Origin of the sequence: Paenibacillus sp. Soil750, assembly GCF_001428045.1 — a bacterium.
Lineage (GTDB): Bacteria > Bacillota > Bacilli > Paenibacillales > NBRC-103111 > Paenibacillus_E > Paenibacillus_E allorhizoplanae.
The window spans coordinates 1-115,343 of the sequence record NZ_LMSD01000010.1; the positions used below are offsets into that span (position 1 = coordinate 1).

A 115,343-nucleotide genomic window follows, 5' to 3' on the forward strand; every position below is an offset into this window, starting at 1 on the left:
AACCGCTCGAAGATACCTCGCTGTTTATCCATAAACAGGCGGTAAGACGTATAGGCTATGCCGCTTGCGATCGCCATAAGCAGGATGCCTGGCAACAGRTAATTCACATAGTTATCCGTTCCRGTTTGAATGGCACCGCCTAACACATAGACGAACAGCAGCATCATCGCAATTGGTGTGATGCAGACCGTGATGATGGTGTCYATACTGCGSAAAATATGGCGCATGGAACGTCCAAGCATAACGCTAATATCGGTGAAGAAATGATTTTTTGCCGTTTCCATTTACTTCGCCTCCTTTTTGCYGACGATAGAGAGGAAGATGTCCTCTAATGATGGCTGTTTTTCAATATATTCCACTTTTGCAGATGGGAACAGTTTTTTTAGATCCGMGAGGGTGCCGCTGGCGATAATCTTACCTTCATGCAGAATAGCAATTCGGTCTGCAAGCTGCTCAGCCTCCTCCAAATACTGCGTGGTTAGGAGTACYGTSGTGCCGCCRCCRGCAAGCTCCTTGACAATCTTCCAAACCTCGAGGCGTGCCTCSGGGTCAAGCCCGGTTGTCGGCTCGTCGAGGAAAATAATCTGCGGATTACCCACAAGRCTCAAGGCGATGTCGAGCCTGCGGCGCATACCACCCGAATACGTAGACGCCCTGCGGTCGGCGGCATCTATCAAGTCGAAGCGTTTAAGCAAGTCGTCCGCAACCTGACGCGGATCCTTGAGATATCGCAGCTTCGCGATCATGATCAGATTTTCCCGTCCGGTCAAAATTTCGTCCACCGCGGCAAATTGCCCAGTCAGAGAGATGGCCTGCCGAACATGATCGGGTTTTGACGCAACATCGTATCCGTTTACAGTGGCAGTTCCGCTGTCTTGTTTGAGCAGCGTGGTGAGGATTTTGACAACCGTTGTTTTCCCAGCCCCGTTGGAGCCGAGAAGGGCGAAAATACTGCCCTTTTCCACCTCGAAATCAACGCCCTTAAGGACTTGATGCTGCTTRTAGGACTTGTGCAATCCAACGACTTGAATCGAATTAGTTGGCATAAGTTTTCCCTCCTTATCGAACCGTTACTTTAGACAAATCGGCTCCCATACCTTTAAGAGATGCATAAGTCAGTTTATCCATGACTGCGCCGTCAAAGCAGATGGTTTTGAAGGCACGGTAATACTTATTGGTCAATGAAAAGAACGCTTGGAAAGACACATTCTTGAATATAGCGCCTTTAAATGAAACTTCGTTTACTGCTGATTTATCAAACTTAACGCCGATAAAGGTTTGCCCGTCAAAATTCAGMCCGCTCAAGTCGGATAATTCAAAGTTCACGCCGTCAAAMATACAATTTTCAAAGACTGTTTTCCTAAGGTCGATCTTGCTTAGTGTGACATCGGTTAGTTTTACACCTGTGAATTTGGCACCATCCATCCCCGAAACGCTGAAGTTGGTACGTACAAGAGTCGATTCATTGAAGCTTACATTWGTAAGGTCAGTTGCAGTTAGGACACAGTCCGTCAGATTGGCGCGGTCAAAATTAGCATCACGTAGATCACTGGTCTTAAATGAACTTCCGGTTAAGTCAGCGCYTGCAAAGTCGGCACCGCGTAACGCGCTAGCATTAAATTGACCTTTATGAGCTTTAACGCCTGCAAAGTCGCTCATTGCCAGGTTGCTTGCGCTAAAGTTAGTCACTARTTGCCGTTCCAGCGAGCGGGAGAGGTTGGCGACTTCTAAGATCGTTTGTTCGATGTCGCCGATGCTCTCAATGGTCATCGTAAACGCGGTTTCATCGTCTTTGCCCTCAGCTTTGAGTTCACGGTAGCGCTCCTGCAAATCGGAGTGCAGGTCTGTCTTTAATTCAGTGACGCTTTTTACCCCATCATAGGGTGTGAAAACACCGTTCAAATAGTTCGTTAATTTCTGATTCATCATAGCAATCTCTCCCTTATAATAAATTTTCTANTGACGCTTTTTACCCCATCATAGGGTGTGAAAACACCGTTCAAATAGTTCGTTAATTTCTGATTCATCATAGCAATCTCTCCCTTATAATAAATTTTCTARTACGCGCTTCGAATACTCCCARTTGTTTTTGTTGCGGACGTAAGCACTCTTGCCCTTTTCGGTAATCCTGAAATACTTGCGTCTTCCTCCYTGAGACTCATCGCCCCAATACCACTCGATATCGCCGTCTGTCTCAAGCCGCTTGACGCTGGAGTACATGGTGGCTTCCTTTAATTCATATTCGCCGCCAGCCGTAACGGTCAGCTTCGGATAAGAGCCGTAGTATCATCGTATCGGTATGTCCGCGGAGCAGGTCGGATGTAATTTTGTTCTCGCTCATATCATCACCTCACATTTATTATAATAMGGCATAGTACTATGAYTGTCAAGGTACTATTTTAAATAAAATACTTTGTTCAGTCAGAAATGAAAAAAGCGGCAGCCACGGACCAGAAAATAAAGTCCATGACTGCCGCTATTTTGTTGCAAATTCGAAAAGTTAATGTGTTAAATATCCAGTTTACGGTTACTGATCCATTTCACCATTTCAGGATCGCGATGTGAAAAGAACAGGCTTTGTTTCGTATCTAACGTAGTTATCAACGCCATATCCTCTTGGCTTAATTCAAAATCAAAGATACTGAAGTTTTCGATTATTCTTTCTTTACGTACAGACTTTGGAATCACAACGACGTCTCTTTGTGTCAACCAACGTAAAACTACCTGAGCAACGGATTTATTAACCTTTTCAGCAATGGATACCAAAAGTTCATTCTGGAATAAATCATTTTTCCCTTCAGCAAAAGGCGCCCATGATTCGATCTGAACATTGTTCTCATTCATGAATTTTGCATTTTCGATTTGTTGGTTGAAAGGGTGAGTTTCGACTTGATTTAGCGCGGGAACGACTTCATTTTGGATAATCAAATCGATGAGACGATCCTCATGGAAGTTACTAACGCCAATGGCGCGAACCTTTCCTTCACGATACAATTCTTCCATAGCACGCCAAGAACCATGCACATCGCCGAATGGCTGATGAATGAGATACAAATCCAAATAATCCAACTGCAATCTTTTCAGTGAGTTTTCAAATGCTTTTTTGGTGCGCTCATATCCAGTATCCTGCACCCAAAGTTTCGTAGTAATAAATAACTCCTTTCTTGCAATACCACTCCGTTTGATTGCATTGCCAACTGCTGCTTCATTAAGATAAGAGGCAGCTGTATCAATCAGCCGATAGCCTGCCATAATAGCGTCATAAACACTTTGTTCACATTCACTTTGATCTGTCATCTGAAATACACCAAAACCGAGTATAGGCATCTCAACGCCATTGTTCAAAATTACTTTATGCATATATATTCCTCCATTAAAGTGATGTCGTATCTCCCATTTTCTCTCACTTATTATGCACCAGATGACAAAGAGACAGTTATCCCATTCGTACCAAATGTTTGCCTAATCCTCTCACTACCACTTATGTAACAGAAAAATATGGCTTATAATCGAACTATGTAAAAATAGAAACAAGGAGAATCCAATGTCTGAATTAATCGTTAAACAGCAGAAGGAGCTCTGCGAAATCATAGAGCGCTATGCACAAAAGGACGGTGTTCACCCAACTGCTATTCCATCCTTATTTTTCATACGTGTCTCGAAATCAGCCGGACAAAGCCATGGCGTGTACAAGCCTTCTTTTTGTATGGTAGTTCAAGGGGCGAAGGAAGTTTGGCTGGCACAGGAACACTTTAGGTACAGTCCTGCCGATTACCTTGTTGCATCTGTTCATTTACCCGTTACCTCCCAAGTCACTGAAGCCACTCCCGAAGTTCCCTATTTGGGTTTCAAACTTGAATTTACATCGAGTCAAATCTTAGAGCTTCTACATGATACAGAATTTCGTATGGACCCCAAACAAAATCCGAAGCGAGCTATGTTTGTCAGCCAGATCGAATTATCTTTGTTAGATTCGGTTATTAGATTAGCTCGTTTACTTGATAGTCCGAAAGATATTCCTGTGCTTGCTCCACTATTTACAAAGGAAATTCTTTATCGGGTGCTGCAAGGTCAGAATGGGATTATTTTGGAGCAACTTGTTATGGAAGGAAGCTCAACCCATCAAATCACCCTTGCTATTGAACAAGTCATGAACAACTATGCCAGCCCCTTACGAATTGAAGAACTTGCCGAAATAGCGAATATGAGTATTTCTTCGTTACATAGACATTTTAAAGAAATCACTGCGATGAGCCCTCTTCAATTTCAAAAACAAATCCGGTTGCAGGAAGCTCGGCGCCTATTGCTAACAGAATCGGTGGATGCTTCTGAAGTTGCCTACCGGGTAGGCTACGAGAGTGCGTCTCAGTTTAGCCGTGAATATTCTCGGATGTATGGTTATCCGCCCAAAGCTGACATGAAACGATTGAAGGAGCAGGGACCTGAGCAAGTATCCAATGTGTGAGGTTCAAGCAATTCGTTCCATCTACATCTAAAAGACCAAATAGAATCTCTCTCCGCGAGAGAAATAGGCAAACATTTAAGATGATCAGGATATCGCTTTCTTTTTGATTCATTGCATAATTAAATTAAGCATGTATCGGAGGATATTTGCGGAACTCATTATATGTTGAAATATATCCAGAAACATACAAAGGCTAAGGCTTGATAAGTAGATCAAACGTGGAAGCAGGGATATGAATGTCCGATTCTTCAAAAGAATTAACTATTGCACAGAAAAACTTCGGAGATTTTGCTCCAAAGATTGTTGAATTAACCGATGATGTTTTATTCGGAGATATCTGGAAGCGTGAAGAGCTTTCGCCGCGAGACCGCAGTTTAATTACGATATCTAGTTTAATTACTGGCGGAAATACGCAACAACTGAAAAATCATTTAAACTTAGCGAAACAAAACGGACTTACGGAAGAAGAACTAATCGAAGTCATGACTCATCTTGCTTTCTATGCAGGTTGGCCGAAGGCAATGTCAGCCCTGACGGTTGCAAAAGAGGTATTCTCGACCGAAAAATAACAATAACGTGGGGAAAGAGGTGCTTATTGTGGAAATTCGATCTTTAGGACAATCGGGATTAAAAGTAACGAATCTGTGTCTGGGTACGATGACATTTGGTAATCAGGCAGACCAAAAAACCTCATTCGAAATACTTAACAAGGCATTCGATGCTGGAGTGAATTTTATTGATACGGCAGATGTGTATCCCATTGGGAGGGCTTCACAAGCCGTCGCGGGTGCAACCGAGTCGATTATCGGGGAATGGCTAGGAAGTAAACGAGACAAAGTGGTGTTAGCAACGAAGTGCTTCGGTGCGATGGGGCCAGGAGCAAATGATCGTGGGTTGAGTAGGAAGCATATCATAACATCCGTCGAGGATAGCCTCCGCCGCCTAAAAACGGACTATCTTGACCTCTATCAAGCTCATCAATTTGACCCAAGCGTACCTATGGATGAAACTTTACGTGCGCTCGATGATCTCGCCACACAAGGCAAAGTTCGCTACATAGGTGTATCCAATTGGCGTGCGTGGCAAGTGGCGAAAGCAAACGGAATTGCTGACAGAAAAAATTACATCCGTCTTGTGAGCGTTCAGCCTCGCTACAATCTCTTGTTTCGCATGATTGAGGACGACTTGGTTCCAATGGCCCTTGATGAGGGGCTTGGCATTATCAGTTACAACCCACTTGCGGGAGGGATGTTGACAGGCCGATACAGGAATAATGCAAGTGTGGAAGAGGGGACTCGTTTTGGACTCGGAAACAATGCGGGATCTTTGTATCAGGAACGTTATTGGCAAGAGGCACAGTTTGTCGCGGTTGAGAAGTACCAGGACTGGTGCCAAGAACGTAACTTTGATCCAACTACAACGGCCGTGAGATGGGTTACACAGCAACCGGGAATCACCTCAGCCATCATTGGTGCGAGTCGTCCGGAACAGTTGGACGCTAGTCTGCGTGGTGCTCACATGGATAAGTTAACGGAACAGGAGCTAGCTTGGCTCGATGGACTTTGGTTTAGTTTGCCTCGCCGACGCGAGTTTAGTTGAAATCCAGGTGAACAATGCGATAAGTGAACGATTAAACCAGGAACACCTGTTATCTTAACAGGTGTTCCTTTTTTGCGGCCGGTTATCGAAGTACATAACCAGCACTTGCTAGATACATGCTTCCTACACTTTCGGTTGCTCCAGCAACGAATGCTCAATAATCATTCCGGATAGATGCCGCAGTACCATCGAGACGCCACCGTGAGCAATGCCAAGCTCGCCAAGATCCGAACAGTAGATCTCCAGATTCAGAAGGAAGCGCTCCGGAATCATTTCGCGTTCGTTTCCTGTATGCGAATAGGGGCAAAGCTGCGAAAGTACACTTTTTTCGGGGGAAACGGCTGCATATCGATAAATACGTGCAAAAGAGCATCCTTTTTGCACCGAAAGGGCCAAATAGAGGCGTGTCGGCCGAAATTGTTGCACTTTCGCACGTATTTCTAATCGAGAGGTTCAATCGAGAAAAAGGTTGCACTTTTGCAATTTTGAACTTTTCACGACACGCAGAAAGTGATTTGGAGACAAAAGAAGGCCCACGCTACCTGGATGGCTCATGGGACCTTCTTTTTGCATTTCATGCGGAGCTGTAACGCATAGTCCAGTCTCAATAATGGTTTCTATTAAAAATGCTGGCACCTAATCAAAGGGTATACCAGCTCTTCTGACATTTCGCTTATAATGAAGTCGAATAAGGACTTGAATGGGGGCTGATTTTGTGCAACTAATCAGAAAAATTACAGATAACGATATCCTAGGCAGTGGACCAACTGAATTCCTAAATACCATCTCTCGATTCGGATCAAGAGGAGTTGTAGTCGATAAGCCGTTAAACGTTGCCATGATGTATATGTCCAAAACGAACATGTACAAACTACCTGGCGGTGGGGTAGATGAAGGAGAAGATGCAAGGGATGCCTTTCTACGTGAAATCCAGGAAGAGACGGGTTATGAAGCTGAAATCATTCATGAATTGGGGTATATCGAAGAGCATAAAAACAGAAATAAGTATTTGCAATTCTCCTACTGTTATATAGCAAATGCGAAAGCTAGATTCGGCGATACCAAGCTTACTGAAAACGAGATCCAGCTAGGGATGGCCGTTCAATGGATGTCATTAGATCAAGCACTGGACGTGATGAATGATTCTCTGTTAACTTGTACCGATTATTCATCCAAATTTATGCTTTTGAGAGATATGACGATACTTAAAGAGGCCGTACGCATATTAACTGGGAAGGCTGTGTAAAAGTAGAAAGACGCTCAGGAGTCGTTCAATACCTTTTTCAAAAGTTGTAAGAACAATTGCTTATGAGAGAAGGGAGTTACGTGCTGTCCGCGAAGCAGTAAGATCCCGATGGGGATCACTGGTTCATCCCATGCAATATCAATTCTCACCACTTCTGGGATCAAAGGAGTCGAATCCAGAACGAGACCCACTGCCAGCGTTCCTTTTGCAAAATGGGGAATGGCTGAAATTTGGTTTAGGGTATGAAGATTGGGAAGCGTTACTTCGTAATGAGATAGTAATTTGGTTATTTGTGAGTAATAGAGACATGTGGGTCCCCCTGAGATGAGGGGGTAATGAAGAAGCTCACGGAAAGTAACGCGATTTCGTTCCAGCAGTGGATGACTTCGGTCAACAACAATAGCTATTTTCTCATGATAAAGAGGTTCGAAAAAGAATGGCGACGAATCGGACGGTTCACCGCAAATTGCGAAATCTAGCTCTTTTTTGATAATCGATTGTGATAATGTATCTGTATTCCCCATCGTGAATTGACAGGAGATTCGTGGCTTCTGTTCGAGAAATAGCCGCATGGTGCTTGGGAGTAGCTTCTGCATGGCAGATTCGATTCCGCCTACGTGCAAGTTGCCGATCTCATCATGCTGTAAGGCTTTGGTCAGATTGCTAACATCGTTCCAATGTTGAATGAGTTTATCAATCTCCAACGCGAATCGCTTCCCAGCACTCGTCAGTTCGACGTCCCATCCCCTGTTGAAAAGTTGTACGCCAATTTCCTTCTCTAATCGTTGCATTTGGTTCGATATCGTAGATTGTGCATAATTCAATTTCTCCGCTGCACGAGAGAACGTCCCCTCTTTAAGAATGGTTTGAAAAGTGATTAATTCTTTTAAATCCAAATCCCTCAAGCCTCCATCGATAAAATTGATTGAGATTATCATTTTATTCCATTATATAGATTAAGATGTGCGGAGTACAATGTAGCTATCTCATCAAGGGAGTGATGCATGGTATGCCATTCATAAGAGTCAGCTACTACGAGAACCAATATGATCATAAGAAGTTAGGACAGATCAGCCGAATTATCGGAAGCGAGTTGGTGGAGTACTTCAACGTTCCGGAAGACGATGTTTTTCAAGTATTTCATTCTCATAAGGAAGGTGAGTTCTATTATAGTCCTAGCTATCTAGGTGTCGAACGAAGCGATGGACTGCTATACATTCAAATAACACTGAAATCAGGGAGAACGACTTCGCAGAAGAAAGGTTTTTATAGCGCGCTAGCTGAACAATTATCCAATGAACTTCCTATGCGGAATGAAGATGTATTTGTTGTACTGGTGGATAATGAATTCGAGGATTGGTCATTCGGTAACGGAGAAGCACAGATGTTAAAAATGTCTAGGATAGGTGGTGTCCTATGACTCATCGGAAAATAGTGTCTACCGCAAGGGAAGCCTACGGGGAAATCGCACCAGCATTCGTTGCATACTCGGAGGACGTGCTTTTCGGAGATTTGTGGCGAAGGGAGCTGCTTTCTCTTCGGGATCGAAGCTTAGTCACGATTGCGGTGCTGGTCGCAGGAGGTATGACAGAACAACTACCGTATCATTTGCGGTTGGCTATAGAGAATGGCCTAAGCACAGAAGAATTAGTAGAAGCAATTACGCATATGGCCTTCTATGCAGGATGGCCTCGAGCGGCTTCGGCTCTTGGTATTGTACAGGGGTCGATAGAGCGGTGATTTGGCGAATGTCGCAATCTTACACTTCCGATGGCATCAATATGAACTAAAAAATCGTTCTTCTATATGCTATTGTCAATCTATATTGAAATGAAGGGAAGTTCGGACTTCATACACTTTCATAGAGAGAAGGATTGACAAGGATGAGCAAAAAGCTGCGTATTGGGATAATCGGAACTGGGGGCATTGCCAAAGCCCATATATCCGCGTATAAAAAACTTGACTATGTAGAGATTGTAGGTGTGGCCGATGTAATCCCAAGCAAGGCGTTAGCATTCGCACAGAAGGAAGGATTAACGGAAGCTGCTTCATTTGATAGCCATACGGATTTATTGCGCTTAGATTTGGATGGGGTCAGTATTTGTACGCCGAACGTTTCCCATCACGTAACGACTGTGGATTCTCTGCGCGCAGGAAAGAATGTGTTACTTGAGAAACCGATGTCGGTGACACTTCAAGAAGGTATCGAAATGACACAAGCGGCAAGTGAGAGCGGGAAGATGCTAACACTCGGTTTCCAGCCTCGCTATGATCCGAATATGAAACTGCTGCAAACGATTGTTCAATCAGGACGACTTGGCAATGTCTATTATGTAGAGACGGGAGGCGGGCGTCGTCGGGGTATGCCAGGCGGGACATTCATCAGCAAACAGCTCGCCGGAGCAGGTGCGATGGCGGATATTGGTTGTTACTCGCTAGACATGGCGCTGAATACGCTCGGATATCCTCGTCCGCTAACGGTGTCCGCATTTACGTCTAACCATTTCGGTACTAACTCTCTGTACCATCCGGAAGCGAGCAAGTTCGAAGTCGAAGATTTCGGGGTTGCGATGGTGCGCTTCGAGAATGATCTTGTGCTGCAATTCAAAATATCGTGGGCGATGCACATGGATACCCTTGGAGCAACGATGTTTCTCGGTACGGATGCGGGTCTTAAAGTGACTCCGGCTGGTGCTGGGCCGTGGTCAGGGGTGTGGGATGGCTCCGTAGGTTCCATCACGCTATTCCATGATGAATTCGGCGGACATACAGCGACGCCAGTTCCGCTTGTCGAGCATAAATTGAATCTGTTCGATCAGAAAGTACACGATTTTGCCGAAGCAGTTCGGGATGGTCGACCAGCACCAATCCCTGGTGAGCAGATTCTAATCCAGCAAGCGATTATTGACGGCGTGCTGCGCTCCGCTGCGGCCCGTCGTGAGGTATCGGTGGAGTTGCCTCGCTGAAATAGTGAAAAATGCGAAATAAAGAAAAGCAGCCAATGATGGCTGTTTTTTTTATTTTAAGTTTTATGTCACAGATGGACAACGCCAGTTGTCTTATCAAAGAACGCATGTTTCTGTCAGAATGGCTGAGGTTTCTCTTAGGAAAGAAGGAGTGTTATTATGCAAAGTTTCACGATGGATCACCCCGCAACGAACATGGAGGATTTGTATACATCCTACAAACTTCATTTGTTTTCCATTGCGTACCGGATGCTTGGTTCTAGATCAGATGCAGAGGATATGGTGCAGGATTTATTCATAAGCATTCATGGCCATATCCATGAGAATATTCATAATATCAAGTCATACTTAAGCAAAATGATGATTAACCGATGTTTGAATGAATTAAAGTCAGCACGGCGAAAAAGAATTAGCTATGTGGGACATTGGCTGCCAGAACCAACGGTGCAGATCAACGAGGATAGTCCGTTGGAAAGCGTAGAGCGCCATGATACGATTTCTTATGCTTTTCTTATTCTGATGGATAAACTGACCCCATTGGAGAGAGCGGTGTTTATTCTTCGCGAAGTTTTTGCGTATGAACATAGTGAAATCGGCGAAATGTTTAATAAAACGGAAGTGAATTGCCGGAAAATATTCAGTCGTGTCAAGAAGAAAGTAGATGTGTCCTCAGCAAAGCAGGCAAGCACATCCATCCGTCTGGTTGAAGAAAAGGAACTGGTGACACGATTCATTTCGGGAATTTCGAATGGTAACATTCAATCCTTGGTGGATATGTTAACAGAGGATGTCATCCTGATTGCGGATGGTGGAGGGAAAGTGTCAGCAGCTATCCAGCCTATATATAGGAAAGAACGCGTGCTCAAATTGTTGAGTGCTCTCTCTCAAAGTCGCTTTCCAGCATCGAAAGCGCAGCTTGTCGAGGTCAATGAGCAACCAGGAGTATTATTATCACAAGATGGTGTTCCAACTGGTGTCATTTGTTTTGAATGGGATGAACCAACCATGACCATTCAACGTATTTACATTATTGTCAATCCAGATAAACTACAACATTTAGCTACTTGAGGCTTTGCGGCGAAGTCGTATACCGCCAATTGCCCATAAAATCAAAGGAATGATAATATAGACGGCAGGGTAAAAGAAGCTAATCAGAAACATGTTCTTAAGTGTAAACGAAAGCAGGAGACTGTGCGTGCTAAAGATTACGTATAACAACAAGATGAAAGCCATGATGTATGAAATAAACTTCCAATTTTTAATTCCTGTCCACTCCGATATACCATAACTAAGGATAAACAAGCATACGGCTAATTTGATGAAAGCACCAAGCAGCCAAAGTGGTATGAAAAAAGCATCGATATTCTGAATGAAATTGAGAATAGATACGAATTTGGTTAATGAGTAGACAGGAGCTATTAATTTAGCAGCCACGTTAGGTCCAGTCACAAAGAGAAGAATCAGCGTGGTCAGAACACCCCATATCATCGCTACGGCTGTCCCCCATAGGATTGCTCTTGCAGCGGTTCGCTTGTTCTCAGCGAAAAAGAATAACATAAGAATGATCGATGGATCCATCATATAATTGTAAGAACGAAACGTGCCCTCCAGAATAAGCGTCCAACCTGAATCTGCATAGATGGGCAGAATCCGATTTACCTCCATATCCTGAGGATTCAAGAATAGCTGCACGAATAACATGAGGACGAAGAAAGGTCCAATCACTTCAGCGCAGCGGCTAATCGTCGTAATGCCACCTTTATAAATCGCATAAATAAGTAGAAATATCATAAACAGAACAATGACGATCATCGGTGTGTTATGAACGAGAACTAAATTTACGAATTCGGCCATACCTCTGAGGATCGTAGACATTTGCATAAACCATAGTAGGAAATACCCAGTGATGATTAGTTTACCAAGCCAAGTGCCAAATAGGTCTTTCATGAAATTAACCAGTGTTTTATCCTTGTTCTGTAAGCAAATTCGGAGCATCATCCATGTGATAGCCATCATAATTAGGCCACCGAGTAGAATGGAAATCCAGCAGTCCTGACGAGACTGTTCCGCGGCTAATTGGATGGGGAGGTAGGAAACCACGATGATGGAAGAAATACTAACCAGCCAAAACATTTGATAACCGCTTATTTTCATTTCCCTCGTTGTCACTCCTTCCCTTTCTTATTTTAGTTGACCGCCAATCACACCGACGGATCTAATGTGGATATCCGCTTGGACGGAGGCTTCGACTTTCTTGAAATTTTCTCCCCAATCGTCCTTTTGAGACTTCCACCAGTAAGGATACTTGCGATGAAGATAGGCGCCTATACCGAAAACATCAGGTCCCCATTGTTGAACTTTCCCCAGTGCAAGTTGTAATTTGGATTGGATTTGCTGATTGAGGTACTTCTCGACTTCGATCATGTTAGTGACTTCGGACATGTCTAGGGAGGTCGTGTTTTCAAGAAGATAAGCTTGGGCCTTGACCTTGATAACAACCTGACGCGGATCTTGGCCGCGAACAGATTGAATATGACGGCTAAGATGCGTTAATCGAAACGATAGGAAGCCATTGCCTTCTTTCCATGGAAACGTTACGCCTTGTGAGCTTCCTTTCCCCGACAACCAAGAGACATCTAACCCTTCGAAATCGTCCAGTATGCCACCAACTTTCAGTTTTTTGTTTAAAACAGCGTATCCGGATAATACAGCTAACGGTTCCGCTTTTTTGGTGTTCACCTTTAGATTTTTGACTTGGAGAATCGGTACAAGAGAGCTGCTTTCCTGTGTTGCACTATCAATAATAAATTGTCTGGTAGAGAAGCTCTTCATTCCGTTAATATGCAATTCTTTTCCGGCAGCGATGCTCGAGATATTTTCCAAAGGATGTTTAATCATAAGAAACTCCTTGGCACTGCTTCCTTTAATCATGAGTGTAACATCTCTTTGATTGTTGGCAGGGTCCCTGCCCAGCTTATCAAATAATTTGGTAACGTCATTCTTATTGAAAAACTCTTCACTGATCGCGATCAAAATGCGATGGCTCGTCATCAATCTACGGGACATTTCTCTTTGAATTTTCTGTGTTGCTTCAAAAACGTCCTTACCTTTGGCCGACATGACGAGGAAGCTATCGGAATCGCCAGATCCACTTTTAAAAGAATTCATCTTAGAGGGGATTGCGATTTGGTGGCTAACTTCAATATTCCCGTTCTCAGCATGATCAATGGCTGTCCCCATAACGAAAGCTAATTGATTCGGTTCCACAAAATCCGTGCAGCTGGTTAAAAGCAATACGAGATACATGGACACGCATGTGTGGAGGACAACTCGGATCATGTTGAACGTCCTTTCTTGTTGCGACCGTTCTTGATCCAGAAGGGGTAACGAATAAGCAGATCTCTAATCCGTTTGCCATCGAAGGGGGCTACTGGGCTTAAGTACGGTGTTCCAAAGGATTCCAGTGATACCAAATGGATCAACAAGAAAATAATGCCAAAGGCAAAGCCGACAAACCCTAAGAACCCTGAGATAAACAACATCAGATAACGGATTAAGCGAAAGGGGAGCGTGGCGCTGTATCTGGGAATTGTATAAGCGGCGACACCTGTTAACGAAATGACGATGATGATCGGCGTGGAAATGATGCCGGCTTCTACAGCGGCTTGTCCGATGACCAGGGCACCAATGATGCTGACGACAGGCCCGAGTTGATTGGGGAGATGAACGCCAGCCTCCTGTAAGCCATCGAAAATAAACATCATGAGGAATACCTCAATGACGGTGGGGAATGGCGTATTTTCCCGTGCTGTTGCGATACCAATCATGAGGTAACTCGGGACCATTTCGGGATGGAAGGTTGACAGTGCGACGTAGATAGCAGGTAAGGCGAATGAAATGAACGTCATAATGTATCGGATCAGCCGAGTGATGATGACAAATATAAATCGCTCGAAATAGTCGTCTGCGGATTGAAGACCTGACCAGAGGGTAACAGGTAGAATAAGAGCAAAGGGGGTTCCATTCGTGAGCAGAGCGACCTTTCCCTCTATTAAACTTGCAGCTACGATATCAGGCCTCTCGGTATTCTGGATTTGCGAGAAGATGGAGAAGGAACTATTCTCCAGCCATTCTTCGAGATACGCGGAATCAATGATGCCGTCCATTTCGATTTTATCGAGTTTTTCTCTTACTTCTGTTAAAACTTTCTCATCAGCAAGTCCCTTCATATAGGCAAGAATCACATCAGTTTGTGTATATTTGCCAATTGTGTAAGACTCCATTTTCAGAAGCGGGTGAATGATCCTGCGTCTAATTAACGTCGTATTCGTGCGGATATGTTCCACGAAGCCTTCCTTGGAGCCTCGCAAGGTTGCTTCCTTCATTGGCTCTTGAATACCTCTTGTCTCGTATCCTTGGACTTGAGCAATGAGTGCAGAAGCTTCACCGTCCACCAAAATAGCTAAGCAGCCGTGCAGGATATGGTTAACCAAATCCGCTATGGATTTGTCGGTCTTGATATCTGTTAATGGCAACCATTCACGTCTGAACATCTCAGCAAGCGATTGTATACGATCAATGCCTTGCGGCAAGCCGCTGAAAATTAACGGCTTCAGAATGTTATCTTCAATGCTTTGTAGGCGAGTCATGCCATCCAAATACACGAGTAGAAGTTGGGTTTCATCCATTAACTTAAAGGATCGAATGACAATATCGGAGCAATCCTTGAACTGTTCGGTGAGATAGTCTTCATTCGTTTCTATACGCGTGCTGATTGCCTCCAAAGATGATCCCCTCCAGTGCCTTCAATCTCTGAGATAGTATGAACAGAGCGGAAAGTGCTTATGCAGAAATTGGCATGTATGAGAAGGGGGAGGGAGTGAAGATTTTTGTCACACATTGAAGTCGCCAGTTGTCTTCATAGTGTCAGAAAAAATAGGAGGTAATCACTTATGACACAACGTTTAAATTATATGCAGCAATCACCGGAGCTTTTCAAAAAAATGCTGGAATTCAGCAACGCAGAACAGGGGAGTGCTGTTGAAGAGAAGATTCTTGATCTTGTTCACATCAGAGCTTCACAAATGAATGGTTGCGGATTCTGTCTAGACATGCACGTCAAACAAGCCAAGATCCATGGGGAAGGCGAGCTTCGTCTCTACCACATTGCAATATGGAGAGAATCGACACTGTTTACGCCCCGCGAGCGGGCTGCACTGGCTTGGACAGAAATTCTGACTAAGCTTCCTGAGCATGGTGTACCGGACGAATTGTATGATCGGGTACGAGGGCAGTTCTCTGAGAAAGAAATCTCAGATCTGACTTTCTCCGTAATGGCTATCAATGCTTGGAATCGCATCAACGTCGCTTTCAAGAATGTACCAGGCTCGGCTGATACAGCATTCGGATTGACCAAAGCTGGCCTTAGCTAATAACTGCCCCATTAGACTGTAGCTGGGGCATGACAATACAAAAAGATCTGGTGCTTCGCGCATCCAGATCTTTTTTGTATTGGTATTATTATTGCAATGATGACTTCATTCTCTTCAATAAATTGTAGATCGACTTGGCACTCTCCGCACGGGATGTCGGGCCTTGTGGATCCAGACGATGGTTATCTTTACCTTCGATTAAGCCAATGCGAACTGCTTTCGCTATAGCTTCTCTTGCCCAATCACTGATCGTGTCTTCATCCGTAAATGTCGGTTTCATGCTTACGGTTTCAGCGTGAGTCCCGCCGACCTCCGCAGCCCGTAGCAGCATGACCGCCATCTGTTCGCGGGATATCGTACGATCCGGGGCAAAGTTGTTACTTTCGGTTCCGTTCACGATACCGGCTTCAGCTAGTGCTGTGACGGCTTCGGCGTACCATGCATGTTCGGGGACGTCAGTAAATGAAGATCGATGTGCTGCTTTCAGATGCATAGTTCTTGTGAGTAACGCCGCAAATTCTGCTCGCGTTACGGCTCTGGCAGGTTCGAATGTCATATCGGTTACACCTTGAACGATATGCTTAGCACTTAATACGGCGATGGCTGGCTTCGCCCAGTGTCCTTCAGGAACATCAGCGTAAAGCTTGTTGTACTCCAACATGATGTAAGTACTGAAGTGGTGCAGCTGAGCCTCCAAGACATCCCCTATTAATTCCCCACCGACGTACTCCACAACTCCGTTATTGTCGATATAATAAATGCCCAACAGATTTTTATCCATCTGGGGGTTGATCTTAAAGGTAACAGTAATGGGAGTATCAAATGTTCTGATTTCTTTTTCCTCGCCATCACTGTTCACAATGCTCAGATGGAAGTCCACGGCATCGCTGGCGCTTCGTACAATTGCATTTTCCAAACCGTGGGCATGATTCAGCTGAGCGGTTATGTTGTCATCTGGCACTTTGTTTATTTTAAAAGAAACTAATCCGTCTTTACGTTCTCCCTCAGTCGCTTGTGCGGCAATTGCTTGTAGTGAATCCTTTGAAAGTGTTACCTTAAGATCCTCTCTGACGATTTCTAAAGAGCCGGTTTTGAGCAATTCTATCGTATTGGCCGGTAGTATAACTTGGTTTTTTTCACTCGATAACTTGAGTATAACTTTCCCGTTCGTCGAAGTTAAATCTTCTGGTTTTACAATGAGCGAGGTTGTTTCTAACTGTGGTGCTGCAGGTTGTGAAATAGGTTCTTGTGAATAGACAGGCTCCTGATTGTGCTCATCAGTCGAATTCGTTACCGTTAAGGAAAATGTTGCTGTCCGGATGCCGTTGGATGCACGGATAACGGTTTCTCCATACGTTTTTGCATGAAGATATCCAGTTGCTGAGATTTCCGCAACACTCGGGTTGCTGCTCGCAAAGTGATATCCATGTGTAGCGTCCACTTGTGGCTTATTTCCCATTTCCTCTAGCACACTCGCCTGACCTTGAGTTCCTGCTATCATTGATGCGGCTAAGCCGTGAATGGAAGGGTTTCCGTAATTCGTCCACTGTGACAAATCAACCATCTGGAGTCGATCAAGCGTATAGTTAGCTGTATCTCGGTATTCGTTAGCACCGGACTCGAACAATAGATATAACTTTTCATCCCGTTCGATCATATTCTCCAACATAGGTGGAACGAGCATATCGTTATTACCAGCCGATTTCGCATGACTATCCATATACCATACGGGTATATCGACAGCATTTACCTTCACGGTCGTATCGGCGGTTCCGTTAAAATCAGGTTTATTGTATTTCAAAAGATTGCTGTCCCTGCTCCGCGAATAGGACTGACTAAGCATGATGCTGTCATGCAGCATCGCCATTCCTTGTATTTTATCCGGTATGGACAAAATCAAATCGGGAACAACCGTATTCGTTCCGTCATTTCTACCGGTTGGCAACACGTCGGTCTGGCTGTCTAAACGGTAACCAGCTACCCACGCGTATTGGTACGTATTGTCGCGGGTTAACAACTTATGGCTGGCAGCCGTCGTGTAGGTAGGTGGGTAGTAGTATTCTCCTACCCATAGAACACCGTCTGCATAATTGGTAAAGGATGCGTTGGTGACCGTTGCAAACTTGCTTTCGAAGGACACACCGCCTTTATCCGGGGCATTGATTAGGTCTGCCTTGCTCAATTGATAAATAGTTGACCCAGAGGCAATCCAGACATGATCTTTACTGACGGCTACGTCGCCGGCATGGCCGTTATAAGGTACACTGCCATCATATAGGTTTACATATTTGATCAATTGATCGGTTTGTGCATCGATGATCGACAGGGTGCTCGGACGTTTGTCTTCCATATAACTTGTGATGATAATCCAATCTTCATCTTTGTCGTATGCCATTCCTTGCGGAACGAAATCTTCAGCAAGTCCAGGAATAATGGCTCTTTCGCTGCTTACGTTCCATAGCATTTGGTAAGTCGAATTAAATGGATTTATGGCTCTTTCCGTTTGTGTGATACGTTGGTGCGTTGGCGTTGCCACGACTACCGCAGATCTCAGCGATTCGTTGTCAGAGGAATCGAGTGCGGATATCTCGAAGGAATACGAGATTCCTCCTTGAAGCAGTGGCACATTTAACGTTGTTTGCCCTATAGGTAAGATGATGTCTAAGAGTCCATCTTTGTAAACTTTGTAAGCGTTGAGATCCGATTCTATATTGGCATTCCAACTAAGTGAAACTTTACCTTCACCAGCAACAACAGTGACGCCAGTCGGAGCGGCGGGGGCAAGATCGTCTGTTTTCGTTTTTGGAGGCACCTGTCCATCCTGTAATACACCAGGTGATGTGGATTGCATTGTGCCGACCTTCCTCATGGTTGTCGATCCGTCAAACGGATAAGCATAGGTGATTGTCTTTTTCTCTGCAAAATCGGTCGCACCGTTATCGTTATATGTTGCACGGATAATCTCCGTTCCATTCGGGTCGGAAATCGCAAGCGTTTGCTGACCAGCATTGATAAGACCGTTGACGTCATTTATTTTGAAAATGTTCCCTTGTGGCATGTACTTTTCTGAATATGTATCGAAATAGTAGTGATTAAAATGCTCATCTGAATAGAAATCGAGTCCGACATTTCGAGTCCAAATGAGCTTAATTTCGCGCGGAGCGATCACGAACGATTGGTCGATCGTTTTCTCCCAGCTTTTCGTCACATCAGCACTCGTAAATTGCAGCTTGTAACCCTCGAGATCTATCGAAGTATTGCTTGAATTGAAAATCTCCACGAATTCATAGGCATCATAACTGGTAGGTGCCCCAGAGGGTAAGTAGTTGCCTGTGTCCGGGGTAAGCTCTGTGATTAGAAGCTTAGGCGTCATAGCTCCTGAAGGTGTTACTGTTACGGTCTCGGAGTTCAACGATTCGTTGCCAGCTGTATCTATTGCTGTAATCGCGAACGTATAAGGGCGATTATTTTGCAAATTAATGATAGTAGCGGTTGTATGATTTCCTAGCAGCGTTTGACTTAGAGTTCCATCCAAATACACATTGTAATAGGCGACATCTGCCTCAAGATTCGCGTTCCAGCTCAATTCGCTGCTGTTTGTTCTCGCTGTAGCCGTTAGTCCAGTAGGCGCGGCGGGTGCACTATGATCTGATGGCGATGGTGGCTGCTGAGCGGCAAACACGGAGCCCGGTGTTGCGGCTTCGGTATATCTTAGCTTTTGCAATATGATCGTTCCATCCGTCGGATAGGTGAAATTAGCCCCCCGATTTTCCCCGACATCAACCGCGTCATAGGAAACCGTACTGATCGGTACATCGTTTGGAGCTGCAATGGATAACGTTCGAGGAGAGGCGTTGGCCATTCCTCCTAAAGCATCGACTTCACTAAGCTGATCCGTGGTTAGGTTCGTGCCGTAGCTCGTATTAAAGCCTGCTAATGTAGCAGTATTCGTTGTGGAGTTACTTGTATTTTTGGCCCATAACACGACAGTTCCTTTGGGCTGAATTACGATATCGGACGTAATCGGCCATTTATAAACGGTCGGCGTCGAATAAATAACTTTATAGTCTTTTAAATGAATCGGATCGCTGCTCGTATTATAGATTTCAACAAACTCATAGGCATCAGGTGTGCCGCTGGTCATATCAATCTTCAGGCTATCGGGTACTACTTCCGTAATCATTAGGGTAGGATAGAGTCGTGGTATAGTGGCGACTGCACCCGAAAGAGCTGATTCCTGGCCGACGTTATCCACAGCCGTAATCGTAAAATGATACGTGATATCGTTTGTCAATCCGGTTACCTGGTACGTTGTACCAGTCACTGTACCGGAAATGTCATTACCGTTCATATAAATCTTATAACCAGATACATCGGATTCCGTGTTGGTATTCCAGGTAATAGTTGCCGACGCTGGGCCGGCAACCGCCATCAATCCTGTAGGCGTTGAGGGAGGAAGATCACCATTCGTTAGCGTGGTTGTCCTGACTAACGCACGCGGTGACTCGATTCCGCTCGTATTCTTTGCCGTGACTTGGAAATTATAGGCGGTTCCGCTTGTTAGGCCCACAATCGAATATGTCGTACCCGTAACGGTGTAAGATTGCTGCGTCTCTGGCACATAAACGTTGTAACTTGCCAAATTCTCTTCCGTATTCGCGCTCCAACGTAACGCTACGCTGTCTATAGATGGCGTTGCCGTCAGGTCCGCTGGGATTGCTGGTTTTATTCCGGGAGAAGCTATTTGTCCGTTTGCAACTTTGGTTGTATCCAGATTTCCTGTGTATGTGTAAGTGACACTTTTATTGATGTTACCAGCGGTACCATCAGCGACGCCATCGTTAATAAAAGCTCCGCTAATCACATTTCCGCTGCCATCGGCAAGGGCGACACGACGCTTCGACGAGTCATGTAGCCCTTGAGCGCTCGTCGTTAAAGCAATCTCGAATACATTAGTTGTGGTCAGATTAACACCATAATTGAGGTTGAAGTCGGTTAACGGTACATTAGGATAATCGAATTTTTTTAACCAGAGGACCAAATAGCTTTTCGGTCCGATAGTTTTGTTGGATATTTTCCAAGTATTACCTGCTGTTGTGTAAGGTGACGCAGTATAGTACTGTAATTTGAAGTTATCGAGATCGATCGTCTCTGATGTACGGTTGAAGATCTCTATATATTCATAGGGTTGTCCTGAACCACTTGAAGCTGGAACGATCTCGGAGATCACCAAGTCAGAGGGACTTACTGTAGCAGCATGGGCTGCCGGGACGGTTCCCCATCCCGCGACTTGCAATGCCAACAACGCGGCTACTAAGCACTTCGCGAACATTTTCGAAAAACTTTTTTTGTACAATGTTATTCCTCCATTTCGTTTGTGACAGTGAGAACGATAAATCCGGAAATCTCAGGAAAAAACGATGCATTTTATGCTACATGTCTACTCCTTTCTGCGAATGAACAACAAAAAGCCCTAACAACCACGATGGTATACATCGTTTGGTGTTAGGGCCTCTCATTATCTCCTGGCCATGAAAACGCTTTTATTAAACTGTACGTTTAATATACTAGGTTTCTTCACAAAAGGGAAGATAGACTTGGAGGATTCTTTTATTATTTAAAAAAAGCTCGGGAAACAGTTACCAATAGGCAGGAGGTTCATTGTGAAGTATCATTTAAGTCAGGGTGATAATAACATGTTCATTTCTCCTATGATGTTGTACAATGCCAAAAATAACCAGCCATTTGACAGTAAGAATCATATTGCGGAATTAAAATTAGATGGTTTACGATGTATTCTTTCCCATATGGATAAACTGTATGTGTATACGAGACACAATGACTTAATAACGCATAAATTCCCTGAGCTATTAAGATGTCCTGTACCGGAAGGCACCATACTGGATGGTGAATTAGTCGTGCTGGATGATCAAGGGAAACCTGATTTTGAAGCGATGTCCGCAAGGTTTTTATCTAGAAAAAATAAGAAACCTGTGGTTTTTTGTGCTTTTGACATTTTGCGATACAAAGGTATTGACGTCACGGGTTTAAGTTTGCTTAAGCGTAAAGAACTATTGAATCAGGCTTTTAAAGAAAATGAAAATTATAAAAAAGTTGAAATGTTTGAAGGAAATGCCATCGAGTATTATGAACAAGTTCGCGGCCGCGGGCTTGAGGGTATTATTATAAAATCCAAAAAAGAAAATTCCATTTATGAAATAAACAAACGCTCTATCCGCTGGCAAAAAGTAATCAATTGGACGTATGCAGATGTGTACATTTCTGGTTATAGAAAAAATAATTTTGCCTTACTGGTCTCAATTGATGCAGCAGATGGATCTAAGTTTCCTGTAGGCATAGTTGAATCAGGCGTATCACCTATCCACCAAAAAGTGATAGAAAGTGTGCAGAAACGCTTAGTTTTCAAGGAAGACAAGAATTTCGCCTATATGGAGCCACGGATTATGGCGAGGGTTAAAACTAGAAGCTGGACCCTAAGCGGGAGACTGCGTTCACCGGAATTTATGGAATTTGTTATCTAAATCGTAAAAAGGCTGAATTCACTAGGGAAGATAAGGTGAGTTCAGTCTTTTTCTGTATACATATACCCATTCATTTACATAATCAGCATCAATTCCGCGCATGATATTCCTACTATCGACACGTCAGGATTTTGGTGATTGCGACCATGTTTTCCATAAAAAATTTCTTATTTAAACCCAAACCTAAGATTAACGAGCCCTATGTGACGGCGACTACATCCTTTAATTTCGTAGCAGAATTGCCTCAAATGAACACACAATTTCAAGAAACGTTTCGTATGTTTCCTGATTTTGTTAGTAGAGAATTAACCCATAACATGACATATGGTGTTTACTATCTAAGTAATTTGGTGGATTCGGAGCTTCTTTTCCAAGAAATCCTCGATCGATTAATTGAAATAGAAGAGCTGACTTCCCCTGAGAAGTTAGTGAATTTGCTGCCAATAGGTCAGCTGTTATTGGACGATAATTGGTACCACATGCAGCAACATATCTTGCAAGGTTGGACGTATATCCACATTAGCGGGTATAAGTATGGCCTTCTGGCCAACACGATAAAACGAAGAGAACGAGCGTTGACTAAGCCTGAAAATGAGAGTCAAATTCTAGGGCCACAAATTGCTTTTACGGAAAATTTGGAAACCAATTTGGCGCTGATCCATCAATATTTGCCTAACCCGGATTTATGCGAAATCGCAATAAATATGGGTGAAAATACGAAAACGAGCGTTCACCTCGTCTACTTAAGCAACCGCGCTGATTTAGAAATGGTGACTCATATCTATAACCGCATTCAGGCGTTAGATCTGGAAGCGCTATTAGATGCAACGATTTTAGCTCAGTGGCTGGAAGATAATCCTAGCTCTGCTTTTCCGCAAATGATCACGACTGAGAGGGTAGATAGAGCGATATTTCCACTTCTAGAGGGAAAGGCTGTTATCGCCGTTAGCGGCAGTCCGCAGATCATCATTTGCCCCAACACTTTTTTTGATTTTTTTAAATCAATTGAAGATTATTACTATAGATGGCTTACGGGCCTGTTGTGGGTATTGCGATATCCCTCTTCGCTACAGCCACGTATGTAGCTGCACTTACCTACCATTACGAAGTAATTCCGGAGGCACTTCTGGTCCCTCTTGCTCAGTCTCGCGCTAGAGTACCTTTTCCTCCACTTGTAGAAGCGCTAATGCTGGAAATGATTATTCAGCTATTAAGCGAAGCTGGTGCAAGACTACCATCCAAAGTAGGTCAGACGATGGGCATTGTTGGTGGTATTGTCATTGGACAGGCGGCGGTACAAGCTGGATTCACTAGCAATATTTTAATCATCATTGTTGCGTTGAGTGCCTTATCCTCGTTCACTACGCCAGTGTTTGCCATGGCAAATACGATCCGTATTATTCGGTTTCCAGTTATCCTATCCGCAGGCATAATGGGTGGTCTAGGTATTGCTGTTAGCATTGCTTTTTTAGTTCTACATTTACTGCGGCAATCTAGTCTGGGACAACCTTATTTCTACCCTCCTTATTCAATTGAAAATAAAAACAAACGAGATGGTCTCATAAGGATTCCATACAAATTGGCCCCGAAACGCTCCGTATTCGCCAATAATGGGGAGAACAACAACCTGAAGGGAAACACGGATATCGATGAGTAAAACACAACAAACCTACATGTATAGCAGTTTTTTACTCATGTTTATTATCCATGATGCTCTGGTGGGGGTTGGTCTCCCTGGTTATCAAAGAATAGTGTTTGGAATAGTAGGCCATGATGCGTGGATTGCTGTCTTGATTGCAGGTATCGTAACTCAGCTCGTTGTCTGGCTGATGATTAGAACATTGGCGAAATTCCCAAATAAGGACCTCTATGAAATTCATTTACTAGTCTACGGAAAATCGCTCGGCAATGTCTTGAATCTCATCTATATCGTTTATTTCTTATTCGCTACGATTATTGTGATGCGCAATTATATTGAAATGATTCAGGTCTGGTTATTTCCTAACGCTCCGCAGTGGGTACTTTCGTTATTGATTACAAGTATCGTTTTTTATGGTGTAAATGGAGGCATACGAACGATTGTAGGGGCATGCTTCGCTTTTGTGACGCTCACGGTTTGGCTCATCTTTCTACTTTACTTCCCTTTGAGATATGCGGATTGGACAGGGGTATTACCCCTACTTGAAACAGATCTAAAGCATCTGAGTAAAGGAGTTCTTTCGATGTCGTTCACTATGACGGGATTTGAAATTCTCTATTTTATTTATCCGTATGCCAGAGATAAGTCCAAAGTCCAACGGTATTCCCAAATTGGTTTAATGAGTGTCACTTTGGTGTACACAACTGTCATGTTTGTTTCTATTGTATTCTTCAGTGGGGGTGAACTTTTGAAGACAGATTGGGCTACGTTTACCATGTTGAAAATTATCAAATTTCCTTTCTTAGAACGGTTTGAGTATATAGGCGTTAGTTTGTGGCTCTTAGTGATAGTTCCTAATCTGCTCATGTACAGCTGGGCGGCGACCAAAGGGCTCAAACGTACGTTTTTATGGAAACAAAAATACTGGCTGTATCTATTTATGGGAGTTGCTTGTATCGCTTGTTCGTTCATTGACTCCCGGATACAGATTAATCAAATTAATGATTTTTTTGCTAAGTGGGCTGTTTATATTGTATATGTGTATCCGGTGTTTCTCTTTGGAATTGTCCATATATATTTCTGGAGGCAGAAGAAAAAGAGTCAGACAGAGGTGAACGAATGAAAAGATTCAATATCATTTTCTTTATGTTGCTGGTATGCATTTTAGTTAGCAGCTTACATTTAGAGACAAATGTGTTGGAGAAATTAGGAATGACGATAGCAGCAGGGTATGACCGAGGTGAAGGGGAAAAAATTAATGCTACCTATGTGATTCATCAGATCGATCCTAGTTCCAAATCATCTGTCATGACGATCACCTCTGAGGGGCTGACAAGTAAAGGAGCTCGCGTTGCTGCGAACCGTAAGTCGAATAAGAAGGTCGTTTCAGGTCAGCTTCGGGTCGCCATTTATGATTATAAACTTGCCCAGGCTGGACTCTTGCCATTGGTAGACACCTTATTTCGAGACGCCTCCATTGCTAGTACGGTTTATATGGCTATCAGTAAAGACAGAGCAGAAGATCTATTAATGCATAAATATACTCAGTTCCCGGATGTCGGAACCTTTATTGTAGACGACATTCACCAGAATATTATGGATGAACAGATGGTTTCAGGCACACTTCATGAATTCCTCTCTACCTTATATTCTACAGCAGATCCCATGGTACCGCTGCTACAACGAAAAGGCGATTCCATAGAGTTGAAAGATGTGGCTGTTTTCAGTGGTGACAAACTGGTAGGTACAGTAGCCCCAAGGGAAGCTTTCTTCCTCAAGACAATACGGGATCGTTTTAAAGCGGGGAGTATCGAACTGTCCTTAGACTCGGATCAATTAGGTGATATCGCGAAGAAAGTACAAGATAAGACCGTACGTGTTGTGGTGGAGAATATATCTAGCGATAGCAGTAAAAAGTTGATCAGCCAGAACCCACTTAAGTTTCAGGTCAATATCAAATTGAAGGGAATGCTTACGGAAAGCTCTGCGCAGCTCGATCTCGGTAAAGCCAGTGTCATTCAAGCCCTGCAAAAAGGAATGAATGAAGAATCAGAAAAGCAAATAAATGGTTTACTAAAGAAATTAACTTCCTTAAATTCGGATCCGATCGGATTTGGCGAAATTTTTCGGAGCCGAGTTTACCACTCGAATCTGACGAGTGAAACATGGCATGAGATGTATAAATCTGCATCCTATGATGTTCATGTAGACATGAAAATCGTGCGGCTGGGACAGATACAATAAGAGATAAAAAGAGTTGCCAATTAAACTGTAACCTGATAGTATACACTTAATCGAATATGAACCTTCGGGGTTGGGTGCAATTCCCTACCGGCGGTGAGGATACATGTATGCATGTATCTCCAGCCCGCGACTCCTGGCCAGTAATGGCTGGGACTGACTTGGTGTAATTCCAAGGCCGACGGTATAGTCCGGATGAGAGAAGGTGAAGAACAAACTTGTTAAATTTCATTATTTAACAGGTCTGTTTGTCAATGCCCCCGCTATCAACATGAGCGGGGGTATTGTTCTTCGAGAAGGTTCAATTCAAAACGTTCTTTAGGAGGTTTTTGAATTGGAAAATGTAGTTAAGTTTGGTAGTAAAGGTGCGCTTTCTCCATCCACGCGTACGAGTGGGATGAGCGGGATCTGGTATGTCGCACTTGGCGCAACCCTGTGGGGACTAGATCCACTATTTCGCATCTTATTATTGAAAAGTTTTACCTCGGCGCAAATCGTGTTCATCGAACATGTTCTATTGGCTATTTACGCTGTGCCCGTATTAATGAAATATCGCCGTACGTTAACAGGTAAGCTCTCTCTTACTGTTATTGGCGCACTGCTGTTCATTTCTTGGGGGGGATCGGCGATTGCCACCATTCTATTCACCGCGGCTTTCTCTCATGGCAGCGCCAATGCGATCTTGCTTCTGCAGAAATTACAGCCCTTATTCGCAATTATCTTAGCTCGTGTGCTGCTCAAAGAGACGTTGCCGTCGAAGTTTTTTGCCTATATCGGGGTGGCCTTGTTAGGGACCTATCTGCTTACGTTCGGCCTCGACTTGCCTGGCATGGGTTTGAAGGATTTAGGTACAATAAGCTGCTTATTCTCCATATTGGCAGCTGTTTTGTGGGGGGGTTCAACGGTAATGGGGAAATATCTGCTTCAGAAAAAGTTGGATTTCCCTGTCGTGACTTCACTTCGCTTCTTGCTGGCACTTCCACTTCTATCGATTGTTCTGTTAGCAAGTGGTGACCATTGGGCGCTGAACAGTTCGAGCGGTGAACTGACGATTATTGCGGTAAATTTGCTGTTCCAAGCCTTTTTCCCAGGCCTGCTTAGCATGCTGCTATATTATAAAGGTTTGTCCTCCACCAAAGCGTTCTTTGCGACGCTAGCTGAACTTGCCTTCCCTGCAGTGGGGGTCTGTATGAACTGGCTCGTATTTGGTCAAAAGCTGACGATAGGTCAGTTGCTTGGGTTTATACTTATCTGGTTGACGCTATGGTTTATGAGTCGGAAGAGCAACCAGAGGGGGCAATAGACGCTAGGGAAGGAATTTCTAGTAACCCCCCTCCCAACTCCCATCTTTTCAAAAAATGTATAACATGATATATTAATATCAACATATGATATAACATTTGGTTGGGAGTAGGGAGTGGGGAGCAATGTCGATAGATTCAAGACCCATTTATGAGCGAATTTATGAAACGCTGCGGGAAGAGATTCTACAACGCAAATATAACATTGGAGACCGCGTTCCTTCCGAGAAGGAATTGGCCGATGACTATAACGTGAGCCGGATCACAAGTAAGAAAGCGCTGGAGATGCTGGCGGAAGTTGGACTGATCGTCCGTAAGCCGGGGAAGGGCTCTTTTGTCGCGGATGAAAGCGAGCCATCAGCGGAAGCGTTGTCTTCCGAGGATCGGGCCAAACATAACTTGATCGGCCTTGTCATCACGGATTTCGGCAATACGTTTGGGACGGAAATGATTTACGGCATGGAGCGTGCCTCGGCCGACAACGACAGTTTCCTTGTGCTGCGCCGTTCTTTCGGCTTGCCTGAGAATGAAGAGAAAGCGATTCGTTCGTTTCTCGAATTAGGCGTGGATGGCATCATTGTATTTCCTGCGCAAGGGGAGTTCTACAATGCGGAAATCCTGAAGTTAGTCATTCAGCAATTCCCTTTAGTGTTGGTGGACCGTCACCTTAAGGGGGTAGCGGCAGCTTCGATCAGTACAGATAACATCAGTGCTGCACGCACAGGTACGGATTACTTGCTTGATTTGGGCCATAAGCAAATCTGCTTACTCACGCCGCCGCCTATGGATACAACGGCGATCGAAGATCGGATTGAGGGCTTCGTACGCGCTCACGCGGAACGCGGGGTTCTCGTGGACCGATCCCTGTGGTTGGACGAAATTACGTCTACGCTTCCGAATTCGTTCCATCAACCCAACATTAATCAAGATATCGAGATGATCAAGACGCTTTTGCGGAGCAATCCGCACATTACAGCTTTATTCGCGATGGAATATAATATAGCCTTACTAGCCAAGGCAGCGGTGGAGCAGATGGAACTTCAGATACCAGGGGACATTTCTATCCTATGTTTCGATAGTCCACCAACTACGCTGGGCAGCGGCTATCGGTTTACACACATGATTCAGAATGAGGATGAAATCGGCAAGCTGGCTGTTGAGAACGTGCTGAAGCTCAAGCGCGGTGAGAAAGTGTCGAATAGAACGACTTTGGACGCCAAGCTAATCATCGGAGAGTCTACAGGTCCAGCTAGATGACTGAAATATCGGAACCACCTACAGCCAAATAGTAAGGCCTACACCAGAGATTGCTAAACTAGCAATCTCTTTCTTTTCGAGGTTAGTATATTAACTTAATTAAATGATATGCAAATAGTATAATAAATACATATTGACATAACCTTAATTGGTCGCCTATAATCATAAATGTAAGCGTTTTATTTCCAAGTTAAGGGAGATGATTCACCCGATGAGGAAATCTGCTATGCTGCCGACATCTATGTACAATCTCATTGATCATGTAAGTAAAGAGCTGCATCATCTAGAGCGGCCGAAGCTGGCTGCCATGTTTGGCGAATGCTTCGCGAATACATTTCAAACCACGATTGGGCAGCTGGAAGACGGTTCAACGTTCGTTATAACAGGTGATATACCAGCCATGTGGCTGCGCGATTCTTCTGCCCAAGTTCGGACGTATCTGCTGCTAGCACAAGAAGATCCCCTCATCGCCGATATGATTGAAGGTGTCGTGAGAAGGCAAGTTCAGTATATTGGGCTTGATCCGTACGCGAATGCTTTCAATAAAGAACCACATGGCGCAGGCCACCAGCAGGACATCACAGCCATGAGCCCATGGATTTGGGAACGTAAATATGAAATTGATTCTCTCTGCTACCCCATTCAGCTCAGTTACTTCTTATGGAAGGTAACGGGCCGCATCTCACATTTTACGGACGAATTTCGAGCAGCCGTTCTTTCCATCCTTCAGCTTTGGCGAGTAGAGCAATCCCATGAAACCCATTCCCCTTATCGCTTCCAACGGTTGAACTGTCCACCTACAGATACCTTAACAAGAGAAGGACTCGGCAGCGCAGTTGGCTATACCGGCATGACTTGGTCTGGTTTTCGCCCTAGTGACGACGCTTGTACATATGGCTATTTGGTGCCAGCTAACATGTTCGCCGTCGTGGTGCTTGGCTACCTTGGAGAGATCGCGGATAAAGTTTGGATGGACCGTACTATAAGTGACGAAGCCCTTCAATTAGCTGCTGAAATTAGAGATGGGATCGAGGCATACGGAACCATCCCGCATCCTACGCTAGGTGTCATGTATGCTTACGAGACTGACGGCCTTGGAGGCTATCATCTGATGGATGATGCCAATGTTCCCAGCTTGCTCTCCATCCCGTACTTAGGCTACACAGAAATGTCGGATCCGACGTATCAGCGCACGCGGAGCTTCATTCTAAGTGAAGAGAATCCTTACTTTTATCAAGGGGAAGTTGCGCAAGGCATTGGTAGTCCGCACACACCCGAGCGTTACATTTGGCCCATTTCACTTGCTATTCAGGGACTCACGGCTTCCAGCCAAGAAGAAAAGCTTCGACTATTAGATCTACTGGCTGCTACAGATGCTGGAACAGGGTTCATGCATGAAGGCTTTCATGTGGACGATCCTGCGAAGTTTACGCGACCTTGGTTTTCCTGGGCAAACGCGATGTTTAGTGAGCTGGTATTGGATGTATGCGGTCTTTCGATTATGAAAATAGTTCGGTCATCATGCTAGGTTATGTGGGGGTAACCCTTTTTAACATAGGCAGTGAAAAGTAGCTTGTTTCATATAAAAGGGAGGAAGAATAATGAAAAAATGGATGACTGTGATTACCGCTATGACACTAACGCTTAGCTTAGCAGCTTGTACGTCCAAAACCGACACGAATCAAACGACAGCAAGTACGAAGCCTGAGGGGACAACGGCTCCTGCAGCTACGGCATCAACCGCACCAGCGGCCAAAGCGCCAGTAGAAATTACCTTCTGGGGTGACTGGGGTGGAGAAGGTGAAAAGCAGTTCGTCATGATGGCGGATGCCTTCAATAAATCGCAGGACAAAATTAAAGTGAAATACGTGCTGCAGGAAGACATGATTACGAAGTTTCTGACTGCTGCGACCTCAGGCGGCTCTCCGGATGTGATGTTCTGGGATAGATGGCGGACATCTCTATATGCTTCCAAGAATGTCCTTCACCCCATCGACGAATATATGAAGAGAGACAACATTAAGCGTACTGATTACTACGATGAAGCGCTCAAAGAACTATCTGCCGGTGATAAACTGTACGGTCTTCCTTTAACAGTGGATGCTAGAGCACTCTTTTATAATAAGAAATTATTCGCTGAGAAAGGACTTCAACCGCCCAAAACGTGGGAAGAGCTGGAGAATGCGGCTAAGCAGTTGACCGTATGGGAAGGCGATAAACTGGTTCGCTCCGGGATGTCAATGAATGATAATGGCCTGTTCAATATGTGGTTGCAGCAAGCAGGCGGCTCCATGATAACTAGTGATATGAAGAAAACAAACTTCAATAACGACCAAGGTAAGCAGGTGCTGGATTTCTGGGATAAACTGATCAACAAAGATAAGGTATATAAAGTTGGTTTTGAAAAAGGGTTAGGTGAAGGCACCGATGCCTTCGTCACAGGTAAAGTAGCGATGACCTACACAGGTCCTTGGATGTTGTCTACGTATAAAAAATATGGCAAAGAGCTTGATTTCGGCGTTGTGCCTCCACCAGCAGGACCTGGCGGCGGTAAAGGAAGCGTCATGGGCGGCTTCGGTCTCGTAATTCCTGCGGGCTCTAAACACAAAGAAGAGGCATGGGAATTCGAGAAATGGTGGTTAGCGAATAAAGACAATGCGCTCTTATGGGCTAAAACCAGTATGAACCTGCCTGGCTTCAAGCCAGCGATGCAGGATCCATTCTTCAAGGATGACCCGAACTGGAAGCCATTCATGGATACGCTGGAATTCGCGAAGATTCGTCCGCAGCACCCCGGTTACTCCGTCATGGAAGTGGATGGATTGATGCCGAACCTGGATCTATTCGTTCAAGGCAAGCAAGACGCGGCAACGACCCTGAAGAAGGGGCAAGAGCAAGGAGATAAGCTGCTGGATCAGAACGCGGCAGGCAAGTAAATAGAGGCACACGGGGAAGGTGAACCTGATCTTCCCCTTTCTTGTAAGGAGGAAACCTATGGCATCCGTCAGCAAGCTTAGCCGACATCAAGCTAGAATGGGATACTTTTTCATTACGCCGACAATATTCCTGTTTGTCATATTTACGGTAATTCCCGTGATTATGGCGCTGTACTTAAGCTTCACGAATTATGACATCGTAAGCAAAAATGATTTTGTAGGCTTGGTCAACTATAAACGACTCGTGGATGATCCGACATTTTGGACGACATTGAAAAATGTCTTATTCTATTCGGTGCTGTATATTCCCTTGAATATCGCAATTTCGTTGTCCATGGCTGTGCTCTTTATGCGTAAACGAATCGGAGTGAAATTATTCCGCACAGCAGGTTATTTACCGACGTTAACATCAGGCGTTGCAGCTGCAACGGTCTGGATTTGGCTGCTGAATCCTGAATTTGGACTCGTGAATGAGCTGCTGAGCAAAATTGGCATTACAGGACCCTCGTGGCTGGGGGAAATGCCCTATGCGATGATCTCCATCGTATTCGTGACCTTATGGCAATCCGTTGGTGCGAACATGATCATTTATTTGGCCGGATTGAACGGTGTTCCCGAGCATCTGTACGAATCGGCAAAGCTGGACGGCGCGAATGCTTGGCAATCGTTCCGCTACATTACTTGGCCCGTTCTAAGGCCGACGACTTTTTTTGTCAGTACTATGGCGATTATTGGCGCACTTCAACTCTTCGATCAAGCCTATGTCTTGACCAAGGGCGGTCCTGCGAACTCGACCAAGACGACCGTGTACTATATTTATCAGCAAGGCTTTGGGCAGTTACAAATGGGATACGCAGACGCTATGGCCTTCGCCTTATCGCTTCTGATCTTAATATTCTCACTCATGAATATGAAGCTTAACAAAGAAGAAGACGCCATGATCTAGGAGGGTGGATTATGAAACCAAAGTATTTGTATACGACGATTCTGTACCTCATTTCCATCGCAGTCTGTCTAGTCATGGTGATCCCTTTTGTTTGGAGTTTAATCACTTCAGTTAGGCAGGATGAAGAGATTTTCATGCTTCCGATCAGGTGGATTCCTTCCAGCTTGACGATGTCACATTACACGAAAGCTTTCGACCTAGTCCCGTTTGGACTGTATTTCAAAAATTCGTTTTACTTAGCCTTTATGGGTGTCCTGTTCAATCTATTGTTAGGTTCATTGAGCGGGTACGCGTTCGCTAAGCTTCGGTTTAGAGGCCGTGACACGATGTTCAAAATATTGCTCGCCGCCATGATGATTCCTGGAGTCGTAACCTTGATCCCGCAATTTTTTGTGCTCAAGCATATTCCCTTCGTGGGCGGGAATGACTGGCTTGGCGGAGGCGGGAATGGCCTGTTGAATACGTTCTGGGCTGTTATTTTGCCAGGAGCTTCGGGATCATTCGCTGTCTTCTTTATGCGGCAGTTCTTCGTATCCTTACCGAGTGATCTGCAAGAGGTGTCACGCATCGAGGGGAGCGGGGAGCTGCGCATTTATTGGAACATTTATATGCCGCTGGCGAAGCCGGCTTTAGCCACATTAGGCATTTTCACTTTCCAGGCAGGCTGGAATAGCTTCCTAGGTCCTCTTATTATGCTGAACGATCCCGCTAAGAAAACAATTCAGTTAGGCTTAGCTGCATTTACGTATAACAAGCAGGTTGATTTCGGACCTTTGATGGCAGGTGCTTTAATTGCAGTGGTTCCCATTCTAATCCTCTTCCTGTTATTACAGAAGTATTTCGTGCAGGGGATTGCTTTTACAGGGACCAAGGGATAAAACACAAGTCAGACTCGAAGGTGAATGGAATTGAACAAGCGATGGAACAAGCGATGGAACATGCGAATAGCCATAGCGGCTTTCGGAATTGGGTTAATCATAGTGGCAATCTGGGGAGTGATGAACATGGGGAATGAGCATATCGTGACGGATGGACAGGTGAATGAAGAAGCTAAGACTGAAACCTGGGAGAAGCGAGCAGCATTAGCGCAAGCAGGATTGATGAAGCAATATTGGAACAGTAAGCGGAACTTATTCGATAATTTATCGCCGTGCAACGATTTGTGCAATGAGAAGTTTCACTATTGGTGGCAAGCCCATGGCGTAGATGCGTTGGTGGATGCTTATCTAAGAACGGGAGGTAGCGAGGTTAAAGGCTATTTGGCCAATATGTACCAAGGTATGTTAGATCGCAATGGCGGTGCTTGGCCGAATGATTTCTATGATGATATGGAGTGGTTAGCAATAGCATGGCTTCGAGCTTATGAGGCGACAAGGGAAGACAAGTATAAACAAGCGGCACTGCTGCTATGGGAAGATATTAAGACAGGATGGAATGAGGAGCAAGGCGGAGGTATTGCTTGGCGTAAGCCGCAGATGGATTATAAGAATACACCGGCGAATGCCCCAGCAGTCATTCTAGCAGCGAGATTGTATCAGCAGTTTGGCGATGCGGAGGACTTGGCATGGGCCAAGAAGATCTACGACTGGCAGAAGGCGAACCTCGTGGATCCCGAATCAGGCTTTGTCTGGGACGGGAAAAACCGTGAGGGTGACGGCAAGATCGATAAGAGCTGGGAGTTCTCTTACTGCCAAGGTGTTTACATAGGAGCGGGCGTTGAGCTATTTCGAGCAACGGGAGACAGGAGCTATGTGGCGGACGCATCGCGAACCGCTCAAGCATCCAAAGCTAGATTGACCTCTCCGATCACGGGCATGCTGCCTAGTGAAAGCAATGGCGATGGAGGCCTGTTCAAGGGTATATTTGTCCGCTATTTGGCTGAACTTGTGCTAGTGGACCCGAGCCAGAAAGAGTCGCTGGACCTATTAGTAACCAATGCGAATAGCCTCTGGTCTTACGGGAGAGATGAGCAGCGCCAGATGTTCAGTAAGTCGTGGGCCACTTCGCCGGAACCAGCGGAGGATTTAAGCGTTAATTTAAGCGGCGTCATGTTGTTGGAAAGAATGGCTGTTTTGGAGGAGAAGGGTTTGCTGAAAGAGCGTTGAACGCTGAACGCTGAGTGCTGAGTGCTGAGTGCTGAGTGCTGAGAGCTGAGAGCTGAGAACTGAGAGCTGAGAGCTGAGAGCTGAGAGCTGAGAGCTGAGAGCTGAGTGCTGAGAGCTGAGAGCTGAGAGCTGAGAGCTGAGAGCTGAATGCTGAATGCTGAGAGCTGAGAGCTGAGAACTGAGAGCTGAGAGCTGAGAGCTGACTGCTGACCGCAAACCGCAAACCGCAGACCGCAGAACCCACGCTCCCTTGCTCAATACTAGCTAACGGACATGAGAGCCGCTATTTGCCTATAATATGAGGTTTTGACAATCTAACGGACACAGATGACGTTATTTCATGGAATCCATCAACAAGTGGGGGATTATTACCATAATAACGTCCATCATGTCCGTTAAATTCTGAAACAAGCTAATTTGCTAGAAATAACGGTCGTGATGTCCGTTAGAATATCAGTGGACCTAGGCAATTTGCAAGAAAGGAGCTACAGATACGCAGGATGGAGGAAATTCATTCGAGAGGAGGTGAATTTGATATATTTGTAAGCGCATTCATTCGCGAGTTCAGTCGATCTTTGCACTCATCTTTTAATAGAAACGGAGTTGTTGGACATGAGTCTAGTACAAAGAACAGCAGCCAAATGGGTAAGCATGTGTTTGGTCATGGTCTTATTTCTTACGGTTTTGGGAGGCGCCAATCGCGCTTCTGCTTTCACGACAGCCAATGCGGATACAGCGATGACGTCTTTCGTAAACACGTTTTATGATGCATCGGCTAAATACTTCTACACGAACAGCGATCATCAGATTCAAGCTGCCCATGCTTATGGTCCGAACGGAGGACTCTACACGGATTTCTGGTGGGAGGCTCAGCTGTGGGAAACGGTGATGGATGCTTATCAACGTACAGGAAACAGCACATATCGTACTATGATCGATGATATTTACACGGGCTTCAATGCGAAATACACGAACATGGTAGCGAACCAGTTTAATGATGACCTCGGCTGGTGGGCGCTTGCCTGTCTGCGTGCCTATGAGATTACGGGAACACAAGAATATTTGAACCGCGGCTCCTTTCTCTTCGATCACGTCTATGCCAGCTGGGATACCTCTTATTATGGCGGCGGAATTTGGTGGAGATCGGATGCGCAGAATCCGGCAACCAGCACCAACGCTCAGAAAAATATGGCTACCAACGCGCCTATGGTCATGACCGCCATTAAGCTGAAAAATGCTTACAATAACGCCAGTTATTTAACGAAAGCGCAGCAAATCTACAGTTGGATTCAAACGAAACTAGTCAATGGCAGCAAGGTAAATGATCACATGGAAGGTACAGGAGCCGGGATCGTGAAGGATTGGGACTTTACGTACAATTACGGTACTTATCTAGGTGCAGCTACAGCGTTATACATGGCTACGGGTACAGCTAGTTATTTGACGGATGCGAATAATGCTGCTAATTACGTCATCAACAAAATGACCTCGGCTACCACACTATTATATGAAGGGGAAAATGACGCCCCTGGTTTCAAAATGGTTTTTGCACGCAACCTGAACCAGCTTCGCGTACAGGCGAGTCAGTCTCAATATCTCAACTTTCTGCAGCAAAATGCCACACAAGCGTGGAACCATAGACGTACATCCGATGGGATCATCGGCAGTGATTGGACAGCGCCAACGGGCTCTTCCTACATTCAAAGCTTAGCAGCCGCAGCAGGAGCTTCCATTCTACAACTTGCGCCCGCAGATAATTACACAGGAAACATTGCTGGCAACGGGGTGTATGAAGCCGAGAATGCAAGACGTACCTTAGCAAGCGGCAGCGGCATGATCAATGAAAGCACACAGACTGGCTTTAATGGCCGGGGCTATGTGTCAGGTTGGAATACGAACGGCACGACCATCGATTTCTATGTGAATCAGAATACGGCCGGTACCAAAACCATTACATTCCGTTACGCGGCAGCGACTGGAAATGCGAGCCGTTACGTGAATGTGAATGGTGTTGATGTGGCTGCGAATCTCACCTTCAATGGAACCTCGAACTGGAGTACCTGGAACACCGTCTCCTTAACGGTTTCGTTAGCAGCGGGGTCTAATACGATCAGACTTGGATTTGCTAGTTCGAAAGGTAATACGAACTATTTGAATATAGACCAATTGTCTGGCTTATAAAAAATCTTGAAAATGGAGGAAGTTATGATTAAAGAAGCGGGAAATCAAATATGAAATAGACCATAGGAAGCCCAGGGATGAAGGATGTCCTTGGGTTTCTTTTTTCGAGTTTCTAGCATAGGATTAGGTTAAAAATTTGCACTAGTAAAATAATGTAAGATGATTTAAGCTTGACTCATTGATTGTGATGAGGAGGGTTATGAAGGATGGAAATCAAATTATTTAAAGCACTGTGGGGCATGGAAGGCTCGCTAGAATCCCAATTTGAACGAATTGCAGAAGCGGGTTATATGGGAATTGAGGCACCAATGCCGACACTTGCGGAAGAAGAACAATTCCGAAAGCTTCTGGAGAAGCATCAATTGGACTATATTGCGATGGTATTTACCCAGGGTCCTGATCATGTAACTTCTTTTGCCGAGCAAGTGGCACGTGCTGTATCATTTCAACCTATTAGCATTACTTCACATAGTGCCAAAGATTCGATGCCCTTGGAAGAGCAAGTCGAATTCTTTCGTAAAGCGGCTGCCATTGAGAAGCAAAATGGGATTGCGATTGGGCATGAGACTCATCGCGGCAGAGCCTTGTATAATCCATGGGAAACGGGCAGACTGCTAGATGCCGTGCCTGAGATCAATCTAACAGCTGATTACAGCCACTGGTGCTGTGTAACCGAGACCACCTTAGAGAATCAAGAGGAGAATTTGCGCAAGTCCTTCTCACGCGTACAGCATATTCACGGTCGCGTAGGTTACGCACAGGGACCGCAAGTACCAGACCCGCGAGCACCGGAGTATGCGCATGAATTGCAGCGGCACATGAGTTGGTGGGATAGCATCGTACAAGCGAAGAAGGATGCTGGACTAACAACAGTCACCTTTACACCAGAGTTCGGTCCTCCAGGTTATTTACACACCTTACCGTTTACGAACCAACCTGTTGCAGATTTATGGGACGTTTGCCTTTGGATGGGAAAACATTTCAAAGGACACTATAAGAGTATCTAATCCTATTACTCTCAGTTGAAGGTATAATCATGCTTAAAAAACTACAGAAAATGCCTGCGTCAAGACTTATTGTTATCGCTTATCTAATTGGCATATTTCTTATCGCCATCCTTCTTAAATTACCTATCAGTTTAAAAGCGGGCGCCACAATCTCCTTTGTGGACGCCCTCTTTACATCAGCTAGTGCTGTCAGTGTAACCGGTCTGACAACGGTTGGTATCAATGAAACGCTCAGTAGTTTCGGCGTTGGTGTACTTATCGTCGCTTTTCAATTCGGTGGGATCGGCGTCATGACGTTGGGGAGCTTCTATTGGCTATTGTTTGGGCAGGAAATCGGCTTACTGCAGCGGAAGATGATTATGATTGACCAGAATCGTAATAATTTATCTGGATTGGTTCAGTTAATGAAGCTAGTGCTGGGCTTTACGCTGATTCTAGAGGCGATTAGTACATTGGCATTTGGCTTGTATTTCTATTTTACAGGAGAGTACGGGTCGATTTGGAGTGCATTGTACTATGGGATGTTTCATACCATTTCGGCGTTTACGAATGCTGGATTTGATCTGTTCGGTAATTCTTTGCTTAATTATTCGAGTGATTATTTCGTTCAAGCACTTACGATGTTCTTGATTGTATTAGGCGGGATTGGGTTTCCAGTACTGGCTGAGCTGCGAGAATATTTTTGGGGTGGGCATAAGAATTTCCGTTTCTCCCTTTTTACCAAGCTGACACTCGTTACGACATCGGTATTGTTATTGTTTGGGACGATTGGCTTCTGGTTGATGGAGCGAACGCATGCGTTGGCAGGGATGAGCTGGCATGGGAAAATACTTACGGCACTCTTCACATCCGTCACATCGCGCAGCGCTGGACTTACAACCATTGATATGTCTACTATTACAGAGGCAAGCTTGTTGCTTGTTTCTATCTTAATGTTTATTGGGGCAAGCCCATCCAGCATGGGGGGCGGTGTTCGAACAACGACCGTAGCCGTTATTGTACTGGCCCTTATTGCGTATGCGCGCGGGGAGAAAGAACCAAAGGTATTCGGTCGGATGATAAGCCAAGAGGATTCACTCAAAAGCTTTGTGTTTTTCCTAACGGGTATAGCACTGCTTCTCGGTGGGATCTTCATTCTCCTGATAGCTGAACCGAACCGGTGGGGAGTGTCTGCGATCCTATTCGAGGTGGCGTCTGCGTTCGGTACGTGCGGTTTATCCACGGGAATCACCGCAGATCTTGGTACCTTTAGCAAAATCTCGCTTATCGTGCTCATGTTTATCGGAAGGATCGGATTGTTTCTATTCTATTCCTTATTTACCAACGGTAAGAAGAAACCTCTCATCCGCTTTCCAGAAGAAAAGCTAATCATTGGTTGAGCGGTCAGGCAACTCAACACATATTAACCGAGAAGGATCTACGATCCTCCTCGGTTTTTCATTTTGAATAAGGCTTATCTCTTTAAACATTTCTTTTTCAGTCTGCCCCAGGAAATACTGGATATTTCAAACCTTTTCTGTAGATTAGCGCATAGGAAGGGATAGGCACTTTCCCCTATACTTAGTGTAAGCGTTTTATCCGAAAAGGGGGATTTACTTTTGAGCCGACGCCCGAACATTCTATTCGTCACGACAGACCAACAACGATACGATTGCCTTGGGATAGCTGATTCCATGCATCCCGTTATGACACCACACTTGGATCAACTAGCGTGCGAAGGGATCCGTTTCACAAGTGCATATTCCGATTGTCCGCTTTGCATCCCATCCCGGACGTCGATGATGACTGGCCAAGCTGCCTATCATCATGGTGTAGCCAAGAATGGGGAGTTTCGTATTCCTGAGGATTCGAAAATGACCTTGCCTGGCAGGTTGAGCACCGCTGGCTATCAAACGCATGCTGCTGGCAAGATGCAGTTCATTCCACCAAGGAATCGAAATGGCTTTGAACGGATGAGACTCGTTCCAGAAGATTATGTGAACTACCTTGAAACCACGGAATATCGAGGATTATATCGTGGTCATGGTATGGGTGGAAACGAAGTATATCCCGTTTATAATTCAGTTCCCATTCCATATTCAGCAACACATTGGACAGTGAATGAGTCGATCGACTTTTTGCGTCAGCGTGATTCTGAGATGCCTTTCTTCCTATGGACCAGCTTCGAAGCGCCACATCCACCCTATGACCCGCCAGAATCCTTTGTCAGACTCTATGACGGTGTGGACATTTCGTCGCCGGTAGCTGCAGCTTGGAATACATCGGAGGAGGTTCCTGAATGGGTTCGTACGAGGAAGAAGAGTCATAAAATAGATGTTTTACCTCCACACATCGTAAGTATGGCAAGGAAGCATTATTACGCGCAACTGACTCATATTGATTATGAACTAGGACGATTATTTGGTGAATTAAAAAGCAAGCAGCTGTGGGATAACACAGTTGTTATCTTTACTTCAGACCATGGAGAGATGCTGGGGGACCACGGGTTATTTCACAAAACCTGCTTCTACGAAGCTTCATCCAAAGTTCCCTTCCTTTTGAAGCCGCCGAAAGATTGGCAGGGAGCCCTAACCACCTCGACTGTTAGCGCAACACCTATCATATTGGCTGATATTTACCCGACTGTGCTTGAATTTGCTGGATGCCTGCAGGAGGATGATCAGAAAAGAGACGGATGCAGCTTACTGAATTTGACCTCATTATCAGAGGAGCGCCCGTGGATTTATGGCTATATGAATGATCTGGATGGATTGTATATGGTAACGAACGGCGAGTGGAAATATCTCTATTATGTCTGCGGGGGGAGTGAGCAGTTGTTCGACCTCGTGCAGGATCCAGAAGAAAGAAATGATCTTAGTCAGGATTCAAATACTAGGAGTTGCGATATGCTGGAGACGTTGAGAACGTTGTTAACGACGAAGTTTCCTGAATTACTCGCTAACGATACAGTTGAAAAAAGGATGCTCTTCCACACACAGCCCAATCTAACTGAAGAGCACTTGAAAGCGACGAATCCATTCGCCTGGCGAGGTCCAATGCGTTACGGCGGTCAGTGGTAGCCAAGTCAACAGCCCACACGCGGACCAGAAGGAGGTGTCGGAGACGTCTCAATGGAAATTTTTTGAATACCATAAGTTGTAAAATGTTATAATAAGATAAAACGCAGCCTAGGATCGTCCTGTGGCTGTTTTTCTTTTGAATTCTGGGGGATTTTGACTACTGAAGTCGAATTCACAAATAATTTACCCAGGAAAGTGAAACGTGATTGAATTTCATGCGTATCAGATAAGGGAGTTCACTAAAACAGGTAAGCGAAGGGAGGTGACCTCGTTGACAATCAGTTTAGTCAAAGGTCAAAAGATTGATTTAACAAAAGGTAACGCAGGTCTTTCTAAAGTTGTGGTTGGATTGGGTTGGGATCCTGCAGTTGTTGAGAAGAAGGGGTTCTTCGGCTCTAAGAAATCGGCAGTTGAGATCGATTGTGACGCTTCCGTGATTTTATTGGATGAAAAGGGAAGAATAACCAACCAGAAACATGTGATTTATTTTGCTAATCTACAAAGCCCTGATGGTTCAGTCGTTCACTCTGGTGACAACCGTACCGGAGATGGCGATGGTGACGATGAGACAATTTCTATTAATTTAGGACAAGTTCCTGCAGATGTGAGTAAAATCGCATTCGTCGTGAATATCTACGACTGCGTGAATAGAAAGCAGGATTTCGGTCTCATTCAATCAGCTTATATCCGTGTATTGAATGGTGCTAATCAACAAGAGTTGGTTAAGTTTAACTTAACTGATGACTACTCAGGTAAATCATCCCTTATTGTTGGTGAAATCTACCGACATGGCGGCGAATGGAAATTCAGTGCAATTGGTGAAGGAAGTACAGATACTACCATTGGACAATTGGTCAAAAGATATCAATAATGGCACAGCCAAATCCTATATAAAGAGAGGTATTTCACATGTCTATTTCATTATCTAAAGGTCAGAAAGTCGATTTAACGAAAACAAACCCAGGTTTGACGAAAGTTCTTGTTGGCTTAGGATGGGACACGAACAAATATGATGGCGGTAAGGATTTCGATTTGGATGCTTCCATTTTTGCAGCGAATGCTGCTGGTAAAGTTGGCAACGAATCCGATTTTATTTTCTACAACAACACTAAAAATGCGAATGGTTCTATCGAGCACAAAGGTGACAATCGTACAGGAGCAGGCGATGGTGATGATGAAGTTATCTCCATTGATCTTAGCGCAGTACCTGCTGAAACAGAGAAAATCGCATTCTGCATTACGATTCATGATGCGGAAGCAAGAGCTCAAAACTTTGGACAAGTTTCCAATGCGTATGTGCGTGTGCTAAATGAGGGATCTGGCGCGGAATTAATTCGTTTTGATCTTGGTGAGGATTTCTCCATTGAAACAGGCGTTGTTATCGGTGAACTTTACCGCAATAACGGCGAGTGGAAATTTAGCGCAATCGGCAGCGGTTATAAAGACGGATTAGCAGGCTTGGCACGTGATTATGGTTTACAAACTTCCTAATAGGAAGTCTAATGTAATAGGGTGGTGCTTTCCGGAGCATCACCCTCCCTACTCTTCTTAATCAATTCAACTCGAGAAATGGTTTCATTTGACCAGCTTTGTTGCGTTATGGATTGGAATTCAATGATCCGAGTAGACGAATCGTGTAATCGGTGAATGAGATAGATGAGGAAGATCGCGTCAGGATGATTAGCAATTAAAACAGGGGGTCCATCTTAATGTCAGACTTTTTCCAAAGTTTTGTAGATAATTTCATGAATTTCTTTAGCTGGGATGTGCTCTCAGCAACACTAACTGATCCCGTAAACTGGGGGATTATCGGTACACTCGTCCTTCTCGAAGGATTGCTATCCGCAGATAATGCGCTAGTACTTGCTGTAATGGTTAAGCATTTGCCGAAGCAACAACAGAAACGAGCTTTATTTTATGGTCTATTAGGAGCCTACATATTTAGGTTTATCGCCATTGGTGTGGGTACGTTCTTAGTACAGATTACCTGGATTAAGGTAGCCGGTGGGGCGTATCTCCTTTGGATTGCTTATAGTAATCTCTTCATGAAGAAGCATAGCGACGAAGACGGGGAAGTCAAGAATAAAGGTCTTTCCTTCTGGCGTACCGTTCTTGCCGTAGAAATCATGGATATCGCATTCAGTGTCGATAGCGTTCTTGCCGCATTTGGTGTGAGCGACAAGGTATGGGTATTGTTCTTAGGTGGTATCTTAGGCGTCCTCATGATGAGAGGCGTGGCACAAGTCTTCTTGAAGCTCATTGACAAGATTCCGGAACTGGAGAGAACAGCGTTTATCTTAATTATCGTCATCGGTCTTAAAATGATTGCTGGAGCATTCGGCTTCCACATCTCACATGTGATCTTCTTCTCCGTCATTATTGCCTTGTTCGGAGGAACGATCATTCTAAGCATGCTTCGTAAAAAGAACAAGTCTGGATCCGTAAAAGAATCTTAATCTTATTTATAATTGTAGACAATGGACAATCCCTCCTCTATGGAGGGATTGTTTATTGAAATAAAGAGGGAGGAATCGGCATGCGATATTTCAATTATTTAACCGCGGATGAAGAGAAAGCTTTATTTTATTTACCGCCGAATTCCTTCCATAATCATTCGCACAAAGACATTTTAGCTCATTCTGTCGGTGCTGCTCTGTACATGCCAGCGACCCGACGTACGTTCGCAGAAGATATTGCTTTTGGTAAAATCGAAGGCTTAGTGTCCGTTGTTCTTGATCTGGAGGATGCTGTAGGTGATAACGAAGTGCATGCTGCAGAAGAATCGCTTATTGGACAAATGAATCAGATCGCCCATTGGATGGAAGTTGGTATTGTAAGTGCAGAGAATCTGCCGCTGATATTCATTCGTGTAAGAAGCGTGAATCAATTAAACTATGTGCTAGAGAGACTGGAAGAGCATGTAGCCCTTCTAACGGGTATTGTGTTCCCGAAATTTACTGTGGAAAATGGCGAGGATTATTTTCAAATTCTAGAAAATTACAATGATGAGAAATCGGCATCTGCACCAATTTTATATGGATTACCGATTCTGGAATCTGCCTCGATTATTTATAAAGAAAGCCGCACTTTTACCTTATTGGCGATTAACGAAATTATAACGAATTTTAAGGATTTGGTCTTGAACATCCGGATTGGCGCAACTGACTTTTCAAGCTTATTTGGGCTGAGACGAAGTCCGGACAGAACGATTTATGACATCGCCCCGATACGGGATTGTGTCGCTGATATTATTAATATTTTTGGTCGTATGGAAGCCAACAACGTGATTTCTGGACCTGTTTGGGAATATTTCGGTGTGAAGGGACTCCTACATGAAGTGATGCTGGATAAAGAGAATGGCTTGATCGGTAAAACAATTATTCATCCTACGCACATTAAGCCAGTGCAAGCTCTCTACGCGGTCACACATGAAGAATATACGGATGCTATAAGCATTCTGAAGAACAATCATGGCGACCTTGGAGTTATGAAGAGTGTCTACGGCAATAAAATGAATGAATTCAAACCCCATTTCAATTGGGCGAAACGTATTCTTTTACGATCACAAGTTTATGGGGTGCTGCATGAACAACAAACCTTTGATGGATTACTCACTAGGCCTAACCGAGCGTACGTATAAAATAGCAGGCGATTTGGAGCTGCACGTCACCGTGACTTCCAATCCCCACAACATACCGCTCGACGCCTTATTCGCGATGGCGGCGAGAATTAATAAGAAACGATCTTTTTTGTTTGTAAGCAAAGTGTTAGGCAAACATATCCCGGTGAATCCGTACACGTCATTGTTAAGTGGAACTACTTTAGCGATATTATTGCAGGAAGCGTTACAAGGAACGAAGTTAGAAGAGAAGGTACAGCTGGCTGTTGAGGGGCTAGTATACTCGGATAAAGCGGAAACGGCCTATAAAGCGATTATGTCTGAACGTTTACCATTAAAGCAGCCTATTGCTTTCATTGGATTTGCGGAAACAGCGACGGCCATTGGGCATGCGGTCTATGAAGCTTTTGGGCAAGGAAGCCATTATTTGCACACGACACGTGAAGTGATCGAAGAATCACCGTCCATTCTGCAATTCCAAGAAGAACACTCGCATGCTACAGATCACTATGGATATTCGGATAATCCTGCCATTCTTGCGCAGCCTGATATTCTCGTTCTCGTCGATGATGAAATTACGACAGGCCGAACGTCGCTTAATATCATTCGCGACCTGCAAGGGAAATACCCTAAGAAAATGTACTACGTGTTAGCACTGCTGGATTGGCGGACAGAGGAAGACATCCTACAATTTGCCCAGTTGGAGCAGGAATTGCATATTACGATTCACGTCATCTCATTAATTCGCGGGAATACGAAGGTAGTTGGCTCTAGCGAAAGCTTGCCATTGCAAGCACCTAGCCCTTTACCTGAGGAGCGCACAGAACTTCTGCAAATTTCTTATGTGAATCAACTATTCTCCCACGCTCCTTATGCAGGTAACAGGCCCTATTTGCAACATAGCGGAAGGTTCGGACTTACCCCCTCCAATACCGCACAACTGGATCGTTCCATCACGCAGACGGCCGAGCTGCTCAAACGTAAACGTACAGGGAACAAGACACTCTGTGTGGGCACGGGGGAGTTTATGTATATCCCGATGCGTATTGCTGCTGAGATGGGGTCAGGGGTGTCTTATCAATCGACGACACGCAGCCCTATTCATGTCATGGAGCACCGAGACTATGCGGTGAAATATGGTCATGCCTTCCCTTCTCCAGAAGATGAACAAGTCGTGCACTTCTTCTACAATATCCCGTACGGCACGTATCAGGAGCTCTTTCTTTTTATGGAAAGAGAAGCTTCCCCTTCATCTATGGAGCCGATTCTGCGAATTCTCCAAGCAAAGGGACTGCATACCCTGCATATCGTCTTCTTCTCGCCTCAATCGGTCGATTGGAAGGAGGCTACGGTATGGAAGCTTGGCAATCCAGACGCATAGATGACCCCCAACCAATGGGGAGTTATCCACCTGGTGATGTGACATTTCTACTGAAGGATATCAGCAACATCAAGCTGGAAGTCGCCTTAGATGCCAGAGAGCGAGCTATCCAATCTGGAACGCACTATTCGGAAATGCTTCCTCAGGAACATCTGCCTTCCTCTGATTATTTGAACCTATATCAAGAAACACTCGAGCTGTCTGCAGAGAAAGTAGCCGTATCCGTAGGTGTGGTAGCTGAGCTTATCCGAACAAACAAAGGGCCGAACACGGTCCTCGTTTCCTTGGCTAGAGCGGGCACACCTGTAGGCATTCTGATCAAGCGATACTTGCAAGAGATCCACCAGATGAACCTGCCGCATTATAGTATCTCGATTATTCGAGGCAAGGGGATTGATGAGAACGCTCTCTTGTACATGTTGCAGAAACATCCGGGTGCAAGGCTGCAATTCATTGATGGGTGGACAGGCAAGGGGGCCATTCGTAAAGTGCTTACCCAAGCTTGTGGCAAAATGGCAAGGGATTACGGGATCATCCTAGACGATGATCTAGCGGTACTCGCCGATCCTGGGCATTGTACAGACATGTTCGGAACCCGTGAGGACTTTCTCATTCCGAGTGCATGCCTAAACTCGACGGTCTCCGGTTTAATGAGTCGTACCGTGCTGCGCGACGATTTAATTGGGCCCCATGATTTTCATGGCTCGAAATATTACAAAGAATGGTTGGATCACGATCAGTCTAATCATTTCATCGGATCGATTGTTCCTTTTTTCAACAAGGTGACTAAGGAAGCTCAGGAGATGGCTCAATCTTTTGTGACCCATCCACCTGAAATTTCCTGGCATGGCCTTCGGGATATCCAAGCGATTCAGACGACCTATCAGATGGCAGATATCAACTTGATTAAGCCTGGTGTGGGAGAAACGACTCGTGTTCTGCTTAGGAGAGTACCGTGGCGGATCTTGGTAGATCGCATGGATAATCCGCATATTCGGCATATCTTGCTGCTAGCTGAGGCACGCGGTGTACCTGTTGAGGTGTATCCAGGCCTCACGTATTCATGTTGCGGCCTCATACAATCTGTGAAAGGGGATGCCGAATGATTTATGCCAGTGATTTAGATCAGACCTTAATCTATTCCCAGCCACCAGAACGTGCGGAGCACTTGGGAGATCGTATCATGGTTGCCGAGCTGATCGATGGCAAAGTGAGATCCTATATGTCCTCCAGCACATATCAACGATTGCAAGAGCTGATGAATGAACTCATTTTCATCCCAGTGACAACGCGAACGATTGCCCAATATGAGCGAATACATCTCATCAGTCAAATTCTGAAACCCCAATATGCGGTTACAAGCAACGGGGGGAATATGTTGATCGACGGCAAGGTGGATATGGAGTGGCGAGATCTTGTCAGGACGCGTGTCAGCGAGACGAGTGCTCCTGTCGAGGATGTTCGCCAAGTTATGCATAGCGTTCTAAGCCAGGACTGGGTGATCAGCTCAAGTTGGTGCGATGATCTCTTCTACTCCCATATCGTCGAGCGCGACCGCATGCCTGTGCAGGAAATAGCCGATTTGAGCAACCAGTTGAAGGATATGGGCTGGCGCACTTCTGTTCAAGGAAGGAAGGTCTACATCGTCCCTGAGGCCGTGAGCAAGGGTGCAGCAGTCGCACATCTGAAGCAAATACTTGATGGTCGGAAAGTCATTGCTTCCGGTGATTCCCTACTGGATCAGAGCTTGTTAGACATCGCTGATTACGCGATTGCTCCAGGTCATGGAGAGTTATTTCGCCAAGAACAAATAACCCCATCCGGGATATACAGATTTACGGAGGAATCCGGCATTTTTGCAGCTGATGACATCACCACATTTGTTCATTCCACACATAGCGAGCACCGAATGTTGCTCATAAAGGAGCCCTCATGAAAAAAGTATGGTTTAACCGCTGGTTCTCTGTTGCTTATCATTACATGAACAGCATCCGTAACAATGAGGATGGGGCTCAGTTTAAGATGTATGCAACACATCCCGATCGAACCCACATGGCGCTGCAAGCAGCGGACTTTGCAGATACAGAGCCTGTTCTTGGCGATGACGACTATGTAGAATTTGCACTGAATTTTTGTAAACAACATGGGATTGATGTGTTTATTCCTAGGCTGCATATGTACGCGATTGCCAAGCATATCGATGAATTTGAGAAAATCGGTACACGTGTAACGGTTTGTCGTGATCTGGAGCTCTTAGAAAATCTCATGGAAAAGCAGAAATTCTACGAATCCATCCGGCCTAAGGGAATCGTAGCGATTCCTGATTATCATGTGGTGAATACGGCGGAGGAATTTCTTAGGGCGAACGATGCGCTTACAGCGGCTGGTCATGACGTCTGTATGAAGCCAACGAATGGTGAGGGCGGCAATGGATTTCGGATTATCAGCAATAAGCGGAATGCGCTCACTGATATGTTTGGACCGGTAATGCCGTATCTCACGAAAGAGCAAGCCTATCAGAACTTATCGACTGTGGAACGTTTTGATGACGTCATGGTTATGGAAGTACTGGGTGGCCATGAATACAGCATCGATTGCTTAGCTTCCGCGTCTGGTGAGCTTCTTGCTGCTGTCCCGCGTCGTAAGGCGGATGGACGATTGAGGTTGTTGGAGGAAGTACCAGAGCTGATTGAACTTGCTAACCGGGTAGCTGCTACCTACCGCATTCCATTTAATTATAATATTCAAGTTAAATACAATCAGGGTGTACCGAAGCTGTTGGAGATTAATCCGCGGATGTCAGGCGGGTTACATGTCACTTGTTTATCAGGCATTAACTTCCCTTATTTAGCTGTAAAATCGCTGCTTGGCGATCATGTTGAAGTCCAAAAGCCAACCTTCGGCCTATTGGCAAGCCATATTGAGCAATATGTTATTATGAATCTCGGTGAATAATCACTGCCGCGCATCATATCTTTGATAAGAGATGATCATTTCGTATCAATCAGCAAAGAGGGTGCGCGGTATGATCGTAGGCGGAATTATCTTATTCGGAATTATTGTCACGTTAATCGTCATAGCAAGTGCAGAGAAAGCGGAATATGTGTCCAATTTTATCGATAAATAGTCATCTTTGAAGCCTGAAAAGGTTTCTTTTTTTTGCTTCGATTTGGTAGAATAGAAGATAGGTAGTTTACTATGTGAAGGAGATTTAACATGCTGCAATTAAGCGATAGTCAACTTGCAACAATGTGGAGTCAAGGAGATGCGAAAGCGTTTAATCGACTTCTGGAGCTGTATAAGGACAGAATTTATCGATTAGCTTTTCGTATGCTTAGAAATAAATCAGATTCCGAAGATGTTGTTCAGGAGACTTTTTTGCGTGCACATTTGAATTCACACCGATTTGACGCTACCAAAAACTTCTCGAGCTGGATCTTTAGCATAGGCAAAAATGTCACGATTGATCTGATGCGGAAGAAGAAAAAAGAACTCTCCATGGATACAAGTGGGTTTCCATCCCATGATGAACGTCCCCTGATTGAGAAGTTGGTGAGTCATGAGAAGACGCCTGAGCTTCAGCTTATTGAACAAGAAACATATAGCCAGGTAGAACAAATGATTCAAGATCTGCCAGACAAATATAAAGACCTTATTGTTTACAAATATTATTTGGATATGTCCTTAGAAGACATCAGCCGAGAAGTGAATTTACCTGTTTCTACGATTAAAACGAGGCTTTTCCGTGGCCGGAATTATATCAAAAGAAAATGGGGATCCTTATTCTTCATGCTGCATAGCTTATCCACGATGATCATTTTATAAAGGTAAGCCGGTAAGGCTTATTTTTTTGCCCATTACCTGATGTTAAAGGAGTTATTCATGAGTAATCCTAAATTAGATGCACCCAAAATGCCTAAAGAATTGCCCGTCATAACCTTGCAAGAAGGAAAATTTGAACCTGAGGATAGTTTTCATACTGGCATCATTAGTGATTGTGTCATTGATAATCAGTCAGCCTATAAGGTCGCCTTTGATAAAGTTATTTTTCGCAATGTGACATTCACACGAATAGCGATGAAAGAAATTGAATTTACAGATGTTATTTTTGATCGATGTGATTTATCGAATGTCGACTTTACAGAAGCAACGATACATAGAACGGAATTTCGGAATTGCAAAATTATCGGCATGGATCTTACTGGATCTACATTACGAAACATCCTTTTTCAAGATTGCTTAGGGGATTTTGCAACCTTCCGAATGGCAAATCTCAAACAAATCACGTTTCATACGTGTTCTTTAAACAACTCAGATTTTTATGAAGCGACTTTGCAAAAGCTACAATTTGAGGTTTGTCAATTGGAACAAGCACAATTTACGGGTACGAAACTGGATGGAATCGATCTCAGCACATGTGAATTCACAAGCTTAGGTGTAAGTATTGAGGATCTGCGAGGATGCATCATTTCTAGAGAACAGGCTTCGGTATTTGTAAGTCTTTTTGGGATCAAACTAAAGGAATAGAGGCAAGGTGAATGGAGGGTTAGACGGTGAAACTTGGATTTGATATTGATGATACCCTCATTAATCTAAGAGAGCATGCGTTTCATATTTATAATCAGAAGCTGCAGCAGGACATTGGGCTAGATGTATTTCATGCTTTGCCTACGATGGAAATTCACAGTGCTTTTGGACTAACCAAGGAAGAAGGCGGGAAGTTGTGGTACAGCTTACGTGATGAGATTTATTATTCAGACTGTGCGTTATTCCCCCACGCGCGTGAGGTTTTGAACAGGCTGGTGGAGCAAGGTCATGAGGTGTATTACATTACGGCTCGAGCCAAAGAGCATACGGAGCGCACACGACAATGGTTGATCGACCATGGATTTCCTGTCGCAGAGGGGCATTTCTTCTGTGGGATGAGTGATTCCGAGAAAGTACATATCATAGAGGCACTAGAGTTGGATTATTATTTTGATGATAAACCGACCGTTCTGGAGACATTAGCGCACCTGCCTGTCCGCATTTGTGTGAAGGACAGATCCTATAATCAACATCTGGAATTGCCTCGGATTACGTCTTGGGACGAGCTTGATGAGCTTATGAAGGGTTAAAAAAGTGAACAGGTGCTCGCATCGTTACAACACGATTCGAGCACCTGGCTGAGGGGAGAGCAGATCTTGCTCTCCCTCTTTTTCTAGCTGTTGGAGCAGCGCATCTGTATCCCGTTTCGGGGCATGGACGAGCAGCTTGTATTAGTGGGGAGAAGGGCAGGTAGGGAAGAGCAAATTGGGAACGTAGTGAGTAAGGAAGGGGAGTGCAATGAGGAAAAGTAGTTCATAAGAAATAGGGGAGTGGAATTGGTAAGTTAGTGCGTGGAAAAGGTTAGTGTAGTTGGGTTAAGTGGGGGGTTGATTAGGGGGGCGTATGTTAGTTAGGAATGAGGGATGGTTGAGGATTGGATCGTCTTTTTCAAAACATGTCCGCATAAGGTAGTACTAATGAATTATGGCGAATAAGTAGGAATTGGTCACGGAGAAAGGGGGAGACGCATGCTGCAGAGACGACGATGGAGGAGCAGGCCAACTGTGAAAACAAGCCGTAAAAAAGTACTGTGGATTGGTTTGCTCATCTTAGTCTTGTTTTGCATTCAGTTTTTTATTTTTATAGAACGGAATCTAAGACCGCCTTTGATGAATCTGGCGAAGGTTAGGGTTAAGCAGATTGCAACGCAAGCGATAAATAGTGCAATCGCCGATCATGTGGCAGGGGGAACGAATGCTGAGCAATTAATTGATTGGAAAATGGATAAAAACAATAAAATTACAGGTTTTATGTTGAATTATAATGAGCATATGAGGATTACTTCGGAGGCAATTAAAACGGTCCAAGGGGAGTTGAATAATCTGGAAAGTATTGCAGATCATATTCCCCTTGGGCAGGCTATGAATAGTGCTATTCTCGCTTCTTTTGGCCCAGACATCCCGATCAGATTACTTCCTGTTGGTAGTGTGAAGGTGGATTTAAACACACGAACTCAAAATGCTGGTATTAATATGGTGATGTTTGAAGTATATGTACACATTGTTGCTGAGGTTTCAGTTATTATCCCATTTGATTCAGAAACTGAAATTGTAGAAACCGAAATTCCTATTTCCTATTCGCTTGTTGTGGGGGATGTACCTACTTACTACTATGACAATAAAGGTAATCCAGTGGGAAGTTCGAAGGATGGCAGCCCGCCGAGCATAACGTTACCAACTATTCCGCTCTCAGGGGCAACGAATTCAACGCCAAAGGAGGGCGCTATCAAGCCATAAGCCCCAAAAAATAAACCCACCGTGAAAAGTGGGTTTATTTCTTTCTACCACGATCTTCGCGCTCCCATCTTCGTAGGGATGGATAAGGATCGTAGCTCCACTCTGTTGAGCCGTTATCACGGTATAGTCCGAAATGAAGATGAGGAGGAAATTTACCAGATGTACCTGGTTTTCCATAACCGGAGCTGCCGACCCAACCGATGGTTTGTCCGGGCTTGACGATATCGTTTATTTTGAGCGTTTTTTGAAAGCCGGAAAGGTGGGCGTAGTAGTGATAAATGTTGTTTAGATCACGAATGCCTACCCGCCAGCCACCGTAGGGGTTCCATCCTTTAATTTCAACGATGCCATAGCAAGTGCTTCTAACAGGAACACCGTAGCCAGCGAACAGATCAGTGCCTTCATGAGTACGGTGCCCACCCCAGCCGCGACTATCTCCCCACGTGCTGCGATAAGAATAGTCGGATGTAACAGGCAGTGGGAATGCATGAGCATTTGCCTCTAATGTGCCTAAAGACTCATAGATCGCAGCGAATTGACGGATGCGTTCTACGCTACGTGCGTTGTGGTAATAATTCCAAAGGTTCATTTGTAAGTTATCAACTTTTGTTCCATTATTGCCTAAGATCGCTGCCATAGCGGCTAGTACATCTAAATCGTTGGCCCGGTCAGCGATGCCATCTCCCGATCCATCCCGCCCTAAACCATGGAAAAAGGTAATACTTTTCAAATTGGAATCTTGTGGATCTGGATTGAGCATACCCACCCAAACAAGTTCTGAAAAATAAATATTCGTAATGCTTTGTTGAACTGTTCTTTTTTTTGCAGTGTTCATGGTTTTCTCATACTGATCTACAGCAGCTAGGTATGTCCAAGGGATACCTGTAAGTAAGCTTATTTTTTCAAAAAGCTCTTTTCGCTCCGATTGTGAAGGTTTGGTCGGTTGGGAGCTAGGTATTGGTGCTATCTGATCATTTGTCATAGCTGATGATACATCCATATTTGAAAAAGGCGGTAATGTGATTGTTGATAGGAGGAGGCTAAGGACGAGAACCTTTGACCAAAATGCTCTGCTTTGCATCTCTATCATCCTTCCTGAAATGTTAGTTCTTAGGATGTACGGATGTCTTGTTGTTTATCCTTCGATCTTTCGTTACCGCGGGATATTTGCTATGATGCCAATAAGAGGTGGGAAAAGTGACTTTTAACCATAGAGAAGAGCATATTGACGATCATATGTTATTAGTTCAAGCCAATTTGGACGATATGAATCCTGAGTGGATGACTTATGTGATGGATAAGCTTTTTGATGCAGGTGCTAATGATGTATACATGGTACCCATCATTATGAAACGAGGACGTCCTGGAATCATGCTGAATGTATTAGTGGATGAGGGGCGTTTGTCTCTGATTGAGGAGATTATTTTTAGTGAAACGACCACTCTGGGCATTCGATATCTGCATGCATCTTGTCATCGATTAGCCAGAGAATTTGAGCATGTAGAAACACCTTGGGGACCCTTAACGGTAAAAGTTGGTTATCACGCAGGGAAATTAGTGCAATTTGCACCTGAATTTAAGGAATGTGAACATGTAGCAAGGATGCATGAAGTACCGCTGAAGATGGTTTATGAAGAAGTTAGGTTATTATTCTTGCAACAACAGAGACAAAAAAACGCTCTTCCATTGTGATGGAAGGGCGTTTGTCATGTCTACGCTATTGTGGGGTGCCAGGTGTGGCATCGCCATGATGCGTGTGAGTATGAGAGTGATCATGATGATGATGATCGTGATCGTGATCGTGATCGTGATCGTGATCGTGATCGTGATCGTGATCGTGATCGTGATCGTGATCGTGATCGTGTTTATGATCATGGCTGTGTGAATGATTATCATGTTTATGCGCATGATCATGTTGGTGGTGATGATCATCGTGTGTATGCGTATGTTCATGATGGTGGTGATGGTCGTCATGCGTGTGTGTATGTTCATGACTATGATCATGCGCTAGATGCTCATGACTAACTTGCCATTTACCAATAAACGGATCAATTCTACCAACTACAACACGCAGTACATTGGGTTGCTTTGGCAAGTCTCTAGTGCCTGCACCATAGCCAATATGATCAACTACCATGGGCGGGAAGCTTTTGGAGAACTCATCAACAATTCCTGAAATTATACCGGCTCCAGTTGGGGTTGTCATTTCTAAACTATAAGGAGTTGAAGCGATAGGTAAGCCTCTCATCATTTCCAATGTGGCAGGAGCGGGTACTGGATAAATACCGTGATCGATATGTATGGTACCGGATCCTAGTGGCACTGGAGACGAGAAAATACGCTCGATTTGCAACGAGTCGATGGCTAATGCAACACCTACGATGTCGACAATAGAATCAATGGCACCGACTTCATGAAAATGTACTTTTTCAATAGGGGTCCCGTGAATCTTAGCTTCGGAAATTGCGATTTTTTCGAAAATTGCCAAGCTTAGTGCGGTAACACGCTCATTGAATTCTGCTTTTTGAATGGCACCGACGATTTCTGAATAATGTCTGTGTTTCTTTGGAGGATGTTCCGGATCGAGTATGACATCCAGCTTAAGGGCAGAAATGCCGCGTTTCACTACGCGCTTCCATTCCAAGGTGTAGGGCTCTAGTTTGATTTTGGAAAGCTCATCCTCAATGTAAGCACGATCTGCTCCCGCATCAACCAAAGCGCCAAGGGTCATATCGCCGCTAATTCCAGAGAAGCAGTCCAAATATAAAATGCGCATGGTTGTAATTCACGCTCGTTTCGACATATTTTTGTTAATGAGTCCCGCATAATAACCACCGCCAAAACCATTGTCGATGTTAACGACAGAGATCCCCGGCGAGCAGCTATTGAGCATGGATAGCAGCGGTGCGATCCCGGCAAGGTTCGCACCGTACCCAATACTCGTCGGCACAGCGACGATGGGTTTAGACACAAGCCCGCCCATGACGCTGGCGAGTGCGCCCTCCATGCCGGCAACTACCACAATCGCGTTCGCACCGCGAATGAGCTCGAGCCGGCGGAAGAGCCGGTGAATGCCAGCGACACCCACGTCGTATATACGTTCAACGTGGCTGCCTAGGCATTCTGCTGTAAGAGCTGCCTCCTCCGCCACAGGGAGGTCGGAGGTGCCTGCGCACACGACGGCGATATAGCCATCGTGGACTTTGAGCAGCGGGCGCTTAAACCAAGTGAGCGCCCGTGCGGTTTCGTGGTAGGTGACACCTTCCACGTTGGCTACCACATAGGCGGCTTTGGCCGCGTCGACGCGTGTGGCGAGCACGCGGTCGGTATGCTCCATCAGCCGCCGGAAAATGGCCTCGATCTGCTCGGGCGTCTTGCCTTCCCCGAAAATGACCTCGGGGAAGCCTGTACGCTTCTCGCGATCGATGTCGAGCTGCGCAAATCCAAGATCAAGATTGGCGGGACCTGACCCGCCTTCCTTGATGATTTGCTTCTTGGCTTCGTCGATGTCCAGATCGCCGGCCTGGACGAGTTTTAGGATCTTCTCTAAGTCCATCATAAGGAAGCTTCTTTCACCTTATCTTTCGTTTCTTGAGATAGCACTTCATTCATACTGCCTGTGCGGTAGCCTTGCAAATCTAATGTGACATACGTAAAGCCAAGTTTGCTGAATTTCTCATAGATCGCATCGCGATGTTCAACGACTTTGTGAATCTCATCTGGCATGACTTCGATTCGAGCAATCTTCTCGTGATGACGCACGCGTACCTGATAGAGACCCAGTTGGGAAAGGAAATACTCGCCTTCATCCAATTGGTCAATCTTCCACTTCTCGATTTGCGTACCATAAGGTATACGAGAGGATAAGCAGGCAAAGGAAGGTTTGTTCCATGTGCTCAGCCCAAGCTCTTTGGAAAGCGCTCGGATCTCGTCTTTGGTTAAGCCGGCTTCTTGCAGCGTACTGCGGACGCCTTGCTCATTCTTCGCCTGTAGTCCTGGTCTATAGTCACCTAGGTCGTCGACATTGGAACCATCCAAGAGAAACGGATAGCCCAGTTCCTTCGCGATGTCTTGTAAATGGGAATAAAGCCCCGTCTTGCAGTGGTAACAACGATCAGGATTATTGGCAACGAAATTCGCGTTCTCCAATTCCTTTACCTCTGTTTTGTGCAAGCGAACGCCAAATTGTTCAGCTAGTTGTGCAGCGGCATCGAACTCCCTCGTGGGAAACGTTTCAGATGCTGCGGTTACGGCAAGGACTTGGTCACCAAGCTCTTGCTGAGCACGTTTGAGGACGAATGTACTGTCAACCCCTCCGGAGAAGGCGACGATGACACGACCCATGTTTCTTAAAATTTCACCAAGCTTGCGATCTTTCTCGCGAGTCACTTCAGTTATGCTCATGTTTCTTTCCTCCCATACAGCCTTTATGTAGTAAGCTGAGCTGTTTTGGTCCATCTAAACAAGTGTATCACAAGTGAACCCCAAAGTGGATTGTTTTGTCAGTCATTCATGTTATAATAACATCATTGAGAAACCAAATAAAAAGGCGGGAATTACAATGCCTAGAAAAGTATTAGAGAGAAAACCAGACTGGTTAAAGATCAATCTTAAGACCGATGAGAATTTCAAAGAAATTAAATCCATGATGCGTTCCAAGACGTTGCATACAGTTTGTGAAGAAGCCAAATGTCCGAACATTCATGAATGCTGGGCGAATCGGACAGCGACTTTTATGATATTAGGTGATATTTGTACGCGTGCTTGTCGCTTTTGTGCAGTTAAAACAGGTCTCCCAACTGAGCTTGATTTGGAAGAACCGGAACGTGTTGCAGATGCAGCGCTACAAATGGGGCTTCGTCATTGTGTTGTTACTTCGGTGGCACGCGATGATTTAACAGATGGCGGTGCCATGATTTTCGCAGAGACGATCAAAGCGATCCGTCGTAAACTGCCAATGTGCACAGTTGAGGTGTTGATTCCTGACTTCCTAGGTCGAGAAGAATCACTAGCTACCGTGCTTGAGGCAAAGCCAGATATTCTGAATCACAATATGGAAACGGTTGAGCGGATGTCAGACCGCGTCCGTTCCAAAGCGAAATACCGTCGTTCACTTGAGTTGTTGCAACGTTCTAAACGGATAGCCCCGAACATTCCAACGAAATCCAGTGTCATGATTGGTGTAGGGGAAGAGTGGGACGAGCTGCTACAAACGATGGAAGATCTGCGTGAAGTGGATTGTGATATTATGACGATCGGTCAATATCTGCAGCCGTCTACGACGCACTTATCTGTTTCTAAGTATTACACACCTGAACAGTTTGCTATGTTGAAGGAAGAGGGCATGAAACGTGGCTTTAAGCACGTGGAGTCGGGCCCGCTGGTTCGCAGTTCCTATCATGCACATGAACAGGTGAAAGCAGCATCAAGCGTTTAGAATTCGTATTCAATGAACGGATCATAGAAAGGAGAGCTTCCTACCACCATGATTCATATTGCCAATAAAACATACGAGCTTGTTACCGACCACAAAAATGGTTGGAATTTCGAAGTGTTCAAGGAACGCTTCAGCGAAGTGTTGGAGCGGTACGATTATATTGTGGGCGATTGGGGATATAGTCAATTACGACTGAGAGGTTTTTTTAAAGAAATCCACCCAAAAGCGACCAAAGAATCCTCCATCGCAGCTCTTCAAGATTACTTGAATGAGTACTGCAACTTCGGCTGTGCTTACTTTATTATCGAGAAAGTAAATGCACCTAAACAACAAATACCGTCTGAAGTTATTAGTTCAACAACGGTTTAAATCAGCCATGAACCAAATAACGCCATCTGAACTCCAACAAGTGTGGAGAGCAGATGGCGTTTTTCTCATACATACGTTTAAAGCTTATTTTACTTCAAGCCCAACGAAGGCCTCGCGGACACGATTCCAGAAAGGAAACGGACGGAAACGTGCGAACTTTACTTTCACATTGGAAGCAACTCGGCAACGAATGGAAACGACATCGGCGCGCTGCATATATAAGTGGTCCAGCGACAAGAGCATATTCTGTTGTGCTTTTGGATATATGTCACAGTGGTGATGCTTCGGTAAAATCATCGATGAACCCAGTGTTCGATACACGCGATTGTTAATCGATGCGATCTCGGCAATTTGAATAGCTTCAAGTGATGGATGGACCATGGCGCCACCCAAGCTCTTGTTGTAAGCAGTGCTGCCTGCAGGAGAAGATATACAGATACCGTCACCACGAAACATTTCAAACATTTCATCGTTTACGTGTAGTCTTGCGACTAGTGAAACTTCGATCCCGCGAATCGTAAACTCGTTAAGTGCGAGATGTGTTTCAACACCTTTGTCCGTCGTAATTTCGATTTCGACAACGGGGTAGCGCACGATTTGCAACTCCGCTGGTGTTGTGACACTAAACATTAAAGAAGCTAGATGATCTAATTCGTCAGGCTTCCAATCTGCAAAAAAGCCAAGATGCCCCGTATGGATCCCAACGAATGCGATATGATCTAACTTGTCCACATATTTATGAAAGGCTTGGAGCATCGTGCCATCTCCGCCAATGGACAGGACGATATCGGGATGATCTTCATCCCTTGGCATGCCTTGCTTAGCGGCGAGAGCGTGGAAGCGTTCGGTCAGCCCCTTGGAGATGTCATCGCCTCGTTCAATGACGTTATATTTCAATCTTGTTCCTCCTAAGAGTTTTCGTTTCGTAGAATTATTGACTTAATAATTGGAGCAGAAGGCATCAATCTCTTGGAGAATGGAGTCAGGCGTATGCCGAAATTCTGCGGCAACCCGATAGCTGTCGTTGCTGAAATGCGTAACTCTTACAATTTCACCATAGACAGTCATAGGCTGAGAGACATTAGGGAGAATGAAGCTGAACTCCAGAATCAAAGGAAAGAAAAGACGATTGGATGTGACAAAGGATAACCCGCCAACACTGATATCGAGGAGTTGTCCGGTAAAAGCGACACCCTTTTGAGCAGATAAGCTTCGTATGCCAGCGACACGCAGTGTTATCGGTGTGCGTAGTGTAAGCTTTGCACGAGGATGTCTGCGGTTTTGATGTTGAAAAACTTCCTCAGGAAGAGATAAGGTCAGAGAACAGATCGTTTTTTTGAGATCAAGCCCAATCAAATCGACATAAGCGTAATATAAAATGGCACCATCTTTGAAGGAAAATTCAACGAAAGAAACATGGTCGAGCTTGTCGAAGGGGTAAACACCCAATTGTTCAAGACATACGGTTATCGAATCTTCACTTATTTTGTCGATAGTAAAGTTATCTTCAAAGCAGAAAGGTTGTCCATCTTTACTTTCACCAACAATGATAATATGACAATCCTGATTTGGCGAAAAGGAAGCCAATTCTAGTACCTTATTCCAATCCATAGCATCACCAAGTCGTTAGATTTACATTCACATCTGCCTGTACATCCTGTAAATTCTCTTCTCATCATAATTTATCTAAGTCAATAAGAAAAGCCCCAAACGGGGCTTTAGCTTAGGTTAACCGATTTTACCACATAGGAAGTTAAGTTTTCGATACCGAAAACCGCTTTCCTATTGGCGATAAAACTTACCTCTAAACGCGGTCGCTCATCATTGAATGGCTTCGATAGAAGTTTTCTCATTATTAAGACAAGGTGCTCGTAACGAGGGAGAGTTCAAACGAATGCGCAAAGTTGGATGAGATCGGACGCACACGAATCGAGAAGTGAGGCCCATGAACAAGATGGGATGGAATGGTAGCTTGGAAGCGCTGAGATTGCTCAATAAGTTCCCCAATAGGAGCCATGAGGATGATTCTCTGCTCCCACGTTTCGCCATTTTCTGCATAATAAATGACTTCTACTGCCGTATCCTGCGGCCAAATAGGGCCGAAATGGATTTGCGCCGTGATCTCTTTCGTTGATGGGGGAATCTCATCTAAAGGGACGTCAGAAGTCGATTTGTCGGCATGATCATCAATATTCATGATTCTTACTTGATGCCAATTGCTGCGAATGAACTGCTTGTAATCGGCAACTTTGGTAGCCACATCATAATTGTCTGCGACAAAAAGACGAGCACGTTTGGCTGTTGGTACATACGAAAGATTCGTGTAGTCCTGCACCATTCGGTGCGTGTTATAGACGGGACTGAGCGATTGAACGGACCGCTTCATACGTCCAATCCATTGATGAGGAATCTCACCCTGATTGTAGTAAAGAGGGATAATCTCATTCTCCAAAAGGTGATAAATTGCTTTCGTATTTTCTTTCTCCTGTGCAGCCCAGTCCGCGGCTCCCGCGGATCCGATAGCCCAACCATTCATACCGTTGTAGCCTTCCTCCCACCAGCCGTCCAGCACGCTGAAATTCAGAACGCCGTTCATGGCAGCTTTCTGGCCGCTGGTTCCGCTAGCCTCTAGGGGTCTGCGAGGGTTGTTTAGCCATACGTCGACACCTTGAACGAGATAGCGAGCCATGTTGATATCATAATTCTCAAGAATAACGACTTTACCGAGAAACTCTTTTAACTGAGAGATGCGGTAAATTTCTCGGATGAGATCTTGGCCAGGGTAATCAGCAGGGTGGGCTTTACCCGCAAATATAAATTGCACGGGTCTCTCAGGATTATTGATTAATTTCTTGAGGCGATACAAATCATTGAAAATTAGATTGGCCCGTTTGTAGGTAGCGAAGCGTCTGGCGAACCCAATTGTAAGGGCTTTAGGATTTAAATAGTGTCGAACCTCTTCAATCCGTTCTTCGGATTCCCCGTTACGTTTACGTTGCTCCATCAGACTATTGCGAGCATAACGTACTAAATCTTCTTTCAAATGCTGATGGACCTTCCAAATGGATTCATCGGGAATAACCTCGATTTGTGCCCATTGATGCTCGTTAGACTGCTCTGCTCGCCATGTGCCAGGGAGGAATCGATCGAAGAGTTCCTTCCAAGCAGGGGCGGTCCACGTATCTAAGTGAACACCGTTCGTGATAGAACTGATCGGCACCTCACTGGCATCGATATGACCATGGAATTCCTTGAACATTTCGCGTGAAACCTGCCCATGCAGCTTGCTGACGCCATTGCGCAGTCCCGCTGTATTCATCGCCAGGTGTGTCATATTGAATTGACCGGACTTATGATCAAGCCCTAATGAAATAATGCTTTGTTTATGCTTAGGCAGCTCGCTGAAAAGGTGACTGAGATAGTGTTCCACCATCCCGACGGAGAACGTATCATGACCTGCAGGAACAGGCGTATGGGTCGTGAACACGGTGGCAGAGCGCACGGTCTCTACCGCAACATGAAAAGGGAGGCCCAAGTGAAGCAGTTCCTTCAACCGTTCTAACGTCAGGAAAGCCGCGTGACCTTCATTAATGTGGTACACATTCGGGTAAATACCGAGTGCACGGAGTACTTTGACACCACCGATTCCCAGCACCATTTCCTGGGCGATCCGCATATCTTGATTGCCGCCATACAGCTGCGCGGTCAACTCTTTATCTGTGTCATTATTGGCTTCGTGGTCAGTATCCAGCAAAAAGACCAAGTTGCGTCCTACTTTAGCAGCCCAAACCAAGACGGTGATCGTGCGACCAGAGATATCAAGTGAGACCGTGAGCTGCTGGCCATTCTGAAGTACCGGACGAATCGGTAATCGCTCAAAATCATAGGGAAATAATTCACTCTGCTGACTGCCGCTAGCATCAATCTTCTGCGTGAAATATCCTTTTTTATAGAGTAAGCCCACGCCTGCAAGCGGTAATCCAAGGTCACTGGAAGATTTGATATGATCACCGGCAAGAATGCCGAGCCCGCCTGAATAAATCGGAAGCGATTCATGAAAACCAAACTCAGCAGAGAAATAAGCAATTTGCACACCAGCTTCAGCGGCATAGTTATTTGAATACCAACCGGGTTCATTCATATACGTATCAAATCTTAGCATGACTTGGCGATAACGCTCGACAAAATCAGTGTTCTGGCTTAATGCTTCAAGCTGGGGAGCTTCAAGCTCGTGAAGTAATCGAACGGGATTGTGACCGAGGGCTTTCCAACGGCCAGAGTCCATGCTTTCAAAAAGCTGCAGCGCATCATGATTCCAACTGAACCATAAATTAAAAGCTAGCTCGCGAAGTCGCTCAATTGCCTGCGGTAAACCTCTCGCCTCTTGGGGGTCGGCTGCTATCATATCTGAATATTCTCTCCCTTTATAAACATCATCATAGTTACCCATATTATCTTGTTCCACCAACCTTTTCATACACCAGTCTAAGTAAGGAATATGCGAGGAAGAGACTCATGATGACAGCAAAAGCACCAACAAAGACCATCGCACTTATCGGGAAAATAAGCTTTAGATAGCTCAAAACGGGTGAATTCGCCTCATAGTGCGGCAAGAATACAGCCTGGGGACTTCGAAATCGCTGCATAGGCTCCCAAATCAGGAGAACAATAGCAGCAGAGAGAATGCCATGAAGGAGGCGGGCGAAAAGGAACGGAAGATAGCGCATGTTGGTATGACTTAATAAGCTGACAATTTGAGCATGCACGGACATGCCGGCCCAGGAGAGGATGAAGGCGCCAATCGCGACTTTACTGGAAAGGGCCATCGAAGCGGGGGCACTTCCTGCAGCTTTTGCGCCGAGTGTGACTTCGAATAACCCATTCATGACGGCTTGTGAGAGCTCGTGAGGTAATCCTGTAATGGATAAGAGGGATGTAATCAACCAATAGAACACATTCATAACCTGGGCAGAGGTAAGCACCTCTAGAACGACAGAGAAGAAGACAACAAGTCCACCTACAACGAACATTAATCGGAGAGAGTGGAGAATGGATTCGCTTAACAAAATACCTAAAGATCTTCCATCTCGTATTCTCGCGTTATGCATGGTCTCGAAGGCTTGTTTCCATATAGGGCCACTCTCCCTAGGCTGCCCAGGAGTAGGTAAGGCTTTCCGGCCGTGAAAACGCATGATGAGGCCAATCATGAACGAGCCTCCATAGTGGGCAATGGCCAAAATAAAAGCTAATGTGGCGTCATGGAAAAAGCCAATCGACACAGCTCCGATTAGAAATATTGGATCCGAGCTCGTTGTAAAGGCAACAAGCCGTTCGCCTTCTTCCCGGTTAACCAGCTTTTGTTCCCAGAGCTGAGCAGTTAACTTAGCCGCTACGGGATATCCAGCGGCAAAACCCATTGCCATTACGAATCCGCCAATCCCAGGGATACGGAAGACGGGACGCATCATCGGATCAAGCAGTGTACCGAAGAAATGAACGATCCCGAAGCCAAGCATAATTTCGGAAATAACGAAGAAGGGGAACAGGGCTGGGAAGAGCACGTCCCACCAAATGGAAACGCCGCGTAAAGCGGCTTGAAAACCGTCATGCGGGAATAGAACCAAGCATACAATGATGCCTATAATAACGAATGACATAAGCAAGGCTGGGGTGAAGTTTTGTTTCGGCATAGACGGTAGATACCTCCTCTTATTCAACTATATGAATAAGCTTGGACATACATGCCGTCCCGAATTTCATGAAATAGTAGGTAGATGAGCACCTATGTCCAAGTAGGACTGTATGGTCGTTTATTTTGGTTCATGGGACTGTTCAGTCCTTGTTTTTATGGTAAAATAGAACTAGTAAAACTTAAATCCTATACAGCGGGAGTGATTCAAATGACAGGTGTCATTGCCGGATTGGTAGTCTGCATGTTCGTGTTTGTCATTCGAGAAACGCTCATGCGCGCAGGGGACGAGGATTTAGAGAACTATTGAATACGAATTGCGAGGTTTCTTGGTATGTCAGAGAGCAAAAACAGAACCATATTTGAGTTAATGGGGGGGGCGGAGACGGTAAGTCGTTTGGTAGAGGCCTTCTATCCGAAAGTACAGCAGCACCCGTTACTTTCGCCGCTTTTTCCTGCTAACATAGACCCAGTTATAGAGAAACAGACGTTGTTTCTAACCCAATTTTTCGGTGGCCCAACCTTGTACTCCGATCGCCACGGTCATCCGATGATGCGAGCTAGGCATATGCCTTTTCCGATTACAAGAGAGCGTGCGGATGCATGGTTAGCTTGTATGACGGAAGCGATGGCTGACATAGGCATGCCGGATGATTTACAGGATTTTCTCATAGAACGGCTTAGAGGTTCTGCCTATCATTTCATCAACACACCTGAGGAAGACTAGTCCATTCTTCCTAAACAATATTAATTAGGGAAAAAGGCGGGAGTTCAAGTGGTCGAACCCTTATATGAGATATCAGTGACATGCACCTACTGTACTAATACGTTTAAGTCGAAGAAGGTTCGACCTAGCTTTAAGAAAGCAAGTAAATCTGATTCAGATTTCTGCCTTCACTATAAGGATGTTAATCCTGATTACTACGTTGTACGTATCTGTCCTTTCTGCGGGTACGCACATACAGAGAACTTCTCGGATAAATGGACTCCGGGAGAACGAGCTGTATTTCATGAAAAAGTAGCTCAGAACTGGTCGATGCGCGATTATTGCAGGGAGAGAACGTGGGAAGATTCCCTTCAGTGTTTTAAGCTAGCACTTCTAAGTGCGCAAATCAAAAACGAGAAGTCACGCGTGATTGCTGGATTATTGCATCATTTGGCTTGGCTTTACCGGGTTAAAGGCGACTGGGAGCAAGAAGAACGTTTCCTCTCATTTGCACTAGATGCGTACGTGAATGTCTTCGAAACCGAAGGTATGGATTTGAATAACGCGAAGCTCATGTATCTAATGGGCGAGTTGAACCGGCGATTAAAACGTTTTCCCGATGCGGTTAAATGGTTTTCACGGATTATTAATGATCGTAAGATTATGGATGCCGGGATGATTAGGGCTAGTCGCGAACAATGGGTGACAACGCGAGAAGATATGCTTGCTATGCGTTTAGAACTGCCGGATGAGATGAAACAAGCTACGTAAATGCACAATAAATCGGCAAGAAAATAAAATGAACGCCTAGCCATGACACGGTATCTAACCGGATGGTTAAGCGTTCATTTTTTGTGTGATTCCCTGTGGCTGCTTGAATAGTGTGGGACGGTTTTTGCCAGTATGCTTGGATTGATAGAGGGCGTGATCGGCTTCCGAGATCAGTGTTTTAAGATCCATGTGTGGAGATTCAGCTGTTGAGATTCCGATAGAAATAGAGATGGGAGCCGCTTCCAAGCCGTTTTTTTTGTAGAGAAATAATTCCGCAATGGAGGTACATAAGGTTTGGCCGTAGTTAAGGACTCGAGCAGGATCTGTTTCCGTACAGAGCAGAATAAATTCTTCTCCCCCATACCTTGCCAGGTAATCTTGCTCATGTATCAAATGACGAAGAACAGAACTTACTTCTTGGAGTAATTGATCGCCTTCTAAATGTCCGAATCGATCGTTATACAGCTTGAAATTATCGAGATCAATCATCATGATAGATACTTTACGCTTATGTAATGTACTCTGAGCGATAGGCATAAAACTTCTTAAGTTGGGCAGCTTGGTTAAACCATCTTGATTCGCTTGCATTTCAAGCTTGCGTTGCAGTCGCCAATTGTTGTTCTCGTCATTCACCATAATGATGATCATGAAGAGGGTGGCGGACGTAATGGCAAACATGAACAATTGATCAAGGGTATATGACCAAGATAAGCTGCGTTCCAGAAAGCTGTGGGTAAGTATACGCATAATGAAAACGAAACCACATATTTGTAGAGCGAGTCGAATAGGTATGTCCAAGAAGCCATTTCGGTATTCTTTGTTATGGAAAAAGGAGCTAATGAAGGCTGGGGCAATGAGGTCTTGTGCGATGATGAACCAGGCTTGATTTTCTTGTGAGATTATACTAGTACCAGCAGGCAATATGGTCGAGAAGAGGGCAACAGGTAATCCGTATCGCAATCCGGCCATGAAGATGGGTAACGAGCGTAGATCGATTAAGCCGAATGTCTCAGGAAGTGGAACCAGCATCATGATGATGCTGGCTAACCCTGTTAGCAAGGAGGCGAATAGATGTTCGTGTGAATCAATTAACATCTTGCTATGAACTTTCAAGGCTAAATAATTTAAAGTCACTAATGTACATGCGCTTGTCAAAGGAATGAGGTACTCATTCATAAAGGTTCGTTTGCTCCTTGCGATGAACTACGAATTATGTTTATTTCGTACCGCGGTGTCCGCTAGTAAATAATCGCGATCTGTATCCACAAGCGTCAACTTGTTATGACAACAAGGGAAGACAAGCAGTTTCTTTTTACCCTCGTGTATGGACTCGAGCTCATGAATTTTGAGCGGCAGCAAGACATTTGAGCTTAGACAGAACGGACATTGGGCCACGTAAATGTCCTTCATGATGATGTCGTAAGGCCAGGTGTTAGCAAAAGGTATCAAGGGCTACTTCGATTCCGATTCGCTCGTGTCTGACGATGTGCTTTTCGCGAGCTCTGCTAATTTCTGAAGAAGAATATGTTGTGGCATATGCATGAGATGTTCTAAAGGTACTTTAAGCTGCTCCGCTAACTTAACAGCTGTTTCAGGAGAAATTTGTAACGGTTTCATATTATAGAAATCACCCATCCTGTTCCGATTTAGTCCGAAGGAACTATACATAATTGAATCATACTTTTTGAAGAGAAGCAATGAGGAAGATGCGGATAGTTGGCGAATGCCTGGTGGATATGATTTAATTAAAAGTGGAAAGGAAAGGTGATCGCATTGTTAACATTACCTCTTAATCAAACATGGAATCTTGAAACATTTTTCCCTGGAGGAAGTGATTCTCCTGCATTCGCTGCACACCTGAAGAAACTTCAGGAGTCCATTGCATCTTTTCAAGAGCAAGTACGTCGTACAGCTTCTCCGCAAAGTGTAGAGGATACCTCGTCGCTGGCACAATTGATTGAATTGCTTCAGCATAATGTGATGCATATTCACGAGGCAGATTCTTTCGTAGGCTGTTTACAAGCCGACAATCAGAAGGATAAGAAAGCACCTGTGTTAAGCGGACAAGTCAAAAGCTTATATGCTGAGCATTTATCTTCCCTTACTCATTTTGATCAGATTCTGACAGGGGTGCCAGATCAGGTATGGGCAGCCGTGTTAGAACAAGAGCCTTTTCAAGCCATCGCCTTTTCGCTCGATGAACGTCGCGCACTGGCGAAGGAGAAGCTCCCGCCAGAGCAAGAAGCTTTAATTAATGATTTGGCTGTTGACGGCTATCATGGGTGGAGCGATTTGTACAATTCGACCGTAGGTCAATTCAGCATGGCTGTAGAAGTTGACGGGAAGCAGGTAGAACTATCCGCAGGTCAAGCTTTTAATAAGCTGCATACCGAGAATCGTGAAGAACGTTTAGACTTATTTGATAAATGGGAACAAGCATGGACGGATAAAGAAGAATACTGTGCAGAAGCATTAAATCACTTGGCTGGCTTCCGTCTTCAGGTTTATAAGGCAAGAGGCTGGAAAAGCATACATAAAGAACCACTTGCAATTAACCGCATGGAAGAAAAGACCTTGAACGTGATGTGGGACGTTATTGACCGCAATAAGGGACTTTTCGTGGAGTATCTGAATCGAAAAGCGAAGCTCCTAGGCGTTGACAAGTTGGCGTGGGTTGATGTGGATGCGCCGCTTGGCGATTCATCCAAGAAGATTTCCTACGACGAGGGTGCGAGTCTGATTATTGATCAATTCAAACGCTTTAGTCCGAAGCTTGCTGCCTTCTCTGAGGAAGCTTTCGAGAAGCGCTGGATCGAAGCGGAGGATCGCCCTGGCAAACGCCCTGGCGGCTTCTGTACTTCATTCCCGCTAGCAGGTGAGACACGTATCTTCATGACGTACGGAGGAACCCTGAATAACGTCTCTACGCTCGCTCATGAGCTAGGGCATGGTTACCACCAGCATGTGATGACGGATATGCCGGCGCTCGCGCAGGAATATGCGATGAATGTAGCTGAAACAGCTTCTACTTTCGCTGAAATGATCGTAGCAGATGCGGTCGTGAAGAGTGCATCGACTGATGAGGAGCGTATTGTGTTGCTCGAGGATAAAATCCAGCGGGCTATCGCTTTCTTCATGAACATTCATGCACGGTTTATTTTTGAAACGAACTTCTATGCTGAACGTAGTCAAGGCTTAGTAAGTGTAGAGCGCCTTAATGAGCTCATGGTCGATGCGCAGAAGCTTGCTTACAAGGATGCCTTGAGCAGCTACCATCCGCATTTCTGGGCAGCTAAGCTGCACTTCTATGCGACAGACGTTCCATTCTACAATTTCCCATATACGTTCGGGTACATGTTCAGTGCTGGTATTTATGCAAGAGCTGTGCAGGAAGGCGCAACTTTCGAAGACAAGTACATTTCCTTGCTTCGAGATACCGGAAGCATGAACGTAGAGGAACTAGCGCAGAAGCACTTAGGCGTGGATCTCACTGAGCCAGATTTCTGGCAAAGTGCTGTTGACATGGCAGCACAAGATGTGAAGCAGTTCATGGAGCTAACTGAATCGAAGGTACGTGTGTAGGTTTTAACAAATAAACAGCCCCTCGGAGAAGGTCTCTGAGGGGCTGTTCTTTTATGTATTAAAGCTTAAAGATTTGAATGGTTTGCTGCAACTGGGTCACAACCCGCGTCATTTCTTCCGCTTGCGTTACGATGCCCTGTACAGTTGAAATTTGCTCATTCATGGAAGCAGACACTTCTTGCGTCCCCGCCGCGGACTCTTCTGTGATGGCTGAAATATTTTCCATCGCTGCTGCGATTTGTCCAGAGCTTTGAAGCATGCTTTCACTTTCTTCTGCGAAGCGTGTAATTTCCTCTGAAATGAAGCCGACGCTGCCAACAATCTCAGCGAATACAATTTCGGTTTGATCGATTAAGACCGTTTGTTTCTTAACGACATCTTCATTGACTTGGATGCTGCGAATCGCATCTTGAATGCCTTGCTCAATGCTCTTAACGAAGCCGAATACTTCACGTGTGAGGGAAGTGGATTCTTCAGCAAGCTTACGTACTTCTTGTGCTACGACAGCGAAGCCTCGGCCATGTTCACCAGCTCTAGCAGCTTCAATGGATGCGTTGAGGGACAATAGGTTCGTTTGCTCAGCAATCTCGGAAATGGAGCGCGTAACACTCGTAATACCAGCGGCTTGGCGAGCAAGCATATCAATCGTATCTGAAACCTGTCTAGTTACTTCTACATTTCGTTTCATGCCGACGCCTTGGCTTTCAACCGATGTGCGTCCTTTTTCTACGAGGGTCATCATTAGATCCGAACGGTGCTTCATTTCTTGGGCAGATCCAGCATAATTGACGATTTTCACTTCAATATCTTTGGAAGTGATGGATACGCCAGAAATCTCCTCGGAGATTTGTCCCGCACCAGCAGCCAGCTCATGGGCCGAAATACTCACTTGCTCAAGAACAGTACGAAAGCTTTCATTCTTCACATAGATATCACGGCTTGTCTGGAAAACCTGCTTCGAAATAGATCCTGTATCGCGTAAAATATCGCGGAGCTTGTCAATCATTTTGTTAAAAGATTGGCCGAGTTGACCAAGTGAATCGTCAGTCGTGATTGCTACCTTTTGAGAAAAGTCACCTTTGGAAATATTAAGAGCAATGCGAGAGATATCGGCGATTGGCTCTGTAAGTTGTGCTTCAAACCAACGGATGAAGGGAAGGCTTCCGGCTAGGATAATGACTAGGAAAATAATGCCAAGTAAGCGGTTCCAGTCTGAGGCGAAAGTTACAATTAACATGAAGATCGAATTCAAACCAATTAGTGCAAAACAACCAAGTTGTAGTTTCTTTCTAAACGATAAGGATGAGATTTGTTCCAATCCGATCGACTCCTCTGCAAAATTTGTATACTTATGGAGAAAAATAAAAGGTATATTTGAAAATTATATCACCGAACTTGGAAACATTCTACAGTTTTTCGACACCAATCGTTCGGTATTTACAAGAAATTTGGGAATTACCTTAAGTGAATACAAAAAATATAGTGAATTTTCAAATATTGGAAATAAACTGTTGAATTATGTAAATTGTCTGGGTATAATAGGTCTACAGTCGCATAATTAACATAATTAGTAAATAAACGTAATTTAAGGAGGAGTATTATAAAATTGGAACAGTTTACACTCGCGAGACAAATCGATGTGGTATTTCGTAAGATTAAAGATGAGCTTTCTCATGTGAACTCAGGCACAGTGTTTGTTCATATTCGCAACAATGAGATTGGCAAATTTGGTATTAAACATTTGCCGTTTGAAAGCTCAGAGGGTGTATTGCCTGCTCCGTCTAACGTAGGGTTAACAGAAATACAATTCCAAACGTTTCGTCAAATGGCAATCGAGTCACTTAAGCGTAAGAAGAGCTGGACGCATGGGGAAATTATGTTTGACTTTACGGTAAGAAAGAATGTCATTTCAATTAGCATCATGTTTGAGAGCAACTATATGCTATCTGTACAATCCCTTTATTTATAAGGGTTTATTTGTGTTTGTTGGGGTGTTTGACCACGGATTGACCACGTTGGTACCTAGAACAAGGCCGCGTTGATGTGGTCAGCAGCGCTTTTTTGCATATTAGGAAGTACGTGGGAATAGGTGTCCATTGTAGTTTTAATTGTGGAGTGTCCGAGCATTTCTTGTACAACTTTAGCATTGACATCAAGCTCAAGTAATGTAGTCGCGAATGTATGTCTCAACCCGTGAAGCGTTATTTTTGGTACACCAGAACCCGTGATCATCTTGTTGAATCCTTTTGAAACGGAATTGTGGTAAAGTATGTGATTCGTCTTTGGACTTGGAAAGACTAAGTTTAATTCATTTGGCAATTGTTTAATCTTAAACTGTCTCAATACCTTAATGGTATTCTCCGCAATTGTAATGCTACGAACCGAACCTTCTGTCTTTGGCGAATCCTTAATGTAGATTTTCTTATTAGCGAATACCATAGTACGCCGCACTGAAATCATATTGTTTTTCAAATCAACATCATTCCAGTTGAGGGCAAGAACCTCCCCGATCCTCATACCAGAAGTCATTGATAGAAGAAACATACAATAATAAAACGGGGACTCGAGCTTTGTATAATCCAAGAATTGCTTCTGTTGTTCTACTGTCCATACTTTCATTGTTGTATTCTTACGCTGCATAGTTGGCTTTTTAACAAGTGCTGCTACATTCTTCGGAATTATTCCCCATTCATAGGCTTGTCTAAATGATTTTGTCACAAGGTTAGCGATATTATTGATATGTCCAACTGAGCATGTTTTTGCAAGATCGTTATAGAACTTCTGGATATCCATAGGCGTGACTTTCATTAGTGGGATATGTCCAATGTTAGGAATGATGTGATTGTGAACAAAAGAGAGCCGAGCTGCGTAAGTATTAGGCGCAACTTGGCTTTTAAGCGTCTGTTCAACAAAATCTATAATAAACGCTCCGACTGTCTCTTTATGGGGCTTAATATATTCTCCCTTGTTTACTTGGGTAGCAAGCTCCGCGCACGCTCTCTCGGCTTCCTTCTTAGTCTTAAATCCACTGACTGTCCTCTGTTTTCTTTTGCCTGTTTTCGGATCAGTACCAACATCTAACGAGAATGACCAAGTAGCGCCACATTTACATTTATCTTCACATTTACAGCCGCGCTTACGAAATGAGCCTTTCATGTTTTATTTACAACTCCCTTATCCGTTTTTCATATTGCATTAAAAACTCGATTATAGTATTTATCACTCTTTTCGGTCCGGGAACAACACGTCTAACATTCCAATGATTTGATATCGTTCATTCTTTGTTAGTGCTCTCCCTTTATAGTGAATCGAGGTAAGGCTTGTTGAGTCAAGTATCTCAGAAAGATCTATATAAAGCGGATGACCTATTGTTTTTTCCTGCTCTTTATAACTGACAGTTAATCCATGATTATTCATCAGTTCTATTAGTTCATTTAGAAAATCCTCACGAGTTTTTTTGTAACCTTCATAGGCAATTATCGCGTTTTTTAAGGTGGTGTAGTTGTAAATTCTATCAAAATCAGCGTCCTTGACTAACTCTAATTCTTCTTTTGAAATATCGTCCTCAGGTTCATTATTTATGTAATTCGCAAAGTACCACCTGTCGTAATCATGGGAGGGTCTATTACCATCATTAAGAATTAGCCAACCTACAAATATTTTGAAAATATCTTTATGGAGATAGTCAGGGAAATGACCGTCATCATCTGCTATTGATTTAAGTAATTTGCTGATTTTGTTATTCAAGTCCCATTCTTCATTGTGAATTTCCTCAAATAGATCCTTATCTTCTTTAGAATAACTATCTCTCCAATAGCCTGCTTTAAACATTAACTCTTCATAACTAATTCCTAAGGGACCCTCTAGTTTTTTAAGTATCTCAGGTGATGGGGTACCTTTTTTTCCATTTTCTATCTGAGATAAATATGGTTGTGATAAATCTGTTGCTTTTCCTAAAGCAACTAAAGTTAATCCTCTGATCTTTCTTTGCTCCTTTAAATATTTCCCAAAGTTATGTGCATCCATTATGTTAACCCCCTTATATGGACGATTATACAATGTAATATAGCTAAAAGAAATATTTTTATTTCTAGTGTATTGCTTAAAGGAATATATTGTTGTAATATAGCCATAAGCAATATTGCTAACAGCAATTTTATGAGAGGTGTGAGGACATGAAGATTAAGGTTAAAGACATGGATTATCTGAATCAGCTCATCGTTATGAAGGGGTTTAACAAAACCGAGTTTAGCAAGGAAATTCAACTTTCTCAGCCAATGACCATTCAAGTCGTCAATGGGGATAGGTCACCATCGCCAAAAACTGCAAAGCGCATTTGTGATGCTCTGGATTGTAAATGGGAAGAAGTTTTTGAAATCGTCAAATCTCTTCAAACAGCAAAGTAAACGCCGGAGTAATTAACATTTAAAGAATATTTAAAATGCACCGCAATACAACGGCGGAATGCGGAAGGTGAGCGAATTGAATGCAGTATTCAGCGGAAGAAAAAGAAACAACATGCGTGTATGACTATATCGATAATAATTGGATCGTTTACAGTTGTGTCCCTAAGCACATGACAAAGCTTCGAAAGATTGCGCAGCCGTTTTGGGAAGAGAAAGATGGTGATCGAGTTTCAGCAGCTAAATGGAGACTGAATGGAAATCAGATCCGATTTGTAATGGAAACAAAGCTTACAGATGAACAGCGTGTAGCAAAGCGAGAACAAGCGCGAAGGTCATTCCAACAGTCGAACTAATTCATCATTATTTTCTAATATTGTCGCAGCTGTACGGTGAAATGAAGTCGGACAACCTTTGAAGGTAGTTTGACTCCTTATACCAATAACAGGAGGTGAGAAACCGATGGAAATAAACGATTATCCTGTTGTGCTTCAGGCAAAACATGTGACCCAAATACTAGGAGTTGCCAAATCAACTACATATGAACTATTTAGGGAAACAGGATTCCCTTTGCTAGAGATTAACGGACGAAAGTTAGTTTACCGTGACAGCTTTTTCGCATGGTTGGATAGTAAGCAGCGCAATTGCGGCGGGTTGGTGAGGTGAGATGGCACGTAAAAAGAAAGATTACGGGTTTAAGCTGTTTGAGAAATCTACATCAGCAGACAACCGACATATTCGAATAACTCTGGATATGATGGATTCGAAAGCGTGGAAGGAGCTAACAGCACATTCTCGCATGCTTTACATGGAGATGAAGGCGAAGTATACGGGAAGCAATCAAAATGATATTTCCTTCACTTACAAAGAAGCACTGAAAATAATGAATGACCGCACATTTACTAAGTGCATCGATCAGTTAATTGAGTATGGCTTTATTAAACTGCTCCAACAAAATTGGACAAAGCGTGAGCCAAATATCTACGGGTTTAGTGAGCAGTGGAAGTTCTTTGGAACAAGCAAACTTGATGTCCAAGTGCGAAAAAAACGTGTTCCTTCAACCAAAGAAGAACTGTAAGGCTACTGTATTTATACAGCAGAATAACATGTACTTTTACAGTACAAAACGACAGTTTTAGGCTCTGTTAAAGATTTTACTACTGTATTTATACAGTACAACGGAAAATGCAAAAAACTCAGTAGTATCAAGGGGTTGGGGGACGATTTTGATGGGTTTTATAAAAAACGCTTTTGTACTGTAAAAGTACGTGTCCTTTATATATAGCCATACTAGGTACCGCATTTATAGGGAGGTTTACCGTGGTCATTCTCTACAAAAGATTTCAATTCCGCGACATTAGTCTGATACTGCGTGACCTTGCTCAAAGCGGCCTCATAAAGAAAACAGGGTGATGGGTAACTGCTCAATATGGAAAATGCACGGTTTAAGCAAGTCAAAAAGACTCTAATGGATGCTGCTATTTTAAAAATCGCCTTCGATGAGCGTTCTCCTGATGATGATCAACGGATACAAGAGTTTAGGAGTATTGCTGAATCAGTAGAACTTGCCGTTTGTCAGCTCACTAGTCAGGAGCAGACACTTATAAACTCGCGTTATTTCAACAATGAAGCGATGGATACGACTGACCCTGAGGTTTACAGGGCTATGGGAATTAGCGCTGCGAGCTACTACAAGATAAGGCTTAAAGCTTTTGAGAAGCTTGCTGAACATCTTCATCTGGGGGTTGATCAGATCGATGACACGTAACATCAGAGTCTCATGCAGTTATCCGAACTGCGATAAAACCACCGTGAGAAAGTATTGCAGCGGTCATGTTGACGCCTTAAAACAAAGCCGAGGTTATAGGGCTCCTAGAAAAGGTTTGGTTAAACCAACTAAAAAGAAACTTATGGAGGTGATAGAAAGATGAATGTACGTACAGCAGCATTAGCACAATCAACACTATTGGCAGTCTGTAAAGATGCACTAATCGAGTTGGAAAAGTTGGACGGATCGGCATCGATTATCAAAAGGCTAAAGATCGTGCTATCCGACTCGGTTGAAACAAATCGCTATATACCACCTAATTATTGAGCATCTCTATTCAAGTGATGCGGGCCCCACCAACGAGCCGAGCCCCTCCTGTCAAATGGTACTAAAATTTTCCCAGGGGTCATTTCCTAAGGGCCACCCTATGCAAATATAGGCGATTTTAAGCAACGATAACGGGGTTTACATTAATCAGAGAGGAGATGAAAAAAGTTGAGTAAAAATGCACTCGACATACGAAATGGCGGCCGACTCACCGCTAAAAACGGGCGGCATAGAATAAGCGAACTAAGGGCGTACACGAAGGTAAGCACGCGCAGCGGTAACAACTCAGATGAGTTATGGATCGAGGGATATGCAGCCGTGTTTAACTCTCCGACCGTAATTTACACACGCAGCGGCGTTGACCATAAAGAGGTTATCGATTCCCACGCATTCAATGGTGCTGACATGTCCGATGTTGTTCTGAACCAGAATCACGAAGGGGAAGCGCTGGCAAGTACCGTTAACAACACATTGGAACTAAAAGTGGATAACAAAGGATTATTTGTTCGTGCGCGACTTGAGCCGACACCAGACAATAGGAATTTGTATTTGAGAATCCGAGATGGATTTATGTCAGGTATGAGTTTCATGTTTGCAGTCGAGAAAGATTCGAATGACCACAGCACTCATACACGTACTATTCACAAGTTCAAGAAAATTTACGACGTTACCATTACGTCAAGGCCCGCGTACAAGGATACGTCCATTGGCGTACCGATGATAATGACACCAGAGGAGAAGCGCCGACAGCAACTGATTGCGCGCATGGATTTTGGTAAAAAGGTAGATGAATTAATAAAACGAATCGAGGAGATGTAATGAACATGACAAAAATAATTGAGAAACTAGAGAAATCCATTACTGAGGAAAACGGCATGTTGCAGCCGCGCATTGATAAGATTCGTGCAGCCATTGCGGAGGATCAGAACGTATCGAACACTTTCGCCGAACGGTTTGTACAAGCAGTCCAAGACGGGGCCTCGGATTCCCATTTCGAAAAACTCTATGCGCAGCGTGATGAAACTTTCAAACGCATTCGCCAAAACGAGGAAGTTTTGAACCTCTTATCCACTGGCAACGGTAGCAAAGTCCAGAGTTTAAAAATTAACGTTATCAAGGAACGCAAGAACGAAATTAAGGACTTGGAAAGCAAGGCAGCCGCCATTATGAATGATTTGCATAGACAGAAAAAGACCACTCTGGATGGATTCGAAAAAATCAAAGCTTTCCGCGAGGAAATTATTGAACACAAGCTCCGCATCAACTCTTACAAGAATGATTTGAACGTAGCGGATCAGGAAGCGTTAGGTATTCCAACTGGTGGCATCCCAACCTTTCAGAATATGATCACGGGGCGAAACCCACTTGATCAAGAGATGGCCGACTTGGCACTCGGACTTCTGAAATCCGTGTTAACACAGTATGAGTTCAACCGCCTGGAGATTTTCATCAGAAACCGTTGCGCGGGTTTTGGGCAATAAAGGCAAGTGGGGACAGGTCTAGAAGAAGGGTAAATAACGGGGTAGAATCGGGCTCTTAATGTGGGACGAGCCTACCCCGTTTTTATAAAAAGGGAGGTAAATGCGAGATGAGTGTAATCAGAAATTTAGTTATTAGGGCCGGGGCCGATTTTTCTCAAATGCGCCGAGAAATGCAACGGGCGAACGATGATATGAAGAAGTTCAAAAACCATATGAGAAGCGCTGTCGCAGGAATTACAGCAGCCTTAGGCGGAATTGCTGTTGGAATGAGCCTGAAGTCTGGGATCGAGGATGCTATCAAGTTCGAGGCGTTGATGGGTACACTTAGCAAGACACTCGGCAAAAGTGCTGACGACTTCGTGAAGTGGCAAAACACTGTCGGTGATGCTTTAGGGTTTTCAAAATTACAAGTTGCAGAGATGGGAAACAACTACTCATTGCGATTGAAATCCATCGCTAAAGACGAAAAAGACCTATTTGACAAAACAACTGCTTTAATAAAAGCGGCAGCAGTAATCAGAAGCAAAACGGGAATGTCCTCAATTGAAATTTCCGACCGTATGCGTTCTGCGATGAACCAAGAAGCTGACGGTGCAGATGAGCTCGGCGTAAACGTTCGTGTGGCAGCAATTCAACAGTCTAAAGCCTATAAAGAACTGGCAAATAATGCACCGTGGGAACAACTGAGCGAGCAGATGAAAAAAACAATCCTCTATCATCATATTTTAGATTCAACGACATCTAACTTTGGTACTGAGATAGCAAATAATACTGCGTTACTAAAAGGAGGGTTTGTGTCTGCCCTGAGTGACGCAAAACTTGCACTAGGTCAAGCATTCCTTCCAATCCTTAACATTGTGTTACCTCTGCTAACACAATTAGCCAGGGCAGCGGAGACCGCATTTAAGAGTGTAGCAGGATTTATGCGGACGCTATTTCCTAAATCCAACATCAAAGCTGGCGAAGCACAAACGGCGGCTATTGATTCTCAGGCGGGTGCTGTAGGTAGCCTTGGTGATGCCTACAAAGATGCCGGGAAAGCGGCTAAAGGGGCGCTTGCGGGATTTGATGAGATTAACAATATATCAGATTCAGGCAGCGGCGAAGATGCAGCATCAGCGGGAGCAGGAGCAAATATGCCAACTGGCGCTGGTGAAGGATCTGTATTAGACACCATTTCGACGGGAGTACAAGCGGCAGCAAACAAAATAAGGGAAATTTTTAGCGGTCTTAGTTCTTTCATCAAAGAACACAAAGACGTTATCGTTTCGGCGCTGGGCAGCATTGCATTTGGTTTCGCTACGTTTCTTCTAGCTACAAATTGGAGTGCAATTATTGGTGGAATAGCAACGGCATTCAACATCTTAAAAGTTTCTATCGTCACTACGTGGGCTGCCATAAGTTGGCCTATTACTTTGATAGCAATTGGCGTAGCTGCATTGATTGGCGCATTCATCTACTTTTACCGAACAAATGAAAAATTTAAAGGTGTCGTTGACGGAATTTTAAAAGCGATTGCTGATACGGCAGTGTGGCTATGGAACGATGTACTAGTTCCGCTTGGAAAATGGCTAGGAACGGTATTCGTCGCCGCCTGGGAAGGTCTGAAGGTGGCTGCTGAATGGTTTTGGAAGAAGGTTATGATTCCTTTGGGCGACTTCCTATTGTGGTTTTGGAGCGACGTCATTGTTCCTGTGAGTGGCGTTCTAGGAGATTTACTAGGTAAAGCTTTCAGTGGTCTTTCTGAGGTAGCAAAGTCATTTTGGCAAAACGTAATGATTCCATTAGGTAACTTTTTTAAGGATGTTTTAGGCCCGACTGTCGAAGCATTGTCAGCGGTTTTTGAATGGCTTTGGAAAAATGTCTTACAGCCGTTAGGTGAATATCTGGGCAAAACATTAAAGCAAGTATTCTCTGATTTAACAGACGTGATTGTTTACCTTTGGCAAAACGTCCTGGAACCCTTGGTTAAGTTCGTTGGCGGAGGTTTAAAAACAACATTAATTACCGTTTTTGAAAGCATTGGTAAGATTATAGACGGACTGAAAACCGCATTTATTGGAGTTATGACATTCATTACTGGCGTGTTTACTAGCGATTGGGAAAAGGCGTGGAACGGCGTTAAGGACATCTTCGAAGGAGTGTTCAAGTCGCTTTACGCTATCGTGAAAACCCCGTTGGATTTAATAGTAAATGCAATCAATGCCGTTATTGATGGACTTAACGGTATAAAATTTGATCTACCCGCATGGATGGGCGGAGGTAAATTTGGTCTTAGCCTCCCGAAAATGGCACAACTTCCAAGCCTCGACGTAGGCACAAACTACGTGCAATCAAGCGGCCTTGCAATGATCCACGAAGGCGAAGCGGTCGTTCCTAAGAAGTACAACCCTGCTGCTGGCGGCGCGGACACTGATATGATAGACAGAATGGCTTCTGCAATTGGAACAGCTGTCCTCACAGCCATGCAGATGGGCGGTGGCAACAGTAAAAGCAACTCAGGTGACATTAATCTGAGTATTGATGGCACTGCTATTGCTCGCGTTATTGTGCCTTATCTGAATAAAGAAAATAGCCGTATTGGTGGATCAATGATTACTGCAGCTTCAAACTTTTTTGCGTAAAAGGAGTAAGGAAAATGGAACTGGATTTTCTTCAGGTTAAAGCAACACCTCAGCACAAACAGACAGTGCAAAATTTTATCTTTGCTCTTTATAAAGGAACGATCGATGAGTTTTGGGATATGCTCGCGGATGTTGACCAGATGGCCTTATACACGGAGTATGAATATATCCGAAGTAGCAACATGAATGATTATGATGGATTTCGTGACTTCCTTGATACGACTAGGGAAGAACAACGCAGCAATTATGCCAGTGTTCAAAAGCAGAGTGGAGTAGGGGAGATGGCGAGATATACACCAGAAGGAGAAGTATATATCTACTTGATTGAAAACATACAAAAGAAAATCCACTATATCGCTCCGACAGAAGTGAAGGTAGTTCCCGTTGTGTTAACTCTTAATATGAAATATGATGCGGAATCGACCGTGTACTCGGCTCACTGGAAAGTACGGATTATTAAAAATGATTACAAAACAGCATTAAATTTATAAGTCAAAGAAAAATGGCTCCCTTCACATCGAACGAACGTGAGGGGGCCTAGTAACACTATTGTTTTAATTGTGCAAAAAATTGAAACAATTCGATTTTAGCCCAATACCCCCCGGGTCAAATTTTGAGATAGATTTGGGCTAAGACCGCGTGTCCACATTCAAAAAATACAAATGGCTTCCGCGAGAGTCCCCTCCCCAAAAATTCCACGGGAGCCACGTTTGCTTGCCCCCCTGGGCATCAGTATACGCCCATATAGCCGACTATATGGCATTGTAAGGTCTTTTCGCATAGTTACAGCCACATAAACGAAAAAATGTCTGTACGGGGCTTTCAGCCTAAAAGGGCATTCATAAACAGAGAAAAGAGAGCCCCTAAAAAGTCGAACAAAATATTCGGTAAGTCGAAAAATACGAAAGCGGAAGGTGCGGTGTGTATGTTCAAATCAGGCATGATATTTCGAGGACAAGCCTACGTTAAGGTTCGAGGCTCCTGGTACCGATTGGCCACATTAGCGAAGCGTGAATGCAATGGGTGATCCTGTAACTATTTTGGTTCGCTACGAAGACGAACAAGGAGAGCAAGAAATAAGTTATCACGGATTTCTAACAGGACTCGAACATGCGATGTATGTTGAAAACACTACACCAACGCCGCATCTTCTCTTTGCTAAAGTCAGATCTACAGACAAAGCAAATGTTTACTTGGAGACTTCCCTTGCTCCATGTTACTTAGGAAAACTGGATGAACTTCATGACGCCGAGGATCTAGTCAAACAACTGAGCAATAAGCTTCACAACATGACCGCATACGAACTAATGATGAATGTTGTTGTTCACGTAAAGTCAGAAATCGAATTTGAAAAGTTGATCATTCCCAGTCTACTAAAAGAATAAATGAAATGGGGAAGGGGTATATTCATGGAGAAAGAAATTTTAGTTAGTAATGAGGAATCACTAAGACTCGATATTGTAGATTTAAACAAAGTTGCATTAATGCTCAATATCGACTTAGACGAACTTCGTGAAAGACTATCGGAGCTGAGAATTTGACGGTCGAAATAAACCAACCTTCGCCGGAAGCAGTTCATAAACTGCACGTATTAGTAGCGGAATTAATTAAACAACCGAATTTCAAGAAAACGCCTCCCAAGAGTTAGGGGAGGCGTTTTTCATTATGGATAAACAAAACTTGAGTAGACAATTCTCGTCCTATGTTGGAAAATGAATACAAAAAAGGGTGTTGGACAAGTGTCGGAACTCGAAGATGAAAAACAGAACAAACAGTTATCTGCAAGAATTAGTGAAGGTGTTATGCTAGGTGTATTAACATTGATTGGTTACTTTTGTGCTTATAAATTTGAAGTAGGGAATTTAGCTTACTACAATATTCCAGACAACTTTGTAGAGGTTGAATTAATATCAGTACTAAATGTTGTTTCGGTTATATGGCCAAATTTAATACCTTTATTTTATCTGGTGATTAGTCTAGAGGACGCATTCAGTTTCAAAACAAATACTGTTAAGGGTTTTGCTTTTATTACGTCTTTTATTTGCATTCTTTATTTAGGTATGCTGTTCTTTTCGGGATTTAATTGGGTCACTACTATCGTAATGTTAATATTTGAGATATTTTTAATTATATTTACTTTTATTATCCCCCTGTTTAAAGAGAAGAGTACTACTGGCTATTGGAATAAGGTAGAGAATTATAAGCCTAATTTAACTGTGCCTCCTTTTTTTTTGAGAATTATTAATGATTACGGTAAAAGGACAGCTTTGATGATTGTTGTTGCAATTTCAACATTATCTTTTCTTCCGTTGTTTAGTGATTTAGGTAAGCGTGAAGCCGAAAGGGAAGATACATACTTAATTGCAACTTTAGATGGCCAACAAAAAGTACTCATTGGGACATATATGGATAGTATGATTATTGCACCTGTAGACGTAGCATCAAAAGAGATAACACCTAAGTTCCAATTTATTAAGCAAAAGGATGATGATGTTTCAAAAATATTAGCATTTGAATCCGTTAAAACAGGGCCATTAAAAGTTAGGGAACCTCGCTCAGTAAATGAATCGGTATACGAGTAAGTCAGAAGGCCCAGGCATGTTTAAGTTCTTTATTAAATCTTGGTGGACATTCCTTGGCCTATGTTGGAAAATATAGGAATGGGAGGTGTGTAATCATGACAAAAGTAGATCTAGTAAAAAGTTTACTCAAAAAAACTGATGACAGCATCTTGGACCTTGTTATTACCACCAGTATTCAAACAACGAATCAAGACGGACCACTTCAAGTTAGAACTTTGTATAACGTAAATATGGATACTGAAGGTAATACCCTTCGCATCCACGACTTACAGAAGCATTTAAATCTCTCTGAGGATTTCATCTTGGTGGTAAATAACAAACATGCTGAAATTGTCTCTTCTAGTGAGAATGGTGATGTGCAAAAGATAATGATAAACAAGAGATAAGGTTTTAAGCACTCCAACGGGGGTGCTTTTTTTATTGATCAATATAAATGTCTACAAGATGGTTAACGCTCAAGAATGTGTGTTCTTTAACTGTAAAAGGTGAGAATGGCGGTGAGGAGCTTGTATGAGGTGATTGAGATTGAGATTATATTGTTGTTATTCGTTTTGAACAAAATATTCAAGTTTCCATTCGAGCATTTTGGCTGTGAGTATGTAATTATCTTCTGATTCTGATACTACCCAATAAACATTTTGCACCGGGTCAAGATACACAGTATAAACACTATTCTTTTTGAATTTACAGGTATTGATTGCATATTCTTTTGCTTCTACACAGCTTGTAAAATCTTTCAACGTGATTTCTCCTTACAAAAAAATAGTGAAACCACCAGCGGGGACTAGTGGTTAAGGTGTGTCTCTCCTGGAGATCGCTTCGCGTTTACCAGCTGGAAGAGCTGCGAACATAAAACTAATTTTATTCTTACGTGTAATAAGCTCTTCAACGATAAAATTAACTAATTCAAAGAGCTTGATTGCTGTATCTTGATCATCTTTAAGATTTAATTCTCCAGGATGCACTGACTCGTTGCCAATAACACGAAGAATATCCAGTGCTTGTTGAACCTCAACAGGCAACCCTTTCCGAACTAAAGAAGCGATATCAGTATTAATGTCTTTGCCAGGTTCACCTACTTCTTTCGTCAATTTCTGAAGACAAAGACGAAGGAGAGCTGCCGCACCTCGCGGTGAGCGGGTTACAATTGAACGTGCTTCTAGGTAATCTTCTACAATTGCTTCAGGCAGATCCTCATGTGGGAGTGGTGCATTTGAAGAATCAGGAAGAATCATTACTCCCTTATACCAGTAAGATAGTTTGTGGCAATGATGACACACGCACGCGGATAATTCTTCATCCCTATGATACGAGCTATTGTAAACAGTTGTACCTACCATGCCCCATCTTTGATCAGAAAAAACATTACAATGAGGGCAATTGAAAGCCTTTACTCTATGAGTGGGAGGGTAATATTTTCCTTGCATTGTAGTAACTTCCCTTCTAGTGTCTATTAAGATCCATTTTACATAATTGATAGATTTATACCAACTTATATTTTGGAGTAAGTTCGTGTTCTAATCACTTTCTTTATCAAAACTTGATTAGACAAGCCTTGACCTTATGTTGGAGAATGTAGGTTGGGGGGTGAAGAATATGATCAAAGTAAAGAACAGCGTTGAAGTTTTTGACGATAAAAATATCCATACGTTAAGACAAAAAGTAAACGTATGGTTGCATGGGACGGGAATGGAAAAAGATATTCATTCTGTTAATTTTTTTAACAGTGACAGTCAACATTACGCCTATGTTTGGTATACTGATAAGATTTAAAAAAGCAAAAGCACTCTCCGCGAGTGCTTTTTTATTGTCAGTAAATCAAGGTTAAACACTTCCTCCAATTCCAACGAGTAGCTGCAAAATCATTGGAGAAAGCTGCACTAAAATATATCCGATTGCTGCATTCTGAAGCATCTGCATTCCTTTCTCACGGTTGCCGACCATAATAAACAAGCAGCCTCCAGCAATCATGACACCTGCTATGGGATAGGATAGATTTTGAATTAGGTTTATCAATGGATCGAATGCATGGAGAACTGTGCCTTTAAATGCATCAGACAAACCAGCCATGGCCGGGACTGCGTCGTTAACTACAGGGGCTGCTAGTGTAACTGTTTGAGCAAAAGCGCGTGTTATTCCGAATGGGGGCAGGCCATTTAATAAGAATGCGATGGGTACGGCATAACCGAGCAACGCACGTAGCTTAGGATCGTTAAAACGTCTTAGTCTATCGGCAAGAGTAATGCACTCCTTTATTTTCAATACCTCAACGCATACCTCGTTAGACAACGTCTTATTCCGCGTACCATCCCAGCATTTTGCTCCAATTGTAATTTGCATAAGAGAACGCCTCCCTAATTAATTTCATTCCAAATATGAATCACTGTATCAAGGCCGATGGCCCATTCTGTAAGCTGCTGCTTCCTGCTTTCGGTAAGCGTTACCCATACCAAGCGAGGAAAGTAACCGATTTTCTTTTGCAACACACCCGTTGCATGTAATTTCTTATAACGCTCAATCTTCTCGCGGTTCTTATTCATGTGCTGTAGGTGATCGACTTCGAGGAAATGGCGCTTTTGGTTATAGCGGAAATATGAATCTGGTATGACTGTAACCACCTCGGGTACTGAGAACTTTAATTCGTTCCTCCAATCCTCGTTGCCGTCGTAGTGAATATAAGCCCCAGCTCGCATTAAGTAATGCCCGGCTTGATTCATCTTTTGCCTTATAACTTCACTGCCAACGCGCTCGCGTCCCAGTTTATTAAGATGATAGATATTTTCACGGTTCTCGCCACGAAAAGAAGAGATATATTGTTTCATATTGTCTAACACCTTCCGCGCGTTACGGTCGCCTGAGAGGTCGTGTAACCTCTGAAGCTGGCTACGGCTTAGGTAGTCAAGCTTCTTCAATGATAAGAGAATAGCTTCTTCCCGGAGCATCTTCTTTATTTGTGATTCCAGCATAGGCGAACGGCTCCTTTCGAGGTTTTATTACGATGTGGGGCTTTATTGTCTTGTCGATAAAATCATTTTCAATTAACGGTGTTTGCACGATGAATTTACGGTCTGTGCGATAAATAGCGCGGCCTTTAATGAGTGGCAGATCCTCGGCCCCTGATTCATCTAATACGACATGACTAGCGGTATCTGTTTGAAGGCGGAAGCAAAGTTTAGCATCACAGTTTTGTTTAACCTGGCGTGGCAGAGTGTCGGCGGTCGGATATTGGGTTGCGAAGATTAGCCGAAAACCTAGCCCGCCACCAATCCGAGCAATTTCAGCAATGATGTGTTCACATTCGATTTTCTTTTTCTTAATGGCTGTGTCGTGCTCACCTTGGCTGGCAAGCTCCGCAGCCTCATCGATAACAATAAAGTTCCTCTGCTTCCTGTGAGCCTCTTTGACGTCCTCATATCCTTTGGCTAGGAATTCTACTTGTCTTTGCTTCATTTGCGTGTGGAGCGCTCGTAACGCCTCTAGACTCTCATCTACGTCTTTGGCGACAGTCTCGACCTGTTTAACATTTTTGTATCGGTTAAAGGCCAGCCCACCTTTAAGATCCAATAGGGTAAATAAAACTGCATTGGGCTGCGTGTGAACTAGCGTTGTGATAACATTCTTTAAGAATACAGACTTACCATAACGCGTTGTCCCGGCCACGATCAGGTGCGGAATCGTTTCGAAGTCGTGATACATCGTTTCCTCGCGTGAAATTCCCACACATACCTTCCAACCAGTACAATGGGCAAGCGTGTCATCATCGAACGGAATTATCTCGGTTAGCACCGCTTTATAAACCCGAATCTTAAGGGTACCGTCATAGTTTAGGAGTATTTCCTTTCGTCCTTTGGTACTGTTAAACATTTCCTTAATCTGCTGAAAGAGATCGGAACGCAATCGTAGCGTCTTAATGTCTTCTAGTGAGATATCGAGGAAGCCGCGCTTATTATTCAGTCCATCCTCAATGTGCTGCTTCTTCTTTTGAAAGTCCTCAAATGATAAACCAAGTGGGATCCGATAAATGTACTCTCTACCCCACTCATAACACGTTCGCCTAAGGAGCTGCATGGTACGCCGTTTTCCATTCTCCAACACAGTTAGCCCGCAAGTGTTTGCGACACGTTGAATCTTGCTCGGTTCACTAGTCCCGCGTCCGTCTAAATGTGTGTAAATTAGAATACCACTCATGAATGTTCCGCCGATAAATTCCAGTAGCATAGGCGCCACCCCTTTCTATGAGTATCCAATAGGATAGTTCCTGCGGTGCGGAATCCTTTCGTACAAGGCTAATATAGCTAAATTACTTGATTCGGAACGTACCGTTTCCATTACCTCGCTGGCATGCTCGACGGTACTAAGTTTTGGAACCAACTCGGGAACTTGTTGCGGAACCTTCCGCCTCCGATACCTATACTTAATCCAGAGCGGTTGTCCATTATTACGGGTTTTGTTTACAAACTAGGAATAAATTTTAATAGAGTTGTCCACGATGGAAACTAAGGGAGAGTGATTTCCAATGTTTCCATCATGGATGAAAGAGCGATCAAGGTTAGGAAAGTGGATAGACCGCAAAAATTTAACGCAAGAATGGTTAATGAAAGAAACTGGGTTAAATCGAAGTTCAATTTCAGATTTATGCGATGGTACTGTTAATCGGCCGCGCAGTTCTACTAGATCGAAAATAATAAAGGCACTCCAGAAGGTTGACTCCTCTGTAAGTGCCTCGGACTTTTGGTGAAAAAAAGTCTTGAAGAATTTGGAACTAAGTTATAAAGTATATACATGGTTATATTTTCCTGTACGGGGTGGTCTCCAAAAGTAAATGACGACATTTAAAAAATACACAAAAAATGGCTGGGGTCATTCTTTAAAAGCAAGGGTTGATGAATTACGAAAGAAGGTAATTTCTCAAGCAGCGTTTGGTTTAAGCCCACTCGAAGTTAAATTATTAACAGAACAAGGTAATATAGGTGCTTGCTTTTACGTAATTAACGATGATCATAACGAGTATTTATTAGCACATAGCCAAATAGATGATGCTAGTGATCCCTTAGGGAACATGGGAATATTTATACATAAGCAACAAAGACCCGTATTTAAAACAATGAGAGTCGATTCTAGGGGAATTATTGGGCAAGGTCATAATCGTGATGTGGATTCTGAATCTAAGATATTTGAAGAGCTCCACAAACGTATTTTAAATTATCCTGAACCAGTAACAAAAATTGAAGTTTTCTTGTATACTGAAAGGGAGCCTTGCATTAGTTGTGAGAAAGTTATTGATCAATTCATGCACTATCATCCCAACGCCGAGTTAGAAGTATACTACGACAAAGGTACAACTCGCGTGAAAGGAGTTAATTAATTATGTTAGAGAGATTTATGGAACTTGGGGAAATGACAAGACTTTTAATAAATAGATATGTTAAAAAAGGCTATGAGCAACAAGAAGTTGTAAGCAGAGTTATTGAAGAGTTACGAGGAGAATGGAATAGCAGTCTGCTTGGAAAGACATTTATTATGTCAGAGCTACTTGCTGCAATTCCAAGTCAAGCTGCATTTGTCGGAACGTTTTTCACAACCCTTGAACGGGTAAATGCGCGGAAACAAGTGCACAAACTTTTCCGGGATACCGCAAGATTACGTTCAGAATCCAATAACGAAATTAAAATCCAGAACATGATGAAACTAATAAGTTAATTTTTAATAAGAGTGAATGCCAACATCGAATCATACTCGATGTTGGCATTTCTTTTTGTCCACTAAATGCCGCGGGGAGCATTTGAAAATTTGATCACAGCTTGACCACATATTTGACCACGCACTTAAAATTGACAAAGGGAATTCATCGAACCCTAAATACCAAAAGCCCTAAATATAAGGAATAGTAAACACTCATTGTATCTAAAAAACCCCAACATTAGTTTGAGAGCAATTACAATATGGCCACATTCGCACGTACGATTTAGCACTTATACTCTTATCTATGTCGTGAAAGAAGAACCCCGATCACAATTGTGATAGGGGTTCTTTCGTTAACAATATGCGACCTTTGCCATATGGAATGCACATCGGTGTCCCGAAGATCGGGTCAGTTGTCACCTGACAATCCATCCCAAACACTTCACGCAACAAAGGTGCATTGACGATGTTCTCTGGCTTGCCTTCCGCATAAATGGAGCCTTTCTTGATGCTGACAATGTGGTGTGCGTAGCGGCAAGCTAGATTAATATCATGTAAAACCATGACAATTGTGCGCTGTTCTCTCTCATTTAGTTCGAATAATAAGTCCAACACTTCAATCTGATGGGTGAGATCGAGATATGTGGTCGGTTCATCAAGGAGTAATGTAGGTGTGTCTTGCGCTAAAGTCATCGCGATCCATGCGCGCTGGCGTTGTCCGCCAGAGAGTGAATCGACAGTTCGATCGGCAACGTCTAGCATATCCGTAAGATCGAGTGCCTTCATTACCTTGTTTTCATCCTCTTGACTCCATTGCTGCAGCCAACTTTGATAAGGGTAGCGCCCTTGTTTAACAAGTTGTCTGACGGTGAGGCCTTCTGGAGCCGTTGGCCCTTGGGGCAAGATCGCCATTCGTCGTGCGATCTCTTTGGTCGAGAGCTTCGCAATCTCATGTCCATCCAATAGAATGCTGCCTGAGGTTGGTTTCATAAGTCGAGCAAGTGAGCGTAAAAGTGTGGATTTTCCACAACCGTTACTGCCGATAAATACCGTGATTTTGCCCTTAGGGATTTGCACATTTAAACTTTGGAAAATCGTTGTATCACCATATGTCAATTGAAGCGATTGGGCTTCGAGTGCTTGGTCTGAGGTTGTCATAAGCTTGTTCTCCTTTTTCGTAGACATGGGGTTATCCCCGATTCCTACTGCGATATAGGACGTAGATGAAAATAGGTGCGCCAATGGCTGCTGTGAATACACCTGCTGGGATATCGAGTGGCTTGAACAGGGAACGACCACATAAGTCTGCCATAAGCAACAGTAGAGAGCCTGTGAGCGCAGAAACAGGAATCAAGGAGCCGAAGCTAGGACCAACAAGTTTACGTGAAATGTGTGGAGCCATGAGCCCAATGAAGCTTATCGCACCGCCAAAGGCCACAGCAGCTCCAGCCAAAGCAACACTAAGCATAATTAACAGAAACCGTTGACGCTGTACATGGCTTCCAACACTCTGTGCAATATCTTCTCCTAGGGACTGGATGGTAATGTGCCGCGCGTAGAAGAAGATGACGGGTATCAGCACAGCCACCCAAGGAAGCAAAGGGTAAACCGCCTTGGCCCAAGATACGCCATAGATACTACCCGTCATAAAAGTTAGTGATTGTTGGGCGAGTACGATAGGTCCCGTTAGCATCATGAGATAGGATACTGCGCTCATTGCAGCTGTGAGCCCTGTCCCAATGAGGACAAGTCGCAGCGGTGTAATGCCATTTTTCCAAGAAAACAGGTAAACAAGCAAGGTTGCAAGGAATGCGCCTAGAATCGCTGCGACGGGCAGCCAATGAATGCTGAGTTTATCTGAGAAAAAGAAGAAGAAAGAAACAGCGCCTAGCGTTGCACCGCCTGTTGTTCCAATCGTATCTGGTGAAGTGAGCGGGTTGCGCACGATCCCTTGTAGAATTGCCCCAGCTACCCCTAAAGATGCGCCGATTAGAACGGCTACAATAACACGAGGCAAACGTAATGAGCGAACGATCATCGTACTAGAGTCTGTTCCATAACCGAAAACGGCCTTTACGACATTCAAAGGTTTAATCGTAATACTGCCGACGCCTGTGCTTATAATCATCATAAGGATGACCGCCAGGAATAGAGACAGCGTGACGATGACGGCTTTTTTGCTTATTAAAAAAGAGTAACTTTTGCTTCGAATCGTAATATCTCGCTTAGAAGTACTCATTTCAGGAGTCCTCCTTTACGCGCGATGTAGATAAAGAAAGGAACGCCAAGGATAGCGGTCATCACACCGACATGGACTTCCTTCGGCATAATAATAAAGCGAGCTCCGATATCCGCGCTTACCAACAGAATACCGCCTAGCACAGCGCAATAAGGAATGACCCATCGGTAGTCAATCCCGATAAGAAAGCGGACGATATGAGGTATCATGAGGCCGACGAACACAATTGGGCCTGCAACAGCCACAGATCCGCCAGCAAGAATAATAATAAGGAGTGCAGTAATTAGTTTTATGTACACCGTTTGTTGCCCTAATCCTTTGGCAATATCATCACCCATGGATAAGACATTGATGTGGGGGGATAGCAGAATAGCCCCGATCCAAGCGAGCAACATATATGGATACACGGATTGCAGCATAGCCATTGTACGCCCTTCTACAGAACCTACAAGCCAGTAGAGTACTTGTTCGAAGGCTTTGCCATTGCCTAGCAATATTCCCTGTGTGAGTGAAGCGAAAAAAGCCGTCATCGCAGCGCCTGCAAGCGTGATCTTCATGGGTGTCAAGCCGTCGCGTCCTAGCGACCCAAGCCCATAGACCAATGTAGCACTCACGGCAGCACCAAAAAAAGCAACCCATGTAAATTGCGTTAGGCTGGATATGTTGAAAAAGCTAACAGCTACAACAATAGCAAAAGCAGCCCCAGAATTAATTCCGAATATACTCGGCGAAGCGAGTGGATTTCGAGTCATTGCTTGCATAAGTGCACCAGCAACGGCCAAACTGCCACCAACGAGTGCGGCAATTAAAGCTCTAGGAATTCGCACAGTTTGAATAATAATCGATTCATTCGTTGGTTTGTCAGAAGGATCAAAAGAAGTCATGATTTGATCCCAGGAATACGTTTTGAGGCCAAATCTGACACTGCTAAGTATGAGTACAAGTAGAACACAAACGGCTGCTAGTAACCCGATACTTTTATAAATATGAGAGAGACGTTCTGTTGTTGGTGAATGCACGGTGGTTACCCTCTTCCTTCCTACCTTTCTTGCTTCATATATTTTAAAGTCAACGGTATTTGAAGTCAATGAATATGAGAATCATTATCAAATTTGTTGACAAATTAGGTCTAATTCTAGTATTATGTGCAAAGTAGTGAGAACCGTTATCACAATTAGTACAACTAGGGGGAACAAAATTATTATGTTTAGTCAAAAACGCCACACGTTTGGAAGAGCGTGGGCTCTTGTTGCATGTCTCTTTGTTTTTAGTATGATCGTAACGGCATGTGGAGAGAAAGCAGAAACGAAGTCGTCTGCCTCTGCAGCTCCGCAAGAATCAGCGAAATCGGATGCTCCTCGTACAATTAAGCACGCTATGGGAGAAACAGCAGTACCTGCTAACCCTAAACGTGTTGTCATTTTAACGAATGAAGGAACTGAAGCTTTACTTGCTCTAGGAATTAAGCCGGTTGGAGCTGTTGAATCCTTCTATGGTAACCCTTGGTTTGACCATTTCAAAGCGGATATGCAAGGTGTTACAACAGTAGGAGTAGAAGGACAGCCGAACTTGGAAGTCATAGCATCACTAAAACCTGATCTAATTATTGGTAATAAACTTCGCCAAGAGAAAGTATACGAGCAATTGAAAGCTATTGCCCCAACTGTTTTCGCAGAAACACTGCGTGGCGAATGGAAAAATAACTTCAGTCTGTACGCAGATGCATTGAATAAGAAAGCCGAAGGCGCCAAAGTGATCGGGGATTACGATAAACGTATTGAAGATTTCAAATCCAAAGCAGGCGACAAGCTGAAAGAAAAAGTGGCTGTTGTCCGGTTTATGGGTGGTAAATCGAGATATTACTACGGTGACATGTTCTCAGGCGTTATCTTCAAACAACTTGGTTTCGCTCGTTCCGATGCCAAAAGTGATGAGAAGTCGTTCGAAGATATTACGAAAGAACGTTTAACTGAACTGGATGCTGCGGATCGCGTTTTCTACTTTACGTATGAAATCGGTGATGGCAAAGGGAATAAACAAGAGCAAGAGTGGATGAATGATCCGCTTTGGAAAAACCTTAAAGTGGTGAAAGATAACAAAGTCATCAAAGTTAACGATGCTACTTGGAATACAGGCGGCGGCGTTCGATCAGCAAACATCATGTTGGATGATTTGTACAAAATCTACGACATTAAATAGGTTGAAAAAAAGGGCTTTCTCCGAGTATCTACCCGGAAGAAGGCCCTTTTGTTGCTTAAGTATTTTGGAGCGAAATTATCTGCTGAATTTATTGCTAGTACCAGCAAGTTGTTGCTCAGCAATTTGAACGAGACGACGAGTGATGCTGCCTCCGATAGAACCTGTGTCATAAGACGTCATATAACCGTAGTAGCCATCTTGAGGAATTTGGATGCCCAATTCTTGAGCAACTTCATACTTCAATTGGTCTAGGGCTGATGAAGCTTGAGGAACTACTAAGGAGTTACTGCTGCGAGATTGTCCTGTAGCCATCTGATATCACCTCCAGTAATAGGTAGTATGAACAGTTTTGTAAATATTACTCATACTTTTTTTGGAAATTTAATCCTTTTTATAAAAGCGTAAAAGCAGGAATGTTTCGACTTTGTTATAATGGAAAATGGGACATCGGGAAAGCGGGGAGAAAGCATGTTTGAACTTGTGATTAAAGGTTGGTCCTTAGATAAAGATTTACAAATTATTCAAGCGGATGTTCATATGTCTGTGGACGATAGTCTAATTATTGAAGAACCTCTGTGCATTGATGTTGGTCTTCCTGCTTTGTTATATAGTGCGATGCATGATACAGCACCGAACCGCTTCGCCCCTGCCGATCAGTGGGAGCGGATGCCGTTTTTCGTATGCGGATGCGGTGACCCAGAGTGCAGAGGTTTCTCATTTGTTGTTCGGCATTTGCCCGGGGAGCAGCTTGAACTCTCTTCTGTGGAAGAGCGAACAAACGGTACATATCGCGAGCTGGAGACGCATGTCATCCCGATTCGCGAATATCGCGAACAGATTGTAGACATAGCTGAAACGTATCTGCAATTTATCGCCGATTTGGATTACCGTCCTTATTTTCAGAATACGGTGAAGGTCGTCGAAGAGCTGGTAGAGCAATTACAACTAACATTACGGAGTGAATAATATGGCTGCATCGAAATTTTATGTGGTTTGGGTTGGGCACAAGCCAGGTGTGTATCGTTCATGGGCTGAATGCCAAGCGCAAACGAATGGCTATCCACAAGCGAAGTTCAAGTCTTATGAATCTGAAGGTGAAGCCCGTCAAGCACTTGAGAAGGGGTGGCAGAAGTCACTGAATTTTGCAGCAAAAGGGACTGGAGGAGCTGCTAAAAAGTCGGCAACGCCAGAGTCAGCGCCTGAGGTAGATTATGATAGTATTTCTGTGGACGTTGGCTGTTCCGGAAATCCAGGAATCGTGGAGTACAAGGGTGTGGATACGCGGACTGGTGAAATCATATTCTATCAAGGACCGATTTCGAAGGGTACGAATAATCTAGGGGAGTTTCTAGCCATTGTCCATGGACTGGCTTACCTGCAGAAAAAAGGAAGTAAACAAACCATATATACCGATTCGGTTACTGCACTAAGTTGGATTCGGAAGAAGGAAGTATCTACTAATTTGGTACGAGATGCATCTACCGCGGAAATATGGACCTTGGTGGATCGCGCGTTGAAATGGCTGCATACGAATACGTATACCAATAAGATCGTCAAGTGGGACACGAAAAAATGGGGCGAGATCAAGGCGGATTTCGGGAGGAAGTAAGTAAACACATCCTCTTGTAGAATACTGTCGAAAAAGTACAGAATTATATTGACGGAAGTTCCCTCTAATGCTACTATAATCTAAATTCCTAGTAGATGACTCGGCATAATAATCCGATAGATTCAGTGGGAAATAGAGAGAGTATGATCGGGAGGGAAATTCATGAAAAGAACCAAATTACTTAACGTTTTCATTAGTTTAGCTTTAGTAGGGAGTGTGCTTTCAGCTTGCGGACAAAAAGATAGTGCAAGTGAAACAGCAGCACCTGCTGCAAGTGCAAGTGCATCGAACTTATCAGGTAAGAAAATTGCCCTTGTTATGCAATTCAATACAGGAACGTTTTCTTCACAGTATGTTGAAGGTGTGAAAGAGCAAGTTGAAAAACTTGGCGGCAAGGTTACGGTTTTCGTAGCAGATACAGATTTGGCGAAAATGGCTTCTAATTTAGATGCTGCGATTAACCAGAAATTCGATGGAATCCTTATCGATCATGGTACAGCGGAAGCACTTGAAGCTGGTGTGAAGAAAGCGGTAGAGAAGAAAATTCCTGTTGTTAGCTTTGACTCGATCCTAACAGTCCCTAATGTAACATCCCTGGAGCAAGGCGATCAAAAAATGGCGGATGCCACGCTGGAGCAACTTGCTAAAGATGCTGGAGGAAAAGGGAATATCGTTAAAGTATGGGTAGCTGGCTTCGCACCAATGGAGCGCAGACAACTGGCTTACCAAGCTTTCCAAAAGAAATATCCGGATATCAAAGAAGTAGCCGCTTTCGGAACAGCGAAAGATCCGGCATTAGATACACAAACACAAATGGAAGCGATTTTGAAAAAGTACCCGAACAAAGGTGATATTACGGCAGTTTGGGCGGCATGGGATGAGTTCGCAAAAGGCGCTTCCCGAGCCATTCAACAAGCAGGACGTACCGAAATTAAAGTTTACGGTATCGACTTAAGTGACGAAGATCTACAGCTTTTGCAAGATCCGAAAAGCCCTTGGGTAGCTTCTTCAGCCGTAGATCCAAAAGATATCGGTCGTGTACAAGTTCGTTATTTGTATCAAAAGCTACATGGCGATCAAACGCCTGAGAAAGTGGTTTTGGAGCCTGTATATGTATCCAGAGACCAACTGCCTAAAGACAAACAAATCAACACTACACAACTTAGCGAGTACGTAAAAGGATGGGGCGGAAGCCAACAAGGCTATACGGACTGGATGAAAGCAGCAGAAAAAAAATAAGGTTTTCTATGCAGTCCCATCGCTACTTTGCGGTGGGACTTTCAGATTAAGAAGTGAGGTGTAAATAGATGCTGAAGGATCAGGCAGACTTATCTTCATTATTGCAAATGAAGGAGATTACAAAATCCTTCCCAGGTGTGAAGGCACTACAGGAGGTGGATTTCGACCTGCAAGCGGGAGAAATTCATGCCTTGCTCGGGGCTAATGGTGCAGGTAAGAGTACCTTGATGAAAATATTATCCGGTGCTTATACGCACGATACGGGGCTTCTTTCTATTCATAATCAACCGTTGGTCATTCGTACACCAAAGGATGCTATGGATCACGGTGTTTATTGTGTCTATCAAGAGGTGGATACAGCTTTAGTATCGGAATTAACGGTTACGGAAAATGTCATGATCGATAAACTCGTCCAAGGAGAAGCTTGGGTGAGTTGGCGTAAGCTGCATAAGGAAGCTGAGGCCATTCTGGCGAAAATTGGTGCGACATTCTCCGTGCGGAGTAAAATTGATGAGTTGAGCATTTCGCAGAAGCAGCTAGTGTTGATTGCAAGAGCTATGGCGCATAAAGCGAAGATTATTATCTTCGATGAGCCGACGGCACCGCTGAGCTTAGAAGAGTCTGAGCGGCTGTTCCGCATCATGGACAGCTTGAAGCAAGAGGGCGTGGGAATTATTTTCATCTCCCACCGCTTGCAAGAAGTGTTCCGTATTGCTGACCGGATCACGATCATGCGTGACGGCCGTCATGTGCTCACGCAGCTGGCCACAAGCATGGACATCGCCTCCGTCATTGAGGCGATGTTGGGTAAAACCTTCACCGAGGAGTTCCCCAAAGCCAATGTGCCCATTGGCAGTACCCTCCTCGAGGTGAAGGGCTTGCGCCGCGGCACCAAGGTGCGCGGCGTCTCCTTTGACCTCCGCCGAGGGGAAATCCTCGGCGTTGTCGGTCTAGTCGGAGCCGGCAAAACGGAGTTAAGCCGGCTGATCTTTGGCGCCGACGCCGCGGACGGCGGCGAGGTGTGGCTGAACGGGCGCAAGCTCGCGCTGCGCCAGCCTGAGGATGCCGTGCGCGCCGGAATTGCGCTCGTGCCTGAGGAGCGCCGCAAACAGGGCGTCCTCGTGGAAGAGACCGTGAAGCGCAATCTGTCGCTGCCGATTTTGCGCAAGCTGAGCACGCTTGGCTTCGTGAAGCGCAGCGAGGAAAATGCGCACGCTGCGAAAATGGTCAGTCAGCTAGGCGTACAGCCAGGCGATCCCAATCGCACGGTGAAGCACCTGAGCGGCGGGAATCAGCAAAAGGTGGCGGTAGGCAAATGGCTGCCGACAAACGCTGAAGTGTACATGTTTGATGAGCCGACCAAAGGGGTCGATGTCGGCGCCAAAAGCGATATCTATCGCTTAATCGGTCAGTTGGCTTCGGAAGGTAAAGGCATTATTTATTTATCATGTGAACTGAATGAAATTATAGGAATTGCCGATCGCATCATCGTGATGAGCTATGGGTCTGTGGTGAAGGAGCTGTCCCGCGCGGAAGCGACGCAGGATCTCATTTTAACGTATGCGAGCGCGGGGGAGGCTGAATAGGTTGAAGGAAAAAAGTTTGGATTTTTCATTTAAATACGGTGCTTTGTTTATTATTGCACTTGTTCTTATTGTATTTTCTATTATCAATGAAAACTTTATGACGTATGACAATATTGCGGATATTTTACGTTCGATCTCGATTGTGATGTTTGTCGCCATCGGTGTGACTTTATCTCAGATTGTCGATGGTTTCGATTTATCCGCTGGGTCAACTGTGTCATTAGCTACCGTATCAGCGGCAGCCATGATGGTTTGGTACGACCAACCGTTCTATCTTGTTATTCTAGTGCCGTTACTTATCGGTGCGATCATCGGATTCTTAAACGCTGTGTTGATCGTGAAAGTGCGTATTCCCGATCTACTAGCCACGCTAGCCATGATGTATATCATTGGTGGAATCCAAAAAACGTATACCAAAGGTTTCTCGATTTACAACAATATGAGATTCCAAGATGGCACGGTGGCACCAGGGAAATTTACTTCCGAATTTCTATGGATTGGACAAGGCAAGCTAGTAGGTGTTCCTGTTCCGGTTGTTATCATGCTTGTTGCGGTTATTGCGGTGCATGTGTTCCTTACTTACACACGTTGGGGTCGCCAGCTGTATATTACAGGAGGGAACCGCGAAGCGGCTCGTTTATCCGGTATTTCTGTTAACAAAATCCGCTTTGCGGCTTATGTGCTTTCTGGTATTTTTGCAGCAATTGGCGGTATCCTGTATGCATCTCGTGTAGGGTCCGGGCAAATTGATGCCGGTTCACCGCTCTTGATGGAAGCAGTAGCCGCTGTATTCGTAGGGTATTCTGTTCTAGGAGCAGGGAAACCTAATGTAATTGGTACGTTCTTTGGAGCTGTACTAATCGGGGTACTTTTGAATGGACTCACGATGCTCAATGTTCCCTATTTCGGGTTCGATATTGTTAAGGGCGGCGTGCTTGTTTTGGCGCTAGCAATTACATTCGTTCATTTGAATCGTCGAAAAGCTTAAAGGATGTTGTGCGCGGTGTTTCTCGTACGTTGATGCGTCATCACACTAAAGGAAGAAATATTGTGAGAAGTGTGGTATGATAGATTCATTATTTTTATTTCTGAAATGAAATTTAGGAGGAATTATAGAATGGCACAACAAAAACAGCGCAGCGACATGATCAAAAAAGGTTTCGACCGCGCTCCACATCGCAGCTTGCTGCGTGCAGCCGGCGTTAAAGAAGAAGATTTCGGCAAGCCGTTCATCGCGGTTTGTAACTCCTATATAGACATTATTCCCGGACATGTTCACTTGCAAGAGTTTGGTAAAATCGTTAAAGAAGCTATCCGTGAAGCAGGCGGCGTTCCATTTGAGTTCAATACAATCGGAGTTGACGATGGTATTGCTATGGGTCATATCGGTATGCGTTATTCCTTGCCAAGCCGTGAGATTATTGCGGATTCCTTGGAAACTGTTGTTAATGCTCACTGGTTTGATGGCATGGTTTGTATTCCTAACTGTGACAAAATTACACCGGGTATGATCATGGGTGCCCTTCGCGTTAACATTCCAACAATGTTAGTCAGCGGTGGACCAATGAAAGCTGGTAAAGATAAAAACGGTAAATCCATCTCCCTATCTTCCGTATTCGAAGGTGTTGGTGCATTCCAAGCTGGTAAATTGGATGAAGCGGGTCTGGAAGAACTTGAACAATATGGTTGTCCAACTTGTGGATCATGTTCCGGTATGTTCACAGCGAACTCAATGAACTGTTTGGCTGAAGGTCTTGGACTTGCAATGCCAGGTAACGGTACAATTCTTGCAGTTGCTGAAGAGCGTAAGCAATTCGTTAAAGATTGCGCGAAACAGTTGATGGTTTTGATCGAGAAAGACATCAAGCCGCGTGATATCGTAACGATTGATGCGATTGATAATGCATTTGCTTTGGATATGGCGATGGGTGGATCTACAAACACAGTTCTTCACACATTGGCTATCGCGGCAGAAGCAGGAATTGATTACCCGATCGCTCGTATTAACGAAGTGGCTGAGCGCGTTCCTCACCTTGCGAAAATCGCTCCAGCTTCCGATTACCACATTGAAGATGTGCATTTGGCAGGCGGTGTGAGTGCAGTAATTAATGAGTTGCTCAAAAAACCAGGTGCTTTCAACGGTGATTGTCTATCCGTTACGGCACAAACACTTCGCGAGAACGTGGCTGGACGTGAAATTCAGAACTTTGACGTTATCCGTCCACTGACGAACCCGCACAGTGAGCGCGGTGGTTTGGCTGTTCTATTCGGTAACTTGGCTCCGGAAGGCAGTATCGTAAAAGTTGGTGCTGTTGATAAGTCCGTTGGCGGACGTCACGTGGGCCCAGCGATCTGCTTCGACTCTCAAGACGAAGCTTTGTACGGTATCGCAAATGGGAAAGTAAAAGAAGGACACGTTGTTGTCATTCGTTACGAAGGACCGAAGGGTGGACCTGGTATGCCGGAAATGTTGGCACCAACATCCCAAATCGTAGGTATGGGTCTTGGCGCGAAAGTAGCCTTGATTACAGACGGACGTTTCTCCGGCGCATCCCGCGGGATCTCGCTTGGTCATATGTCTCCTGAAGCCGCTGAGGGTGGACCTCTTGCTTTCGTACATGACGGCGACATCATCGATGTTGATATGGACGGACGTAAAATCGAATTGCAAATCAGCGATGAAGAGTTTGCCAAACGTCGTGAGTCATGGGCAGGATTCCAACAGAAGATTACTTCTGGTTATCTAGCTCGTTATACGAAAATGGTAACGAACGCAAGCGCTGGCGCAATTTTGAAAATCTAATTTGAAATAAGAAAGCCCTCCTCTTATGCAACGGAAACGTTGGTGTGAGGAGGGCTTTTCATGTTCTTCAAAAACGAATAGCCAGTTGCTAAGCAAGAAAAAAGTGCATAAACAACAACGAACCTGTCAGAACCGTAATCGCCACGACAATCGAAAGTGTTAATACAAATCGTGCCTTGAAAATCGATAGCATCATTAAAGTACTCTTCACGTCGATCATGGGCCCGAATACTAAGAAAGCAAGCAGGGAGCCAGGTGAAAATGACTTGGCGAAGGAGACTGCGACGAAGGCGTCTGTGGTTGAGCATAAGGAGAGCAGGTAGGCGAATCCCATCATGAACACATGAGAGATGAAAGCGCCCTGGCCGATAGCGCTCAGACTGTCCTGTGCCACGAATGTCTGTATCAGAGCTGTTAGCAAGGCGCCTAGCATCAAGTACTTGCTCATCTCGAAAAGCTCGGAGGAGCCGTGGCTGACCATGGTCATGAGCCGGCTGTCTCCGTGGGCATGGTTGTGGCCATGGTGGTCATGTCCATGATCATCATGCTTATGATTGTGACTATGATCATGAGCATGACTGTGATCGTGCTTGTGATCGTGAGCGTGGCCGTGATGATGATCATGCTGATCGATGTGTTGGCTTCCATGCGTATGGTTATGGCGAGGCAGGCTTGCTGCTGCAGGCTCAATCGGATGCCGCAAAGGGTTGCTTTTGAGGAATCGCGTGAGCAGGAAGCCAATAACCAGCGCGACGCCAAAAGTAAGCCCCATACGTGAATAGGCCATAGCAGGGTTATCGCGAAAAGCCATCCAAGTGGAAGCAAAGACGATGGGGTTAAGGATAGGTCCCACTAGAATGAAAATAACAGCGATATAGACCGGCATGCCTTTGCGCATCAACCTGCGCACGAAAGGGATCATGCCGCACTCACAGAGGGGAAACATAATTCCCAGCACGCAGGCGAATAACACACCACCGAGGGGGTGTTTGGGGGTCATTCGCTGAATTACACCTTCGGGAATGAAGTTTTCTACGATGGTAGAGAGAAGAACGCCGAGAATCATGAACGGAAGGGCATCTAAGAAGATGTCCATAAAAGCCATAAAGACATGGCTGATCGGTTCCATGACCATCCCCATTGGGGGGAGTTGTCTTGTTGTTACAATCAGAAACAAGAGAAACACGCAAATCACCGAGGAGACGGGAAGGCTCCAGCGGTATAGAGTTGAGGACAATACAGTGACACCCCTTTGCCGAAGGAATTGGTATGTAACTATCCTATGTACATGCTGGGCTATCTAGGACAATGTCCTTGATTGACATTGATACTTAAGCGTGTATAATAATAGGAAATCAATTGCGATGATAGGAACAAGTACGTTTGTCTCCCGTTTCTCAGAGAGCCGGTGGTAGGTGCGAACCGGTGAAACAAGCAGACCGAATGGATCCTTGAGCTTGAAGCTGAACACTGTGTAGAATCACCGGAACCTAGGCCGGATTAAAACCACAGTTAATTATGCTTAACGGTAGCTCTCCGTTATCAGAGCCTGAAGGTTTACATGCACATAACTACGGTTATGTAGGTAGACAAATTAGGGTGGTACCACGGTCTCTCGTCCCTTGCGGAGGGAGGCTTTTTTGTTGTCTTTTTTAGCGATACGAATGAGAAATAGTGAAAAATCATTGGAGGTATTTGGAATGAAACGTGTATTATCTGGCATGCAATCCAGCGGTCAGCTGACGATTGGCAATTATATTGGTGCGCTTCGCAACTTTGTGAAGCTGCAAGAACTTCATCGCTGTTATTTCATGGTGGTCGATATGCATGCGATCACAGTACCGCAAGATCCAGCCGCGCTGCGGGAACAAACGGAGTCCATCGCTTCTTTATACATTGCTTCGGGACTAGATCCGAATAAGGCTTCTGTCTTCCTACAGTCCCATGTTCACGCACATGCGGAGTTAGGCTGGATTATGACGACACTGACGCATATGGGCGAGCTTGAGCGCATGACACAATTTAAAGATAAGTCCGAAGGGAAAGAATCAGTCGGTGCAGGACTATTCACGTATCCATCTCTGATGGCGGCTGACATCTTGTTATATAACGCAGATCTTATTCCAGTTGGAGACGATCAGAAACAACATCTGGAACTGACGCGTGATCTGGCTAACCGATTTAATAACCGTTTCGGCGATATGTTTACAATGCCACAGCCCTATATGCCTGAGGTAGGCGCCCGTATTATGTCACTAGATGATGCTTCCAAGAAGATGAGCAAGAGCAGTCCGAATGCCGGCAGTTACATTGCGATGCTCGACGAGCCAGATGTCATTCGTAAGAAGCTTAGTCGTGCTGTTACGGATTCTGGGCGTGAAGTGAAGTATGATCCTCAGAATAAACCTGAGGTTAGTAACTTAATGTCGATTTATTCTCACTTTGCGGAGATGAGTTTAGCGGAGATTGAGGTCAGGTATGACGGGCAGGGTTATGGTCCTTTCAAAAAGGAACTGGCCGAACACATCGTTTCTGTTCTGGAGCCGATCCAACAGCGCTATCGTGAGATTCGCAGTTCGGGAGCTATTTTTGACATTTTGAAAAAAGGTGCGGACGAAGCTGCCGAAGTGGCGAATCAAACGCTGCTTGAAGTAAAGAAACGGATGGGCTTTATTGTTCGCTAAGCGCATCTCTACACATACAAAAAGCTCAAATCCCACTAACAGAGGATTTGAGCTTTTTGTTCATTCAGAAGGTGTGTTTTTCCGACGACGCATTTTGGCTTTTGTTACAAAGCCGTAACCGATAAACCCTAACGAAATGAGGGAGAAGAGAAGCACCATCCACGGCTCGCGTAGAGCGATGAATAGGGAAATGCAAGCGAGCAGCAGCGTCCCAACAACTGCGAATAGGAGAGCAAGTGGTTTACTCAAAATAGGCGACCTACTTTCTTGAAGTTCATGACATCTTCTTATATTAAACTTTTTTTAGCGCTGTGCATATAAATTCATTTCCTCCACATACTATCTTTGCAAGCTTGCAAATACATCAAAGATTATAGCTGACTGAAAGGAGTACGATCCTGATGGCACAATCTCGTAGCAACACACTGGTAGTTCCGCAAGCCAATCAAGCTCTAGACCAATTGAAATATGAGGTAGCTCAAGAGCTGGGCATTCAAATTCCTCAAGACGGTTACTATGGAAACATGGCAACCCGTGACACTGGTTCCATTGGTGGTGCGATTACTCGCCGGTTGGTACAAATCGCCGAGCAAACGCTAGCGGGGCAATCTGGTTCTAATTTCCGTTAATTAGATACTTGTATCCGTACTAGCATACCCGAATTAAGTAATAATAAAGCCCAGGAGCCTAAATAGCTCCTGGGCTTTTGGTGCGTGTGGTAAGCGAAGCTACGAAAAAGAAGGCCCCTGCAACCATGCAAGGGCCTCATTTTAATAAAGATCAACTTTCAACTTCTTCTCAAGTTTCGTATCGTTCACCCAGCCTACATAAGAATCAAGCGTTTGGAAATTGCGGTCCATCCGAATCACGCCGACGAACGGGAATTGCTTGCGATGACGGTAGCGTACGTCCGCCCATCGGACTTCATAGCCCCACCGATGTTCTTTGACCTCAGCACAGGTGAAAGAGGAGAAATAGAGCAGCGCTTGGATGTCCTCGTGCTGCTTGGAAACCTCGACGGCGGGGTGGTCAGAGCAGGTGATGGTGTCCAGCCATTTTAGCTTGCCATTTTTGAGTTCGCCTAATTGGTAGGTTCCGTCTATGCACTCTTTCACAACATTCCAGACATAGAGGTTGAATGTTACAATAAGGGTATATTTATCGCCGGGCTGATAAGTAGCATCTTTGCGATAGAGACCTTTTTCAATAATAGCATGGTCCAGAGTTCGCCAAATGTAGTACAACGCAAGTAAGCCGTATAAGGTAGGGAAAATCAGCTGCGGCTTCGCTAGATGGAAGGACCACATGAAGATCGCGGCAATGTGACTTGTGAATATGAAAGGATCAAAGATGTGAATGATGTTCCATGACACCCATTTTTCCGAAAAAGGTCGAATAGCTTGCGTACCATAAGTATTGAAACAGTCGGTGAACACATGAACGCAAACCGCGATACCGATCCACATAGCGAGATGCAGGAAGGATATGCCGTGGAAAAATGGCGCAAGAGCACCAGTAATCAACAACGTCCACAAGGGAAGGGCGGGCAATGAATGTGAGCGACCACGATGATTGCGAATATAGAGGGCATTGCCCTTGAATCGTAGCAGTCCATCAATATCGGGAATCTGAGAGCCGACGACAGTTCCAATGAAAACAGCAGTTGTTGCTGCCGTATTTGCGGAAATACTAGGATCGATTTGCGAGAGCCCTGCTAATCCTAAACCAATGACGAGATGAGTGCCTGTATCCAACTGGTTATCCTCCTAAGTGTTCTGTACACATGGTTTCTTCTGTATCTGAGCTGAGGGGTCAAATTTACATCTTGCTCTTAGTTTACCATTTTAGAGCAAAAAATAAATCAGAAGGAGATCTAAAAATGTCTAAAGTTTTTGTAGAGTATGCCATAAAACCGGAATTTCGAGCTTCTTTTCTCATCTATATGCAAGGACAACAGCTGCGGGAAGGGCGTTTGGAGCTATTGGAGGGGACCGATCAAGAAGGACTTTATGTAGAAATTTGGCATGATGTAACGTATGAAGACTACCTGAGCATGAAGGAGGAACGATTGAACGTTGAACGATTGCGTGATGGGCAGCATGGCGATTGGGAGCAATGGATCAAAGGCGGCATCCCAAAATTGCACATGTGGCATTTCTCACCAGCTACGTATTCTTAAAACAAAAAAACCGCTGCTCTCTATACGAGCAACGGCTTTCTTATGCGATTCAGTTATTATCTGGAGAGTGCTCCGCCCCGGAAGGGGTAGGTGTAATTGAGTTCTTCATCAAATGTAATGTAATCCAAATTCACCATAAGTAATAGGAAACGCATGCCAGTAACAGGATCACTGATAATGATATGATCTCTTCCTGCGGCTTCTAATCTTCCTTTGAAAATTTTGGCGTTCCACTCGGAGTTGTTTTCATATGTCATATAGATGGTTGCCATTTTACCAAGGTTCAAACGAAGAATATTTTCGATATACGATTCTTCAAATGCTGGAAGTCCCGGTACATTCACGCCTGTTTGTAAACCGCTTCCTGATGGTGTGAGGACAGATCCGGCTGGTGTTTGGGGAACAACTTTATTCGTAATTGCAGTTGGAACGGGGTAAGCTGGATACGGATTACCATATTGCATTTGCGGCATTGCTTGATTACCTATTTTGTAGGGGTTATTCAACATGATGATAATTTCCTCCTTGAGCTTTCCATACGAAAGCTTTCTTCATAAATGTGTTTGAGCGATCGAAAAGGTCATTTTCCATAATCATCATATTGTGCTTCTGCCTAATTGGTGACGAATTTGTGGGCATTTTATAAAACAAAAAAGCTCCCGAAGGAGCTTTATCAAAGTAGAAATTTATAACCGACACCCCACACCGTCTTGACGTGCTTGGGTTCTTTAGGATCATCCTCGATTTTTTTGCGAAGGTTGGCGATATGTACATCGATTGCACGCTCAGTTACCTGGGAATCAAAGCCGCGAACACGATTTAACAATTCTTCTCGACTGTAAACCCTGCCTTGATTTTGCCAGAAAAGCTTCATAATTTCGTATTCGGAGAAGGTTGTCTCGATATTCCTGCCGTTAACATATAGGCAGCGCTTTTCTAAATCCAAGTGGATCCCTAGGGGATCAAGCACGTCAGATGGCGATTGTGCCTGTGAAGGGTAGGCGTTGGAACGTCGAAATAAGGCTTGTATTCTGGCTGATAGCTCTCTCATCGAAAATGGTTTGCATAAATAGTCATCAGCACCTGTTTGAAGGCCCTTCACACGATCCGAAACTTCGTTCTTGGCGGATACCATCAAGATCGGTATGTTTGAAGTCTGACGAATTGTTGTACACAGCTGAATCCCATCCATATCAGGCAGCATAAGATCAAGAATAATCATATCAGGTTGAAAATCCCGGAATAAGACCTCGCCTTGTCGGCCGTTCTCTGCTCGTTTCACTTCATAGCCATCTTCGTATAAGTAAATGGACATCATTTCACCGATACTTAAATCGTCTTCGATGATTAAAATTTTGGACATACAGGTTCCCCTCCTTTTCCTTTAAAAGGCTAGGTGCTCGATATGCCTTCCCGCAAAAATCGATCCTATCTATATGACATGTTATCCTATCCATTTTGTGACGTCCAGTTTTAACTTATTTTTAAACAGAGAAAAGAAGCTGATCTTTACTTGAACCTTCAATCTTTAGGTCAAGTTAGTCAGCTTCATTCGGTTTGGGGGAGTAAGGATGAGAACGATCATACCGTCAAATGCTTCCGGACGAGATCTTCGCTCAGATGCTCTGCTTTCCCTTCGGCAGCAATGGTGCCGCGGTCAAGTACATAGTAGTAATCAGCGATGCTTGTAGCGAATTCTAAGCTTTGCTCTACTAAGAGAACGGCAATTTCGCGATTGCGCTTAATCGTTTCAATGATCGCCTCAATCTCCATGACGATAGATGGCTGTATCCCCTCCATAGGTTCATCCAGGAGCAATAGTTTAGGTCCTGGAGCTAATGCCCGTGCGATAGCTAATTGCTGCTGTTGACCGCCACTGAGGTCCCCTCCTTTGCGATGGAGCATTTGTCGAAGGACGGGAAACGTATCGAAGATCGTATCCGGTAATTTCTTGCGACGATCGGATGAGGCTTCTAAGCCTAATAAAAGATTCTCTTCGACAGATAGCTGGGGAAATATTTCCCTGCCCTGTGGTACATAGCCAATGCCTGACTTGGCACGGCGATCTGGTGAAGATGAAGTGATGTCAGCATCTGAGTACTGAATGGAACCCGATCGGGGCTTAATGAGTCCCATAATGCTTTTCATTAATGTTGATTTTCCAACCCCATTGCGCCCCATTAGACAAACGATCTGACCAGGTCTTACTTCGAGGTTGACGTTACGGATGACCATACTTTCGCCATAGCCGGACTCTATACCTTGTAGTTTAAGCACCGCGTTCAACTCTCCTTCCGAGGTAGACTTCCGCCACTTTATCGTCATTCTGAATCTCTTGCATGGTGCCTTCGCGCAGGACAGTTCCTTCATGGAGAACTGTTACCATTCTAGCGAATTGGCGTACGAAAGCCATGTCGTGCTCAACGACGATAATCGTTTGATTCGCTGCAATTTCATGGAGCAGCTCCCCTGTCTTCTCTGTTTCACTATCCGTCATGCCAGCAGCGGGCTCATCGAGCAGCAAGAGATCAGGCTCTTGCATGAGCAGCATGCCGATTTCAAGCCACTGCTTCTCCCCATGGGAGAGGGAGCCTGCACGTTCTTTGGCTTTAGTTTGCAGACCGATCATATCAAGTCTGAGGTGAAGTCGTTCTCTTTGTTCACTTGTGGTTTTGGCCCAAAGCGCGCTGAGAAGGCCGCGCTGCTGCTTCATGGATAGCGCCAAATTTTCAAACACTGTCAAAGTCGAGAAAACGGTAGGCGCCTGGAATTTGCGTCCAATCCCAAGCTGAGCAATTTGGTGCTCTTGATGCTTGGTGAGATCAATCGAATCCTTGAATATGACGTGGCCTTGGGAAGGCTTTACTTTGCCGCAAATGACATCAAGCAGCGTTGTTTTGCCTGCACCATTCGGACCGATAAGGAAGCGGAGTTCTCCTTGTTTTAACGAGAAATCAAGATTTCGTAAGGCTTTGAAACCGTCGAAGTTCACCTCAAGTCCCTTGACGCTCAGGATTGTCTCGTCAGTTGTCGGTTGTTGTTTCGCTAATTGTCCTAGCATTGAAATGTTCCCCTTTCCGGTTTGCATAAGCTCGGTTAAGTTTCTATGACTTCTTGCGATGTAGAGATCTGCTTCGGATGCTGTTTTCTGTCTCTTTTCCAATTAGAGAAATAGTGGGTCAATGTGCCAACGATTCCCTTCGGTAGTAAAAGAACAACGACGATGAACATGGCGCCAAGCATGATGGGCCACCAAGCCGGATAGGCTTCGCTAAAGGTTGTTTTAGCTGCATTCGTAACTAATGCTCCAAGAACAGCTCCGCCAATTGTTGAACGACCGCCAATGGCTACCCATAGCACCATTTCAATAGATGGTACAATACCCATTTGTGCAGGGGAGATAATCCCTTCTTGAAGTACGAAGAGCACGCCGGCAAGCCCAGCTAACCCTGCGGAGAGGCAGTAGATAAATACCTTATACGTAACGGGATTATAGCCAATGAAACGCACCCGATTCTCACCATCACGAATGGCTGTGAGAATGTTGCCAAGTCTGCTAGTCACTAGCATCGTGCTAAGGATCAACACGACGAGTACGACAGCTAAAGTGAGATAGAAAAACAGCAGCTTTGTTGATTGTGACTGTAGATTCAGACCGAGAAAGGTCGTAAAATTCGTCAAACCATTCGTCCCGCCTGTATAACCTTGCTGCCCAACGAAGAGCGTCACCGTAATGATGACTAAGGCTTGGGATAAAATGGAGAAGAATGCGCCTTTGATCCGATTGCGGAACGTGAAATATCCAAGGATGAAGGCGACGATCATCGGTACAATGAGCGCTAATAGGAACGCGGCCGCGGCACTGTGGAACGGCACCCAGAACCACGGCAAGCTTTTGACACCACTCCAGGACATGAAATCAGGCAATTGATTTGGCGTGGAGGCCAGCTTCAAGTGCATGGCCATACAATAAGCGCCGAGACCGAAATAAACGCCATGACCAAGGCTCAAAATGCCGGTATATCCCCAGATTAAATCAATTCCGATCGCGATAATGGCATAAGCCAGGAATTTGCCGAGTAAGGATAAACGAAAGTCAGACAAGAATAGGGGGGCAAGCGCGATGAGTAGTAGGCAGATCCCATAGATGGTTAGTTTGAGCTTAGATTGTTTGGCAAAAAGCATAGATGGTAGTCACATCCTTTCTTCAATCTAAGGATCTCGAACGCATCGTTACAAGTCCCATTGGTTTCCATTGTAGGAAGGCGATGATCAGTGTAAATACAAGTACCTTACCGAGTGTAGCGCTGGTTGTATATTCCAATGCTGTATTGAATACGCCGATTCCTAACGCACCAGCTACAGTGCCGATTAGCTTGCCGATTCCGCCAAGTACGACGACCATGAAGGCATCTACAATATAATAGGTCCCAATTGTGGGCCCGATCGGTCCAAGTAAAGATAGGGCACAACCGGCGATACCTGCCATAGCGGATCCGAAAGCGAAGGATTGGGCATCAACTCTACGGGTAGATATTCCTAAACATGAAGCCATTTGGCGATTTTGCATAACCGCTCTCATGCGTCTTCCGCCAGCAGAGTGATAGAGATACAGATAGATAATCAAGATGCATAATGCCACAAGCCCAATGATAAAGAGTCTCTTATATGGAAGAATTAAGTCTGCCGTTACATGCCATCCGCCTTCTAGCCATTGTGGTGCTTTCACAGCGACGTTAGGAGCGCCGAAGATGGATCGCGCAATTTGCTGTAAGGCAAGGGAAACGCCCCAGGTAGCGAGTAGGCTATCCAACGGTCTGCCGTACATGAAGCGAATGAGTACAACTTCGAGTAGCCAGCCTATGGCGAAAGCAACGACAAAGGCGACGCCGAGTGAAACGACGAAATACCAGCCGAATGCAGAAGCGGGCATATACGATTGAAACCATTTCTGTACGAGGTAGGCCATATAAGCACCGATCATAATAAATTCGCCGTGCGCCATATTCATGACGTTCATGAGACCGAAGGTAATGGCGAGACCGATTGCGATCAAAAGCAGAATGGAACTTAAGCTGAGTCCGTTAAATATTTGGAGCAGCAGCAAACTCATGGCAACATCTCCTTTCTGAAGTGGGAGTAAAATGATGAAATCCAGGACTGCGGTTAAGCAGTCCTGGTTTCTGAGTACCAACTTGTAAGGATTATTTCGTTACTTCTGTGCCCCAAGGGTATGTTTTGAGGAATGGATCTGGTTTGAGTGCTTTACCAGAATTCCAAATTTCTTTGATTTGGCCATCTGCTGTAATTTGGCCGATACGTGCTGTTTTGTAAATATGTTGATTCTCACCATCAATGGTGACTTTACCTTCAGGTGAATTCCACTCGATTCCTTTGGCTGCTGCTTTTACTTTCTCTACATCAAAGGAACCTGCTTTTTTCACAGCTTCAGCCCACAGATACACAGCAGTGTACCCAGCTTCAATTGGATCATCCGTTACGCGGTCCTTACCGTATTTGGCTTTGTAAGCCTCAACGAACTTCTTGTTTTCAGGTGTATCTGTTGTTTGATAGTAATTCCATGCTGTGTAGTGACCATCGAGAACGGAAGCACCGATACCACGGACTTCTTCTTCGGCAATACTCACGGACATAGTTGTTAAATCTTTAGCCGAAATTCCAGCATCTTTCAGCTGCTTGAAGAAAGCAACGTTACTATCACCGTTCAATGTGTTGAAGACAACGTCTGGTTTTTCCTTTTTAATCTTACTAATGATTGTATTGTAGTCCGTGTGTCCAAGCGGTGTATATTCTTCAGCAACCAATGTTCCGCCATCCGCTTTCAACTGCTCTTTAATAATTTTGTTGGCTGTTCTAGGGAAGACGTAGTCGGAACCAAGGAGGAAGAATTTCTTGCCTTTGTTTTGTAGAAGCCATGTTACTGCGGGGATGATTTGTTGGTTCGTTGTTGCACCGATGTAGAAGATGTTAGGTGAGGATTCTACACCTTCATACTGTACCGGGTACCACAGTAATCCTTTGTTTTGCTCGACAACCGGTAGTACTGCTTTACGGCTAGCCGATGTCCAACAACCGAAAATTGTTACTACGCTGTCTTTTTGCAGGAGCTTCTTTGTCTTCTCTGCAAAAGTTGGCCAATCCGATGCCCCATCTTCGATCACGGGTTTAATCTTCTTGCCCAATAGTCCCCCAGCTGCATTAATTTCATCAATCGCCATGAGCTCAGCATCTCGAACAGATACCTCACTGATGGACATTGTACCTGTTAGTGAGTGAAGAATACCCACTGGTACGGTATCGCCAGATGTTGAAGCCACAGGTGCAGTCGTCGTAGAGGTGGTAGATTCTGTCTTCGCACAGCCGGCCGCTACTAACATCAAAGCCATACTTAGTGCAACTGTAAGCTTACCTTTGTTTCTTATCTCTCTCATTCACGTCCCACTCCCTTGCCTTACAAGATTTGGATTACATGGCTTATGATAAATGGCGATACAAGTCAATGTCAACATACATGACACTAATTAAATATTATTTGGTGAAAATGCACAAAACCACGTGAAATTCTTGTAAAAATCACATGAAGACGAAATATTTGTTCATTTAATACGATTTTTATGTCAATATACATAACATTAAAGATTTACAATCGTGAAATACACGAATATAATGAGTGTAAAGGATTGCCATTATTCGGATTTAGATGAGGTGAGAAACGTGCATTTAACGGAAAGAGAGAAAGAGAAGTTACTCATTACCGTAGCTGCTGACTTAGCTAGACGAAGGCTTGCCAGAGGCTTAAAGCTGAATTATCCAGAAAGTATTGCTCTGTTGACTTCCGAGATTATGGAAGGTGCAAGGGATGGCTTGACGGTCGCACAGCTCATGGCATTCGGTACGACTATATTGAAGGCAGATCAAGTAATGGAAGGTGTGCCTCAAATGATTCACGAAGTGCAAGTGGAAGCCACGTTCCCCGATGGAACCAAATTAGTTACCGTACATGAACCTATTACTTAATTACCGAAATAAACGGCTACACCGTCCTCTTAGGACGGATGCGTTTATCTAGAAATTAAGCCAACTTATTGTGTGAAACATATTAATTCTTATATTTTCATGAAAGGGGCGAGCACATGGTTCCCGGTGAATATCGAACAGCCAAAGGTTATATAGAAATGAATGCCCTCAGACAGACAATAGAAATCATCGTTACGAATACAGGAGATCGACCGGTTCAAGTGGGGTCGCATTTTCATTTTTTTGAAGTTAATCGAGGGTTGGATTTTTCAAGAGAGCTAGCCTTTGGCATGCGCCTAGACATTCCAGCAGGAACGGCAGTTCGTTTCGAACCTGGTGAGCAGAAACCGGTTCAACTTGTCGAATTAGGCGGAGCCAAATTGAGCTACGGACTTAACAATTTGAGTCAAGGATTAGCGGTAAAAGACAAAATGCCGGCCGAAACAAAAGCTAGATGGCAGACTTGGGAGGGGATGCTCGGTGAGTCGAATAGATCGTAAGAACTATGCACTGATGTTTGGCCCTACAACAGGCGATGCCATTCGATTGGCAGACACAGAGCTCTGGGCGCAAATCGAACATGATTACACCGTATACGGGGATGAATGTAAATTTGGCGGTGGGAAAGTCATCCGTGACGGCATGGGACAATCTAGCGGTGCGACCCGTGCACAGGGTGTTCTAGATACCTTAATAACGAATGCTGTCATTATTGATCATTGGGGCATTGTCAAAGGTGATATCGGTATTCGGGATGGTCATATTGTTGCTATTGGCAAAGCAGGCAACCCGGATATTATGGATGGCGTGCATCCGAATATGATCGTAGGTGCGAGTACCGAGGTTATTGCAGGTGAGGGTAAAATTATAACGGCTGGCGGCATCGACGCGCATATCCATTTCATTTGTCCGCAGCAAATTGAAACTGCGCTTTCCTCAGGTGTGACGACGATGATCGGCGGTGGTACAGGGCCAGCAACAGGCACGAATGCAACAACCTGCACACCTGGTGCATGGCACATGCAGCGGATGTTGGAGGCAGCCGAAGCATTTCCGATGAATCTGGGCTTTACCGGCAAAGGGAACTCTTCCTTCTTGGAGCCTCTGACGGAACAAATTGAAGCTGGCGCAATTGGTTTGAAGCTTCATGAGGATTGGGGAACAACGCCTGCAGCAATCGACATGTGCTTGGAAGCGGCAGATCGTTATGATGTGCAAGTAGCGATTCATACGGATACATTAAATGAAGCGGGATTTCTTGAGGATACGCTTGCAGCGATCAAAGGACGTACCATTCATACGTATCATACCGAGGGAGCGGGTGGCGGTCATGCACCGGATATTATCCGAGCGGCCGCTGAGCTGAATGTTCTGCCCTCCTCGACAAATCCGACACGCCCGTACACGATCAATACAATCGAAGAACATTTGGATATGTTGATGGTATGCCATCACTTGGATAGTCGAATTCCGGAAGATGTCGCTTTCGCCGATTCTCGGATTCGCCCTGAGACGATTGCAGCGGAGGATATTCTGCATGACCTAGGCGTGTTCAGTATGCTGAGCTCCGATTCACAGGCGATGGGGCGAGTGGGTGAGGTCATTATTCGAACGTGGCAAACGGCGGATAAAATGAAAAAACAGCGCGGACCGCTAGCTCCCGATACCGAAGACAATGATAATTTTCGAATCAAACGCTACATGGCGAAATATACAATAAATCCAGCGATTACCCACGGTATCTCGCATCTGGTAGGGTCGATTGAACCAGGTAAATTCGCAGATTTGGTCGTTTGGAGTCCGATGTTTTTCGGTGTGAAGCCGGATCTCGTCCTTAAAGGCGGCAGCATTGCTTATGCCCAAATGGGAGATCCGAACGCATCCATCCCAACACCGCAGCCTGTATTCGGTAGACCGATGTTCGCTGCATTTGGGAAAGCGTTGACGCAAAGCTCGATTACCTTCGTTTCTCAGGCAGCGTATGACAGCGGAATCAGGGAGCGATTCGGATTGCAGAAGCGGATTGAGCCGGTGAAAGGCTGCCGCAGCATTTCGAAGAAAGATATGATTCATAACGACGGAACTCCTTCTATAGAAGTGAATCCGGAAACCTACGAGGTGAAGGTTGATGGCGAAGCCGTGACCTGTGAGCCTGCGACAGAGCTGCCGATGGCACAGTTATATTTCTTATTTTAAATAGAATGGAAGAAAGTCCCGACCGAGGTGACAACAATGACTGCGTTAGAACATCCGCCGTTCCATTGGTTAGCCTATCAGCAACTGTTGGATTCGGCGCTTCCGATTGGTGGGTTTTCCCACTCCTTTGGACTGGAAACACTTGTCCAGCAAGGGAGATTGACGACAATCTCCGAACTGGAAGCCTATATTCGGTCGATGCTTGCGGGAAGCTGGGCATCTTCGGATGCCATGGTCATTAAAGCGGCTTATCTGTACATCCCTCGAGCGGAGTTGGGGCAGCTTTGGGATCTCGACCACATGCTTCATGTGCAGAGGGTAGGGAGTGAGACGCGGAGCGGCGTTCAGAAAATGGGGCGCAGATTGCTCCAATTATCACGTTCGCTGTATCCGGAGCTGAATTGGCAGCCGCTCGATAATGCGGTAAGTGTTGGGAGATGCAGCTCGAATCATCCCGTTGTTCATGGTTGGGTGAGCTACCATTTAGGCGTTCCTCTCCATCAGGCTGCTGAAGGTTATCTATATACGTGTATCATGACTTGTATCAATAGTGCGCTCAGGCTAATGTCCATTGGACAAACGCAAGGTCAGATGCTGCTTGCGAAGCTCGTTCCTTTGACAGGAAGTGAATGGCAGCGAGTTTCACATCTGGATCCAATGGAAGCTTACACGAATTCACCAGCGGCTGATTTAGCTATGATGCAGCATGAAACGTTATATTCACGTTTATTTATGTCATAGAAGGAAATCTAAGTATATATCTGAGGAGGAATTACTATGTGTCAAGGAAACGGTCATCATCATCATCACGAATGGGAGAAGCCAGCAGCAGATCGCAATCGCCCGATGCGAATTGGGATCGGAGGTCCTGTAGGTTCAGGCAAAACAGCGCTAGTAGAACGCTTGGCAAGAAAGCTGAATGACCGCTATAGTATCGCAGTTATTACGAATGACATCTATACGAAGGAAGATGCACGTATTTTGATTAGTTCTGAGGCATTGCCAGAAGAGCGTATCATTGGAGTAGAAACAGGTGGATGTCCGCATACGGCGATCCGTGAGGATGCGTCGATGAATTTCGAAGCGATTGAAGAACTGGAGAGACGATTTGAGAATCTCGATATTATTTTCATTGAGAGTGGCGGTGATAATTTGGCAGCTGCATTCAGTCCGGAGCTCGTGGATCGCTTCATCTATATTATTGATGTGGCTCAAGGGGAGAAAATCCCTCGTAAAGGCGGACCTGGCATCATGCGTTCGGATATGCTAATCATTAACAAAATCGATCTTGCCCCTTATGTCGGCGCCAGCTTAGAAGTCATGGATTCCGATACCAAAAAAATGCGCGGCGAGCGTCCCTATATCTTCTCAAACTTGATGGGTGGTACAGGGGTGGATGATATCGTGTCTTGGGTGGAGACGGAGTTCAGCCATGCCTAAGCTGACTGGGGAGATATCCGCACATTTTGCGGTGCGCAGCGGCTTCACGCGGCTTGTACACAAATATCATGCCTCCCCGCTCAAAATCGCCAAAACGTTTCGTTATGAAAATGAAACGTGCTTAGATGGTGCCGCGCCCAAGGATCAATTGGGCGTTTATATGATGGATTGCTCACCTGGGCTGATGGCCGGTGATCATTATGAAATTAGCGTGCGCCTTGAAGAGGGCGCACGTGTTTTTCTAACGAACCAGTCTTTCACGAAGGTGCATCCTGCGGCTGAAAATCAAGGAAGTACGCAGCATCAGATACTTCGACTTGAATCTGATGCGTTGCTTGAGTATATGCCGGAGCCTTTAATGCTCTATAAGGATGCTGACTTATTCGCAGAAACGGAGGTACATCTATCGAGAGGATCGACATTGGTTTTCTCCGATGTCCTTTGTCCCGGTCGCACACAGCGAGG

General features: G+C 44.5%; 120 protein-coding genes, 2 pseudogenes, 1 riboswitch and 1 other annotated feature (1 of these 124 running past the window's edge). Of the genes and pseudogenes, 78 read left to right on the plus strand and 44 right to left on the minus strand.

The window, feature by feature from the left end:
• The 5 genes and pseudogenes from ASL11_RS10410 to ASL11_RS10430 form a co-directional block, all read right to left on the minus strand.
• Positions 1 to 284, minus strand: a 284-nt coding sequence (locus ASL11_RS10410; protein ID WP_327205097.1) for an ABC transporter permease, incomplete at its 3' end; no start/stop codon positions are given.
• On the minus strand, positions 285 to 1,046 hold the full coding sequence (locus tag ASL11_RS10415) for an ABC transporter ATP-binding protein (protein ID WP_056613229.1): 762 nt from the start codon (positions 1,044 to 1,046) through the stop codon (positions 285 to 287).
• A gap of 13 nt (positions 1,047 to 1,059) precedes the next feature.
• On the minus strand, positions 1,060 to 1,926 hold the full coding sequence (locus ASL11_RS10420; protein ID WP_056613744.1) for a pentapeptide repeat-containing protein: 867 nt from the start codon (positions 1,924 to 1,926) through the stop codon (positions 1,060 to 1,062).
• Between the two features lie 117 nt (positions 1,927 to 2,043).
• Positions 2,044 to 2,341, minus strand: a pseudogene (locus ASL11_RS10425) (PadR family transcriptional regulator).
• A 167-nt stretch (positions 2,342 to 2,508) separates the two neighbouring features.
• Positions 2,509 to 3,360: an aldo/keto reductase gene (locus ASL11_RS10430; protein ID WP_056613231.1), complete on the minus strand. Its 852-nt coding sequence runs from the start codon at positions 3,358 to 3,360 to the stop codon at positions 2,509 to 2,511.
• 184 nt (positions 3,361 to 3,544) lie between these two features.
• On the opposite strand from ASL11_RS10430, the gene ASL11_RS10435 reads away from it, so the two are divergent.
• From ASL11_RS10435 to ASL11_RS10445, 3 genes are all read left to right on the plus strand, one after another.
• The gene (locus ASL11_RS10435; protein WP_056613233.1) at positions 3,545 to 4,465 is read left to right on the plus strand and encodes an AraC family transcriptional regulator; all 921 of its coding nucleotides are present in this window, start codon (positions 3,545 to 3,547) and stop codon (positions 4,463 to 4,465) included.
• A gap of 236 nt (positions 4,466 to 4,701) precedes the next feature.
• Entirely contained in the window at positions 4,702 to 5,034 is a 333-nt protein-coding gene (locus ASL11_RS10440) for a carboxymuconolactone decarboxylase family protein (protein ID WP_056613234.1), read from the plus strand.
• Between the two features lie 28 nt (positions 5,035 to 5,062).
• Complete coding sequence (locus ASL11_RS10445; RefSeq protein WP_056613236.1) at positions 5,063 to 6,064, plus strand: aldo/keto reductase; 1,002 nt, start codon at positions 5,063 to 5,065, stop codon at positions 6,062 to 6,064.
• A 123-nt stretch (positions 6,065 to 6,187) separates the two neighbouring features.
• Here ASL11_RS10445 and ASL11_RS36375 read toward each other — a convergent pair whose 3' ends face one another.
• Positions 6,188 to 6,337, minus strand: coding sequence for a hypothetical protein (locus tag ASL11_RS36375; RefSeq protein WP_157256881.1), 150 nt, complete (start codon positions 6,335 to 6,337; stop codon positions 6,188 to 6,190).
• Positions 6,338 to 6,779: 442 nt separating this feature from the next.
• On the opposite strand from ASL11_RS36375, the gene ASL11_RS10450 reads away from it, so the two are divergent.
• Positions 6,780 to 7,310, plus strand: a complete 531-nt coding sequence (locus ASL11_RS10450; RefSeq protein WP_056613748.1) for an NUDIX hydrolase — start codon at positions 6,780 to 6,782, stop codon at positions 7,308 to 7,310.
• A gap of 14 nt (positions 7,311 to 7,324) precedes the next feature.
• Here the strand turns inward: ASL11_RS10450 and ASL11_RS10455 are convergent, their stop codons facing one another.
• The gene (locus tag ASL11_RS10455) at positions 7,325 to 8,206 is read right to left on the minus strand and encodes a LysR family transcriptional regulator (RefSeq protein ID WP_056613238.1); all 882 of its coding nucleotides are present in this window, start codon (positions 8,204 to 8,206) and stop codon (positions 7,325 to 7,327) included.
• 113 nt (positions 8,207 to 8,319) lie between these two features.
• Between ASL11_RS10455 and ASL11_RS10460 the strand changes: the two genes are divergently transcribed.
• The 4 genes from ASL11_RS10460 to ASL11_RS10475 all read left to right on the plus strand — a co-directional run bounded on the left by ASL11_RS10460 (position 8,320) and on the right by ASL11_RS10475 (position 11,344).
• Entirely contained in the window at positions 8,320 to 8,730 is a 411-nt protein-coding gene (locus ASL11_RS10460) for a tautomerase family protein (RefSeq protein WP_056613240.1), read from the plus strand.
• Positions 8,727 to 9,050, plus strand: a complete 324-nt coding sequence (locus ASL11_RS10465; RefSeq protein WP_056613242.1) for a carboxymuconolactone decarboxylase family protein — start codon at positions 8,727 to 8,729, stop codon at positions 9,048 to 9,050. The genes ASL11_RS10460 and ASL11_RS10465 overlap by 4 nt, the downstream gene beginning before the upstream one ends.
• A gap of 143 nt (positions 9,051 to 9,193) precedes the next feature.
• Positions 9,194 to 10,276: a Gfo/Idh/MocA family protein gene (locus tag ASL11_RS10470; protein WP_056613244.1), complete on the plus strand. Its 1,083-nt coding sequence runs from the start codon at positions 9,194 to 9,196 to the stop codon at positions 10,274 to 10,276.
• A gap of 159 nt (positions 10,277 to 10,435) precedes the next feature.
• Positions 10,436 to 11,344: an RNA polymerase sigma-70 factor gene (locus ASL11_RS10475; protein WP_056613246.1), complete on the plus strand. Its 909-nt coding sequence runs from the start codon at positions 10,436 to 10,438 to the stop codon at positions 11,342 to 11,344.
• On the opposite strand, the gene ASL11_RS10480 is transcribed toward ASL11_RS10475, so the two are convergent.
• From ASL11_RS10480 to ASL11_RS10490, 3 genes are read right to left on the minus strand one after another with little or no spacing between them, the layout of a single operon-like run.
• Positions 11,333 to 12,430, minus strand: coding sequence for a GerAB/ArcD/ProY family transporter (locus tag ASL11_RS10480; RefSeq protein ID WP_056613249.1), 1,098 nt, complete (start codon positions 12,428 to 12,430; stop codon positions 11,333 to 11,335). The genes ASL11_RS10475 and ASL11_RS10480 overlap by 12 nt on opposite strands.
• 27 nt (positions 12,431 to 12,457) lie before the next feature.
• Entirely contained in the window at positions 12,458 to 13,615 is a 1,158-nt protein-coding gene (locus ASL11_RS10485) for a Ger(x)C family spore germination protein (RefSeq protein ID WP_056613251.1), read from the minus strand.
• The gene (locus ASL11_RS10490) at positions 13,612 to 15,060 is read right to left on the minus strand and encodes a spore germination protein (protein ID WP_235550440.1); all 1,449 of its coding nucleotides are present in this window, start codon (positions 15,058 to 15,060) and stop codon (positions 13,612 to 13,614) included. Before ASL11_RS10490 ends, ASL11_RS10485 begins: the two co-directional genes overlap by 4 nt.
• A 168-nt stretch (positions 15,061 to 15,228) precedes the next feature.
• On the opposite strand from ASL11_RS10490, the gene ASL11_RS10495 reads away from it, so the two are divergent.
• Entirely contained in the window at positions 15,229 to 15,708 is a 480-nt protein-coding gene (locus ASL11_RS10495; protein ID WP_056613252.1) for a carboxymuconolactone decarboxylase family protein, read from the plus strand.
• 88 nt (positions 15,709 to 15,796) lie between these two features.
• Here the strand turns inward: ASL11_RS10495 and ASL11_RS10500 are convergent, their stop codons facing one another.
• Positions 15,797 to 21,064, minus strand: a complete 5,268-nt coding sequence (locus ASL11_RS10500) for a lamin tail domain-containing protein (RefSeq protein ID WP_056613254.1) — start codon at positions 21,062 to 21,064, stop codon at positions 15,797 to 15,799.
• 307 nt (positions 21,065 to 21,371) lie between these two features.
• On the opposite strand from ASL11_RS10500, the gene ASL11_RS10505 reads away from it, so the two are divergent.
• The 27 genes and pseudogenes from ASL11_RS10505 to yunB all read left to right on the plus strand — a co-directional run bounded on the left by ASL11_RS10505 (position 21,372) and on the right by yunB (position 52,245).
• On the plus strand, positions 21,372 to 22,250 hold the full coding sequence (locus ASL11_RS10505) for an ATP-dependent DNA ligase (protein ID WP_235550441.1): 879 nt from the start codon (positions 21,372 to 21,374) through the stop codon (positions 22,248 to 22,250).
• Positions 22,251 to 22,567: 317 nt separating this feature from the next.
• Positions 22,568 to 23,907, plus strand: a pseudogene (locus ASL11_RS38115) (spore germination protein).
• A complete protein-coding gene (locus ASL11_RS10520; RefSeq protein WP_056613260.1) occupies positions 23,900 to 25,012 on the plus strand; it encodes a GerAB/ArcD/ProY family transporter in 1,113 nt (370 codons plus the stop codon). The pseudogene ASL11_RS38115 and the gene ASL11_RS10520 overlap by 8 nt, the downstream one beginning before the upstream one ends.
• Positions 25,009 to 26,133, plus strand: coding sequence for a Ger(x)C family spore germination protein (locus ASL11_RS10525; protein WP_056613262.1), 1,125 nt, complete (start codon positions 25,009 to 25,011; stop codon positions 26,131 to 26,133). The genes ASL11_RS10520 and ASL11_RS10525 overlap by 4 nt, the downstream gene beginning before the upstream one ends.
• A 56-nt stretch (positions 26,134 to 26,189) precedes the next feature.
• Positions 26,190 to 26,341: riboswitch (FMN riboswitch) on the plus strand.
• Between the two features lie 186 nt (positions 26,342 to 26,527).
• Entirely contained in the window at positions 26,528 to 27,433 is a 906-nt protein-coding gene (locus tag ASL11_RS10530) for a DMT family transporter (protein ID WP_082595392.1), read from the plus strand.
• A 124-nt stretch (positions 27,434 to 27,557) separates the two neighbouring features.
• Complete coding sequence (locus tag ASL11_RS10535; RefSeq protein WP_056613267.1) at positions 27,558 to 28,688, plus strand: GntR family transcriptional regulator; 1,131 nt, start codon at positions 27,558 to 27,560, stop codon at positions 28,686 to 28,688.
• 211 nt (positions 28,689 to 28,899) lie between these two features.
• Entirely contained in the window at positions 28,900 to 30,216 is a 1,317-nt protein-coding gene (locus tag ASL11_RS10540; RefSeq protein ID WP_442953057.1) for a glycoside hydrolase family 125 protein, read from the plus strand.
• Positions 30,217 to 30,289: 73 nt separating this feature from the next.
• Complete coding sequence (locus ASL11_RS10545) at positions 30,290 to 31,624, plus strand: ABC transporter substrate-binding protein (protein WP_056613269.1); 1,335 nt, start codon at positions 30,290 to 30,292, stop codon at positions 31,622 to 31,624.
• Between the two features lie 58 nt (positions 31,625 to 31,682).
• Positions 31,683 to 32,570: a carbohydrate ABC transporter permease gene (locus tag ASL11_RS10550; protein ID WP_056613271.1), complete on the plus strand. Its 888-nt coding sequence runs from the start codon at positions 31,683 to 31,685 to the stop codon at positions 32,568 to 32,570.
• An 11-nt stretch (positions 32,571 to 32,581) separates the two neighbouring features.
• Positions 32,582 to 33,448, plus strand: coding sequence for a carbohydrate ABC transporter permease (locus ASL11_RS10555; protein ID WP_056613274.1), 867 nt, complete (start codon positions 32,582 to 32,584; stop codon positions 33,446 to 33,448).
• Positions 33,449 to 33,478: 30 nt separating this feature from the next.
• A complete protein-coding gene (locus ASL11_RS10560; RefSeq protein WP_235550442.1) occupies positions 33,479 to 34,675 on the plus strand; it encodes a glycoside hydrolase family 76 protein in 1,197 nt (398 codons plus the stop codon).
• 612 nt (positions 34,676 to 35,287) lie between these two features.
• On the plus strand, positions 35,288 to 36,856 hold the full coding sequence (locus ASL11_RS10565; protein WP_056613276.1) for a glycoside hydrolase family 76 protein: 1,569 nt from the start codon (positions 35,288 to 35,290) through the stop codon (positions 36,854 to 36,856).
• A gap of 206 nt (positions 36,857 to 37,062) precedes the next feature.
• Entirely contained in the window at positions 37,063 to 37,863 is an 801-nt protein-coding gene (locus ASL11_RS10570) for a sugar phosphate isomerase/epimerase family protein (protein WP_056613278.1), read from the plus strand.
• 29 nt (positions 37,864 to 37,892) lie between these two features.
• On the plus strand, positions 37,893 to 39,242 hold the full coding sequence (locus ASL11_RS10575; protein WP_063795541.1) for a TrkH family potassium uptake protein: 1,350 nt from the start codon (positions 37,893 to 37,895) through the stop codon (positions 39,240 to 39,242).
• 219 nt (positions 39,243 to 39,461) lie between these two features.
• The gene (locus ASL11_RS10580; protein ID WP_056613280.1) at positions 39,462 to 40,922 is read left to right on the plus strand and encodes a sulfatase-like hydrolase/transferase; all 1,461 of its coding nucleotides are present in this window, start codon (positions 39,462 to 39,464) and stop codon (positions 40,920 to 40,922) included.
• Positions 40,923 to 41,193: 271 nt separating this feature from the next.
• Complete coding sequence (locus ASL11_RS10585; RefSeq protein WP_056613282.1) at positions 41,194 to 41,793, plus strand: TerD family protein; 600 nt, start codon at positions 41,194 to 41,196, stop codon at positions 41,791 to 41,793.
• Between the two features lie 38 nt (positions 41,794 to 41,831).
• Positions 41,832 to 42,413 carry a TerD family protein gene (locus ASL11_RS10590; protein ID WP_056613284.1) on the plus strand — a complete coding sequence of 194 codons (582 nt, stop codon included), beginning with the start codon at positions 41,832 to 41,834 and terminating at the stop codon, positions 42,411 to 42,413.
• Between the two features lie 218 nt (positions 42,414 to 42,631).
• Positions 42,632 to 43,378: a TerC family protein gene (locus ASL11_RS10595; protein WP_056613286.1), complete on the plus strand. Its 747-nt coding sequence runs from the start codon at positions 42,632 to 42,634 to the stop codon at positions 43,376 to 43,378.
• Positions 43,379 to 43,458: 80 nt separating this feature from the next.
• Positions 43,459 to 44,562 (plus strand): HpcH/HpaI aldolase/citrate lyase family protein, encoded by a 1,104-nt coding sequence (locus ASL11_RS10600; protein WP_063795542.1) that lies wholly within the window; start codon positions 43,459 to 43,461, stop codon positions 44,560 to 44,562.
• Entirely contained in the window at positions 44,507 to 45,922 is a 1,416-nt protein-coding gene (locus ASL11_RS10605) for a phosphoribosyltransferase family protein (protein ID WP_056613289.1), read from the plus strand. Before ASL11_RS10600 ends, ASL11_RS10605 begins: the two co-directional genes overlap by 56 nt.
• Complete coding sequence (locus tag ASL11_RS10610; protein ID WP_056613291.1) at positions 45,895 to 47,028, plus strand: cysteine protease StiP family protein; 1,134 nt, start codon at positions 45,895 to 45,897, stop codon at positions 47,026 to 47,028. Before ASL11_RS10605 ends, ASL11_RS10610 begins: the two co-directional genes overlap by 28 nt.
• Positions 47,025 to 47,858: an HAD family hydrolase gene (locus ASL11_RS10615; protein WP_056613293.1), complete on the plus strand. Its 834-nt coding sequence runs from the start codon at positions 47,025 to 47,027 to the stop codon at positions 47,856 to 47,858. The genes ASL11_RS10610 and ASL11_RS10615 overlap by 4 nt, the downstream gene beginning before the upstream one ends.
• Entirely contained in the window at positions 47,855 to 48,877 is a 1,023-nt protein-coding gene (locus ASL11_RS10620) for an ATP-grasp domain-containing protein (RefSeq protein WP_056613295.1), read from the plus strand. The genes ASL11_RS10615 and ASL11_RS10620 overlap by 4 nt, the downstream gene beginning before the upstream one ends.
• A 261-nt stretch (positions 48,878 to 49,138) precedes the next feature.
• Positions 49,139 to 49,747, plus strand: a complete 609-nt coding sequence (locus tag ASL11_RS10625; RefSeq protein WP_056613297.1) for a sigma-70 family RNA polymerase sigma factor — start codon at positions 49,139 to 49,141, stop codon at positions 49,745 to 49,747.
• A gap of 57 nt (positions 49,748 to 49,804) precedes the next feature.
• Positions 49,805 to 50,449: a pentapeptide repeat-containing protein gene (locus ASL11_RS10630; protein ID WP_056613299.1), complete on the plus strand. Its 645-nt coding sequence runs from the start codon at positions 49,805 to 49,807 to the stop codon at positions 50,447 to 50,449.
• Positions 50,450 to 50,475: 26 nt separating this feature from the next.
• Complete coding sequence (locus ASL11_RS10635; RefSeq protein WP_056613301.1) at positions 50,476 to 51,039, plus strand: 5' nucleotidase, NT5C type; 564 nt, start codon at positions 50,476 to 50,478, stop codon at positions 51,037 to 51,039.
• A gap of 438 nt (positions 51,040 to 51,477) precedes the next feature.
• Positions 51,478 to 52,245 (plus strand): sporulation protein YunB, encoded by a 768-nt coding sequence (yunB, locus tag ASL11_RS10640; protein ID WP_235550443.1) that lies wholly within the window; start codon positions 51,478 to 51,480, stop codon positions 52,243 to 52,245.
• A 34-nt stretch (positions 52,246 to 52,279) separates the two neighbouring features.
• Here the strand turns inward: yunB and ASL11_RS10645 are convergent, their stop codons facing one another.
• The gene (locus tag ASL11_RS10645; RefSeq protein WP_235550444.1) at positions 52,280 to 53,227 is read right to left on the minus strand and encodes a M23 family metallopeptidase; all 948 of its coding nucleotides are present in this window, start codon (positions 53,225 to 53,227) and stop codon (positions 52,280 to 52,282) included.
• Positions 53,228 to 53,442: 215 nt separating this feature from the next.
• On the opposite strand from ASL11_RS10645, the gene larC reads away from it, so the two are divergent.
• Positions 53,443 to 53,937, plus strand: a complete 495-nt coding sequence (gene larC, locus ASL11_RS10650; protein ID WP_056613305.1) for a nickel insertion protein — start codon at positions 53,443 to 53,445, stop codon at positions 53,935 to 53,937.
• A gap of 25 nt (positions 53,938 to 53,962) precedes the next feature.
• Here the strand turns inward: larC and ASL11_RS10655 are convergent, their stop codons facing one another.
• Genes ASL11_RS10655 through larE form a run of 3 tightly spaced genes read right to left on the minus strand, consistent with a single transcriptional unit; the run spans position 53,963 to position 56,649 of the window.
• Complete coding sequence (locus tag ASL11_RS10655) at positions 53,963 to 55,021, minus strand: LarC family nickel insertion protein (protein WP_056613308.1); 1,059 nt, start codon at positions 55,019 to 55,021, stop codon at positions 53,963 to 53,965.
• A gap of 9 nt (positions 55,022 to 55,030) precedes the next feature.
• Positions 55,031 to 55,804: a nickel pincer cofactor biosynthesis protein LarB gene (gene larB, locus ASL11_RS10660; RefSeq protein ID WP_056613309.1), complete on the minus strand. Its 774-nt coding sequence runs from the start codon at positions 55,802 to 55,804 to the stop codon at positions 55,031 to 55,033.
• Entirely contained in the window at positions 55,801 to 56,649 is an 849-nt protein-coding gene (gene larE, locus ASL11_RS10665; protein WP_056613311.1) for an ATP-dependent sacrificial sulfur transferase LarE, read from the minus strand. The genes larB and larE overlap by 4 nt, the downstream gene beginning before the upstream one ends.
• A gap of 85 nt (positions 56,650 to 56,734) precedes the next feature.
• Here larE and lipA point away from each other — a divergent pair, with 85 nt between their 5' ends.
• Entirely contained in the window at positions 56,735 to 57,682 is a 948-nt protein-coding gene (gene lipA / locus ASL11_RS10670; protein ID WP_082595375.1) for a lipoyl synthase, read from the plus strand.
• A gap of 48 nt (positions 57,683 to 57,730) precedes the next feature.
• On the plus strand, positions 57,731 to 58,051 hold the full coding sequence (locus ASL11_RS10675) for a YutD family protein (RefSeq protein ID WP_056613316.1): 321 nt from the start codon (positions 57,731 to 57,733) through the stop codon (positions 58,049 to 58,051).
• Between the two features lie 84 nt (positions 58,052 to 58,135).
• Here ASL11_RS10675 and ASL11_RS10680 read toward each other — a convergent pair whose 3' ends face one another.
• The 4 genes from ASL11_RS10680 to ylbJ form a co-directional block, all read right to left on the minus strand.
• A complete protein-coding gene (locus ASL11_RS10680) occupies positions 58,136 to 58,948 on the minus strand; it encodes an NAD kinase (RefSeq protein WP_056613318.1) in 813 nt (270 codons plus the stop codon).
• 42 nt (positions 58,949 to 58,990) lie between these two features.
• Positions 58,991 to 59,662 carry a flagellar brake protein gene (locus ASL11_RS10685; protein ID WP_056613320.1) on the minus strand — a complete coding sequence of 224 codons (672 nt, stop codon included), beginning with the start codon at positions 59,660 to 59,662 and terminating at the stop codon, positions 58,991 to 58,993.
• Between the two features lie 244 nt (positions 59,663 to 59,906).
• Positions 59,907 to 62,501 carry an alpha-glucan family phosphorylase gene (gene glgP / locus ASL11_RS10690; protein WP_235550445.1) on the minus strand — a complete coding sequence of 865 codons (2,595 nt, stop codon included), beginning with the start codon at positions 62,499 to 62,501 and terminating at the stop codon, positions 59,907 to 59,909.
• Between the two features lies 1 nt (position 62,502).
• Positions 62,503 to 63,741: a sporulation integral membrane protein YlbJ gene (ylbJ, locus tag ASL11_RS10695; protein ID WP_056613322.1), complete on the minus strand. Its 1,239-nt coding sequence runs from the start codon at positions 63,739 to 63,741 to the stop codon at positions 62,503 to 62,505.
• Positions 63,742 to 63,825: 84 nt separating this feature from the next.
• Between ylbJ and ASL11_RS10700 the strand changes: the two genes are divergently transcribed.
• The 3 genes from ASL11_RS10700 to ASL11_RS10710 are packed head-to-tail and all read left to right on the plus strand — an operon-like array spanning position 63,826 to position 65,217.
• Positions 63,826 to 64,050 carry a hypothetical protein gene (locus ASL11_RS10700; protein ID WP_056613324.1) on the plus strand — a complete coding sequence of 75 codons (225 nt, stop codon included), beginning with the start codon at positions 63,826 to 63,828 and terminating at the stop codon, positions 64,048 to 64,050.
• A 24-nt stretch (positions 64,051 to 64,074) separates the two neighbouring features.
• Positions 64,075 to 64,467 (plus strand): globin domain-containing protein, encoded by a 393-nt coding sequence (locus ASL11_RS10705; protein WP_056613325.1) that lies wholly within the window; start codon positions 64,075 to 64,077, stop codon positions 64,465 to 64,467.
• 48 nt (positions 64,468 to 64,515) lie between these two features.
• Positions 64,516 to 65,217, plus strand: a complete 702-nt coding sequence (locus ASL11_RS10710) for a DUF2225 domain-containing protein (protein WP_056613327.1) — start codon at positions 64,516 to 64,518, stop codon at positions 65,215 to 65,217.
• A gap of 66 nt (positions 65,218 to 65,283) precedes the next feature.
• Here the strand turns inward: ASL11_RS10710 and ASL11_RS10715 are convergent, their stop codons facing one another.
• Genes ASL11_RS10715 through ASL11_RS35730 form a run of 3 tightly spaced genes read right to left on the minus strand, consistent with a single transcriptional unit; the run spans position 65,284 to position 66,834 of the window.
• Complete coding sequence (locus tag ASL11_RS10715; RefSeq protein ID WP_056613329.1) at positions 65,284 to 66,393, minus strand: diguanylate cyclase; 1,110 nt, start codon at positions 66,391 to 66,393, stop codon at positions 65,284 to 65,286.
• 27 nt (positions 66,394 to 66,420) lie between these two features.
• On the minus strand, positions 66,421 to 66,666 hold the full coding sequence (locus tag ASL11_RS37420; RefSeq protein ID WP_082595376.1) for a hypothetical protein: 246 nt from the start codon (positions 66,664 to 66,666) through the stop codon (positions 66,421 to 66,423).
• A gap of 3 nt (positions 66,667 to 66,669) precedes the next feature.
• The gene (locus tag ASL11_RS35730) at positions 66,670 to 66,834 is read right to left on the minus strand and encodes a YycC family protein (protein ID WP_068668182.1); all 165 of its coding nucleotides are present in this window, start codon (positions 66,832 to 66,834) and stop codon (positions 66,670 to 66,672) included.
• Between the two features lie 147 nt (positions 66,835 to 66,981).
• Here ASL11_RS35730 and ASL11_RS10720 point away from each other — a divergent pair, with 147 nt between their 5' ends.
• Positions 66,982 to 68,799, plus strand: a complete 1,818-nt coding sequence (locus ASL11_RS10720; RefSeq protein ID WP_235550446.1) for a M3 family oligoendopeptidase — start codon at positions 66,982 to 66,984, stop codon at positions 68,797 to 68,799.
• Between the two features lie 58 nt (positions 68,800 to 68,857).
• On the opposite strand, the gene ASL11_RS10725 is transcribed toward ASL11_RS10720, so the two are convergent.
• Complete coding sequence (locus ASL11_RS10725; protein ID WP_056613331.1) at positions 68,858 to 70,117, minus strand: methyl-accepting chemotaxis protein; 1,260 nt, start codon at positions 70,115 to 70,117, stop codon at positions 68,858 to 68,860.
• Between the two features lie 288 nt (positions 70,118 to 70,405).
• On the opposite strand from ASL11_RS10725, the gene ASL11_RS10730 reads away from it, so the two are divergent.
• On the plus strand, positions 70,406 to 70,768 hold the full coding sequence (locus tag ASL11_RS10730; RefSeq protein ID WP_235550447.1) for an O-methyltransferase: 363 nt from the start codon (positions 70,406 to 70,408) through the stop codon (positions 70,766 to 70,768).
• Positions 70,769 to 70,821: 53 nt separating this feature from the next.
• On the opposite strand, the gene ASL11_RS10735 is transcribed toward ASL11_RS10730, so the two are convergent.
• The gene (locus tag ASL11_RS10735; RefSeq protein ID WP_056613334.1) at positions 70,822 to 71,955 is read right to left on the minus strand and encodes a site-specific integrase; all 1,134 of its coding nucleotides are present in this window, start codon (positions 71,953 to 71,955) and stop codon (positions 70,822 to 70,824) included.
• Positions 71,956 to 72,018: 63 nt separating this feature from the next.
• Complete coding sequence (locus ASL11_RS35390; RefSeq protein WP_063795544.1) at positions 72,019 to 72,825, minus strand: helix-turn-helix domain-containing protein; 807 nt, start codon at positions 72,823 to 72,825, stop codon at positions 72,019 to 72,021.
• 149 nt (positions 72,826 to 72,974) lie between these two features.
• On the opposite strand from ASL11_RS35390, the gene ASL11_RS10745 reads away from it, so the two are divergent.
• From ASL11_RS10745 to ASL11_RS10800, 14 genes are all read left to right on the plus strand, one after another.
• Positions 72,975 to 73,205: a helix-turn-helix transcriptional regulator gene (locus tag ASL11_RS10745; RefSeq protein WP_056613336.1), complete on the plus strand. Its 231-nt coding sequence runs from the start codon at positions 72,975 to 72,977 to the stop codon at positions 73,203 to 73,205.
• Positions 73,206 to 73,285: 80 nt separating this feature from the next.
• On the plus strand, positions 73,286 to 73,558 hold the full coding sequence (locus tag ASL11_RS10750) for a hypothetical protein (protein WP_056613339.1): 273 nt from the start codon (positions 73,286 to 73,288) through the stop codon (positions 73,556 to 73,558).
• A gap of 106 nt (positions 73,559 to 73,664) precedes the next feature.
• Entirely contained in the window at positions 73,665 to 73,868 is a 204-nt protein-coding gene (locus ASL11_RS10755) for an excisionase (RefSeq protein ID WP_056613341.1), read from the plus strand.
• Between the two features lies 1 nt (position 73,869).
• Positions 73,870 to 74,280 (plus strand): hypothetical protein, encoded by a 411-nt coding sequence (locus ASL11_RS10760; protein WP_056613343.1) that lies wholly within the window; start codon positions 73,870 to 73,872, stop codon positions 74,278 to 74,280.
• A gap of 351 nt (positions 74,281 to 74,631) precedes the next feature.
• The gene (locus ASL11_RS10765; RefSeq protein ID WP_056613344.1) at positions 74,632 to 74,970 is read left to right on the plus strand and encodes a hypothetical protein; all 339 of its coding nucleotides are present in this window, start codon (positions 74,632 to 74,634) and stop codon (positions 74,968 to 74,970) included.
• 159 nt (positions 74,971 to 75,129) lie between these two features.
• Entirely contained in the window at positions 75,130 to 75,297 is a 168-nt protein-coding gene (locus tag ASL11_RS36380) for a hypothetical protein (protein WP_157256882.1), read from the plus strand.
• Between the two features lie 168 nt (positions 75,298 to 75,465).
• Positions 75,466 to 76,116: an HK97 family phage prohead protease gene (locus tag ASL11_RS10770; protein WP_056613345.1), complete on the plus strand. Its 651-nt coding sequence runs from the start codon at positions 75,466 to 75,468 to the stop codon at positions 76,114 to 76,116.
• A gap of 5 nt (positions 76,117 to 76,121) precedes the next feature.
• A complete protein-coding gene (locus ASL11_RS10775; protein WP_157256883.1) occupies positions 76,122 to 76,778 on the plus strand; it encodes a hypothetical protein in 657 nt (218 codons plus the stop codon).
• A 107-nt stretch (positions 76,779 to 76,885) separates the two neighbouring features.
• Positions 76,886 to 79,402, plus strand: a complete 2,517-nt coding sequence (locus ASL11_RS10780; protein ID WP_056613349.1) for a phage tail protein — start codon at positions 76,886 to 76,888, stop codon at positions 79,400 to 79,402.
• Positions 79,403 to 79,416: 14 nt separating this feature from the next.
• The gene (locus tag ASL11_RS10785; protein WP_056613351.1) at positions 79,417 to 79,893 is read left to right on the plus strand and encodes a hypothetical protein; all 477 of its coding nucleotides are present in this window, start codon (positions 79,417 to 79,419) and stop codon (positions 79,891 to 79,893) included.
• A gap of 528 nt (positions 79,894 to 80,421) precedes the next feature.
• Positions 80,422 to 80,787, plus strand: coding sequence for a hypothetical protein (locus ASL11_RS10790; protein WP_056613353.1), 366 nt, complete (start codon positions 80,422 to 80,424; stop codon positions 80,785 to 80,787).
• Between the two features lie 24 nt (positions 80,788 to 80,811).
• Complete coding sequence (locus ASL11_RS37835; protein ID WP_268796191.1) at positions 80,812 to 80,943, plus strand: hypothetical protein; 132 nt, start codon at positions 80,812 to 80,814, stop codon at positions 80,941 to 80,943.
• A 198-nt stretch (positions 80,944 to 81,141) separates the two neighbouring features.
• Positions 81,142 to 81,984 (plus strand): hypothetical protein, encoded by an 843-nt coding sequence (locus ASL11_RS10795; protein ID WP_056613355.1) that lies wholly within the window; start codon positions 81,142 to 81,144, stop codon positions 81,982 to 81,984.
• A 95-nt stretch (positions 81,985 to 82,079) separates the two neighbouring features.
• Positions 82,080 to 82,370 carry a hypothetical protein gene (locus ASL11_RS10800; RefSeq protein WP_056613357.1) on the plus strand — a complete coding sequence of 97 codons (291 nt, stop codon included), beginning with the start codon at positions 82,080 to 82,082 and terminating at the stop codon, positions 82,368 to 82,370.
• Between the two features lie 156 nt (positions 82,371 to 82,526).
• Here ASL11_RS10800 and ASL11_RS10805 read toward each other — a convergent pair whose 3' ends face one another.
• Both ASL11_RS10805 and ASL11_RS10810 read right to left on the minus strand, forming a co-directional pair.
• On the minus strand, positions 82,527 to 82,724 hold the full coding sequence (locus ASL11_RS10805; RefSeq protein WP_056613370.1) for a hypothetical protein: 198 nt from the start codon (positions 82,722 to 82,724) through the stop codon (positions 82,527 to 82,529).
• A gap of 51 nt (positions 82,725 to 82,775) precedes the next feature.
• Positions 82,776 to 83,411, minus strand: a complete 636-nt coding sequence (locus tag ASL11_RS10810; protein WP_056613373.1) for a DUF4145 domain-containing protein — start codon at positions 83,409 to 83,411, stop codon at positions 82,776 to 82,778.
• Positions 83,412 to 83,580: 169 nt separating this feature from the next.
• Between ASL11_RS10810 and ASL11_RS36385 the strand changes: the two genes are divergently transcribed.
• A complete protein-coding gene (locus ASL11_RS36385; protein ID WP_157256884.1) occupies positions 83,581 to 83,757 on the plus strand; it encodes a hypothetical protein in 177 nt (58 codons plus the stop codon).
• 51 nt (positions 83,758 to 83,808) lie between these two features.
• Here the strand turns inward: ASL11_RS36385 and ASL11_RS10815 are convergent, their stop codons facing one another.
• The 3 genes from ASL11_RS10815 to ASL11_RS10825 are packed head-to-tail and all read right to left on the minus strand — an operon-like array spanning position 83,809 to position 86,202.
• Positions 83,809 to 84,324 carry a hypothetical protein gene (locus ASL11_RS10815; protein ID WP_056613375.1) on the minus strand — a complete coding sequence of 172 codons (516 nt, stop codon included), beginning with the start codon at positions 84,322 to 84,324 and terminating at the stop codon, positions 83,809 to 83,811.
• 14 nt (positions 84,325 to 84,338) lie between these two features.
• Complete coding sequence (locus ASL11_RS10820; protein ID WP_082595377.1) at positions 84,339 to 84,950, minus strand: replication-relaxation family protein; 612 nt, start codon at positions 84,948 to 84,950, stop codon at positions 84,339 to 84,341.
• Positions 84,883 to 86,202: an FtsK/SpoIIIE domain-containing protein gene (locus tag ASL11_RS10825; protein WP_056613378.1), complete on the minus strand. Its 1,320-nt coding sequence runs from the start codon at positions 86,200 to 86,202 to the stop codon at positions 84,883 to 84,885. The genes ASL11_RS10820 and ASL11_RS10825 overlap by 68 nt, the downstream gene beginning before the upstream one ends.
• A 313-nt stretch (positions 86,203 to 86,515) precedes the next feature.
• Here ASL11_RS10825 and ASL11_RS35735 point away from each other — a divergent pair, with 313 nt between their 5' ends.
• The 3 genes from ASL11_RS35735 (at position 86,516) to ASL11_RS10835 (ending at position 87,684) form a co-directional block, all read left to right on the plus strand.
• The gene (locus tag ASL11_RS35735) at positions 86,516 to 86,722 is read left to right on the plus strand and encodes a helix-turn-helix domain-containing protein (RefSeq protein ID WP_082595394.1); all 207 of its coding nucleotides are present in this window, start codon (positions 86,516 to 86,518) and stop codon (positions 86,720 to 86,722) included.
• Between the two features lie 84 nt (positions 86,723 to 86,806).
• The gene (locus tag ASL11_RS10830) at positions 86,807 to 87,349 is read left to right on the plus strand and encodes a deaminase domain-containing protein (RefSeq protein WP_056613379.1); all 543 of its coding nucleotides are present in this window, start codon (positions 86,807 to 86,809) and stop codon (positions 87,347 to 87,349) included.
• Between the two features lie 2 nt (positions 87,350 to 87,351).
• The gene (locus tag ASL11_RS10835; RefSeq protein ID WP_056613381.1) at positions 87,352 to 87,684 is read left to right on the plus strand and encodes a hypothetical protein; all 333 of its coding nucleotides are present in this window, start codon (positions 87,352 to 87,354) and stop codon (positions 87,682 to 87,684) included.
• A gap of 309 nt (positions 87,685 to 87,993) precedes the next feature.
• On the opposite strand, the gene ASL11_RS10840 is transcribed toward ASL11_RS10835, so the two are convergent.
• From ASL11_RS10840 to ASL11_RS10850, 3 genes are read right to left on the minus strand one after another with little or no spacing between them, the layout of a single operon-like run.
• Positions 87,994 to 88,824, minus strand: coding sequence for an ABC transporter ATP-binding protein (locus ASL11_RS10840; protein ID WP_056613383.1), 831 nt, complete (start codon positions 88,822 to 88,824; stop codon positions 87,994 to 87,996).
• Between the two features lie 31 nt (positions 88,825 to 88,855).
• Positions 88,856 to 89,905: a FecCD family ABC transporter permease gene (locus ASL11_RS10845; protein WP_056613385.1), complete on the minus strand. Its 1,050-nt coding sequence runs from the start codon at positions 89,903 to 89,905 to the stop codon at positions 88,856 to 88,858.
• Positions 89,902 to 90,924: a FecCD family ABC transporter permease gene (locus tag ASL11_RS10850; protein ID WP_056613387.1), complete on the minus strand. Its 1,023-nt coding sequence runs from the start codon at positions 90,922 to 90,924 to the stop codon at positions 89,902 to 89,904. The genes ASL11_RS10845 and ASL11_RS10850 overlap by 4 nt, the downstream gene beginning before the upstream one ends.
• 184 nt (positions 90,925 to 91,108) lie before the next feature.
• Between ASL11_RS10850 and ASL11_RS10855 the strand changes: the two genes are divergently transcribed.
• Positions 91,109 to 92,104: an ABC transporter substrate-binding protein gene (locus tag ASL11_RS10855; RefSeq protein WP_056613389.1), complete on the plus strand. Its 996-nt coding sequence runs from the start codon at positions 91,109 to 91,111 to the stop codon at positions 92,102 to 92,104.
• 75 nt (positions 92,105 to 92,179) lie between these two features.
• On the opposite strand, the gene ASL11_RS10860 is transcribed toward ASL11_RS10855, so the two are convergent.
• Positions 92,180 to 92,416, minus strand: a complete 237-nt coding sequence (locus tag ASL11_RS10860; protein ID WP_056613391.1) for an alpha/beta-type small acid-soluble spore protein — start codon at positions 92,414 to 92,416, stop codon at positions 92,180 to 92,182.
• 156 nt (positions 92,417 to 92,572) lie between these two features.
• Here ASL11_RS10860 and ASL11_RS10865 point away from each other — a divergent pair, with 156 nt between their 5' ends.
• The 6 genes from ASL11_RS10865 (at position 92,573) to ilvD (ending at position 99,341) form a co-directional block, all read left to right on the plus strand.
• Positions 92,573 to 93,070, plus strand: coding sequence for a hypothetical protein (locus tag ASL11_RS10865; protein WP_056613393.1), 498 nt, complete (start codon positions 92,573 to 92,575; stop codon positions 93,068 to 93,070).
• 1 nt (position 93,071) lies between these two features.
• Positions 93,072 to 93,713, plus strand: coding sequence for a ribonuclease H (rnhA, locus tag ASL11_RS10870; protein ID WP_056613395.1), 642 nt, complete (start codon positions 93,072 to 93,074; stop codon positions 93,711 to 93,713).
• Positions 93,714 to 93,875: 162 nt separating this feature from the next.
• Positions 93,876 to 94,952 (plus strand): sugar ABC transporter substrate-binding protein, encoded by a 1,077-nt coding sequence (locus ASL11_RS10875; protein ID WP_056613396.1) that lies wholly within the window; start codon positions 93,876 to 93,878, stop codon positions 94,950 to 94,952.
• 68 nt (positions 94,953 to 95,020) lie between these two features.
• Positions 95,021 to 96,538, plus strand: a complete 1,518-nt coding sequence (locus tag ASL11_RS10880) for a sugar ABC transporter ATP-binding protein (protein WP_056613398.1) — start codon at positions 95,021 to 95,023, stop codon at positions 96,536 to 96,538.
• A 1-nt stretch (position 96,539) separates the two neighbouring features.
• The gene (locus tag ASL11_RS10885) at positions 96,540 to 97,526 is read left to right on the plus strand and encodes an ABC transporter permease (protein WP_028558551.1); all 987 of its coding nucleotides are present in this window, start codon (positions 96,540 to 96,542) and stop codon (positions 97,524 to 97,526) included.
• Positions 97,527 to 97,655: 129 nt separating this feature from the next.
• A complete protein-coding gene (ilvD, locus tag ASL11_RS10890) occupies positions 97,656 to 99,341 on the plus strand; it encodes a dihydroxy-acid dehydratase (protein WP_028558552.1) in 1,686 nt (561 codons plus the stop codon).
• 88 nt (positions 99,342 to 99,429) lie between these two features.
• Here ilvD and ASL11_RS10895 read toward each other — a convergent pair whose 3' ends face one another.
• On the minus strand, positions 99,430 to 100,482 hold the full coding sequence (locus ASL11_RS10895) for a permease (protein ID WP_082595378.1): 1,053 nt from the start codon (positions 100,480 to 100,482) through the stop codon (positions 99,430 to 99,432).
• 214 nt (positions 100,483 to 100,696) lie between these two features.
• Positions 100,697 to 100,967: a binding site (T-box leader), on the plus strand.
• Positions 100,968 to 101,041: 74 nt separating this feature from the next.
• On the opposite strand from ASL11_RS10895, the gene trpS reads away from it, so the two are divergent.
• Positions 101,042 to 102,025, plus strand: coding sequence for a tryptophan--tRNA ligase (trpS, locus tag ASL11_RS10900; RefSeq protein ID WP_056613402.1), 984 nt, complete (start codon positions 101,042 to 101,044; stop codon positions 102,023 to 102,025).
• Positions 102,026 to 102,085: 60 nt separating this feature from the next.
• Here the strand turns inward: trpS and ASL11_RS35740 are convergent, their stop codons facing one another.
• Positions 102,086 to 102,274, minus strand: coding sequence for a DUF5325 family protein (locus tag ASL11_RS35740; RefSeq protein WP_082595379.1), 189 nt, complete (start codon positions 102,272 to 102,274; stop codon positions 102,086 to 102,088).
• Positions 102,275 to 102,426: 152 nt separating this feature from the next.
• Between ASL11_RS35740 and ASL11_RS10905 the strand changes: the two genes are divergently transcribed.
• A complete protein-coding gene (locus ASL11_RS10905) occupies positions 102,427 to 102,654 on the plus strand; it encodes an alpha/beta-type small acid-soluble spore protein (RefSeq protein WP_056613405.1) in 228 nt (75 codons plus the stop codon).
• Positions 102,655 to 102,795: 141 nt separating this feature from the next.
• Here the strand turns inward: ASL11_RS10905 and ASL11_RS10910 are convergent, their stop codons facing one another.
• Complete coding sequence (locus ASL11_RS10910; protein ID WP_056613407.1) at positions 102,796 to 103,779, minus strand: metal-dependent hydrolase; 984 nt, start codon at positions 103,777 to 103,779, stop codon at positions 102,796 to 102,798.
• 125 nt (positions 103,780 to 103,904) lie between these two features.
• On the opposite strand from ASL11_RS10910, the gene ASL11_RS10915 reads away from it, so the two are divergent.
• Positions 103,905 to 104,204 carry a hypothetical protein gene (locus ASL11_RS10915; protein WP_056613408.1) on the plus strand — a complete coding sequence of 100 codons (300 nt, stop codon included), beginning with the start codon at positions 103,905 to 103,907 and terminating at the stop codon, positions 104,202 to 104,204.
• Between the two features lie 56 nt (positions 104,205 to 104,260).
• Here ASL11_RS10915 and gerQ read toward each other — a convergent pair whose 3' ends face one another.
• From gerQ to urtA, 7 genes are all read right to left on the minus strand, one after another.
• Positions 104,261 to 104,713 carry a spore coat protein GerQ gene (gene gerQ / locus ASL11_RS10920; RefSeq protein ID WP_056613410.1) on the minus strand — a complete coding sequence of 151 codons (453 nt, stop codon included), beginning with the start codon at positions 104,711 to 104,713 and terminating at the stop codon, positions 104,261 to 104,263.
• A gap of 164 nt (positions 104,714 to 104,877) precedes the next feature.
• On the minus strand, positions 104,878 to 105,567 hold the full coding sequence (locus ASL11_RS10925; protein WP_056613412.1) for a response regulator transcription factor: 690 nt from the start codon (positions 105,565 to 105,567) through the stop codon (positions 104,878 to 104,880).
• Positions 105,568 to 105,785: 218 nt separating this feature from the next.
• Complete coding sequence (gene urtE / locus ASL11_RS10930) at positions 105,786 to 106,481, minus strand: urea ABC transporter ATP-binding subunit UrtE (RefSeq protein WP_056613414.1); 696 nt, start codon at positions 106,479 to 106,481, stop codon at positions 105,786 to 105,788.
• Positions 106,474 to 107,265 (minus strand): urea ABC transporter ATP-binding protein UrtD, encoded by a 792-nt coding sequence (urtD, locus tag ASL11_RS10935; RefSeq protein WP_056613416.1) that lies wholly within the window; start codon positions 107,263 to 107,265, stop codon positions 106,474 to 106,476. Before urtD ends, urtE begins: the two co-directional genes overlap by 8 nt.
• Positions 107,266 to 107,300: 35 nt before the next feature.
• On the minus strand, positions 107,301 to 108,389 hold the full coding sequence (urtC, locus tag ASL11_RS10940) for an urea ABC transporter permease subunit UrtC (RefSeq protein WP_056613418.1): 1,089 nt from the start codon (positions 108,387 to 108,389) through the stop codon (positions 107,301 to 107,303).
• Positions 108,390 to 108,411: 22 nt separating this feature from the next.
• Positions 108,412 to 109,317, minus strand: coding sequence for an urea ABC transporter permease subunit UrtB (gene urtB / locus ASL11_RS10945; protein WP_056613419.1), 906 nt, complete (start codon positions 109,315 to 109,317; stop codon positions 108,412 to 108,414).
• Between the two features lie 91 nt (positions 109,318 to 109,408).
• Complete coding sequence (urtA, locus tag ASL11_RS10950; protein WP_056613421.1) at positions 109,409 to 110,656, minus strand: urea ABC transporter substrate-binding protein; 1,248 nt, start codon at positions 110,654 to 110,656, stop codon at positions 109,409 to 109,411.
• A gap of 283 nt (positions 110,657 to 110,939) precedes the next feature.
• Here urtA and ASL11_RS10955 point away from each other — a divergent pair, with 283 nt between their 5' ends.
• From ASL11_RS10955 to ASL11_RS10980, 6 genes are all read left to right on the plus strand, one after another.
• The gene (locus tag ASL11_RS10955) at positions 110,940 to 111,242 is read left to right on the plus strand and encodes an urease subunit gamma (RefSeq protein ID WP_056613424.1); all 303 of its coding nucleotides are present in this window, start codon (positions 110,940 to 110,942) and stop codon (positions 111,240 to 111,242) included.
• A gap of 116 nt (positions 111,243 to 111,358) precedes the next feature.
• On the plus strand, positions 111,359 to 111,742 hold the full coding sequence (gene ureB / locus ASL11_RS10960; RefSeq protein WP_056613425.1) for an urease subunit beta: 384 nt from the start codon (positions 111,359 to 111,361) through the stop codon (positions 111,740 to 111,742).
• Positions 111,723 to 113,438 (plus strand): urease subunit alpha, encoded by a 1,716-nt coding sequence (gene ureC / locus ASL11_RS10965; protein WP_056613427.1) that lies wholly within the window; start codon positions 111,723 to 111,725, stop codon positions 113,436 to 113,438. The genes ureB and ureC overlap by 20 nt, the downstream gene beginning before the upstream one ends.
• Before the next feature lie 36 nt (positions 113,439 to 113,474).
• Positions 113,475 to 114,179: an urease accessory protein UreF gene (locus tag ASL11_RS10970; RefSeq protein WP_056613429.1), complete on the plus strand. Its 705-nt coding sequence runs from the start codon at positions 113,475 to 113,477 to the stop codon at positions 114,177 to 114,179.
• Positions 114,180 to 114,215: 36 nt separating this feature from the next.
• Positions 114,216 to 114,878, plus strand: a complete 663-nt coding sequence (gene ureG, locus ASL11_RS10975; protein ID WP_056613431.1) for an urease accessory protein UreG — start codon at positions 114,216 to 114,218, stop codon at positions 114,876 to 114,878.
• Positions 114,871 to 115,343: the 5' portion of an urease accessory protein UreD gene (locus ASL11_RS10980; RefSeq protein ID WP_056613433.1), read on the plus strand. 382 nt of this gene lie beyond the right edge of the window; only the first 473 of its 855 coding nucleotides appear in the window; its start codon is at positions 114,871 to 114,873; its stop codon lies beyond the right edge, outside the window. The genes ureG and ASL11_RS10980 overlap by 8 nt, the downstream gene beginning before the upstream one ends.

What these genes read in the sequence shown, in the direction of transcription:
- ASL11_RS10430 (WP_056613231.1), bottom strand. Translation starts at nt 3,360, where the DNA reads ATGCATAAAGTAATTTTGAACAATGGCGTTGAGATGCCTATACTCGGT.
- ASL11_RS10435 (WP_056613233.1), top strand. Translation starts at nt 3,545, where the DNA reads ATGTCTGAATTAATCGTTAAACAGCAGAAGGAGCTCTGCGAAATCATA.
- ASL11_RS10440 (WP_056613234.1), top strand. Translation starts at nt 4,702, where the DNA reads ATGTCCGATTCTTCAAAAGAATTAACTATTGCACAGAAAAACTTCGGA.
- ASL11_RS36375 (WP_157256881.1), bottom strand. Translation starts at nt 6,337, where the DNA reads ATGATTCCGGAGCGCTTCCTTCTGAATCTGGAGATCTACTGTTCGGAT.
- ASL11_RS10460 (WP_056613240.1), top strand. Translation starts at nt 8,320, where the DNA reads ATGCCATTCATAAGAGTCAGCTACTACGAGAACCAATATGATCATAAG.
- ASL11_RS10465 (WP_056613242.1), top strand. Translation starts at nt 8,727, where the DNA reads ATGACTCATCGGAAAATAGTGTCTACCGCAAGGGAAGCCTACGGGGAA.
- ASL11_RS10470 (WP_056613244.1), top strand. Translation starts at nt 9,194, where the DNA reads ATGAGCAAAAAGCTGCGTATTGGGATAATCGGAACTGGGGGCATTGCC.
- ASL11_RS10475 (WP_056613246.1), top strand. Translation starts at nt 10,436, where the DNA reads ATGCAAAGTTTCACGATGGATCACCCCGCAACGAACATGGAGGATTTG.
- ASL11_RS10480 (WP_056613249.1), bottom strand. Translation starts at nt 12,430, where the DNA reads ATGAAAATAAGCGGTTATCAAATGTTTTGGCTGGTTAGTATTTCTTCC.
- ASL11_RS10485 (WP_056613251.1), bottom strand. Translation starts at nt 13,615, where the DNA reads ATGATCCGAGTTGTCCTCCACACATGCGTGTCCATGTATCTCGTATTG.
- ASL11_RS10495 (WP_056613252.1), top strand. Translation starts at nt 15,229, where the DNA reads ATGACACAACGTTTAAATTATATGCAGCAATCACCGGAGCTTTTCAAA.
- ASL11_RS10520 (WP_056613260.1), top strand. Translation starts at nt 23,900, where the DNA reads ATGAGTAAAACACAACAAACCTACATGTATAGCAGTTTTTTACTCATG.
- ASL11_RS10525 (WP_056613262.1), top strand. Translation starts at nt 25,009, where the DNA reads ATGAAAAGATTCAATATCATTTTCTTTATGTTGCTGGTATGCATTTTA.
- ASL11_RS10530 (WP_082595392.1), top strand. Translation starts at nt 26,528, where the DNA reads ATGAGCGGGATCTGGTATGTCGCACTTGGCGCAACCCTGTGGGGACTA.
- ASL11_RS10535 (WP_056613267.1), top strand. Translation starts at nt 27,558, where the DNA reads ATGTCGATAGATTCAAGACCCATTTATGAGCGAATTTATGAAACGCTG.
- ASL11_RS10540 (WP_442953057.1), top strand. Translation starts at nt 28,900, where the DNA reads ATGAGGAAATCTGCTATGCTGCCGACATCTATGTACAATCTCATTGAT.
- ASL11_RS10545 (WP_056613269.1), top strand. Translation starts at nt 30,290, where the DNA reads ATGAAAAAATGGATGACTGTGATTACCGCTATGACACTAACGCTTAGC.
- ASL11_RS10550 (WP_056613271.1), top strand. Translation starts at nt 31,683, where the DNA reads ATGGCATCCGTCAGCAAGCTTAGCCGACATCAAGCTAGAATGGGATAC.
- ASL11_RS10555 (WP_056613274.1), top strand. Translation starts at nt 32,582, where the DNA reads ATGAAACCAAAGTATTTGTATACGACGATTCTGTACCTCATTTCCATC.
- ASL11_RS10565 (WP_056613276.1), top strand. Translation starts at nt 35,288, where the DNA reads ATGAGTCTAGTACAAAGAACAGCAGCCAAATGGGTAAGCATGTGTTTG.
- ASL11_RS10570 (WP_056613278.1), top strand. Translation starts at nt 37,063, where the DNA reads ATGGAAATCAAATTATTTAAAGCACTGTGGGGCATGGAAGGCTCGCTA.
- ASL11_RS10575 (WP_063795541.1), top strand. Translation starts at nt 37,893, where the DNA reads ATGCTTAAAAAACTACAGAAAATGCCTGCGTCAAGACTTATTGTTATC.
- ASL11_RS10590 (WP_056613284.1), top strand. Translation starts at nt 41,832, where the DNA reads ATGTCTATTTCATTATCTAAAGGTCAGAAAGTCGATTTAACGAAAACA.
- ASL11_RS10595 (WP_056613286.1), top strand. Translation starts at nt 42,632, where the DNA reads ATGTCAGACTTTTTCCAAAGTTTTGTAGATAATTTCATGAATTTCTTT.
- ASL11_RS10600 (WP_063795542.1), top strand. Translation starts at nt 43,459, where the DNA reads ATGCGATATTTCAATTATTTAACCGCGGATGAAGAGAAAGCTTTATTT.
- ASL11_RS10605 (WP_056613289.1), top strand. Translation starts at nt 44,507, where the DNA reads ATGAACAACAAACCTTTGATGGATTACTCACTAGGCCTAACCGAGCGT.
- ASL11_RS10610 (WP_056613291.1), top strand. Translation starts at nt 45,895, where the DNA reads ATGGAAGCTTGGCAATCCAGACGCATAGATGACCCCCAACCAATGGGG.
- ASL11_RS10615 (WP_056613293.1), top strand. Translation starts at nt 47,025, where the DNA reads ATGATTTATGCCAGTGATTTAGATCAGACCTTAATCTATTCCCAGCCA.
- ASL11_RS10620 (WP_056613295.1), top strand. Translation starts at nt 47,855, where the DNA reads ATGAAAAAAGTATGGTTTAACCGCTGGTTCTCTGTTGCTTATCATTAC.
- ASL11_RS10625 (WP_056613297.1), top strand. Translation starts at nt 49,139, where the DNA reads ATGCTGCAATTAAGCGATAGTCAACTTGCAACAATGTGGAGTCAAGGA.
- ASL11_RS10630 (WP_056613299.1), top strand. Translation starts at nt 49,805, where the DNA reads ATGAGTAATCCTAAATTAGATGCACCCAAAATGCCTAAAGAATTGCCC.
- yunB (WP_235550443.1), top strand. Translation starts at nt 51,478, where the DNA reads ATGCTGCAGAGACGACGATGGAGGAGCAGGCCAACTGTGAAAACAAGC.
- ASL11_RS10645 (WP_235550444.1), bottom strand. Translation starts at nt 53,227, where the DNA reads ATGACAAATGATCAGATAGCACCAATACCTAGCTCCCAACCGACCAAA.
- ASL11_RS10655 (WP_056613308.1), bottom strand. Translation starts at nt 55,021, where the DNA reads ATGCGCATTTTATATTTGGACTGCTTCTCTGGAATTAGCGGCGATATG.
- larB (WP_056613309.1), bottom strand. Translation starts at nt 55,804, where the DNA reads ATGATGGACTTAGAGAAGATCCTAAAACTCGTCCAGGCCGGCGATCTG.
- larE (WP_056613311.1), bottom strand. Translation starts at nt 56,649, where the DNA reads ATGAGCATAACTGAAGTGACTCGCGAGAAAGATCGCAAGCTTGGTGAA.
- ASL11_RS10675 (WP_056613316.1), top strand. Translation starts at nt 57,731, where the DNA reads ATGATTCATATTGCCAATAAAACATACGAGCTTGTTACCGACCACAAA.
- ASL11_RS10685 (WP_056613320.1), bottom strand. Translation starts at nt 59,662, where the DNA reads ATGGATTGGAATAAGGTACTAGAATTGGCTTCCTTTTCGCCAAATCAG.
- glgP (WP_235550445.1), bottom strand. Translation starts at nt 62,501, where the DNA reads ATGGGTAACTATGATGATGTTTATAAAGGGAGAGAATATTCAGATATG.
- ylbJ (WP_056613322.1), bottom strand. Translation starts at nt 63,741, where the DNA reads ATGCCGAAACAAAACTTCACCCCAGCCTTGCTTATGTCATTCGTTATT.
- ASL11_RS10700 (WP_056613324.1), top strand. Translation starts at nt 63,826, where the DNA reads ATGAGCACCTATGTCCAAGTAGGACTGTATGGTCGTTTATTTTGGTTC.
- ASL11_RS10705 (WP_056613325.1), top strand. Translation starts at nt 64,075, where the DNA reads ATGTCAGAGAGCAAAAACAGAACCATATTTGAGTTAATGGGGGGGGCG.
- ASL11_RS10715 (WP_056613329.1), bottom strand. Translation starts at nt 66,393, where the DNA reads ATGAATGAGTACCTCATTCCTTTGACAAGCGCATGTACATTAGTGACT.
- ASL11_RS35730 (WP_068668182.1), bottom strand. Translation starts at nt 66,834, where the DNA reads ATGAAACCGTTACAAATTTCTCCTGAAACAGCTGTTAAGTTAGCGGAG.
- ASL11_RS10735 (WP_056613334.1), bottom strand. Translation starts at nt 71,955, where the DNA reads ATGAAAGGCTCATTTCGTAAGCGCGGCTGTAAATGTGAAGATAAATGT.
- ASL11_RS35390 (WP_063795544.1), bottom strand. Translation starts at nt 72,825, where the DNA reads ATGGATGCACATAACTTTGGGAAATATTTAAAGGAGCAAAGAAAGATC.
- ASL11_RS10745 (WP_056613336.1), top strand. Translation starts at nt 72,975, where the DNA reads ATGAAGATTAAGGTTAAAGACATGGATTATCTGAATCAGCTCATCGTT.
- ASL11_RS10750 (WP_056613339.1), top strand. Translation starts at nt 73,286, where the DNA reads ATGCAGTATTCAGCGGAAGAAAAAGAAACAACATGCGTGTATGACTAT.
- ASL11_RS10755 (WP_056613341.1), top strand. Translation starts at nt 73,665, where the DNA reads ATGGAAATAAACGATTATCCTGTTGTGCTTCAGGCAAAACATGTGACC.
- ASL11_RS10760 (WP_056613343.1), top strand. Translation starts at nt 73,870, where the DNA reads ATGGCACGTAAAAAGAAAGATTACGGGTTTAAGCTGTTTGAGAAATCT.
- ASL11_RS10765 (WP_056613344.1), top strand. Translation starts at nt 74,632, where the DNA reads ATGGAAAATGCACGGTTTAAGCAAGTCAAAAAGACTCTAATGGATGCT.
- ASL11_RS36380 (WP_157256882.1), top strand. Translation starts at nt 75,130, where the DNA reads ATGAATGTACGTACAGCAGCATTAGCACAATCAACACTATTGGCAGTC.
- ASL11_RS10775 (WP_157256883.1), top strand. Translation starts at nt 76,122, where the DNA reads ATGACAAAAATAATTGAGAAACTAGAGAAATCCATTACTGAGGAAAAC.
- ASL11_RS10780 (WP_056613349.1), top strand. Translation starts at nt 76,886, where the DNA reads ATGAGTGTAATCAGAAATTTAGTTATTAGGGCCGGGGCCGATTTTTCT.
- ASL11_RS10785 (WP_056613351.1), top strand. Translation starts at nt 79,417, where the DNA reads ATGGAACTGGATTTTCTTCAGGTTAAAGCAACACCTCAGCACAAACAG.
- ASL11_RS10790 (WP_056613353.1), top strand. Translation starts at nt 80,422, where the DNA reads ATGGGTGATCCTGTAACTATTTTGGTTCGCTACGAAGACGAACAAGGA.
- ASL11_RS37835 (WP_268796191.1), top strand. Translation starts at nt 80,812, where the DNA reads ATGGAGAAAGAAATTTTAGTTAGTAATGAGGAATCACTAAGACTCGAT.
- ASL11_RS10800 (WP_056613357.1), top strand. Translation starts at nt 82,080, where the DNA reads ATGACAAAAGTAGATCTAGTAAAAAGTTTACTCAAAAAAACTGATGAC.
- ASL11_RS10810 (WP_056613373.1), bottom strand. Translation starts at nt 83,411, where the DNA reads ATGCAAGGAAAATATTACCCTCCCACTCATAGAGTAAAGGCTTTCAAT.
- ASL11_RS36385 (WP_157256884.1), top strand. Translation starts at nt 83,581, where the DNA reads ATGATCAAAGTAAAGAACAGCGTTGAAGTTTTTGACGATAAAAATATC.
- ASL11_RS10815 (WP_056613375.1), bottom strand. Translation starts at nt 84,324, where the DNA reads ATGCAAATTACAATTGGAGCAAAATGCTGGGATGGTACGCGGAATAAG.
- ASL11_RS10820 (WP_082595377.1), bottom strand. Translation starts at nt 84,950, where the DNA reads ATGCTGGAATCACAAATAAAGAAGATGCTCCGGGAAGAAGCTATTCTC.
- ASL11_RS10825 (WP_056613378.1), bottom strand. Translation starts at nt 86,202, where the DNA reads ATGCTACTGGAATTTATCGGCGGAACATTCATGAGTGGTATTCTAATT.
- ASL11_RS35735 (WP_082595394.1), top strand. Translation starts at nt 86,516, where the DNA reads ATGAAAGAGCGATCAAGGTTAGGAAAGTGGATAGACCGCAAAAATTTA.
- ASL11_RS10830 (WP_056613379.1), top strand. Translation starts at nt 86,807, where the DNA reads ATGACGACATTTAAAAAATACACAAAAAATGGCTGGGGTCATTCTTTA.
- ASL11_RS10835 (WP_056613381.1), top strand. Translation starts at nt 87,352, where the DNA reads ATGTTAGAGAGATTTATGGAACTTGGGGAAATGACAAGACTTTTAATA.
- ASL11_RS10840 (WP_056613383.1), bottom strand. Translation starts at nt 88,824, where the DNA reads ATGACAACCTCAGACCAAGCACTCGAAGCCCAATCGCTTCAATTGACA.
- ASL11_RS10845 (WP_056613385.1), bottom strand. Translation starts at nt 89,905, where the DNA reads ATGAGTACTTCTAAGCGAGATATTACGATTCGAAGCAAAAGTTACTCT.
- ASL11_RS10855 (WP_056613389.1), top strand. Translation starts at nt 91,109, where the DNA reads ATGTTTAGTCAAAAACGCCACACGTTTGGAAGAGCGTGGGCTCTTGTT.
- ASL11_RS10860 (WP_056613391.1), bottom strand. Translation starts at nt 92,416, where the DNA reads ATGGCTACAGGACAATCTCGCAGCAGTAACTCCTTAGTAGTTCCTCAA.
- ASL11_RS10865 (WP_056613393.1), top strand. Translation starts at nt 92,573, where the DNA reads ATGTTTGAACTTGTGATTAAAGGTTGGTCCTTAGATAAAGATTTACAA.
- rnhA (WP_056613395.1), top strand. Translation starts at nt 93,072, where the DNA reads ATGGCTGCATCGAAATTTTATGTGGTTTGGGTTGGGCACAAGCCAGGT.
- ASL11_RS10875 (WP_056613396.1), top strand. Translation starts at nt 93,876, where the DNA reads ATGAAAAGAACCAAATTACTTAACGTTTTCATTAGTTTAGCTTTAGTA.
- ASL11_RS10880 (WP_056613398.1), top strand. Translation starts at nt 95,021, where the DNA reads ATGCTGAAGGATCAGGCAGACTTATCTTCATTATTGCAAATGAAGGAG.
- ilvD (WP_028558552.1), top strand. Translation starts at nt 97,656, where the DNA reads ATGGCACAACAAAAACAGCGCAGCGACATGATCAAAAAAGGTTTCGAC.
- ASL11_RS10895 (WP_082595378.1), bottom strand. Translation starts at nt 100,482, where the DNA reads ATGGGGATGGTCATGGAACCGATCAGCCATGTCTTTATGGCTTTTATG.
- trpS (WP_056613402.1), top strand. Translation starts at nt 101,042, where the DNA reads ATGAAACGTGTATTATCTGGCATGCAATCCAGCGGTCAGCTGACGATT.
- ASL11_RS10905 (WP_056613405.1), top strand. Translation starts at nt 102,427, where the DNA reads ATGGCACAATCTCGTAGCAACACACTGGTAGTTCCGCAAGCCAATCAA.
- ASL11_RS10915 (WP_056613408.1), top strand. Translation starts at nt 103,905, where the DNA reads ATGTCTAAAGTTTTTGTAGAGTATGCCATAAAACCGGAATTTCGAGCT.
- gerQ (WP_056613410.1), bottom strand. Translation starts at nt 104,713, where the DNA reads ATGTTGAATAACCCCTACAAAATAGGTAATCAAGCAATGCCGCAAATG.
- ASL11_RS10925 (WP_056613412.1), bottom strand. Translation starts at nt 105,567, where the DNA reads ATGTCCAAAATTTTAATCATCGAAGACGATTTAAGTATCGGTGAAATG.
- urtD (WP_056613416.1), bottom strand. Translation starts at nt 107,265, where the DNA reads ATGCTAGGACAATTAGCGAAACAACAACCGACAACTGACGAGACAATC.
- urtC (WP_056613418.1), bottom strand. Translation starts at nt 108,389, where the DNA reads ATGCTTTTTGCCAAACAATCTAAGCTCAAACTAACCATCTATGGGATC.
- urtB (WP_056613419.1), bottom strand. Translation starts at nt 109,317, where the DNA reads ATGAGTTTGCTGCTGCTCCAAATATTTAACGGACTCAGCTTAAGTTCC.
- urtA (WP_056613421.1), bottom strand. Translation starts at nt 110,656, where the DNA reads ATGAGAGAGATAAGAAACAAAGGTAAGCTTACAGTTGCACTAAGTATG.
- ureB (WP_056613425.1), top strand. Translation starts at nt 111,359, where the DNA reads ATGGTTCCCGGTGAATATCGAACAGCCAAAGGTTATATAGAAATGAAT.
- ASL11_RS10970 (WP_056613429.1), top strand. Translation starts at nt 113,475, where the DNA reads ATGACTGCGTTAGAACATCCGCCGTTCCATTGGTTAGCCTATCAGCAA.
- ureG (WP_056613431.1), top strand. Translation starts at nt 114,216, where the DNA reads ATGTGTCAAGGAAACGGTCATCATCATCATCACGAATGGGAGAAGCCA.